Origin of the sequence: Streptomyces sp. CA-142005 (genome assembly GCF_050942335.1) — a bacterium.
GTDB lineage: Bacteria > Actinomycetota > Actinomycetes > Streptomycetales > Streptomycetaceae > Streptomyces.
Window position 1 is genome coordinate 9,734,701 of sequence record NZ_CP192078.1, and the last position, 113,197, is coordinate 9,847,897.

At 69.2% G+C, this 113,197-nt stretch carries 104 protein-coding genes and 20 pseudogenes (2 of these 124 running past the window's edge); 70 read left to right on the top strand and 54 right to left on the bottom strand.

What is annotated here, in order from left to right:
* The gene (locus ACQPXS_RS44990) for an IS5 family transposase (RefSeq protein WP_433455223.1) occupies positions 1–114 on the bottom strand; it reaches 695 nt to the left of the window's first position. Within the gene, positions 1–114 belong to an annotated coding region that runs on past the window's edge; the region does not span the whole gene.
* 586 nt (positions 115–700) lie between these two features.
* On the opposite strand from ACQPXS_RS44990, the gene groL (ACQPXS_RS44995) reads away from it, so the two are divergent.
* Both groL (ACQPXS_RS44995) and ACQPXS_RS45000 read left to right on the top strand, forming a co-directional pair.
* Positions 701–2,320 (top strand): chaperonin GroEL, encoded by a 1,620-nt coding sequence (groL, locus tag ACQPXS_RS44995; protein ID WP_433455224.1) that lies wholly within the window; start codon positions 701–703, stop codon positions 2,318–2,320.
* A 240-nt stretch (positions 2,321–2,560) separates the two neighbouring features.
* Complete coding sequence (locus ACQPXS_RS45000) at positions 2,561–2,773, top strand: hypothetical protein (protein ID WP_433455225.1); 213 nt, start codon at positions 2,561–2,563, stop codon at positions 2,771–2,773.
* 45 nt (positions 2,774–2,818) lie between these two features.
* Here ACQPXS_RS45000 and ACQPXS_RS45005 read toward each other — a convergent pair whose 3' ends face one another.
* Positions 2,819–4,261: a lipase maturation factor family protein gene (locus ACQPXS_RS45005; RefSeq protein ID WP_433455226.1), complete on the bottom strand. Its 1,443-nt coding sequence runs from the start codon at positions 4,259–4,261 to the stop codon at positions 2,819–2,821.
* A gap of 220 nt (positions 4,262–4,481) precedes the next feature.
* Between ACQPXS_RS45005 and ACQPXS_RS45010 the strand changes: the two genes are divergently transcribed.
* From ACQPXS_RS45010 to ACQPXS_RS45025, 4 genes and pseudogenes are all read left to right on the top strand, one after another.
* Positions 4,482–4,928 (top strand): STAS domain-containing protein, encoded by a 447-nt coding sequence (locus tag ACQPXS_RS45010; RefSeq protein ID WP_433455227.1) that lies wholly within the window; start codon positions 4,482–4,484, stop codon positions 4,926–4,928.
* Positions 4,929–4,934: 6 nt separating this feature from the next.
* Positions 4,935–5,252: pseudogene (locus ACQPXS_RS45015) on the top strand (PAS domain-containing protein); the annotation flags it as partial.
* Positions 5,253–5,300: 48 nt separating this feature from the next.
* Positions 5,301–6,449 (top strand): annotated as a pseudogene (locus tag ACQPXS_RS45020) (SpoIIE family protein phosphatase); the annotation flags it as partial.
* Between the two features lie 10 nt (positions 6,450–6,459).
* Positions 6,460–6,855 carry a DUF2267 domain-containing protein gene (locus tag ACQPXS_RS45025; protein WP_399184097.1) on the top strand — a complete coding sequence of 132 codons (396 nt, stop codon included), beginning with the start codon at positions 6,460–6,462 and terminating at the stop codon, positions 6,853–6,855.
* 204 nt (positions 6,856–7,059) lie between these two features.
* Here ACQPXS_RS45025 and ACQPXS_RS45030 read toward each other — a convergent pair whose 3' ends face one another.
* The gene (locus ACQPXS_RS45030; RefSeq protein WP_433455228.1) at positions 7,060–7,260 is read right to left on the bottom strand and encodes a cold-shock protein; all 201 of its coding nucleotides are present in this window, start codon (positions 7,258–7,260) and stop codon (positions 7,060–7,062) included.
* Positions 7,261–7,534: 274 nt separating this feature from the next.
* On the opposite strand from ACQPXS_RS45030, the pseudogene ACQPXS_RS45035 reads away from it, so the two are divergent.
* A pseudogene (locus tag ACQPXS_RS45035) lies at positions 7,535–7,822 on the top strand (NF041680 family putative transposase); the annotation flags it as partial.
* 674 nt (positions 7,823–8,496) lie between these two features.
* Here ACQPXS_RS45035 and ACQPXS_RS45040 read toward each other — a convergent pair.
* On the bottom strand, positions 8,497–8,805 hold the full coding sequence (locus ACQPXS_RS45040; protein WP_433455229.1) for a hypothetical protein: 309 nt from the start codon (positions 8,803–8,805) through the stop codon (positions 8,497–8,499).
* Between the two features lie 204 nt (positions 8,806–9,009).
* On the opposite strand from ACQPXS_RS45040, the gene ACQPXS_RS45045 reads away from it, so the two are divergent.
* Positions 9,010–9,315: a DUF3759 domain-containing protein gene (locus ACQPXS_RS45045; RefSeq protein ID WP_433455230.1), complete on the top strand. Its 306-nt coding sequence runs from the start codon at positions 9,010–9,012 to the stop codon at positions 9,313–9,315.
* 456 nt (positions 9,316–9,771) lie between these two features.
* Here ACQPXS_RS45045 and ACQPXS_RS45050 read toward each other — a convergent pair.
* Positions 9,772–9,903 (bottom strand): annotated as a pseudogene (locus ACQPXS_RS45050) (DUF6192 family protein); the annotation flags it as partial.
* Here ACQPXS_RS45050 and ACQPXS_RS45055 point away from each other — a divergent pair.
* The 3 genes and pseudogenes from ACQPXS_RS45055 to ACQPXS_RS45065 all read left to right on the top strand — a co-directional run.
* Positions 9,859–10,197 (top strand): annotated as a pseudogene (locus tag ACQPXS_RS45055) (CYTH domain-containing protein); the annotation flags it as partial. The pseudogenes ACQPXS_RS45050 and ACQPXS_RS45055 overlap by 45 nt on opposite strands.
* Positions 10,198–10,461: 264 nt before the next feature.
* Positions 10,462–10,587 (top strand): annotated as a pseudogene (locus ACQPXS_RS45060) (kinase); the annotation flags it as partial.
* A gap of 118 nt (positions 10,588–10,705) precedes the next feature.
* Positions 10,706–11,620 carry a hypothetical protein gene (locus ACQPXS_RS45065; protein WP_433455231.1) on the top strand — a complete coding sequence of 305 codons (915 nt, stop codon included), beginning with the start codon at positions 10,706–10,708 and terminating at the stop codon, positions 11,618–11,620.
* A 284-nt stretch (positions 11,621–11,904) separates the two neighbouring features.
* Here ACQPXS_RS45065 and ACQPXS_RS45070 read toward each other — a convergent pair whose 3' ends face one another.
* On the bottom strand, positions 11,905–12,891 hold the full coding sequence (locus ACQPXS_RS45070; protein ID WP_433455232.1) for a hypothetical protein: 987 nt from the start codon (positions 12,889–12,891) through the stop codon (positions 11,905–11,907).
* 299 nt (positions 12,892–13,190) lie between these two features.
* Between ACQPXS_RS45070 and ACQPXS_RS45075 the strand changes: the two genes are divergently transcribed.
* From ACQPXS_RS45075 to ACQPXS_RS45120, 10 genes and pseudogenes are all read left to right on the top strand, one after another.
* The gene (locus ACQPXS_RS45075; RefSeq protein ID WP_433455233.1) at positions 13,191–14,645 is read left to right on the top strand and encodes a glycoside hydrolase family 30 protein; all 1,455 of its coding nucleotides are present in this window, start codon (positions 13,191–13,193) and stop codon (positions 14,643–14,645) included.
* Between the two features lie 236 nt (positions 14,646–14,881).
* Positions 14,882–16,859 (top strand): annotated as a pseudogene (locus tag ACQPXS_RS45080) (alpha-glucuronidase).
* Positions 16,860–17,108: 249 nt separating this feature from the next.
* Positions 17,109–18,107: pseudogene (locus tag ACQPXS_RS45085) on the top strand (acetylxylan esterase).
* Positions 18,108–18,232: 125 nt separating this feature from the next.
* The gene (locus ACQPXS_RS45090; protein ID WP_433455234.1) at positions 18,233–19,294 is read left to right on the top strand and encodes a LacI family DNA-binding transcriptional regulator; all 1,062 of its coding nucleotides are present in this window, start codon (positions 18,233–18,235) and stop codon (positions 19,292–19,294) included.
* Positions 19,295–19,420: 126 nt separating this feature from the next.
* Positions 19,421–20,755, top strand: coding sequence for an extracellular solute-binding protein (locus ACQPXS_RS45095; RefSeq protein WP_433455235.1), 1,335 nt, complete (start codon positions 19,421–19,423; stop codon positions 20,753–20,755).
* Between the two features lie 6 nt (positions 20,756–20,761).
* Positions 20,762–21,748, top strand: coding sequence for a carbohydrate ABC transporter permease (locus tag ACQPXS_RS45100; protein ID WP_433455236.1), 987 nt, complete (start codon positions 20,762–20,764; stop codon positions 21,746–21,748).
* A complete protein-coding gene (locus tag ACQPXS_RS45105; RefSeq protein ID WP_433455237.1) occupies positions 21,745–22,590 on the top strand; it encodes a carbohydrate ABC transporter permease in 846 nt (281 codons plus the stop codon). Before ACQPXS_RS45100 ends, ACQPXS_RS45105 begins: the two co-directional genes overlap by 4 nt.
* A 52-nt stretch (positions 22,591–22,642) precedes the next feature.
* Positions 22,643–24,865 (top strand): beta-glucosidase, encoded by a 2,223-nt coding sequence (locus ACQPXS_RS45110; protein ID WP_433455238.1) that lies wholly within the window; start codon positions 22,643–22,645, stop codon positions 24,863–24,865.
* Between the two features lie 64 nt (positions 24,866–24,929).
* On the top strand, positions 24,930–26,015 hold the full coding sequence (locus ACQPXS_RS45115; RefSeq protein WP_433455239.1) for an endo-1,4-beta-xylanase: 1,086 nt from the start codon (positions 24,930–24,932) through the stop codon (positions 26,013–26,015).
* A gap of 1 nt (position 26,016) precedes the next feature.
* Positions 26,017–27,078, top strand: a complete 1,062-nt coding sequence (locus tag ACQPXS_RS45120; protein WP_433455240.1) for a non-reducing end alpha-L-arabinofuranosidase family hydrolase — start codon at positions 26,017–26,019, stop codon at positions 27,076–27,078.
* A gap of 726 nt (positions 27,079–27,804) precedes the next feature.
* Here the strand turns inward: ACQPXS_RS45120 and ACQPXS_RS45125 are convergent.
* A complete protein-coding gene (locus ACQPXS_RS45125) occupies positions 27,805–28,116 on the bottom strand; it encodes a terpene synthase family protein (RefSeq protein ID WP_433455241.1) in 312 nt (103 codons plus the stop codon).
* A 337-nt stretch (positions 28,117–28,453) separates the two neighbouring features.
* On the bottom strand, positions 28,454–29,980 hold the full coding sequence (locus tag ACQPXS_RS45130; protein ID WP_433456235.1) for a flavin monoamine oxidase family protein: 1,527 nt from the start codon (positions 29,978–29,980) through the stop codon (positions 28,454–28,456).
* 405 nt (positions 29,981–30,385) lie between these two features.
* Here ACQPXS_RS45130 and ACQPXS_RS45135 point away from each other — a divergent pair.
* From ACQPXS_RS45135 to ACQPXS_RS45150, 4 genes and pseudogenes are all read left to right on the top strand, one after another.
* Positions 30,386–30,715: pseudogene (locus ACQPXS_RS45135) on the top strand (GNAT family N-acetyltransferase); the annotation flags it as partial.
* Between the two features lie 188 nt (positions 30,716–30,903).
* Positions 30,904–31,038 (top strand): hypothetical protein, encoded by a 135-nt coding sequence (locus ACQPXS_RS45140; RefSeq protein ID WP_433456293.1) that lies wholly within the window; start codon positions 30,904–30,906, stop codon positions 31,036–31,038.
* A gap of 45 nt (positions 31,039–31,083) precedes the next feature.
* Entirely contained in the window at positions 31,084–31,512 is a 429-nt protein-coding gene (locus ACQPXS_RS45145; protein WP_433455242.1) for a patatin-like phospholipase family protein, read from the top strand.
* A gap of 619 nt (positions 31,513–32,131) precedes the next feature.
* Positions 32,132–33,166: a PP2C family protein-serine/threonine phosphatase gene (locus tag ACQPXS_RS45150; protein ID WP_433455243.1), complete on the top strand. Its 1,035-nt coding sequence runs from the start codon at positions 32,132–32,134 to the stop codon at positions 33,164–33,166.
* On the opposite strand, the gene ACQPXS_RS45155 is transcribed toward ACQPXS_RS45150, so the two are convergent.
* Positions 33,163–33,705, bottom strand: coding sequence for a TetR/AcrR family transcriptional regulator (locus ACQPXS_RS45155; RefSeq protein ID WP_365335316.1), 543 nt, complete (start codon positions 33,703–33,705; stop codon positions 33,163–33,165). The two genes, ACQPXS_RS45150 and ACQPXS_RS45155, sit on opposite strands and share 4 nt — an antisense overlap.
* A 76-nt stretch (positions 33,706–33,781) precedes the next feature.
* Between ACQPXS_RS45155 and ACQPXS_RS45160 the strand changes: the two genes are divergently transcribed.
* From ACQPXS_RS45160 to ACQPXS_RS45180, 5 genes are all read left to right on the top strand, one after another.
* Entirely contained in the window at positions 33,782–34,831 is a 1,050-nt protein-coding gene (locus ACQPXS_RS45160) for an aldo/keto reductase (RefSeq protein ID WP_433455244.1), read from the top strand.
* Entirely contained in the window at positions 34,828–35,559 is a 732-nt protein-coding gene (locus ACQPXS_RS45165; protein WP_433455245.1) for a DUF998 domain-containing protein, read from the top strand. Before ACQPXS_RS45160 ends, ACQPXS_RS45165 begins: the two co-directional genes overlap by 4 nt.
* The gene (locus tag ACQPXS_RS45170) at positions 35,556–36,578 is read left to right on the top strand and encodes an SDR family oxidoreductase (RefSeq protein WP_433455246.1); all 1,023 of its coding nucleotides are present in this window, start codon (positions 35,556–35,558) and stop codon (positions 36,576–36,578) included. Before ACQPXS_RS45165 ends, ACQPXS_RS45170 begins: the two co-directional genes overlap by 4 nt.
* A gap of 229 nt (positions 36,579–36,807) precedes the next feature.
* Positions 36,808–37,245 carry a hypothetical protein gene (locus ACQPXS_RS45175; protein WP_433455247.1) on the top strand — a complete coding sequence of 146 codons (438 nt, stop codon included), beginning with the start codon at positions 36,808–36,810 and terminating at the stop codon, positions 37,243–37,245.
* Between the two features lie 134 nt (positions 37,246–37,379).
* A complete protein-coding gene (locus ACQPXS_RS45180; protein WP_433455248.1) occupies positions 37,380–37,961 on the top strand; it encodes a DUF6417 family protein in 582 nt (193 codons plus the stop codon).
* Between the two features lie 466 nt (positions 37,962–38,427).
* On the opposite strand, the gene ACQPXS_RS45185 is transcribed toward ACQPXS_RS45180, so the two are convergent.
* The 3 genes from ACQPXS_RS45185 to ACQPXS_RS45195 are packed head-to-tail and all read right to left on the bottom strand — an operon-like array spanning position 38,428 to position 39,478.
* The gene (locus ACQPXS_RS45185) at positions 38,428–38,751 is read right to left on the bottom strand and encodes a hypothetical protein (RefSeq protein WP_433455249.1); all 324 of its coding nucleotides are present in this window, start codon (positions 38,749–38,751) and stop codon (positions 38,428–38,430) included.
* Positions 38,748–39,092, bottom strand: a complete 345-nt coding sequence (locus ACQPXS_RS45190; protein ID WP_433455250.1) for a DUF6247 family protein — start codon at positions 39,090–39,092, stop codon at positions 38,748–38,750. Before ACQPXS_RS45190 ends, ACQPXS_RS45185 begins: the two co-directional genes overlap by 4 nt.
* Positions 39,093–39,121: 29 nt before the next feature.
* A complete protein-coding gene (locus ACQPXS_RS45195) occupies positions 39,122–39,478 on the bottom strand; it encodes a hypothetical protein (RefSeq protein ID WP_433455251.1) in 357 nt (118 codons plus the stop codon).
* A 359-nt stretch (positions 39,479–39,837) separates the two neighbouring features.
* On the opposite strand from ACQPXS_RS45195, the pseudogene ACQPXS_RS45200 reads away from it, so the two are divergent.
* Positions 39,838–40,632: pseudogene (locus ACQPXS_RS45200) on the top strand (IS3 family transposase); the annotation flags it as partial.
* Positions 40,633–41,118: 486 nt separating this feature from the next.
* On the opposite strand, the gene ACQPXS_RS45205 reads toward ACQPXS_RS45200, so the two are convergent.
* Complete coding sequence (locus ACQPXS_RS45205) at positions 41,119–41,355, bottom strand: hypothetical protein (RefSeq protein WP_433455252.1); 237 nt, start codon at positions 41,353–41,355, stop codon at positions 41,119–41,121.
* Between the two features lie 272 nt (positions 41,356–41,627).
* Here ACQPXS_RS45205 and ACQPXS_RS45210 point away from each other — a divergent pair, with 272 nt between their 5' ends.
* On the top strand, positions 41,628–41,933 hold the full coding sequence (locus tag ACQPXS_RS45210) for a DUF3759 domain-containing protein (protein ID WP_433455253.1): 306 nt from the start codon (positions 41,628–41,630) through the stop codon (positions 41,931–41,933).
* A 292-nt stretch (positions 41,934–42,225) separates the two neighbouring features.
* A pseudogene (locus ACQPXS_RS45215) lies at positions 42,226–42,315 on the top strand (Ku protein); the annotation flags it as partial.
* A 121-nt stretch (positions 42,316–42,436) separates the two neighbouring features.
* On the opposite strand, the gene ACQPXS_RS45220 reads toward ACQPXS_RS45215, so the two are convergent.
* Complete coding sequence (locus ACQPXS_RS45220) at positions 42,437–43,417, bottom strand: GlxA family transcriptional regulator (RefSeq protein WP_433455254.1); 981 nt, start codon at positions 43,415–43,417, stop codon at positions 42,437–42,439.
* A gap of 127 nt (positions 43,418–43,544) precedes the next feature.
* Between ACQPXS_RS45220 and ACQPXS_RS45225 the strand changes: the two genes are divergently transcribed.
* From ACQPXS_RS45225 to ACQPXS_RS45240, 4 genes are all read left to right on the top strand, one after another.
* On the top strand, positions 43,545–44,510 hold the full coding sequence (locus ACQPXS_RS45225; protein ID WP_433456237.1) for an NADP-dependent oxidoreductase: 966 nt from the start codon (positions 43,545–43,547) through the stop codon (positions 44,508–44,510).
* A 30-nt stretch (positions 44,511–44,540) separates the two neighbouring features.
* Positions 44,541–44,861: an NIPSNAP family protein gene (locus tag ACQPXS_RS45230; protein WP_433455255.1), complete on the top strand. Its 321-nt coding sequence runs from the start codon at positions 44,541–44,543 to the stop codon at positions 44,859–44,861.
* Between the two features lie 64 nt (positions 44,862–44,925).
* On the top strand, positions 44,926–45,372 hold the full coding sequence (locus ACQPXS_RS45235) for a GlcG/HbpS family heme-binding protein (RefSeq protein WP_433455256.1): 447 nt from the start codon (positions 44,926–44,928) through the stop codon (positions 45,370–45,372).
* A 280-nt stretch (positions 45,373–45,652) separates the two neighbouring features.
* On the top strand, positions 45,653–45,835 hold the full coding sequence (locus ACQPXS_RS45240; protein ID WP_433455257.1) for a hypothetical protein: 183 nt from the start codon (positions 45,653–45,655) through the stop codon (positions 45,833–45,835).
* Positions 45,836–45,841: 6 nt separating this feature from the next.
* Here ACQPXS_RS45240 and ACQPXS_RS45245 read toward each other — a convergent pair whose 3' ends face one another.
* A complete protein-coding gene (locus tag ACQPXS_RS45245; protein ID WP_433455258.1) occupies positions 45,842–46,591 on the bottom strand; it encodes a transposase family protein in 750 nt (249 codons plus the stop codon).
* A gap of 220 nt (positions 46,592–46,811) precedes the next feature.
* Between ACQPXS_RS45245 and ACQPXS_RS45250 the strand changes: the two are divergent.
* Together ACQPXS_RS45250 and ACQPXS_RS45255 are read left to right on the top strand one after the other, a co-directional pair.
* Positions 46,812–47,641: pseudogene (locus ACQPXS_RS45250) on the top strand (IS5 family transposase).
* Entirely contained in the window at positions 47,638–48,066 is a 429-nt protein-coding gene (locus ACQPXS_RS45255; protein ID WP_433455259.1) for a hypothetical protein, read from the top strand. The pseudogene ACQPXS_RS45250 and the gene ACQPXS_RS45255 overlap by 4 nt, the downstream one beginning before the upstream one ends.
* 13 nt (positions 48,067–48,079) lie before the next feature.
* On the opposite strand, the pseudogene ACQPXS_RS45260 reads toward ACQPXS_RS45255, so the two are convergent.
* Positions 48,080–48,454 (bottom strand): annotated as a pseudogene (locus ACQPXS_RS45260) (IS110 family transposase); the annotation flags it as partial.
* Between the two features lie 762 nt (positions 48,455–49,216).
* On the opposite strand from ACQPXS_RS45260, the gene ACQPXS_RS45265 reads away from it, so the two are divergent.
* From ACQPXS_RS45265 to ACQPXS_RS45280, 4 genes are all read left to right on the top strand, one after another.
* Positions 49,217–50,125: an alpha/beta hydrolase gene (locus ACQPXS_RS45265; protein WP_433455260.1), complete on the top strand. Its 909-nt coding sequence runs from the start codon at positions 49,217–49,219 to the stop codon at positions 50,123–50,125.
* Between the two features lie 70 nt (positions 50,126–50,195).
* Positions 50,196–51,077, top strand: coding sequence for an SDR family NAD(P)-dependent oxidoreductase (locus tag ACQPXS_RS45270; protein WP_433455261.1), 882 nt, complete (start codon positions 50,196–50,198; stop codon positions 51,075–51,077).
* A gap of 67 nt (positions 51,078–51,144) precedes the next feature.
* Positions 51,145–51,759 (top strand): TetR/AcrR family transcriptional regulator, encoded by a 615-nt coding sequence (locus ACQPXS_RS45275; RefSeq protein WP_433455262.1) that lies wholly within the window; start codon positions 51,145–51,147, stop codon positions 51,757–51,759.
* Positions 51,760–52,418: 659 nt separating this feature from the next.
* Positions 52,419–53,264, top strand: coding sequence for a hypothetical protein (locus ACQPXS_RS45280; RefSeq protein ID WP_433455263.1), 846 nt, complete (start codon positions 52,419–52,421; stop codon positions 53,262–53,264).
* A gap of 66 nt (positions 53,265–53,330) precedes the next feature.
* Here ACQPXS_RS45280 and ACQPXS_RS45285 read toward each other — a convergent pair whose 3' ends face one another.
* Entirely contained in the window at positions 53,331–53,504 is a 174-nt protein-coding gene (locus ACQPXS_RS45285) for a hypothetical protein (protein WP_433455264.1), read from the bottom strand.
* Positions 53,505–54,501: 997 nt separating this feature from the next.
* Here ACQPXS_RS45285 and ACQPXS_RS45290 point away from each other — a divergent pair.
* Positions 54,502–54,765, top strand: a complete 264-nt coding sequence (locus ACQPXS_RS45290; RefSeq protein WP_433455265.1) for a hypothetical protein — start codon at positions 54,502–54,504, stop codon at positions 54,763–54,765.
* Positions 54,762–55,139 (top strand): PIN domain-containing protein, encoded by a 378-nt coding sequence (locus ACQPXS_RS45295; protein WP_433455266.1) that lies wholly within the window; start codon positions 54,762–54,764, stop codon positions 55,137–55,139. The genes ACQPXS_RS45290 and ACQPXS_RS45295 overlap by 4 nt, the downstream gene beginning before the upstream one ends.
* Positions 55,140–55,248: 109 nt before the next feature.
* Here the strand turns inward: ACQPXS_RS45295 and ACQPXS_RS45300 are convergent, their stop codons facing one another.
* Positions 55,249–55,542, bottom strand: a complete 294-nt coding sequence (locus ACQPXS_RS45300; RefSeq protein ID WP_433455267.1) for a DUF6417 family protein — start codon at positions 55,540–55,542, stop codon at positions 55,249–55,251.
* Between the two features lie 179 nt (positions 55,543–55,721).
* Here ACQPXS_RS45300 and ACQPXS_RS45305 point away from each other — a divergent pair, with 179 nt between their 5' ends.
* Complete coding sequence (locus tag ACQPXS_RS45305) at positions 55,722–56,942, top strand: RNA-guided endonuclease InsQ/TnpB family protein (protein ID WP_433455268.1); 1,221 nt, start codon at positions 55,722–55,724, stop codon at positions 56,940–56,942.
* Positions 56,943–57,011: 69 nt separating this feature from the next.
* Positions 57,012–57,263 (top strand): hypothetical protein, encoded by a 252-nt coding sequence (locus ACQPXS_RS45310; protein WP_433455269.1) that lies wholly within the window; start codon positions 57,012–57,014, stop codon positions 57,261–57,263.
* A gap of 278 nt (positions 57,264–57,541) precedes the next feature.
* Here ACQPXS_RS45310 and ACQPXS_RS45315 read toward each other — a convergent pair whose 3' ends face one another.
* Entirely contained in the window at positions 57,542–57,907 is a 366-nt protein-coding gene (locus ACQPXS_RS45315; RefSeq protein ID WP_433455270.1) for a DUF664 domain-containing protein, read from the bottom strand.
* Here ACQPXS_RS45315 and ACQPXS_RS45320 point away from each other — a divergent pair.
* The 5 genes from ACQPXS_RS45320 (at position 57,858) to ACQPXS_RS45340 (ending at position 60,835) form a co-directional block, all read left to right on the top strand.
* On the top strand, positions 57,858–58,283 hold the full coding sequence (locus tag ACQPXS_RS45320) for a pyridoxal-dependent decarboxylase (protein ID WP_433455271.1): 426 nt from the start codon (positions 57,858–57,860) through the stop codon (positions 58,281–58,283). The two genes, ACQPXS_RS45315 and ACQPXS_RS45320, sit on opposite strands and share 50 nt — an antisense overlap.
* 350 nt (positions 58,284–58,633) lie before the next feature.
* Positions 58,634–59,080 carry a hypothetical protein gene (locus ACQPXS_RS45325; RefSeq protein ID WP_433455272.1) on the top strand — a complete coding sequence of 149 codons (447 nt, stop codon included), beginning with the start codon at positions 58,634–58,636 and terminating at the stop codon, positions 59,078–59,080.
* Positions 59,081–59,115: 35 nt separating this feature from the next.
* Positions 59,116–59,475 carry a hypothetical protein gene (locus tag ACQPXS_RS45330; protein WP_433455273.1) on the top strand — a complete coding sequence of 120 codons (360 nt, stop codon included), beginning with the start codon at positions 59,116–59,118 and terminating at the stop codon, positions 59,473–59,475.
* Entirely contained in the window at positions 59,472–60,059 is a 588-nt protein-coding gene (locus ACQPXS_RS45335; RefSeq protein ID WP_433455274.1) for a hypothetical protein, read from the top strand. Before ACQPXS_RS45330 ends, ACQPXS_RS45335 begins: the two co-directional genes overlap by 4 nt.
* Positions 60,050–60,835, top strand: coding sequence for a S1 family peptidase (locus ACQPXS_RS45340; RefSeq protein ID WP_433455275.1), 786 nt, complete (start codon positions 60,050–60,052; stop codon positions 60,833–60,835). The genes ACQPXS_RS45335 and ACQPXS_RS45340 overlap by 10 nt, the downstream gene beginning before the upstream one ends.
* 20 nt (positions 60,836–60,855) lie before the next feature.
* Here the strand turns inward: ACQPXS_RS45340 and ACQPXS_RS45345 are convergent.
* Positions 60,856–60,993, bottom strand: a pseudogene (locus ACQPXS_RS45345) (IS5/IS1182 family transposase); the annotation flags it as partial.
* 1,129 nt (positions 60,994–62,122) lie between these two features.
* Between ACQPXS_RS45345 and phoU the strand changes: the two are divergent.
* Complete coding sequence (gene phoU / locus ACQPXS_RS45350) at positions 62,123–62,791, top strand: phosphate signaling complex protein PhoU (RefSeq protein WP_433455276.1); 669 nt, start codon at positions 62,123–62,125, stop codon at positions 62,789–62,791.
* A 535-nt stretch (positions 62,792–63,326) separates the two neighbouring features.
* Here the strand turns inward: phoU and ACQPXS_RS45355 are convergent.
* Positions 63,327–64,226, bottom strand: a complete 900-nt coding sequence (locus tag ACQPXS_RS45355) for a LysR family transcriptional regulator (RefSeq protein WP_433455277.1) — start codon at positions 64,224–64,226, stop codon at positions 63,327–63,329.
* A gap of 136 nt (positions 64,227–64,362) precedes the next feature.
* Between ACQPXS_RS45355 and ACQPXS_RS45360 the strand changes: the two genes are divergently transcribed.
* Positions 64,363–65,196, top strand: coding sequence for an inositol monophosphatase family protein (locus ACQPXS_RS45360; protein WP_433455278.1), 834 nt, complete (start codon positions 64,363–64,365; stop codon positions 65,194–65,196).
* Positions 65,197–65,236: 40 nt separating this feature from the next.
* The gene (locus ACQPXS_RS45365; RefSeq protein WP_433455279.1) at positions 65,237–65,833 is read left to right on the top strand and encodes an NADPH-dependent F420 reductase; all 597 of its coding nucleotides are present in this window, start codon (positions 65,237–65,239) and stop codon (positions 65,831–65,833) included.
* 150 nt (positions 65,834–65,983) lie between these two features.
* Here the strand turns inward: ACQPXS_RS45365 and ACQPXS_RS45370 are convergent.
* A protein-coding gene (locus ACQPXS_RS45370; protein ID WP_433455280.1) for an IS630 family transposase occupies positions 65,984–67,053 on the bottom strand; the annotation gives its coding sequence in 2 pieces (ribosomal slippage) (positions 65,984–66,567 and positions 66,567–67,053; 1,071 coding nt in all).
* Between the two features lie 1,166 nt (positions 67,054–68,219).
* Here ACQPXS_RS45370 and ACQPXS_RS45375 point away from each other — a divergent pair.
* Entirely contained in the window at positions 68,220–68,657 is a 438-nt protein-coding gene (locus ACQPXS_RS45375; protein ID WP_433455281.1) for a cupin domain-containing protein, read from the top strand.
* Between the two features lie 1,373 nt (positions 68,658–70,030).
* Here ACQPXS_RS45375 and ACQPXS_RS45380 read toward each other — a convergent pair.
* A complete protein-coding gene (locus tag ACQPXS_RS45380) occupies positions 70,031–71,005 on the bottom strand; it encodes a GlxA family transcriptional regulator (RefSeq protein WP_433455282.1) in 975 nt (324 codons plus the stop codon).
* A 137-nt stretch (positions 71,006–71,142) separates the two neighbouring features.
* Here ACQPXS_RS45380 and ACQPXS_RS45385 point away from each other — a divergent pair, with 137 nt between their 5' ends.
* The 3 genes from ACQPXS_RS45385 to ACQPXS_RS45395 all read left to right on the top strand — a co-directional run bounded on the left by ACQPXS_RS45385 (position 71,143) and on the right by ACQPXS_RS45395 (position 74,243).
* Positions 71,143–71,781, top strand: a complete 639-nt coding sequence (locus ACQPXS_RS45385) for an HD domain-containing protein (protein WP_433456239.1) — start codon at positions 71,143–71,145, stop codon at positions 71,779–71,781.
* Positions 71,782–71,866: 85 nt separating this feature from the next.
* The gene (locus tag ACQPXS_RS45390) at positions 71,867–73,078 is read left to right on the top strand and encodes an MFS transporter (protein ID WP_433455283.1); all 1,212 of its coding nucleotides are present in this window, start codon (positions 71,867–71,869) and stop codon (positions 73,076–73,078) included.
* 271 nt (positions 73,079–73,349) lie between these two features.
* Entirely contained in the window at positions 73,350–74,243 is an 894-nt protein-coding gene (locus tag ACQPXS_RS45395; RefSeq protein WP_433455284.1) for a sigma factor-like helix-turn-helix DNA-binding protein, read from the top strand.
* 45 nt (positions 74,244–74,288) lie between these two features.
* On the opposite strand, the pseudogene ACQPXS_RS45400 reads toward ACQPXS_RS45395, so the two are convergent.
* The 11 genes and pseudogenes from ACQPXS_RS45400 to ACQPXS_RS45450 all read right to left on the bottom strand — a co-directional run.
* A pseudogene (locus ACQPXS_RS45400) lies at positions 74,289–74,606 on the bottom strand (putative quinol monooxygenase); the annotation flags it as partial.
* Positions 74,607–74,657: 51 nt separating this feature from the next.
* Entirely contained in the window at positions 74,658–74,885 is a 228-nt protein-coding gene (locus tag ACQPXS_RS45405; RefSeq protein WP_433455285.1) for a hypothetical protein, read from the bottom strand.
* Positions 74,886–74,898: 13 nt separating this feature from the next.
* A complete protein-coding gene (locus ACQPXS_RS45410; RefSeq protein WP_433455286.1) occupies positions 74,899–76,143 on the bottom strand; it encodes an Nramp family divalent metal transporter in 1,245 nt (414 codons plus the stop codon).
* 44 nt (positions 76,144–76,187) lie between these two features.
* Complete coding sequence (groL, locus tag ACQPXS_RS45415) at positions 76,188–77,837, bottom strand: chaperonin GroEL (RefSeq protein ID WP_433455288.1); 1,650 nt, start codon at positions 77,835–77,837, stop codon at positions 76,188–76,190.
* Between the two features lie 41 nt (positions 77,838–77,878).
* Positions 77,879–78,904 (bottom strand): NAD(P)-dependent alcohol dehydrogenase, encoded by a 1,026-nt coding sequence (locus ACQPXS_RS45420; protein ID WP_433455290.1) that lies wholly within the window; start codon positions 78,902–78,904, stop codon positions 77,879–77,881.
* Entirely contained in the window at positions 78,901–79,740 is an 840-nt protein-coding gene (locus ACQPXS_RS45425) for an iron-sulfur cluster assembly protein (protein ID WP_433455292.1), read from the bottom strand. The genes ACQPXS_RS45420 and ACQPXS_RS45425 overlap by 4 nt, the downstream gene beginning before the upstream one ends.
* Entirely contained in the window at positions 79,737–80,771 is a 1,035-nt protein-coding gene (locus tag ACQPXS_RS45430; RefSeq protein ID WP_433455294.1) for an amidohydrolase family protein, read from the bottom strand. The genes ACQPXS_RS45425 and ACQPXS_RS45430 overlap by 4 nt, the downstream gene beginning before the upstream one ends.
* Before the next feature lie 116 nt (positions 80,772–80,887).
* Entirely contained in the window at positions 80,888–81,244 is a 357-nt protein-coding gene (mimD, locus tag ACQPXS_RS45435) for a propane 2-monooxygenase effector subunit MimD (RefSeq protein WP_433455296.1), read from the bottom strand.
* Positions 81,241–82,347 carry an aromatic/alkene monooxygenase hydroxylase subunit beta gene (locus ACQPXS_RS45440; RefSeq protein WP_433455298.1) on the bottom strand — a complete coding sequence of 369 codons (1,107 nt, stop codon included), beginning with the start codon at positions 82,345–82,347 and terminating at the stop codon, positions 81,241–81,243. The genes mimD and ACQPXS_RS45440 overlap by 4 nt, the downstream gene beginning before the upstream one ends.
* 60 nt (positions 82,348–82,407) lie before the next feature.
* Complete coding sequence (locus tag ACQPXS_RS45445) at positions 82,408–83,442, bottom strand: FAD-binding oxidoreductase (protein WP_433455300.1); 1,035 nt, start codon at positions 83,440–83,442, stop codon at positions 82,408–82,410.
* 83 nt (positions 83,443–83,525) lie between these two features.
* A complete protein-coding gene (locus ACQPXS_RS45450; RefSeq protein ID WP_433455302.1) occupies positions 83,526–85,166 on the bottom strand; it encodes a methane monooxygenase in 1,641 nt (546 codons plus the stop codon).
* 261 nt (positions 85,167–85,427) lie between these two features.
* On the opposite strand from ACQPXS_RS45450, the gene ACQPXS_RS45455 reads away from it, so the two are divergent.
* Complete coding sequence (locus tag ACQPXS_RS45455) at positions 85,428–87,251, top strand: sigma-54-dependent Fis family transcriptional regulator (RefSeq protein ID WP_433455304.1); 1,824 nt, start codon at positions 85,428–85,430, stop codon at positions 87,249–87,251.
* 290 nt (positions 87,252–87,541) lie between these two features.
* On the opposite strand, the pseudogene ACQPXS_RS45460 reads toward ACQPXS_RS45455, so the two are convergent.
* Positions 87,542–88,189: pseudogene (locus tag ACQPXS_RS45460) on the bottom strand (IS5 family transposase); the annotation flags it as partial.
* A gap of 200 nt (positions 88,190–88,389) precedes the next feature.
* Here ACQPXS_RS45460 and ACQPXS_RS45465 point away from each other — a divergent pair.
* On the top strand, positions 88,390–88,941 hold the full coding sequence (locus ACQPXS_RS45465; protein ID WP_433455306.1) for a GNAT family N-acetyltransferase: 552 nt from the start codon (positions 88,390–88,392) through the stop codon (positions 88,939–88,941).
* A gap of 191 nt (positions 88,942–89,132) precedes the next feature.
* Here the strand turns inward: ACQPXS_RS45465 and ACQPXS_RS45470 are convergent, their stop codons facing one another.
* The gene (locus ACQPXS_RS45470) at positions 89,133–89,864 is read right to left on the bottom strand and encodes a nitroreductase (protein WP_433455308.1); all 732 of its coding nucleotides are present in this window, start codon (positions 89,862–89,864) and stop codon (positions 89,133–89,135) included.
* Between the two features lie 14 nt (positions 89,865–89,878).
* Complete coding sequence (locus ACQPXS_RS45475; protein WP_433455310.1) at positions 89,879–90,163, bottom strand: hypothetical protein; 285 nt, start codon at positions 90,161–90,163, stop codon at positions 89,879–89,881.
* Between the two features lie 165 nt (positions 90,164–90,328).
* On the opposite strand from ACQPXS_RS45475, the gene ACQPXS_RS45480 reads away from it, so the two are divergent.
* The gene (locus ACQPXS_RS45480) at positions 90,329–91,015 is read left to right on the top strand and encodes a TetR/AcrR family transcriptional regulator (protein ID WP_433455312.1); all 687 of its coding nucleotides are present in this window, start codon (positions 90,329–90,331) and stop codon (positions 91,013–91,015) included.
* A 166-nt stretch (positions 91,016–91,181) separates the two neighbouring features.
* Entirely contained in the window at positions 91,182–91,715 is a 534-nt protein-coding gene (locus ACQPXS_RS45485; protein ID WP_433455314.1) for a DUF4863 family protein, read from the top strand.
* A gap of 66 nt (positions 91,716–91,781) precedes the next feature.
* Here ACQPXS_RS45485 and ACQPXS_RS45490 read toward each other — a convergent pair whose 3' ends face one another.
* Complete coding sequence (locus ACQPXS_RS45490) at positions 91,782–92,375, bottom strand: aldehyde dehydrogenase family protein (RefSeq protein ID WP_433455316.1); 594 nt, start codon at positions 92,373–92,375, stop codon at positions 91,782–91,784.
* A 127-nt stretch (positions 92,376–92,502) separates the two neighbouring features.
* On the opposite strand from ACQPXS_RS45490, the pseudogene ACQPXS_RS45495 reads away from it, so the two are divergent.
* The 5 genes and pseudogenes from ACQPXS_RS45495 to ACQPXS_RS45515 form a co-directional block, all read left to right on the top strand.
* Positions 92,503–92,622, top strand: a pseudogene (locus ACQPXS_RS45495) (hypothetical protein); the annotation flags it as partial.
* Between the two features lie 19 nt (positions 92,623–92,641).
* The gene (locus tag ACQPXS_RS45500) at positions 92,642–92,836 is read left to right on the top strand and encodes a hypothetical protein (RefSeq protein ID WP_433456295.1); all 195 of its coding nucleotides are present in this window, start codon (positions 92,642–92,644) and stop codon (positions 92,834–92,836) included.
* A 246-nt stretch (positions 92,837–93,082) separates the two neighbouring features.
* Positions 93,083–94,105: a transposase gene (locus ACQPXS_RS45505; protein ID WP_433455318.1), complete on the top strand. Its 1,023-nt coding sequence runs from the start codon at positions 93,083–93,085 to the stop codon at positions 94,103–94,105.
* A 209-nt stretch (positions 94,106–94,314) separates the two neighbouring features.
* The gene (locus ACQPXS_RS45510; protein ID WP_433455320.1) at positions 94,315–94,773 is read left to right on the top strand and encodes a transposase; all 459 of its coding nucleotides are present in this window, start codon (positions 94,315–94,317) and stop codon (positions 94,771–94,773) included.
* A gap of 150 nt (positions 94,774–94,923) precedes the next feature.
* Positions 94,924–96,144, top strand: a complete 1,221-nt coding sequence (locus ACQPXS_RS45515) for an RNA-guided endonuclease InsQ/TnpB family protein (RefSeq protein WP_433455322.1) — start codon at positions 94,924–94,926, stop codon at positions 96,142–96,144.
* Between the two features lie 241 nt (positions 96,145–96,385).
* Here the strand turns inward: ACQPXS_RS45515 and ACQPXS_RS45520 are convergent, their stop codons facing one another.
* Both ACQPXS_RS45520 and ACQPXS_RS45525 read right to left on the bottom strand, forming a co-directional pair.
* A complete protein-coding gene (locus ACQPXS_RS45520) occupies positions 96,386–98,587 on the bottom strand; it encodes an FUSC family protein (protein WP_433455324.1) in 2,202 nt (733 codons plus the stop codon).
* A gap of 83 nt (positions 98,588–98,670) precedes the next feature.
* Positions 98,671–99,273: a cysteine hydrolase family protein gene (locus tag ACQPXS_RS45525; protein WP_433455326.1), complete on the bottom strand. Its 603-nt coding sequence runs from the start codon at positions 99,271–99,273 to the stop codon at positions 98,671–98,673.
* Positions 99,274–99,510: 237 nt separating this feature from the next.
* Between ACQPXS_RS45525 and ACQPXS_RS45530 the strand changes: the two genes are divergently transcribed.
* On the top strand, positions 99,511–100,176 hold the full coding sequence (locus ACQPXS_RS45530) for a nitroreductase family protein (RefSeq protein ID WP_433455328.1): 666 nt from the start codon (positions 99,511–99,513) through the stop codon (positions 100,174–100,176).
* A gap of 1,154 nt (positions 100,177–101,330) precedes the next feature.
* Positions 101,331–101,696: pseudogene (locus ACQPXS_RS45535) on the top strand (zinc ribbon domain-containing protein); the annotation flags it as partial.
* Positions 101,697–101,756: 60 nt separating this feature from the next.
* Here the strand turns inward: ACQPXS_RS45535 and ACQPXS_RS45540 are convergent.
* The 14 genes and pseudogenes from ACQPXS_RS45540 to ACQPXS_RS45605 all read right to left on the bottom strand — a co-directional run.
* Entirely contained in the window at positions 101,757–102,797 is a 1,041-nt protein-coding gene (locus tag ACQPXS_RS45540) for a GlxA family transcriptional regulator (RefSeq protein ID WP_433455330.1), read from the bottom strand.
* Positions 102,798–102,899: 102 nt separating this feature from the next.
* Positions 102,900–103,538 (bottom strand): HD domain-containing protein, encoded by a 639-nt coding sequence (locus ACQPXS_RS45545; protein ID WP_433455332.1) that lies wholly within the window; start codon positions 103,536–103,538, stop codon positions 102,900–102,902.
* A gap of 345 nt (positions 103,539–103,883) precedes the next feature.
* Positions 103,884–104,126 carry a catalase-related domain-containing protein gene (locus tag ACQPXS_RS45550; protein ID WP_433455334.1) on the bottom strand — a complete coding sequence of 81 codons (243 nt, stop codon included), beginning with the start codon at positions 104,124–104,126 and terminating at the stop codon, positions 103,884–103,886.
* A 23-nt stretch (positions 104,127–104,149) separates the two neighbouring features.
* Positions 104,150–104,719, bottom strand: coding sequence for a catalase (locus ACQPXS_RS45555; protein WP_433455336.1), 570 nt, complete (start codon positions 104,717–104,719; stop codon positions 104,150–104,152).
* 139 nt (positions 104,720–104,858) lie between these two features.
* Entirely contained in the window at positions 104,859–106,082 is a 1,224-nt protein-coding gene (locus tag ACQPXS_RS45560; protein WP_433455338.1) for a hypothetical protein, read from the bottom strand.
* Between the two features lie 131 nt (positions 106,083–106,213).
* Complete coding sequence (locus tag ACQPXS_RS45565; RefSeq protein WP_433455340.1) at positions 106,214–106,630, bottom strand: SsgA family sporulation/cell division regulator; 417 nt, start codon at positions 106,628–106,630, stop codon at positions 106,214–106,216.
* Between the two features lie 469 nt (positions 106,631–107,099).
* A complete protein-coding gene (locus ACQPXS_RS45570) occupies positions 107,100–107,465 on the bottom strand; it encodes a hypothetical protein (protein ID WP_433455342.1) in 366 nt (121 codons plus the stop codon).
* A gap of 409 nt (positions 107,466–107,874) precedes the next feature.
* Positions 107,875–108,432, bottom strand: a complete 558-nt coding sequence (locus tag ACQPXS_RS45575) for a pyridoxamine 5'-phosphate oxidase family protein (protein ID WP_433455344.1) — start codon at positions 108,430–108,432, stop codon at positions 107,875–107,877.
* Between the two features lie 51 nt (positions 108,433–108,483).
* Positions 108,484–109,491, bottom strand: a pseudogene (locus tag ACQPXS_RS45580) (MFS transporter).
* 61 nt (positions 109,492–109,552) lie between these two features.
* Positions 109,553–109,744 (bottom strand): annotated as a pseudogene (locus ACQPXS_RS45585) (MFS transporter); the annotation flags it as partial.
* A 112-nt stretch (positions 109,745–109,856) separates the two neighbouring features.
* Entirely contained in the window at positions 109,857–110,102 is a 246-nt protein-coding gene (locus tag ACQPXS_RS45590; RefSeq protein ID WP_433455346.1) for an MFS transporter, read from the bottom strand.
* 496 nt (positions 110,103–110,598) lie between these two features.
* Positions 110,599–111,132, bottom strand: coding sequence for an SLATT domain-containing protein (locus ACQPXS_RS45595; RefSeq protein WP_433455348.1), 534 nt, complete (start codon positions 111,130–111,132; stop codon positions 110,599–110,601).
* Positions 111,133–111,199: 67 nt separating this feature from the next.
* Complete coding sequence (locus tag ACQPXS_RS45600) at positions 111,200–112,567, bottom strand: hypothetical protein (RefSeq protein ID WP_433455350.1); 1,368 nt, start codon at positions 112,565–112,567, stop codon at positions 111,200–111,202.
* Positions 112,564–113,197, bottom strand: the 3' portion of a protein-coding gene (locus ACQPXS_RS45605; protein WP_433455352.1) for a hypothetical protein. The gene runs 530 nt beyond the window's last position; 634 of the gene's 1,164 nt are visible here — the last part of the coding sequence; the start codon falls outside the window, past its right edge; the stop codon is at positions 112,564–112,566. The genes ACQPXS_RS45600 and ACQPXS_RS45605 overlap by 4 nt, the downstream gene beginning before the upstream one ends.

Consider the following 113,197-nt stretch of genomic DNA (forward strand, 5'->3'; position numbering starts at 1 on the left):
CCCTCGCCGACGATGCCCTCCACCCTGCGGGCGGACCGGCGCCGGCGGCACCACTCGCTGGAACAACGTCCACAGGTCTTCCGGCGCCGTCCGCTCGACAAGCGCAGCAGTCATCGCCCCAGACTGCCGCAAGATCACGCCAAGTGACATGGCGTCTTGGAACGCCGAAGGAGTCTGGCGGGATTATCTGGCCCGGGCGCACTGCCTGGGCGCGCTCGGGTCAGCAGTTTTGACAGCAGACTTCCCCGTGGCCTCCGCGTCGCGGCGTGCTTCCCGGGGGCGGCATCGCGTGCTCGCTGCTCCGGCCGCCCCGCGGAGGCAGTACACCCTGCGGCAACAGTAGGCACGCAGCGGCGCGTACCGTACCGCCTCGGCGACCGTCTGCTGCGCCCGGCCACCTGGAGGTCACCGGACCGGCTCCACCCCGAGAACCCGCTCCGTCCCGGCACCCCTGCCAGTCCCTCTCGGATGCGCAACGGCGTTGACCGGCCGCAGCCATCCGAGGCGGCCACTTGCCCCCGAGCAGGCCGAAGTGCTAAACGAGGAATTAGCACTCTCGCAGTGAGAGTGCTAACGGCTGGGTCGGGTGACGTGCTCGTGCGGTCGTGAGGGAAACCTCCGGCGCGCGGGTGAACGTCGCGGGCGTCACCCTGGGCCACCGTCATCGACTCAAGGATTCGATGCGGAGGAGACCGTACCGATGACTGCGAAGATCATCGCTTATGAGGAGGAGGCACGCCGCGCTCTGGAGCGCGGCATGAACCAGCTCGCGGACGCCGTGAAGGTGACGCTCGGCCCCAAGGGCCGCAACGTGGTCCTGGACAAGAAGTGGGGCGCCCCCACGATCACCAACGACGGTGTCTCCATCGCCAAGGAGATCGAGCTTCAGGACCCGTACGAGAAGATCGGCGCCGAGCTGGTCAAGGAAGTCGCCAAGAAGACGGACGACGTCGCCGGTGACGGTACGACCACCGCGACCGTGCTCGCCCAGGCCCTGGTCAAGGAAGGGCTGCGCAACGTCGCCGCCGGTGCCAACCCGATGGCTCTCAAGCGCGGTATCGAGAAGGCCGTCGAGGCCGTATCCGCGGCCGTGCTGGAGCAGGCCAAGGAGCTGGAGACCAAGGAGGAGATCGCCAACACGGCCGCGGTGTCCGCGGGCGGGGACCGGGCGATCGGTGAGCTGATCGCCGAGGCCATGGACAAGGTCGGCAAGGAAGGCGTCATCACCGTCGAGGAGTCCAACACCTTCGGCCTGGAGCTGGAGCTCACCGAGGGTATGCGCTTCGACAAGGGCTACATCTCGCCGTACTTCGTCACCGACGCCGAACGCATGGAAGCGGTCCTGGAGGACCCGTACATCCTGTTGGTCGGCTCCAAGGTCACTGCGGTGAAGGATCTGCTGCCGCTGCTGGAGCAGGTGATGCGGGAGAGCCGGCCGCTGCTGGTGATCGCCGAGGACGTGGAGGGCGAGGCGTTGGCGACCCTGGTCGTCAACAAGATCCGCGGCACCTTCAAGTCCGTCGCCGTCAAGGCCCCGGGCTTCGGCGACCGCCGCAAGGCGATGCTCGGCGACATGGCCGTGCTCACCGGTGCCACGGTCGTGTCCGAGGAGGTCGGCCTGAAGCTGGAGAGCGCCGACCTGGGCGTCCTGGGCCGGGCCCGCAAGGTGGTCGTCACCAAGGACGACACCACCATCGTGGAGGGCGCCGGTGACGCCGCCGCGATCGAGGGCCGGGTCAAGCAGATCCGCGCCGAGATCGAGCGCTCGGACTCCGACTACGACCGCGAGAAGCTGCAGGAGCGCTTGGCCAAGCTCGCCGGCGGTGTGGCCGTGATCAAGGCTGGCGCCGCCACCGAGGTGGAGCTCAAGGAGCGCAAGCACCGCATCGAGGACGCCGTCCGCAACGCGAAGGCGGCCGTCGAGGAGGGCATCGTCGCCGGTGGTGGCGTGGCCCTGCTGCAGGCGTCCGAGAAGGCGTTCGAGAAGCTGGAGGTGGACGACGAGGAGCGGACCGGTGCGGAGATGGTCCGCCGTGCGCTGACCGCTCCGCTGCAGCAGATCGCCCGCAACGCCGGCCTGGAGGGCGGTGTCGTGGTGGAGAAGGTCCGTACGCTGCCCGTCGGTCACGGTCTGAACGCCGCGACTGGTGAGTACGTGGACATGCTGGCCGCGGGCATCATCGACCCGGCGAAGGTGACCCGTTCCGCGCTGCAGAACGCCGCTTCCATCGCCGCGCTGTTCCTCACCACGGAGGCGGTCATCGCCGACAAGCCCGAGGAAAAGGAACCGGCCGCCGCGGGGGCGGGCGCCGAATTCTGAGCGCCGCGTGCCCGGAGAGGGAACGAGGCGGGCGCGGGTGGCCGCAACAGCAGACCGCCGGCGCCCGCCCGGCGGCGCGCATGGGAACCCCGGGGGACTCGTGCACCGGCAGCAGACCGGAATAGGTGTGGTCAGCCTGTTGCCATTCTCCTGAGCCCGAAGGAATCGTGGCCCGTAGGCCAGACGCCCGGTGGAGAGGAGAGCCGCCAGCGCTGCTCCGGTTCATCTGCAGGGGGCGACATGAGAGTCGAAGTGGTTCAACCCGCTGCCGGCGTGTTGTTCGGCGTCCCGAACGACAGGCACGAGGAGATCATTACGCTCATCGACGCCGTTGCCGGGACAGCGCAGGCCCACGTCTCCGGTCTGGCCGCAGCGTTCGGCGAATGGTGCTGGCTTGTCTCCACCACCCATGACGACGTCATCGAAGTCCTCGACGTCGGCTGCGCAGGATGACCCTGAAAGCCGAGCCAAGGCCGAGTCTCCTGCGGAACCCGGGCCTCATGCGCTGGATACCGGTTGCCGCTTGGCGACGGCCGGCACGGACTCGCCGAGGAAGGTGCGGCTCCACCAGGCACCGTTCGCGCGCAGTTCCGACCAGCTGGTGAACCGGTACTCGTACAGGCAGATCCGGACGAAAGCAGGCGGCGAGCCCGGGAAGGGATTGCGGCGCAGCAAACTCAGGACGGCCGGGTTGTTCTCCAAGAGGGCGAGGAGCAAGGCGGGGAGCCAGCCGGCCGCGTACACAGGGGAGAGCGCGGCGAACCACATCAGCCAGTCCAGCCTGAGGTGGTACGGGGCCACCTGCGGCGGAAGCCGCCGCATGCCGCCCGGCTTGCCCTTGAAGACGTACTCCTTCCACACGGTCTCTTCGGTGATCTCCGGCTCGTCGGTGCCCTCGACGATCAGCTCGTACCGGGTGCGGCCCACGCTGCCGAACGCGCCGTAAGTGTTGACCAGGTGCAGCGGAGTGAAGGACGCGTTCATGACCTGGCTGCGGGAGAGCAGGTTACGCACCGGCCAGTAGCTGAGCACCACCACCAGGGCGGCGACAGCCAGCACGAGGGCCTCGAACCACTCCGGTGCGGCGGCGAAACGCGGCGCAGGAGGCAGCCCCAGCGCGCCGGTGACCTGCGAGCCGCCGATCGCGGACAGCGCCAGCACGATCGTCAGCCAGTTCAGCCAGGCGAAGTTGCCGGACGCGACCAGCCACAGCTGGGTGATGATCACCAAGCCGGCGGCGATGCTCGCCGCCGGCTGCGGAGCGAAGAGGGCAAAGGGCACGAGGAGTTGTGCGACGTGGTTGGCCGCCGCCTCCACGCGATGGACGGGCTTGGGGAGGCGGTGGAAGAACCAGCTGAGCGGGCCGGGCAGCGGCTGGGTCTCGTGGTGGTAGTACAGGCACGTCAGATCCCGCCAGCAGGAATCGCCGCGCAGCTTGATCAGCCCGGCGCCGAACTCAAGCCGGAACAGCAGCCAGATCAGCAGCCCTCGCACCAGCACGGGCGGCGCGACGTCGTCGTTGCCGAGGAAGATCGCCAGGAATCCGGCCTCCAGCAGCAGGTATTCCCACATGAACCCGTACCAGGTCTGCCCGACGTTGACGATGGACAGGTACAGCGCCCATAGCAGCGTCCACATCACCATCGCCGCCCACAGCGGCAGCCGGTCCGGCACGCCCGCCGCCACCGCGGCGGATCCCGCGGCGCCCGTCCAGGCCATGGCGGCGAAGAAACGGTCCGAGTAGTGCAGCTGGAAGATACTCGGAGCGCGCCTGAACGCCACCTGCGCGGTGAAGCGCGGCACCGGCAGCAACCCCCGCTCCCCGATCAGCCCGCGGAACTGCAGGGCCGAGCTGACGAACGCGACGCAGTACAGCACGGCCAGACCGCGCTGGAAAAGCATCCGGCCCAGCCAGTAGTCAGGGTCCGTGAACCAGTCCATGACGGCATGCCTCCGCACATCCGCCTGGCGCTAACACCCTGTTCTCGTCATCTTGACATTTACCCCGTTCATGGCCTATCTAATTATCACAAATATCTAGATTGCTCCGACTTGTTGGCGATGTGAGAGGAGGGCCGGGCAGCCGACCCAGCCAGCGCCCACCGGAAGGCGCCGGTCGTACCGCTGGGGGCTACCCGGACTGCGGAAAGGGGTGGTCAGAGTGGATCGGCGTGACGCCTCCCTTTCCCTGTCCCGGCGCCCCGAGCGCGGCTGGCTGATCGTGAACGCGGCCGGAGAGCTGTCCATGACGACGCGGGCACAGCTGCGGGCCTGTCTGACGCTCGTGACCTCGATGCCCGGCAGCGACCCCTCCCGGCTCGTCATCGACGTCTCCCGCGTGACCGCCTGCGACGCCATGGGGCTCGGCGCCCTGTTCGGTGCACACCTTCGTGCCGCCTGCTATGGCGGCCAGCTCCATCTGGTGTGCCCGGAAGGACCGTTGCTGCACGTGCTCGACGTCATCGGCCTGCGGCAGGCCGTACCGGTACACCCGACCGTGGCTGAGGCGCTGCCCTCTTCCCTCACGCCAACGGCCAGGTCGTCGGGCACGGTGACTCCGGCACCAGGCGGCAACCGCGACCAGCACGAAGCGGACAGCAGGGGGTGAGCGGAGGTGATCAGGTACGCCGGATTCCGCCCGAGCAGCGGGGATGGCTTCGTCCCGGCCACCGAGCTGGCGGCCGCCGCCGTCGATGCCCGAGGAACGGTCACCGCCTGGAGCCCCGGCGCCCAGGCCCTGCTGGGCTACAGCCCCGAGGACATCGTGGGCCGCGCGGCCGCCGAACTGCTCGAGGGCGGGCTGCCCGACTCCGCACGACGGCACCTGGCCGACCGGCAGGCATGGATCGGCCGGGTCCTGCTGCGCGACCGGGCCGGCCGCACCATCGAGGCCGAACTACGAGCATGCCCGCTGCTGAACGGCAAGAGCGAGGTGCAGTGGTTCCTGCAGGCGTCCGTGCCCCAGGAGAGCGACGGCGCCGCCCTCGCGCTGCAGCGCGGCCTGCTGCAGCACCACCTCCCCGCCCAGCAGGCGCTGGAGACAGCCGCCCGCTACCTGCCCGCCGATCCCCACGCTGGCGTCGGCGGGGACTGGTTCGACGTCATCGCCCTGTCCGGCGCACGGATGGCACTGGTCGTCGGCGACGTCGTCGGCCACGGCCTGAACGCCTCCGCGGCCATGGGACGGCTACGCACGGCGGCGCGCACCCTCGCCGATGTCGACTTGCCCCCGGACGAGCTGCTGTCCGACCTCGACGACCTCATCCTCGACGAAGTCAGGGACGGCACCGAGACGGCCGGGGAGATCGGCGCGACCTGCCTGTACGCGGTGTACGACCCGATCACCTGCCACTGCACCCTGGCCAGCGCCGGCCACCCGCCGCCCGCCGTGCTCACCCCAGATGGCACCGTCTCCTTCGTCGACGTCGAACCGGGACCGCCGCTGGGAGTGGGCGGCGCGCCCTTCGACGCCGTCGACATCGCCCTGCCGGAAGGCAGCCTGCTCGCGCTGTACAGCGACGGCCTGATCGAAACGCGCGACCGCGACATCGACGCGGGCATGAAAGCCCTGCGCGAGGCGCTCGACCGGCCGGCGCCCTCCCTGGACGCCCTGTGCGACACCGTCCTGCAGACCCTGCTGCCCGAGGGCCACGCCGACGACGTGGCGCTCCTCATCGCCCGCACCCACGCGCTGGACACCGCGCACGTCGCCTCCTGGAAGGTGCCCGCCGACCCGGCCGCCGTCGCACAGGCCCGCCGCGACGCCGCAGCCCAGCTCAGGCGGTGGGGGCTGTCCGATGCGGTGCCCACCACCGAACTGCTCGTCAGTGAACTGGTCACCAATGCCATCCGCCACGCCAGCGCCCCCATCGCGCTGCGCCTGATCCACGACGGCAGCCTGATCTGCGAGGTCTCCGACGCCAGCAGCACCTCCCCCCACTCGCGCCGCGCCCACACCCTGGACGAGGGCGGCCGTGGCCTGCTGCTCGTCGGACAGTTCTCCGACCGGTGGGGCACCCGCCCCACACCCAACGGAAAGACCATCTGGACCGAACAAGAACATCCGCTGCACGCCACCACCACCCCGGACACGGACGCCAGCGGGCATCCGCCGGTGCCGGCCGCCTAAGGAGGAGAGCATGCGACTCGAGTGGGACGCCTTCATCGCCGCAGTCCAAGAACGCGGAGAATACCCGTCGCAGCAGGAGGCGGAACGGGCCTGTCGGGTCGTGCTGGCCCTGCTGGGCGCTCACCTGGTGGGCGAGGTGCGCGCCGAGTTGGCCGCCCGGCTTCCGGAAACGCTGGCGTACGTCCTGCTCAACCCGCTCCAGGCACATGAACCCCTGCCCCCGGAGAGGTTCATCCGGGCGACCGCGGCCTGGATCGAAGGCGCCACGGAGAAGACCGCCACATGGGACGTCAGCGCCGTACTCAGCGTCGTGGCCGACATCGCGGGCGAGGACCTGATGAACCGCATCCTGCTCCAGCTCCCGCCCGGCTACGACCTGCTCTTCGGACACCCGCGACCGAGCTGACCACCACCGGTCGTCAATCGGCACCCGTGGACGCCGGAGCGACAGACGCGGGGAACGGAGTCGGGGCGGCTCCGGCGATGCCGGCAGGTCTGAATCGCCTGCTCAACCAGTCAGCGGCATCCGGGCACCGCGGGCCGAGGTGGCCGTCGCCAGAGTCCCGCCGAAGCAGCGCCGTCGGAAGTAACCGCGCACGTCGGGAGGAAGTCAGAGGACGATGACCGCGCTGGCCTGGGGACCCCTGTGGCCCTGAGTGACCTCGTATCCCACCCGCTGGCCCTCCTCAAGGCTACGAAAACCGGTGGCCTGGATCTCGGAGTAGTGGACGAAGAGATCAGGACCGCTGTCCTGCTCAATGAAACCAAAGCCCTTGTCAGCGTTGAACCACTTCACCGTGCCCTGCGCCACGCCCTGCTCCTGCTGTGTCGTACCAGTATCAGCGGCGTCATTTTCGCCTCATTCCTTCTCAGCGGTAGGCGACACGCCTGGACGCAAGGCGGAGAGTCGGCGGCCCCCGACGGGCTGAGGCACGCATCCACCCACCAGCCGCGCCGTGAAGGCCTGTGTCGAAAGCAGCGTGCAGGCGCCACGCTGTCGTGGAGAACGCCTTGCCGCCGGGACCAGCCGATGGAGTGGTGCAGCCGACTCCGGCTCGTAGGGGGAAGGACGTCGCCGGGGACGTCGAATCCCCGAGGCCGGCGAGCGCTGGACCTGGCTGATCATCGCCCACCCAGATCCGCCTCCTGCGCGAGGCCGCCGCCGACTTGCGGCGGCCATGGGAGAAGCCCGCCGAGCCCGGCCGGCTCACCCCGGCCCGAGTCCGCCGGGGTTCCGGAACTTCCGTCCGCACATGCACTGCCCGGCCCGCGCGCCGAAACCCTCAACTCCCGGACCCGGCAGGCTACTCGGCTCGAAAAACCAACGGCGCACCACCCGCTACGACGTGGGCAAAACCGTGACGACCAGGTAGTGCGGGGACTCTTGCGGGCAAGCCTCCGGGTCATCAGCGTGATGAGTGCCCAGGTGAGGTGGGCTTCCGCATGCTGCGGCACTCCGAAAACGCCCGGACCACCACCCCGCCACTCCACCCGAGCTGCGGTCACCACATCCTCCGGCCCGTCCTCGCTCATCCCGGCGTGCCGATACCCGGAGGGAAAACCCTGGCGGGGTTCCAGCCTTCCGAGGCAGCCTGACATGCGCCCACCGGCACCCGGCGTCAGGAAGGTCGGCACGCTCCAGGCTGTCGTGGGCGTCCGGACCCGCCCTGCCCTGCCAGGGTCGCCGCTGCTGCCCCGTCGCGCATCCATACGACAAGCCATCACCCAATCGGCCTAAGCGTGCCCCGCGCCGGTGTGCGGCGTAACCCATTCGGCGGCATGGTGAGCGTGACGAGGTTGCCACCATGCGACAGCTGTGATCGCTGATGTGCGAGGAGGCGTCGTGATCGTGATAGCTCTGCTCCTCCCGGAGGTAGTGCTCCTCGGGTTGTTCGCGCTGACCGCTCTGGAAGATCTCCTGTTCCCGCCGACCCAACTTCCCGTACCGGAACAGACGGTCCAGCAACAGCCTGTTCACCCTCACCGGCTGCCTCGCCCAGCGGAGTGACGCATGAGCCTGGAGAGGCAGCAAGGGCAACGGGCGCGTTCAGGCGTACACGGCCGCCACGAGTGCAGCGATGATGGTGAGCACTGCCACTGGCAGCATGACCAGCCGGCACCTGGCCAGCCGGTCGGCAACATCAGGCTTCGTGTCGCCTCGCAGCCCGTTCTGCGGAGCCGGCACCAAGCGACCTGAGCGGTAGTCCCGGCCCGTGTCGCCGAGCCAGCAGGCGCCGGCCAGCTGAGCAAAGGCCGCATCGGTGAGCTGATCGTTCAGGGCATTCATGCCCAGGCCAACGACGAGCCGCGCCAGCCGGCCACCGCCGCGAGCGAGCTCGTCATTCCTTCGATGCAAGACCGTGATCGGCTGGCTCCGAGCTGAGCTGGGCAAAGGGCCTCGCCCGGGCGCACGGCTACCTGTGTCGCGGCCCGCGTCGCCTCCACCCCAGGCAACTCGTTCGGGGGTCGCTGTCGGGCGGCGGCCGGGCGGGTCGGGTTTGTCTGGGACGGTAGCCGACCGGCATGCAAGAGCCGGTCGGGCCTTATGCGAGGAGAAACCGTGTCCCAAAGCATCACGCAGTACAAGGACGCGCACACCGTCATCTACGGCAGCTCCAGTTTGGACCGTCTCGTCACCGAGGAACAGGCCGGCCACGCGGCTGCCTGGGAGGCCACGCGGAAGCTGAAGGAGTCCGGGCAGCCGATCGACGGCCAGAGTCTGCCCCACACCCTGGAGGCGCTGGCGCGCCAGCAGGCCGATCGGCTCCTGATCGACCTCGGCCTGGACCACCTGGACAACGAGGAGGTCAGGCGTCACGCGGCGGCCGCAGCAGCGCGGATCGCCCCCGAGTTCGTCACCGTCTGACCGCGGCGGCTCGCGCACCATCAGTGCGGAAGGCCGCGAGCACCGGCGCCTGACGCCCCTCACTCCCTTCGGCCGTCCCTCGGCCGAAGGGAGCATCGCCGGCTTCGCCATGTCCTGCCTGAAGAGCGGCGGTCGGCAAGCGCCGGATGCCGTTGCTCGAGGGGGTGACTACGCTGACGGCTCCGGGTGCGGCTCCCTTCCGTGCCGCCAACGCCCCCTGACAGCCCGACACTTCGCACCATCCGGCGGCCTTGGTTCATCGGAAAGGGCGCACGGCCCCGGCGCGCGGAGAGGCCCTGTGCCCGCCGGATGCGCGGCCTCACACGCTGCGCTGTTGCGCGCGCCCCTTGTACCAGGCCCAGAGCGACAACAACGCCTCCAACTCGCCGTCGCGGACATGTAGTCTATGAATCGTCGCAGTTCAGAGCAGGTTCATGAGCTCCTGCGGTCGGTAAAGATCTCCAGGGCGCGGTCGCCGATGGTGAACTGGCCCCGGGGTCTGTGTTCGACGACTTGCCGCAGTTCGGCGACGATCTGTTCGAAGTGGCACTGGCTGACGTCTCCGACCTTTTCGGTCTCCTCGGACATGGCTTTCACCATTCAAGTGCGGGCCTCGCAGAGATCACTTACAAGCCGCCGTCCACCGTGGCCACCCACAGCGCGGACAGCGTGATCTCCAAGCCGGAGACGAACGTCCACCTCGACTCGGCGAGCCAGGCCGCACTCGCCGACCAACTGCTGGAGAACATCGGCATGCGACTGCTGGTCCGCGTGGAAAAGCACCGCGAGACCTACCGCCACGCGCTGCACCCGGACGTCACCGTCAGCATCGACACGGTGGCCGGCGTCGGCACCTTCGTGGAGACAGAGGTCATCCACGCCAACGCGACGCAGACTGTCCTGCGCGTCGAACGCGTCGAGAAGGAACTCGACGTGGCCGACCTGCCCATCGTCGATGTGCCCTACCGGGATCTCACCCTTGCCAATGTCGAAATCCGACAGCACCGAACTCCGGTCGCGCCGACCAGATGGTGTCCAGACGCCGCGGCAGAGGGCATCGAACAGGTCGGCGTCGTCACGGTGCCGAAACGGTCGGCTGGCCGCGCAGCTGTGGCGTCACTGGCCGTCGGGAGCGTGAGAAGCGTGATGGTGGGCACCGAAGAAACCAGGCTGGTCGTGCTGCGCGGCAACAGCGCCTCAGGCAAATCGTCTGTCGCGGCTGGCTTCCGCAAAAGGTTCGGCCGCGGCCTGGCCCTGGTCGGTCAGGACAACAATGAAAGCTCCGAAGGGTCTCGAGGTTCACAGGCAAGCTCGGAGCGTCGCATGTCCATTCATCTTCACGGCTTCCCTGAATCCAAGTAACCTCTGGGGTAATTGCCAAGGGGGGCATGTGAAATATCAAAAAGGGATCTTCGCTGCCGTAACCGTTTCCGGGTTGATCGCCTTCGCGGCGAGCAAAACTACGGTGCGGCAAGCCACCACTGCGTCAACGCTCAACTCGACGCCAGAGATACCTCACGAGTCTCCTGAGGGTCACTACGACGCCCGCAAAGGCGCTGCCGGCTACGCGCCCATTGTCGGAACACTCGGCGCACTGGCGGTTGCCGCAGTCGTCGTCGTGTTCACAACTCTCCCTGACCCCCTGCGCCACAGTGAGGCCGCTGCGTTTGCGACAGGGCTTTTCGTCGTCACCGTCATCGGCAGCATTATCGGAGCGATCTCCCTGGCTGCCATCGGTGGAGAAAGCGCCCTGACGCCCAACTTGACGCCGGCGGTGATGTACGCCGCTGTTGCGGTCGTCATCGCACTCGTCGATGTGGTCGCGGCGTTCGAAATGCTCGCCTCGCTCGTGCTGTCCCCCGCCCGTCTCCTCCTGCAGGTGATCACAGGTATAGCCGGAGCCCTCGGAGTCTTCTTCACCGCCCTTGCGCTGGGAGACAGCTGGGCTACTCACCCGGCGGCGCACATGCCCGGCTATGAGAAGTGGAGATCCGCAGAGTGGATCACTTCGCAGCACGACGCGGACAGGGCCGCGATCCGCGTCTCAGCAATCGGTATTCTCCCGGCCGTGGCAGGCACGGCCCTGCGAGTCACCAAGGTGCTGCATCCGACGGCACATGTCGCCGCGGCGAACACGATCACTCTCAGCGGTCTGGCCTTGACGGTCGTTGCCACGGTTCTCAGCGCCCTGCGTTCCCGGCATCCCGAAAGCGTGCCATCGCGGGGCACGCGTCGATGGGAGGCCTACGCCACCACCCTCGCCACCAGTTCCTACACCGCCATCCTCCTGATTTTCTTGCCGTGAGGAGGGCACAGGTCATGCGGCCGCGCGACAATCACCTGGTCTGACGGCACCGCTCGCGGAGGCTCATCAACGACAAAAGTGGCATCACACCGGGTGCCGTAGCAGCACTCTCGCTGTCAGCCCGAGAGCCTTTGAGAGTCCGTATGGCCAACGAATTCAGTGATCTTGCGAATGAGCTGTTGCGGCGGATGGCCACCGATCAGCGTGCACGAGGAGTGTGCCAGGACGGACGTGCATCGCCGGATGGGGAGGTCATGCCGGCAGTGCAACCACAGCCCGGTCGCTCAGAATACGGAGTCCCACAAGACCGCTTCCGGGTCGGGCTCTTCTGGGTGGAGCATGCAGCGTCTGCAGCGCAGGAGCACTGCTTCGTTGGTGCCGGAGGCGGCGTTCATCCACGGCAGGGCCTCCATGGCGTGTGCGCGCTCGTCGTCGGCGAGGGCGTCGACGGTCCGGCGGAGCTCCTCGGGTGCGGATAGGTCGGTGAGGCAGAGCCAGCCGACCGCCGCAGCCAGGCGGGCTTCGGGGGCCTCCGTCCGGTCGTGCCACCGTTCGCGCAGCCACGTGACGGTCGGCGGGTGCGGGTGGGCCCGGGTGATCTCGGCGGTGGCCAGGAGTAGGGCGGCGCGGACCATGGCATCACCTTCGGCGGCGAATCCGTTGGCCAAGGCGGCGCGGATGATGTGGTCGGGGGCGGCGGCGGTCGCCAGGACGTAGGCGGCGTCGACGCGGACGGTGGAGTCGGAGTCTCCGAGGAGGGGCACGAGCGCGGAGGAGTCTGTGGTGATCGCGGCTCGGGCGGCGGGCACCGACCAGCCGGCCGGGTAGCCGGTCACCTCGTAGCCGTAGTCGTCGTGGGTGTCGGGGGCGTCGCGTCGGGGATCGTTGCGATGCAGGAGGAGTCCCTCGCGGGAGGCGACGCCGTAGTGTCGGGCACGGGCGGGGCCAGAGAGTACGGCGAGGGCGGCGGCGCGGTGTGGGTGGTGTGCGTCGATGGCCAGCGGGATGAGGAACGGCACGGCGAGGGCGGCAGCGGCCCGGCTGTCATTGGCGCACAGGCCCCTCAGCACACCCGTCGCGTCCACGCCCGGTTCGCTGTCGGCGCGCAGGAGGTGAACGGCCTTTCGGACGTCGTGCCCATGGGGGAAGTTGCCCCACGGGACGGCATCGAGGTCCAAGCCCTGTCGGGGTTCGGGCGGGATGCCAGCCACCACCGCCCGCACGTCGAACGGGCCGCCCTCGAACAAGGCCAGGTGCGCCCCGTCCGCCACTTCCCGGCACATCGCGAACGTCGGATCGGTCCGCCAGTCCTCCAGACCACACCCCTACTGTTGAACCCCCGGAACTTGATCACGACGGACCCGCGGCCCACCGGAAGCCACTCGCCGGATGATCCAGCCGCTCACACGGGGCCAACCCGGGCTTCCCGACCTCGGGCCGAATTTGTTAAGTGCCTTGACAGATTGGTCGCCGCTGGCGACGGTACCTGGAGCACGACGCACGTGTACCACCCACCGCACCGCACGCCCCTCTGGAACCACAGGTTTCACCGGACTACGGGAGCACATGGATGCCGTCGAAGCTCAGGCCCCGCCGCCTCACCCTGCTCGCCTCCGCCCTGACGCTGGCCACGGCCGCGCTCGCCCTGCCCGGGGCCCCGGCAAGCGCCGACACCGCGCCCGGAAGCATCGACTTCTCGGCCCGCCACCAGCGCATCGACGGCTTCGGCGTCTCGCAGGCCTTCCAGCGCGCCGCCGTCATCCACGGCCTGAAGGGCCTGTCTGCCGAGAAGGGCGACGAGATCGTCAAGCTGCTCTTCTCGCGGGAGGACGGCGCGGGCCTGAGCATGCTGCGCCTCGGAGTCGGCTCGTCCACGGACGAGGTGTACGACCACATGCGGACCATCGCCCCGAACGCGCCCGCGAGCCCAGACGATCCGCTGACATACACCTGGGACGGAAAAGATGGCGGCCAGGTCTGGCTCGCCAAGGAGGCCCGGAAGTACGGGGTGAAGCGGTTCATCGCGGATGCGTGGAGCGCCCCCGCGTATATGAAGGACAACAACTCCGACTCGAACGGCGGCACCCTGTGCGGAGTCGTCGGCACCGACTGCGCAACCGGCGACTGGCGCACCGCGTACGGCAAGTACCTCGCCCAGTACGTGAAGTTCTACAAGCGAGAGGGCGTCCGCATCACCGACCTGGACTTTACCAACGAGCCCGACTGGAAGGCGTCGTACGCCTCCATGCTCTTCACCCCCGCACAGGCCGCCGATGCGGTGAAGGCGATCGGCCCGGTGCTGCGCGCCGAGGCCCCCGGCACCAAGCTGTACTGCTGCGACAGCTTCGGCTGGAACCAGGGGAAGGCGTACGCGGCCGCCATCGCGGCCGACCCGGCTGCCGAGAAGGAGGTGGCCGCGTACAGCGCCCACGGCTATGCTTCCGCCGCCACCAGCCCGCTGATCAACAGTGACAAGCCGGCGTGGATGTCGGAGTGGGCGGGCAGCGGCGTCTGGCCGAGCAAGTGGGACGACGGCACGAACGCGGCCGGTCTGTACGTGGCAGAGAACATCCACAACGCCCTCGCCCAGGCCGACGCCTCCGCCTACCTCTTCTGGCTCGGAGCCTCGATCGGCGACACCGGCGCGCTCATCCGCATGGACGGCGACAGCTACATGGTCTCCACACGGCTGCGGGCGATGACCGCGTTCAGCCGGTTCATCCGTCCCGGCGCAGTCCGCGTGGAGGCCTCCTCCGGCGACGAGGCGGTGCTCGCGACGGCGTACCGGAACACGGACGGGACCGACGTGGCCGTCCTCATCAACACCGGTACCAAGGCCACGACGACGGACATGGCTCTGAAGGCGGCGAAGGGAGAGCAGGTGACCGGATACCTCACCGACGGCGATCACGACACGAGGGCGGTGGAGGGCCTCGCACAGGTCGCGGACGGACATCTGACGGCGAAACTCCCGGCACGTTCGGTCGTCACCGTGGTCCTGGATCCGGGCCGGTCCCAGGGCTGACACCGGTTCGTTCCCGGGCTGAAGCGACAGGCCGGCGTCGAATGCCGTCCTGAGGAACAAGCAGGCGAACTGCGCTGAACAGTCGGGGGACGGTGACGAGCACAACCACTCCGCGAACCGACTGTCCTCACCTTCGACGCCGGACGTACAGGAAGGATCCGCCCCGACATGACCAGCAGCGATCCCGGAGCCGTCGAGGGCGCTCTCGGCATCATGGCCCTTGAGGCGGCGGCGTCATGACCACCGTCGAAATAGATCCTGCCTGGCTGCCTGACGAGGCACTGCGCGGCGTGGGGACACGGCGGGTGTGCGTGCGCGGCGAAGGACTGCTCGTCGACACCGTACGGGCAGAAGTCGGCCGTGCGTGCCGGGACTTCGGTGGCAGCGATGAGGCGGACGACGCGGCGTGCGACCTGCTGCTGAAGGTGGTCGCCGGCGGTGACGAAGGTGGCGAGGGGTTCACGGTGACACGGACCGCGCGGCACACCACCGTCACCGCCGCCGCCCCGGCCGGGCTCCTCCACGGTTTCTTCCACATCGTACGGATCGGCGAGTCCGCGTTCACGGAAGGCCCCGACGAGACCCATCGCCCCGCCCTCGCCCTGCGCATGCTGGACCACTGGGACAACGTCGACGTGCACCCCGTGATGGGGCAGGTCGAGCGAGGCTGTGCGGGTGGCTCGCTGTTCTGGCGGGACGGACGGGCGCGAGGTGACTTCTCCAGGATCCGCGCGTACGCAAGGCTGCTCGCCTCCTGCGGCGTCAACGCGCTCGCGGTCAACAATGTCAACGTCCACGCGAGCGAGACCCGTCCGCTCACCGAACGGTTCGTGGAAGTGGCTGCTATTGCGGCCGAGTTGAGGCCGTACGGCATCCGAACCCACCTCTCCGTGAACTTCGCCGCACCCCCTCCAGCTCGGCGATCTCGACACTGCCGATCCGCTCGACGAGGGTGTGCGTGCGTGGTGGCGCGAGGCGACCGACCGGGTCTACGCGCTGGTCCCCGACTTCGGCGGTTTCGTCGTCAAGGCCGATTCGGAGGGGCAGCCGGGCCCGTTCGCCTACGGACGCAGCCATGCCGACGGCGCGAACCTCCTGGCCGGCGCGCTCGCGCGGCACGGCGGCACCGTCCACTGGCGGGCCTTCGTCTACGACCACCGACAGGACTGGCGCGACCGCTCGACAGACCGGGCGCGCGCCGCGTACGACACTTTCGCCCCGCTGGACGGTCAGTTCGCGGACAACGTCATCCTTCAGGTCAAGCACGGGCCGATGGACTTCCAGGTCCGCGAACCCGTCTCGCCCGTGATCGGCGCCCTGTCCCGCACCCGCGTCGCCGTCGAGCTGCAGGTCACCCGGGAGTACACGGGCCAGCAGCGGCATGTCTGCGCGCTCGCGCCGATGTGGTCCCAGGTACTCGCCTTCCGGCCGGAGGGGGAGGGCGGCGCCACGGTCGGGCAACTGGTTGCCGGCGGAGGCCTCGTGGCGGTGGCGAACGTCGGTGACGACCCCTTCTGGACCGGCCACCCCCTTGCCCAGGCCAACTTCTACGCCTATGGCCGCCTGGCCTGGGACCCGACCGCGGATTCAGTTCAACTCCTCGATGAGTGGGTGGGGTTGACGTTCACGCCGGATCTCACCGGTGACCCCGAGCGGCTGCGCTCTGGGCTTCGGGCGGTGCTGCACGGTTCCTGGGCCACGTACGAGAAGTACACCGCGCCCCTTGGCGTCGGCTTCATGGTGCAGCCCGGACACCACTACGGGCCGAGCGTCGACGGCTACGAGTACAGCACGTGGGGGACGTACCACTTCGCCGACCGCGACGGCATCGGCGTCGACCGCAGCCGGGCCACCGGCACCGGATACGCCGGGCAGTACGCGAAGCCATGGGCGGACACGTACGAGCGGGTGGAGAGCTGCCCCGACGAGCTGCTGCTTTTCTTCCACCATGTGTCGTACAGGCATGTGCTGCACAGCGGCAAGACCGTCGTGCAGCACATCTACGACACTTATTTCGAGGGAGTCGAGGAGGTCGAGGCCGCCCGCGAGGTCTGGGCCGCACTCGCCGACCTGGTCTCGCCCGCCCGGCACACTCGGGTGACCGAGCTGTACCAGGAGCAGCTGCGCTGCGCCCGCGAGTGGCGGGACCAGATCAACAGCTACTTCCCGCGCAGGTCCGGGGTGCCGGACGCGCACGGCAGGCGCATCTACTGAAGCCGTGGCCGGCGCAGTTCACGGAGTACGACGCCCAGCGGGGTCGAGTGTGAACGTCACGGTCGGAGACGTCATGCAGGTGCCTTCCGTCACAGGGGCATCGCGTGCGCGTCGCATGGGCCGGGAAGGAGGACCCATAACTTTTGAGAATTGTCCGGCAACGTCGCCGCAACCTGAAGCCGCACCCGACCCCGGCCAATGGGTGTCGCACATGAGGAAGTCGGTTCCCCAGACCCGTGTGAGGTGTCCGTGCCCGCCGTCGGTCTCCCCCTGGACCAGCTCGAACGTTACCGCCCCCCTCGACGAACCCGCCGACTTCGACACCTTCTGGCAGACCACCCTGAAAGCCGCCGAGCATCCGCAGCCGGTCGTCAGTGCCGAACGGATCGACAGCGGGCTGCGGCTCGTCGAGACATGGGACGTGAAGTTCCGCGGATTCGCCGGCGACCCGATCAGCGCCTGGTACACCCGGCCTGCCGGCACGGACGGCCCACTCTTGCCCGCCGTCGTGGAGTTCGCCGGGTACGGGCGCGGCCGCGGCCTCCCGCACGAGCGGCTCACCTGGGCGAACGCCGGATACGCACACCTGCTCATGGACAACCGTGGACAGGGCGACCAGTACGGCAGCGGCGGCGCGACCCCCGACCCGCACGCGAGCGCGCCCGGTGGCCCCGGCGCCATCGTGCGCGGCATCCTCGACCCGCGCGACCACCACTACCGGCGGCTGATCACCGACGCGGTGTGCTCCGTCGCCGCGCTGCGCGCGCTGCCCGGTGTCGCCGCGGACCGGGTCGCGGCCGTCGGCAACAGTCAAGGCGGGGGAGTGGCCCTCGCGGTCGCGGGACTCGTCCCGGATCTGGCGGCCGTGCTGGTCAGCGCGCCGCTGCTGTGTGGCATCCGGCGCGCCCTGGACCTCACCGACGATGGACCCTACGGAGAGGTCGCCGCCTATCTGGCCGTGCACCGGGGCGCCGAGAGGGCCGCGTACCGGACGGTGGCGTACGTCGAGGGGATCTCCTTTGCGCGTCGCGCGTACGCTCCCGCCCACTTCGGGGTCAGCCTGCGCGACACGGTCTGCCCGCCAGTGGCGCGTACGCCGCATACCACCGCTACGGCGAGCTGACCGGCCGCGATCCCGCGCGGGAGATCCACGCGTATCCGTTCAACGGGCACGAGCACGGGGACGCCACGCATACGCGGCGGCAACTGGCCTGGCTGCACGCGGTGCTGGACGGCGGGCAGGCGTAGATTCGAGCCCGCACGTTCGACGAGCCGGACGGACGCTGCCTCGACCGCGAGCAGGCCGGTGGCATGTTCTACGCTTTCCGGAAGATGCCCGGAGGTTTTCCGGACGCAGAGCTACGGAGGTGGGGATGGTGGCCCCGGACGGCGCCCAGCACAAGGCAGCCACGCGGAGCTCGGACGGGCCGGCCAAGGTGACGATCACCGAGATCGCGCGGGAGGCCGGGGTCTCGGTGCCGACCGTCTCACGGGTCGTCAACGGACGTTCGGACGTGTCGCCGGCCACCCGGGCGAGGGTCGAGGACCTGCTGCAACGGCACGGCTACCGGCGCCGCCCGCCCGCCCCCGGTGCCCGGCCGGTTCTACTCGACCTGGTCTTCAACGACCTCGACAGCCCCTGGGCCGTGGAGATCATCCGCGGGGTCGAAGAGGTCACGCACGAGTCGGGCGTGGGGACGGTGGTCTCCGCGATCCACAACCGGGCGGGCGCGGCCCGGCAGTGGATGACGAATCTACGGGCCCGCGCGTCGGACGGCGTGATCCTTGTGACCTCCGTCCTGGAGCCGAGACTCCACGACGAACTGCGGCGTCTGGGCGTGCCGCTGGTGGTGATCGACCCGGCCGGCTCGCCCGCGTCCGAGGAACCGACCATCGGCGCCACCAACTGGGCGGGCGGCATGGCCGCGACCGAGTACCTGCTGGGGCTGGGGCACCGCAGGATCGGCTTCATCGAGGGTCCGTCCCGCCTGATGTGCTCACGGGCCAGGCTTGACGGCTACCGGGCCGCGCTCGACGTCGCCGGAGTACCGGTCGACGGCGAGCTGATCGTGCCCGGCGACTTCTACCACGAGTCCGGGTTCACCGGCTGCAACCAACTGCTCGACCTGGACGACCCGCCGACCGCCGTGTTCGCGGCCAGTGATCAGATGGCGCTCGGCGCGATGGAGGCACTGCGCCGCCGAGGGCTGCGTGTGCCCGAGGACATGAGCGTCGTCGGTTTCGACGATCTGCCGGAGATGCGCTGGGCGTCGCCGCCTCTGACGACGGTCCGCCAGCCGCTGTCCGACATGGGCAAGCTGGCGGCACGGGTCGCACTGGACCTGGCCCGGTCCGTCGTACCCGCGTCACCACGTGTGGAACTCGCCACTGAGCTGGTGGTCCGGGCGAGCACCGCGCCGCCGCGCCGGGCGTAGCGGAAGTTAACACTCCGGGGGTGTCAACGGCCCATTTTGTTAAGGCCGTTGACACCCCCGACGCGTGCCCGTAACTTGCGTGGCCATGTCCCGATAAGGTTTCGTGGAACTTCCGGAAGGTGCGCCATGTCAACCTTCGACCGTGCCCATGCAATCGCCTCCAGCGCCGCGTCATCTGCCTTCTCCCGCCGCCGGTTCCTGGGGACCGCGACAGCGGCGGGCCTGGGCGCGGCCGGTCTGTCCGCCTGCTCGGACTCCGACTCAGGCACCACCGACAGCAAGGGTCGTACTGTCGTGGAGTGGTGGAACATCCAGACCACCGAGCCGTCCAAGAGCGTCTGGCCCGAGCGGGCCAAGGCGTTCGAGGCCGAGCACCCCGACGTGCACATCAAGCTCGTCACGCTGGAGAACGATGCCTACAAGTCGAAGATGACGGCGCTGACCAGTTCCGGAAAGCTTCCGGACATCTACCACACGTGGGGTGGCGGCGTTCTCAAGCAGCAGATCGACGCGGGCCTCGTCGAGGACCTCACCGACGCCGTCAAGCCCATGGCCGGCACCCTCGTCGGGGTCTCCGCAAAGGCCTACGAGTTCGACGGCAAGTCGTACGCGATGCCCTTCGACATCGGCGGCGTCGGCTTCTGGTACAACAAGGCGCTCTTCAAGCAGGCCGGCATCCCGTCCGCGCCCGCCACCTGGGACGACTACCTGGACGCCGTGAAGAAGCTGAAAAGCGCCGGGATCACGCCCATCGCCCTGGCGGGCAAGGAGAAGTGGCCCGGCATGTACTTCTGGGCCTACCTGGCGATGCGTATCGCCGGTGTCGACGGCATGCAGAAGGCCGCCGACGCCAAGGACTTCACCGGCGACGACTTCGTCAAGGCCGGTGAACGCCTCAAGGAGCTCATCGCCCTTCAGCCGTTCCAGAAGGGCTTCCTCGGCGCCGCGTACTCCACGCCCAACGGCGAGGCCGCGGCCATGGGCAACGGCAAGGCCGCGATGGAGCTGATGGGCCAGTGGGCGCCGGTCGTGCAGGCCGACGCGGGCAAGGGCATCGGCGAGGACCTCGGGTTCTTCACCTTCCCGACCGTCGCGGGAGGCAAGGGCGCCGCCACCGACATCTTCGGCGGAGGCGGCGGCTACGCCGTGCGCAAGGGCGCGCCCAAGGCGGCCGTCGACTTCCTGAAGTTCTTCTTGTCGGCCGAGTCCGACAAGATCCTCGTGTCCAAGGGCTCGATGATGCCCGTCGTGAAGGACGCCACCGGCTCCCTCACCGATCCCAACCTCAAGCTCGTCTCCGCCGCTCTGGACAAGGCGACCGGATTCCAGCTCTACCTCGACCAGGCCTACCCGCCTGCCGTCGGTCAGGAGGTCAACGACTCGGTCGCCGCCCTCATCGCCGGCGCCAAGTCACCCGAGCAGGTGGCACGTTCCATCACCCAGGTCGCCAAGAGCCAGTAGTCCACGATGACCTCGACTCAGATCAACGAGGCACCGGCTCTCGCCAAGGAATCGGCGGCACCGGCACACAACCGGCGCCCGCTGGTGCGCCGGGTCCGGGACTGGCTGACCGCCTTCTCCTTCACCGTGCCCGCCCTCGTTCTGTTCGCCCTGTTCGTCCTCACGCCGATCCTCTACGCGCTGTATGTCAGCTTCTTCAACTGGGGCGGATTCGGTGCGCCTTCGGACTTCGTCGGCACCGACAACTACACCCGCTTGTTCGACGACCCGGTCTTCCTAGGCGACCTGCGGCGCGGCCTGCTCCTGGTCGTGTTCTCCGTCGGCCTGCAGCTTCCGTTCGCGCTCGCCATGGCCGTCCTGCTCAACCAGAAGCTGCGTGGCCGTGCCGTCTACCGGATGCTGTTCTTCGCGCCGTACGTCCTGTCGGAGGTCATCACCGGCGTCCTGTTCTCCATGATCTTCGCGCCGGACGACGGACTCGCCGACAAGGTGCTCGGCTCGATCGGCCTCGACAGCCTCGGCGGTCTCTGGTTCGCCGACCAGGACTGGGTGCTGCCCACCCTGTTCCTCGTCATGATGTGGAAGTACTTCGGCTTCCACATGATGCTGTACCTGGCCGGCCTGCAGGGCATCCCCGCCGAGCTGCACGAGGCGGCCCGGATCGACGGTGCAGGTCCCTGGCAGCGTTTCCGCAACATCACCCTGCCGCTGCTCGGACCGACCATCCGCATCAGCGTCTTCCTGTCCGTGATCGGCGCCATCCAGCTCTTCGACCTGGTGTGGGTCACCACCCAGGGCGGCCCCGACCACCACTCCGAGACGATGGCCGTCACCCTTTTCCAGTTCGGCTTCAAGCGCTACCAGATCGGCTATGCCAGCGCGATCAGCATCGCGATGTTCCTCATCAGCCTCGTCTTCGCCCTCGCCTACCAGCGGTTCGTGCTGCGCCGTGACACCGAAGGAGCCCTCACCACCATGCGAGGCAACCGATGAGCGGCCTGACACCCGCAGCCCGCCGGCGGCTGCGCTCCACACCGCTGTACGTCATCGTGTGGCTGGTCGGCGTCGTCATGGTCACCCCGCTCCTGTACGCGCTGGTGTCCGGCTTCAAGTCCACCGACCAGCTCTCCCAGAACGCCTTCGGGCTGCCCTCGCCCTGGGTCGTGTCCAACTACACGGACATCCTGGCCGACAGCTCGTTCTGGCGGATGCTCGGCTCGTCCACGCTGGTCGCCGTAGGCACCACGGTCCTCACCGTCGGCACCGCCGCGCTCGCGGCGTTCGCGCTCGCCCGATTCGCCTTCAAGGGAAGGGAGTTGATGTTCACTCTCTTCGCCGTCGGGCTGATGTTCCCGTTCGCCGTGGCGATCCTGCCGCTGTTCATCCTGCTGCGCACATTCGGGCTGCTCGACAACCCGTGGGGCGTGATCCTGCCACAGGCCGCGTTCGGTCTGCCCATGACCATCGTCATCCTGCGCGGCTTCTTCCGGGAGATCCCCGGCGAGCTGGAGGAGGCCGCCACGCTCGACGGCTGCTCCCCGTTCGGCTTCTTCTGGCGGATCCTGCTGCCGATGGCGCGGCCCGCGCTCGGCACCGTCTCCGTCCTCGCCATCGTCGGCAGCTGGAACAACTTCCTGCTCCCGCTGCTCGTCTTCAGCGAACCCACCTGGTGGACGATCCCCGTCGGCGTCCAGCAGTTCCAAGGCCAGTACGCCGCCGACATCGCCCGCGTCTTCGCGTACCTCGTCCTCGCCATGGTGCCCGCGCTCGGCTTCTACGCCGTGGCCGAACGGCAGTTGATCGGCGGCATCGCGATGGGCGCGAGCAAGGGCTGACGGCGCTGTCACCCATCAAGGGGCCTACTTTCTACTGCACTTGAGGAGTTCCATGGTCGAGCCATGGCAGGACACCACCCTGCCCGCGCGCACCCGGGCGGCGGACCTGCTCGCCCGTATGACCACCGAGGAGAAGACCGCCCAGCTGTCCAGCGTATGGATCGGCGCCGACACCGAAGGCGCCGACGTCGCCCCCGGCCAGCACACCTACGCCTCCCGCAGCGCCGCCCTCGACGCGCTGCTCCCGTACGGGGTTGGCCACCTCACCCGACCCTTCGGCACCGTGCCCGTCGAACCGGCCGAGGGTGCGGCCCGTCTCGCGGAGCTGCAGCGCACCATCCGCGCGGGCAACCGGTTCTCCCTGCCGGCGATCGCCCACGAGGAGTGCCTGACCGGCTTCACTGCCTGGCAGGCCACCATCTTCCCGACGCCGCTCGCCTGGGGCGCCACCTTCGACCCGGCGCTGATCATGGACATGGCCCAGGCCATCGGTACGTCGATGCGCGCGGTCGGCATCCACCAGGGACTCGCCCCGGTCCTCGACGTCGTGCGCGACGCCCGCTGGGGCCGCACCGAGGAGTCCATCGGTGAGGACCCGTACCTGGTCGGCACCATCGGTGCCGCGTACGTACGGGGACTTCAGGCCGCGGGCATCGTCGCCACGCTGAAGCACTTCGCCGCCCACTCGGCCTCGCGCGCCGCGCGCAACCACGCCCCCGCGTCGATCGGCCCGCGTGAGCTCGCCGATCTGATCCTGCCGCCGTTCGAGATGGCAGTGCGCGAGGGTGGTGCCCGCTCCGTGATGCCGGCCTACAACGACATCGACGGCCTGCCCGCCCATGCCCATGCCGGACTGCTCACCCAACTCCTCCGGGATCGGTGGGAGTTCGCCGGTACCGTGGTCTCGGACTACTACGGCGTCTCGCTGCTCGACGAGGCCCATCGCATCGCCGACGGCGAAGGCGCGGCGGCGCGCATCGCGCTGGCGGCCGGCGTCGACGTGGAACTGCCGGCGGCCCGCTGCTTCAGCCCCAAGGATCCGCTGCCCGAGGAGCTGCTCGACCGGGCGGTGCTGCGCGTCCTCACCCAGAAGTGCGAACTGGGGCTGCTCGACGCCGACTGGGAACCGGTCACCGGCGACCTGCCCGTCGACCTGAACCCTCCGCACATGCGGGAGTTGGCGCAGAAGGTGGCCGAGGAGTCGGTCGTCCTGCTCGCCAACGACTCCGGGGTACTGCCGCTGAGCGACGGGCTGCGTATCGCGCTCCTCGGTCCGCTCGCCGACGAGCAGGCGGCCATGCTCGGCTGCTACACCTTCCCCCGGCATGTGGGAGTCCACCACCCCGACCTGCCGACCGGCGTCGAGGTGCCCACGCTCGCCGAGGCGCTCCGCGCCGAGCTGCCGGGCGCCGTGCTCGGCGAGGACCTGTCTGCCGCCGATGTCTGTGTCGTCGTCGCCGGTGACCGGTCAGGTCTGTTCGGACGCGGCTCGTCGGGTGAGGGATGCGACGCCGAGGACCTGGAGCTGCCGTACGGACAGGCCAAGTTGCTGGACGAGGCGATGGCCTCCGGCGTGCCGGTCGTCATCGTGGTGCTCAGCGGCAGGCCCTATGCGCTCGGCCGCTGGGCCGACCGGGCCGCAGCGGTTGTCCAGGCGTTCTTCCCCGGGCAGGAGGGCGGCGCCGCCGTCGCGGGCGCCCTGTCCGGGCGTGTCGACCCGTCCGGGCGCCTGCCCATCGGGGTACCCCGCACGCCCGGCGGCCAGCCCGCCCCGTACCTGGCCCCGCCGCTCGGCCGGCACGGTTTCCCCAGCACCGTGGACCCGACCCCCCTGTACCCGTTCGGCCACGGCCTGTCCTACACGACGTTCGCCTGGGACGCGCCCCGGTGCGACACCGTCGAATTGCCCACCGACGGCGAGACCACGCTGCGCCTCACCGTCCGCAACACCGGCCAGCGGCCCGGCACCGAGGTCGTCCAGCTCTACCTCCACGACCCCGTCGGCACCGTCGCCCGGCCGGAGGTCCGGCTGGTCGGCTACGCCCGCGTCACGCTCGACGCCGGAGCGTCAGCCGAGGTGCACGCCACGTTCCCAGCCGACCTGGCCGCGTACACCGGCGCCGACGGCCGCCGCGTCGTCGAACCCGGCGCCCTGGAGCTGCGCGTCGCCGCGTCCAGCGAACACGTCCACCACACCGTGCCGCTCACTCTCACGGGTCCGGTGCGCGAGGTCGGCCACGACCGCAGGATGCGCTGCGAGCTCCGCGTCAAGTGACCCCCCGGACCAGCCCCGCGCAAGGCAACCACACCAGCTCTTCTGACCGTTGAGGAGACCCACCATGAGCACACCCGCACGCCGTTCGCGCGTCAGATCCGCCGCGCTCGCCGCGTCGGCGGCCCTGCTGCTCTGCCTCGCCGTCGCCCCGGCCGCCCAGGCCGGCACCGACGGCGCGAAGAGGACGAAGACGCTGCACGAGCTCGCCCGCGAGACCGGGCGCTACTTCGGCTCCGCCGTCGACAACCCGGAGCTCGCCGACACCGAGTTCGCCGAGCTGCTCGGCAAGGAGTTCGGCCAGACGACACCCGGCAACGGCATGAAGTGGTACGCCACCGAACCGCAGCGCGGCGTCTTCGACTACACCGCGGGCGACGAGATCGTGAACTACGCGAAGGCCGAGCACCTCAAGGTGCGCGGCCACACCCTGCTGTGGCACAACCAGCTGCCGAGCTGGCTCACCTCCGGCACCTGGACCAAGGACGAACTGCGTTCGATCCTCAAGAACCACATCACGAACGTCGTCAAGCACTACCGCGGCAAGGTCTTCGCCTGGGACGTCGCCAACGAGATCATGAACGAGGACGGCACCTACCGCCAGGACATCTTCTACAAGACCATCGGCCCGTCCTACATCGCCGACGCCCTGCGCTGGGCCCGCGCCGCCGACCCCCACGTCAAGCTCTACCTGAACGACTACAACGTCGAGGCCATCGGACCCAAGTCGGACGCCTACTACACGCTCATCAAGCAGCTCAAGGCCGACGGCGTCCCGATCGACGGCTTCGGCATGCAGGCACACCTCGCGCTGCAGTACGGATTCCCCGACCGGCTGCAGCAGAACATCCAGCGGTTCGCCGACCTCGGTGTCGATGTCGCCATCACCGAGCTCGACATCCGCATGATCCTTCCCTCCGACACGGCCAAGCTGGCCGAGCAGGCCGACTGGTACGGGAAGGTGACCGACGCCTGCCTTGCTGTGCGGCGCTGTGTCGGCATCACGGTGTGGGGCTACACCGACCGGCACTCGTGGATCCCGTCGGTCTTCCAGGGCGAGGGCGCCGCCCTGCCCTGGGACGAGAACCTGCAGCACAAGCCGGCGTACGACGCGATCCACGACGCCCTCGCCGCGGCCGCGCAGGAGGACTGAGATGCGCATCAGCACACGCCTGTCCACTGCCGCGGCGGCGGTGGCCGCCCTGGTCGCCGTGCTCGGCACGGCGCCCGCCGCGACGGCCGACGGACAAGGGCGGCTCACCAGCACCTTCCAGTGGCAGTCCACGGGCCCGCTGATCACCCCTCAGCCAGACGCCACGCACCCCGTCGTCTCCGTGAAGGACCCGTCGGTCGTCCGCTACAAGGGAACGTGGCACGTCTTCGCCACGACCGCCGACACGTCCGGCGGCTGGAGCCTCGTCCAGACAAGCTTCGACGACTGGTCGAAGGCCGGGGCGGCGCACCAGACCCCGCTGGACACGACGGCGATCGGCAAGGGCTACCGGGCGGCGCCGCAGGCCTTCTACTTCGCTCCGCAGAAGACGTGGTACCTCGTGTACCAGACGGGCCTGCCGTCGTACTCGACGACGAAGAACATCGACGCCCCCACCTCCTGGAGCGCACCGAAGAACTTCCAGGACTCCATGCCACAGGTCATCAAGGACAACATCGGCAACGGCTACTGGGTCGACTTCTGGACCGTCTGCGACGAGGAGAAGTGCTATCTCTACTCCTCCGACGACAACGGACACCTGTACCGCTCGGAGACCACGGTCAAGGAGTTCCCGAACGGGTTCGGCAACACGAAGATCGTCCTTCAGGACAGCAAGTTCTCGCTCTTCGAGGCGAGCAACGTCTACAAGATCAAGGGCACGGCCGATCAGTATCTGCTGCTCGTCGAGGCCATCGGCAGCGACGGGCGGCGCTACTTCCGCTCGTGGACGGCGCATGGACTCGACGGTCGGTGGACACCGCTGGCCGACACGGAGGCCAACCCCTTCGCGAGGTCCAGCAATGTGACCTTCGCGGACGGGACGGCATGGTCCAAGGACATCAGCCACGGTGAGATGGTCCGCGACGGCATCGACCAGACCATGGAGATCGACCCGTGCCGGCTTCAGTTCCTGTACCAGGGGCTGGATCCGGCGGCGTCCGGATCCTACTCACAACTCCCGTACAGGCTAGGTCTGCTGACGCAGACGAACAGCAACTGCTGACGCCACTCACCCATCCGGGGCGCGAGGCGCGAGTCGGGGGACGCACACCCGCCACTCCGCCTCGCGCAGCGACCGTACCCACCTGCGCGCACACCGCGCGCGCCCCGGGTCCCGCAGCACCGGGCATCGCCCGGCGGCGCACCTCAAGGACCTGGTAGAGGGCCGGGCCGGCATGTGTGCTTTTGGGTCGAGCCGCCGGAGGGTGAGGAAGGGCCTTGCCCGACGGCCCGACCTGAAGAACGGCGAAGTACGAGGTCATCGCGCCGTTGCTGCCCTGCCGCCACGTGATTTCCTCGAACAAGGCGGCCTCTTCGACGAGGGCCGGCAGTGGGGGGTGCCTCGCGGTATCGAGGCAGGGTCGGTGGGCCCAGTCCGCCATAGGCGGGTTGATACGGCTCGGCGTCGGGAGGCCGTGCGATCTCTTGAGCGAGCTATGATCGGTGCCGCTGGTCTTGTGGTTGTGCCAGCGACGGTCAGGAGGGCGGGCGCGGGGGTTCCCGGGCCATGCCCGCCGACGTGATGGGACCGCTGCATGTGTCTGTCTGCGCGACGGCGGGGCGGTCGGGCCCTGCGACATCGGCTCCGCCCTCCGGGAGTCGGGGGGCGGGTAGCGTGCACCTCTTGCCCTCTTTACTACTTGGTTGCTTCGGGCGCCGGAGATTGGCTGGGATCGGTGAATCTTGCGGGCGGCCCGCACGCCCATCGGCCCAGCAGTAGGCACAGTTCTCACGTGTCGGTGGTGCGCAGGGCTGGTGCCCGGGGTTTTTGGGTGCCGTACCGGTGGGTGAGGCGGGACCAGTCGTAGTTGCCGCGGATCATGGTCGCCATGAGGTCGGCATAGCGAAGCAGGTTGTTGATCTGGACGTGGATGGTATTGATGGCCTGGGGGCGCGTGCAGTGCCGCTCGCGTTCCAGGACCATGACCACAGTGTGGACCTCGCCGGCGGCTTCCTCCTTCTCCAGTGACATCACGTCGTTGACGTGGCTGACAAGATCGCTGGGACAGGGTGCCGCGGCAGATCGGACACTTCGCGCCACTGGGACGGCTCGGAGTCAGCGGCATGCGGCGGGGTACCTGGGCAGGCCAGTCCGATGGGCGCTTCGCCGCGGGCAGACAGGTACACCCGCATCCAACTGAGTGGGCGTGTGCTCGCTCACGGCGACCAGCCCATCACGCCCACGGTCCGCGACCAGCCGGGATACCGCACTGCCCACGCGTTCAGGTGGCGACACATCGCCTATGTACTCACATACCTGAGAGCGTCGAGCCTGGGGCCGTCGGGCTTTGGCCTTGCGTTCAAACGCACAACGCGGGCCGGGGCGCGACCATTCCCGGTCCGCGCCCCGACACCACGGCTTCACTTGCTTGTCGGTTTTACGAGGACAGCACGCGCGCGTGGAGGGCGGTTACGGCCTTGCGGGCCGATGTGAACGCGCCGTGCTGCCAGGCGTCGGTGTAGCTGAGCCAGTCGCCGGCGAAGTAGACGCGCCCGGTGGGCCGGTTGAGCGGCTGGTAGCGCGGGTCGTCGGGGCCGCCCGGTGTGTCGTGCCAGGCCGCCTCCAGGTGGGGTGTCTGGCGCCAGTGGTGCGAGAAGGAGGAGGCGAGCTCGGTGCGGTACTGCTCGCCGTAGATCTTCACTCCCGCGGCGACGGCCCGCTTCTCGCGCTCCCCGGGCGTCAGCTTGGCGTACGCGTCCGCGTCGTCGTCGTAGTTGTAGTAGCCGATCAGCACGCCGCGCTCGCCGTGGAAGCCGTACGAGGGGTGCCAGATGTGGGTGACGTCCTGGTCGGTCTCGGTGATGCCGCCGTAGATGTTGTGGTCGAGCTCCCACCAGCGGGAACGGTACTCGAGCCCGATCTTGGCCGCAGACGAGGGCGTGATGGCCTCCAGGGCGCGCTGCACCCCGGAGCCGAGGTTGTGCTGAACCTTGGCGAGGATGTTGGGCGGCATGGCCGCGATGCAGTAGTCGGCGTCGATCACCTTCGTACGGCCGCCCTGGGTGTAGGTGACGGCAACGCCGCTCCCCTTGTCGGTGATGTCCGAGACGACTGCCCCGGTGCGGATGCGGTGGGTGCCGACCGCCTTGGTGAGTGCGTGCGGTATCCGGTCCATGCCGCCGACCGGCTGGAACATCAGCATGGCCTGGTCGAAGCCGAACTCGAAGGAGAAGTAGCGGCCCACGCCGCTCGCGAACACCTCGGAGGCGGTGGGAATGTCGCCGAGGAGGACACCTGGAGTACCTGCGGCGGCCGGGACGACCGAGTAGCCGCGCCGTTCGCCGCCCTCGTACGTGAGTGTGTCGCCCAGCTCTCCCCAGTCCTTGAGGAACTCGACGAGCCTCTCCCGGTCTGCGACCGTCAACTCCTTGTCCAGTGCGCCCCGGTCGGTAGCCTTGGCGAGCAGCTCGGAGACATAGCCGTACACGTCGGCCTTCGCGGTTCGGTACCGCTCGGGCTGCTTCATCCCCGACTTCTGGTTGAAGATGTAGGCGTCGGCGTTGACGTTGGTGAACACCTCTATGGGGACGCCGAGTTCTCGGCAGTAGTCGAGGGTGACCATCCACTGGGGGATGCGGGCGGGGCCGGCGTTCATGTACTGGCCGTCGGTGAAGCGGGCGGTCTGTGTGTTGCCGTACAGGTCGGTGGTGGAGTCGCCGCCGCGGAGGGTGAAGTTGCGGCCGCCGGTGCGGTCTCTGGCCTCCAGGACCGTGCAGTCGTAGCCTGCCTTGCCGAGTTCGTAGGCAGAGGCGAGTCCGGCGATGCCGCCGCCGACGATGACGACCTTGGCTGCGCCGCGGCCGGTGAGGGTGAAGTCGCCCGGCTTGAGGGCGCGGAAGGGCTGGTCGCGCTGGGCCGCTTCGGCGGTGGGGGCGAGGCCGAGGGCACCCATGGTGGCAAACATGGCGCCGGCGCCACCGGTCAGGCCAACGGTGCGCAGAAACGAACGCCGACTCGTGTCCGGCAGGGGGTGAGACTGTGCCATGACGTGGGCTCCCCTTTCGATCTTGAACGACCGGGGAAGCATGCCAACGGCTGATTACAGCCCCTGAGGTATTCGTGTGTCGCACACGTTTCTATGCGCGCAGGCGCCGACAGGCGGCCGATCGGCACCCGAGGGCGCGCACAGCCTGCCGCCCACGACGCGCGTCTCCGCCCCTTCGGTGAAAGGGCTTCTTGAACGTCGCCAGTGATGCTCTTCGCTGCCACTTGGTTGGTTGTTGAAGGGAGTGGTGAGGGTGACGAGCATGAGCACGCGTACGGCTTGCCCTTGCAGGCGACACGCTGAAGTGGACATGATCGTCGCCTCATGAATCAGCGCTCTGTGGCCCTGGACAAGATCACTTTGGAGGATTGGCCGGCCATTCACTCGTGGGCGTGTCTGGCGGAGGCTTGTCGCTATCAGACGTTGGGGGCCGAACACAGAGGACAGACGCGGGACTTCGTGGAAGGCGCGGTCAAAGCCTGGTCGGACAGCCCCCAGCGGCGGTATTCCTATGTGGCCCGCCTCGGGCGGGATGTGGTGGGCATGGGGGAACTGAATGTTCGTAGTGACATCCAGCGTCAGGCCGAGATCTCCTATGGCGTGCATCCGCGAGTCTGGGGCCAGGGCATCGGGACACAGATCGGGCGGCAGTTTCTTGCCTGTGGCTTGGCATGGCGGGCCGGGCGGCTTCCGGCCGACGACCGCGGCCCGGTGGTGGCGCTGCTGTGGGCCAGGTCAGGCAGGTCAGTGACCGCGAACGGCAGGAACAACGCCGAGCCGACGACGGTCTGGGCGCTCGTCAGGTGCAGCTCAGCTCACCGGCTCAAGGTGGACCCAGGCGGATGGGCGAGGTGTTCGCCGTACTCGGCGACCGCAGCCTGGAACCGGGCGAGGCCAGGCGTCGCGTCGGCCGGCTCGCGCTCGACAGCACTGACCTCCAGGCCGAGGAGGCGCTGATCGCGGGGCGCGCCGCCTAGATCGGTGCGGACGCGTGGCCGGGGCGGCGACTGCTGATCATCGCCGTGGACGCAACCACCGGTGAGCCCGTGGTGTGGGACCGCGACAGCGGCGTGCCGTTGGTGCACGCGGTGGCAGCGAGTAGCGCCTTCCCCGGGGCCGCGCCGCCTGTTGCCATCGACGGCCGACGGTACATGGACGGTGCGCTGCGTGCGGGCTCCAACGCCGATCTCGCCGCTGGAGCCCGCACGCTGGTCGTGGTCGAGCCGATGGCCCACCTGTTTCCCCGGGAGCCGCTCAACCAGCAGCTGGCGGCCGTGGGGGCAGGCACCGCGGTGACCATCGGTCCCGATCCGGCCTCGGTGCGCGCTTTCGGCTCGGACATGGGCGACCTGGCAGCCTGGGAATCGGCCTACCAGGCGGGTCTTCGCCAGGCGGGCGACGTCGACGCGCAACTCCGCTCCATAAGGAGGGCAGAAGCCGACGCGGGCTGACCGCTGATCAGGTCGGTGATGTGTGGCGCTGGCAGGCCACCGGAGGGGTCGCCGCGTAGGCCGACCCCTCCGGCAGCACAGGCGCAGGTCGCGGTGATCGCAGAGCGTCGCAACTCGATGATCATCAAGACCTGTGCCTGTCTTACGTCCGGGTAGCCCCACCACGCCTATCTGCGCCACCTCTTACTTCTTCTTGCCCTGGTTCTTGCTCGGGATCTCCCGGAGCTGGGTTTTCCCTGCTCAGCAGTGATGGGCTCGTGGGCCTGGTGGTCGTTGTTGGTCGTCTTTGGCCACTGTCGAGCGGCCTCGGACGGCCCAGGGACGGCCCGGGGCCGACTGACGCCTGGCACTGCTCCTGTGCTCAGCGCGACGGACGCTTCGGGGGTGGAACCGGGCCGGGGACCACATCCTCGCCGAGATGTCCCTTGATCAGGTGTGAGATACCGATGTCGCTGATGTGGACGCGCACGAGGTTGGTCCGGTCGCTGTGGGTCGGGGTGCGTCGGAGACTGGGACTCGATGACGATCCACCCAGGAGCACAGGGGCGGCAGGGTAATGACACGCGACCGCACACCTCTGGTCAGCTGGAGTCGATGGCCTTATCTCCTGCCTGCCGCGGTGCTCCTCGTCGCGGTCGTCGTCGACGTACTGACCCCGTCAGGATTCAGCGTGTTTCCGCTGCTGGCGGGCGCTCCCGTACTGGCCGCCCCCGTGTACTCGTTGCCGGGCGTAATCGCCACCGGCGTAGTGACGGAGCTGATCGGGATGGCCGTGGCGTACACGAAGGGCGTCGCCCTTGCCGAATACTCCGTCCGGTTCACGAGCGTCGTAGTCCTGACCATTCTTGCCGCGATCCTCAACCGGGTCATGGCCAAAGAGCGGAAGCAGTTGAAGGACACCCGTGAGGTAGCCGAGGCCGTCCAGCGTGCGGTGCTCCCCATTCCCCCCGAGCGGGTCGGGCCGCTGGACGTGGCCTCCCGGTACCGGGCCGCCGCGAAGGAGGCTGCCATCGGTGGCGACCTCTACGCCATCCACCCCGCACCCGACAGCGTTCGGATGATGATTGCCGACGTGCGGGGGAAGGGACTGGGCGCGGTCCGAACCGTCAACAGGCTGCTCGGCGCCTTCTATGAGGCCGTGGCTCACATCCCCGGCTTGACCGATGTGGTCGACCGCTTGGAGGAAGTCATGCAGAGGGTCGATGCCGTGGAGGAGGAGGGCACCGAGTCCTTTGCCACCGCCGTCCTCATCGACGTCCCCAACGACGGCTCCGCCCTATACATGATCAATCTGGGACACCCCGCGCCGCTCCTCATCCACCAGGGCCGCGCGAGTCCGCTGGAGCCGTCTGCCCCGTCCCTGCCCCTGGGCCTGGGCAATCTGGGCCGCATCCGGGTACCGGTCGATCGGTACGCCCTGCCGCACGACGCGACCCTGGTGATGTTCACTGACGGCCTGGTCGAGGCACGTGACCGCCACGGCACCTTCTACAATCCCGTGCCATTCCTGTCCCGTCCCCTCCCAACGGATCCGGGTGTGATCCTGGACGCTCTCATCGCCGATCTGACCCGGTACACCGAAGGACGCCTGGACGACGATGCCGCCCTCATGGCCGTTACCCGCCGGCCGGACGCGTCCGACGGCACCAGCTAGCCCTGCGGTTGGGTGCGCAGTCCGTCGAGGATGAGCGCGAGCATCCGTGGTGCTCGGTCTTCGGGGCTGGACGCGGCGCGCCAGAGTGCGCCGGTGAGCTGGAGGAAGTCGCCGGGGTCGGCGTCCGTGCGGATGCTTCCGTCCTTCTTGCCGGCGTCGAGGAGTTGCGTGATCGCGGCGATGACCGGCCCGTAGCTCTGCTCGCTGATCGCCTGGTGCGCGCCGGGGCTGAGCGCGTCGCCGAGGCCGTGCTTCCTGCGCATCGCCTCGACGAGGTCGGTCGTCCAGCGGCGGAGCGCTTCGAGCGGGGACAGCCGGGCCAGCAGGGCCGGCACGGCGCCGATGATGCGCTCCACCTCGTCCTGGTAGACGGCCAGGACCAGCGCCTCGCGGGTGGGGAAGTTGCGGTACAGCGTGCCCGCGCCGACGCCGGCGCGCTGGGCGACCTGGTTCATCGACGTGGCGCTGTCCTCGGCGAACGCCTCGCGGGCGGCTGCCAGGATGCGCGCCCGGTTCTCGCGAGCGTCTGAACGAACCACAGGACCTCACCTTGCTAAGTGGAGAGCTCTCCACTACGGTATTCGGAGAGTTCTCCACTTACTTTAGAGGGGCGTCATGCAGTACATCAAGCTCGGCACCACCGGCCTGGACGTGTCACCCATCGCCATCGGCGCGATGACCTACGGCGAGCCCGACCGGGGCCATCCCGTCTGGTCCAAGGGGGAGAAGGAGGCCCGCCCGCTCATCAAGCACGCGCTGGAGGCGGGGATCAACTTCTTCGACACCGCGAACCTGTACTCGTACGGGTCCAGCGAGGAGATCCTCGGCCGCGCGCTCAAGGACTTCGCCGACCGCGACGAGGTGGTGATCGCCACCAAGCTCCGGCACCCGATGCGGCCCGGTCCCAACGGCCGTGGCCTGTCACGGAAGGCGATCATGACCGAGGTCGACCACTCCCTGCGCCGCCTCGGTACGCACTACATCGATCTCTACCAGATCCACCGCAACGACCACGCGACGCCCTGGGAGGAGACGCTGGAGGCGCTCAGTGATCTCGTGAAGGCCGGCAAGGTCCGCTACCTCGGCGCCTCCTCCATGCACGCCTGGGAGTTCGCCAAGGCGCTTCACCTGCAGCAGCAGCACGGCTGGGCGCGCTTCGTGTCCATGCAGAACCACTACAACCTGCTCGCCCGGGAGGAGGAGCGGGAGATGATCCCGCTGTGCCTGGACGAGGGTGTCGGCACGATCATCTGGTCCCCGCTGGCCCGCGGCCGCCTCGCCCGCGCCTGGGACGACGCCCGCTCGACGGTGCGCTCCGAGACGGACGGCGCCTACGCGGACATGCTCTACTCGCCCGAGCAGGAGTCCTCCAACCGCGCGATCATCGACGCGGTCGGACAGGTGGCCGACGGCCACGGTGTCAGCCGCGCACAGGTCGCGCTCGCCTGGCTGCGCCGCCAGCCGGTCGTCACCGCGCCCCTGGTCGGGGCCGGTTCGATCCGGCAGATCGACGAGGCCGTGGCCTCCCTCGACATCGAGCTCACCGACGAGGAGGTGCGCGCCCTGGAGACGCCGTACACGCCGCGGTACGACTGGCAGGGCATCTCCGACGAGGCCGAACTGGAGGCCATCCGCAGGCGCGTCCCCGGCATGGCCCTTTCATGAACCCCATCGTCCGCTCCGGCGCGGCCGCCCGCGCCGGAGCCCTCCTCATCCTCCTCGGCCCGCTCGTGTCCTGGCTCGCCGAGTTCATCACCGCCGCCGCCTGGCAGAACCCGCCGTACTCGCCCCTGTACAACTGGGTCAGTCACCTCGGCCTGACCGGCCCGGCACAAACCGCGTTCGGACAGGTCGCCAATTCCCCCCTCGGTGCCGTCATGGACACCGGCTGGGTGAGCTACGGCATCCTCCTGATCGTCGGCGCGTTCCTCGTGTTCGACCCGCGCAAGGGTCCCCGCCCGGTCATCATCGTGATCCTCGCCGTCCTCTCCGGCGTCGGCGTCTCGCTCGTCGGCATCTTCCAGGGCTCCAACGCCAACGTCGACAACGGCCTGATCGCGTTCCACACCCTCGGCGCGCAGGGCGTCATGCTCGCCGGCAACCTCATGGCGATCGCCGTCGGAACCGGCGGACCCCGCATCGGTCTCGGCAGAGGCCGCTCGATCACGACCACCGCGCTCGGCACCGCCGGACTGATCGCGTTCCCCCTCTTCATGGCCGACGTGTTCACCGGCTGGATGTGGAACATCGGCATGTCCGAGCGCGCCGTGATCTACCCCATCATGATCGGCCACGCCCTCCTGGGAAGCAGCCTGGCCGCCACCCAGCGACATGCTGCGACGCGGCCGCCAACACCGCCCGAAGCCCACGTCGCGAACTGGAGACACAGATGACACAGGTACTGGTCACCGGAGGGACAGGATTCATCGGGAGCTGGTGCGTCCTGGCCCTGCTCGACGCCGGGCACACCGTCCGCACCACAGTCCGCGACCCGCGGCGCGCGCCGGCACTGCGCTCCTGGCTCCACGCAGCCCAGCCGTTCCAAGACGACCGCCTCACGGTCGTACGCGCCGACCTCGAACGCTCCGACGGCTGGGACGAAGCCGTCGCCGACTGCGACTTCATCCTCCACGTCGCCTCGCCGACCCTGCGTAGCGCACCGGCGAACGACGACGAGATGGTGGTCCCAGCGCGCGAGGGCGTCCTGCGGGTGCTGCGCGCCGCCCGCGACGCCGGCGTGGGCCGCGTCGTCCTCACGAGCGCCTTCGGAGCCGTCGGGATTGGGCATCCCCCGCGCTCGACCCCGTTCACCGAGGAGGACTGGACCCACATCGACAGCGACATCCCGCCCTACCAGCGGTCCAAGACGCTCGCCGAGCGCGCCGCCTGGCAGTTCATCGAGGACGAAGGCGGTGGCCTGGAACTGGCGGCGGTTCATCCCGTGGGAGTCCTTGGACCACTGCTGGGTCCAAACGACCCACCATCCCTGCGCCTTGTGCGGAGAATGCTCGAGGGACGGGTTCCTGCGTGCCCTCCCTTCGGGATGGGTTATGTCGACGTGCGCGACGTGGCGGACCTGCACCTGCGCGCGATGACCGATCCGGCAGCCGCCGGCGAGCGCTTCCTCGCGATCGCGGGGCACAGCCTGCGCCTCGTCGACATCGCGCGCATTCTGCGTGACCGCCTTGGCGAGCACGCTGCGAAGGCCCCGACCCGTGAACTGCCCGTGTGGCTCACGCACGCGCTGGGCATCGTGAACCCCGAACTGCGACTGCTGAGGCACCAGCTCGGCCGGGATCTCGACGCCACAAGCGCCAAGGCGGAACGCCTCCTGGGATGGCGGGCGCGTCCCATCGAGGACACCATCGCCGAGACCGCCGAGAGCCTCCTCGCCCACGGCATCGGGAAGTGACCGGCTCGCACTTGGGCAGTGCCCAGGTCAGGGGAGGGGGCTACTGGAGCGGGGCGACTGCTGGCGGAGCGGTCATGGACAAGGCAGGCGCCTTCAGCCGGCACGGGCAGCAGTTCCTCGAAGACATGCCCACATCGTCGAGGGGCCGTGTGTCGGTCAAGGGATCATCGGGGACTGGTGAGCAGCTCGACGACCAGGGCGAGGGATTCCCGTCGGGATACGCATGTGGATGCGTCCTCTCCGTCTCCTCCTTCACCGGTCGGGTCAGGCCGCGGCGCGGGCTGAGTCCGGCGAAGACCCGGCTGACGGGCTGCTGCGGCGCCGCGGCCAGGCCGCCCAAGCGCTCACCCTGACCCTGAGATTCGCCGGCGGCACCACCTGGGAGAAGACCCGCCGCCTGCCCGAACCCTCCGCGCACGACGAAGACCTACGCACCATGGCGTACCAGCTGATGGATGCCGCCGGTCTACAGCGCGCCCGCCTGACCGGTATCGCCTTGAAGGGCGAGGACCTCATCGATGCCGACCAGGTGACCCAGCAAATCAGCCTGGACGCCGCACGGGAGTCCCGGCTCCTCGCCGAAGCCGCCATGGACCACATCCGGGCCAAGTTAGGCCCTCACACGGTCGGCCCCGCCGCTACCGCGCCCTTCCGCCGAGCCTCATGACCGCGCGCGGTGCCGGCTGAAACCAGCATGACCGGAGCCCACACGCACTGGTGATCTTCTGGGCGTTCGGCTCCGCACCGCGTGGGCCGGCTCCTACCGTCGTCTCCAGCGTGCGACGGTAGGAGGGCGGGGAGATGTGGATCCACGGCAGGAAGGGCTTGCTCATCGGGGCGCTGCGGGTCCTGCGCGATCATGAGGAGGTGGCTGAGCACGGCTGGGTGCTGTTCGGAGGCTTGCGTCCTGACCACCACAAGACGGTGGAGACGGCGGCCGGGCAGGGCCTGGTGGAGCTGGCCGACCGGGACATGCGCGCGGAGTTGTCCGCGTATGAGGGCCGACCCGTTGCGTGGGCGGCCCGACTGACGGGCCACGGCCGGGATGGGCTGGCCTACACCGAGGCCAGCCCCGCCCCCAACCGCCGGCCCGACGGGCCGGTAGACGGCGAGCAGGTGGTCGAGCTGCGCCGCTCGGAGATGGACGCACTGCGCCTGTACGTGCACCTCGGTGCCCGGCTGCGCAAGCCGCCGGCCGACGGCCTGGAGGAGAAGGTGCGCACCACGCGCCGGCTCGGCAACCTGTGGATTCTGCACCTGAACGAGGAGCAGATCGAGTCGGTGGCCTACGCCTTCTACGTGCGCTCCGTGGGCGGTTCCACAGCCGAGGCCAACCGGTTCGGCCGCGAGCACGGCGTCACCTTCCGCCCGTCCGGCCGATAGCCAGCCTGCGGCCAAGCCCCCCCAACGGCCAGCAAAGCTCTGTCGCCTTTCACGCCCGCAGGGCATTTGTGCACGGCTTGTTGGGACGAATCACGCCTGTGGCCGGGGACGCGGCGTGTGGTGCAGTCGTTCGCAGCGGTGCGACGGCCCCTTCTTTTCTCCCCTGGGGGTGACCCTGGCCAGATGGTCCTGTGCCCGGCCTGGAGAGCCGGTCACCGTGCGTCCCGCCGAAACGCGACCGCCCTGGCTTGTACGCGAGTTGCGGCTCTGGCTCAACCTCTTTGAAGGCTCCCCTCCCTGGGGCGCATTCCATAGGTGGGGGAGGATTTCGCTTACGAGGTGCCTTGCTGATCGGTGCCGTTGGAAGCGTGGCAACTCCCATAACCTCAGGTCAGCGGCACCTCTCTGTATCCGGGGCTACCCGAACCGGTCGTCACGCGACGGATCCAGGCTCAGGGTGGCTGGCTCACTGCCAGAAACACTCATCGATGACGATCTGAGGATCGGTGTTTCTGCGGGCGAAGTGGTACCGGAGCCACCCTCGGCCGTGGTCGAAGTAGATGACGTGCTCGCCACCGGGGCGGGTGGACTGGACGGGTTCGACACTCATTCCGCCTGGGAGGTCGCGGTCGCTGTCGATGCCCCGGAAGTACGGGTCAGCGGCGGTGACGAGTTCGGCGCGGGCTGCGTCGACCAAGGCCCGGGCCTCTTCGGGGAGGGCGTTTCTGTTGTCCTCGGCGTTCTTGGTCCAGTCGGCTTGCCATGGCGGCCCCATGAAGTGCTCGGTCACTGGCCGGGCTCTGCCTTCGCTGCCGCGCGGCGGATGCGTCCGGCTTCTTCGATGAGTGACTTGGCGCGGGCGTAATCGGGTTCCCGGCTGGCCTCGTCCTCCAGGCCGTGCACCTTCGCTTCTAGTTGGGGATCGCGGGCGAGGGCGAATTCGCCCCACCAGCGGGCCATGAAGGCAGGGACCGGCGCGAGGTCGTAAGCGTCGGCGATGTCGCGGCGCCAGTGTCGATCGAAGTCGACGAGGAGTTGCGGCGCATGCTGGGCGATGGCGGCGCGGAGCGCCTTCGGTGTCCTGTCGGGCATGGAGGGCACGGCCCCAGAGCCATGGGTGGCGGTAGTCATGAACGGCAGTTCCCCTACTTGGCGGTCGGTCAGGCGGCAGTTGGCTTCATCCGGCCTGGGGCCCTGCCGTCAGGCTCTTCGGCAGATGGCGTCTTGTTGTCCTTGGTGGGGCTTTGTGTGCACTGCTGTCCGGCCCGGGCGAGGCTGTTGTCGCGCAGGGTGTAGATCATGCTGGAGTCCTTGTAGCCCAGCATGCGGGCAAGTCTAGCGACCCGTCCGTACGGCAGCTTTCCGCCGACGGGTGCGGTGACGGCGGCACGAACGTCGTCTTCGAGTTGTCTGCGGAGCTGGGCGAGCTGCTTTTCCGCGCGGGTGATCTCGGCGCGGGTATTGCGGACCCTCTGCACGTCGGGGTCCTGGTCGTCCTTGTTCTGTTTCGCCGACATGCTTCGCAGCATGACACCACAGACCATGGTTTGCAACACTGCAGATATATACACTCTGGTTTCACAGACCGCAGTATTGTGGCTTCGCCATCGGCGCGTCGGCGTTGAAGTCTCCCCGCCCTTCAGTTGAAGTCTCCCCGCCCTTCAAGGCAGGGGAGACTTTAAGAACCGAGCAGTCCCTGCCTACCGGGCCGTGCGCACCGCCGTGCTCGAGCCGCCCAGGAGGTGGTTGATGAGTTGCTCGGTTTCCGTCTCCAGTGAGCAGTCCAGTGTCTGGTTGCCCTGTTGCAGGTGGGTGATGGCGGTGTAGTCCTTGCCGGTTCCCGGCCGTATGTTCGATCTGGAGCCAGTCCCGGTACAGCAGGTCTGCCTACCGCTGGCTGGGCAAGCCGGTTGCCGACGCCGTGCTGGAGGAGGCGTATCGCGCGAACGCACTGTTCGACGCCCACTGCGACGACCCGGAGTTCGGTTACCGGTTCCTGGTCGATGAAGCGCGTGGTGCCGGGGCGGGCATGGCCGGGCGCACCGCGTGGCGGATCTGCCGGGACAACCGCGGGTGGAGTGTCTTCGGGAAGAAGCGTGGCCGGGGGCAAGAAGGCCGGCCAGCCGGTGCACGACGATCTCGTGAGCCGCAACTTCACCGCGACCGGCCCGAACCGGCTGTGGCTCGCCGACATCACCGAACACGCCACCGGCCAAGGCAAGCTGTACCTCTGCGCGATCAAGGATGTCTTCAGCAACAGGATCGTGGGCTACTCCATCGATACGCGGATGAAGTCCCGCCTCGCCGTAGCCGCCCTGGACAACGCCGTGGCCCGGCGGGAACACGTCGACGGGTGCATCCTGCACAGCGATCGCGGATCACAGGGCGGTCCCGGAAGTTCGTCCGGGCCCTCGACCACCATCGGATGGCCGGATCGATAGGGAGAGTCGGGGCGGCCGGCGACAACGCGGCCATGGAATCCTTCTTCAGCCTGGTGCAGAAGAACGTCCTCGACCGCCGGACCTGGGCCACCCGCGAAGAACTGCGGATCGCGATCGTTTCCTGGATCGAGAGGACCTACCACCGGCGCCGCAGACAAGCCGCACTCGGCCGACTGACACCCGTCGAATTCGAGGCCGTCATGACCACACCGGCCCTCCAGGCCGCGTGACCGAACCTGACCTGCCGCCCAATCGTGCAGCAGACCCCTGATCGTGCGCATGCCGCAGGATCCGCATGATGAGCAGCCGTGGCTATGACGAAAGCCTCGGCCGAGCCGGGCGGGGCTCACGGCCAGACGTCGCCGCTGCTCCCCTCGTCGTGCATCCATACGACAAGCCATCACCCAATCGGCCTATGCGTGCCGCGCGCCGATGTGCAACGTAGCCCATTCGGCGGCACGGTGGGCGTGACCCGGTTGCCGTCAAGCGACCGCTGTGATCGCTGATGTGCGGGGAGGCGTCGTGATCGTGATAGCTCTGCTCGTCCCGGAGGTAGTGCTCCTCGGGTTGTTCGCGCTGACCGCTCTGGAAGATCTCCTCTTCCCACCGCCCCAACCTTCCGTACCGGAACAGGCAGTCCTGCAACAGCCTGTTCACCCTCACCGGCTGCCTCGCCCATCGGACTGACGCATGGGCGGTGAGGGCAACAGGCGCGTTCAGACGTACATCGCCGCCACGAGTGCAGCGATGATGGTGAATACCGCCACTGGCAGCATGACCTTCCGCCACCTGGCCAGCCGGTCGGCAACATCGGGCTTCGAGTCACCTCGCAGCCCGTTCTGCGGAGGCGACACCGGGCAACCTGAGCGGTCCCCGCCCGTGTCGCCGAGCCAGCAGGCGCCAGTCAGCCGAGCAAAGACCGTATCGGTGGGCCGATCGTTCAGGGCACTCATGCCCAGGCCAACGACGAGCCGCGCCAGCCGGCCACCGCCGCGAGCGAGCTCGTCATTCCTTCGATGCAAGACCGTGATCGGCTGGCTCCGAGCTGAGCTGGGCAAAGGGCCTCGCCCGGGCGCACGGCTACCCGTGTCGCGGCCCGCGTCGCCTCACCGCAGGCAACCCGTTCGGGGGTCGCTGTCGGGCGGCGGCCGGGCGGGTCGGGTTTGTCTGGGACGGTAGCCGACCGGCATGCAAGAGCCGGTCGGGCCTTATGCGAGGAGAAACCGTGTCCCAAAGCATCACGCAGTACAAGGACGCGCACACCGTCATCTACGGCAGCTCCAGTTTGGACCGTCTCGTCACCGAGGAACAGGCCGGCCACGCGGCCGCCTGGGAGGCCACGCGGAAGCTCAAGGAGTCCGGGCAGCCGATCGACGACCAGAGTCTGCCCCACACCCTGGAGGCGCTGGCGCGCCAGCAGGCCGATCGGCTCCTGATCGACCTCGGCCTGGACCACCTGGACAACGAGGAGGTCAGGCGTCACGCGGCGGCCGCAGCAGCGCGGATCGCCCCCGAGTTCGTCACCGTCTGACCGCGGCGGCTCGCGCACCATCAGTGCGGAAGGCCGCGAGCACCGGCGCCTGACGCCCCTCACTCCCTTCGGCCGTCCCTCGGCCGAAGGGAGCATCGCCGGCTTCGCCATGTCCTGCCTGAAGAGCGGCGGTCGGCAAGCGCCGGATGCCGTTGCTCGAGGGGGTGACTACGCTGAATACCCAGTCTGAAAATCGTTTCGCATGCGCTGCTGGTGTGCAGTCGCGCCTGGGGCTGTGAAGCCGATTCCAAGACCCTACATCTGGTGATGCTTGGGGCTACTGCGGTTTGCCATGCCCCGAACGATCTGGAGCGGCGCGATCAGCTTCGGACTCGTCACGGTGCCGATCAATGCGGGCGGCGCGACCGAGGACCACTGCGTCCCCTCGCTCGTGTGCCTATTCCTGATGTGGCCATGACATCGCGCCCCGTGTGACACGTTGGCGGACGGACGCGACGGGTGATGGGTGGGGCGTTGTCGCAGCCCCTGACCCGGCTGGGTGGTCACCGTGCCGTTATCGGCTCCGGTGCGTTGTGGGCGCGACGGTAGGCCAGTGGTGACAGGCCCAGGTACGTGTGGAAGTGCTTGCGCAGGGCGACGGGGTCGCCGAAGCCGCAGGCGGTGGCGATCCGTGCGACGGTCAGGTCGGTGGACTCCAGCAGCAGGCGCGCGTGCGCCAGCCGCTGCTGCGCCAGCCACTTCAGCGGGCTGCTGCCCACCTCGCTGCGGAACCGCCGGGTGAAGGTGCGCACGCTCATGTGCGCGTGCCGGGCCATGTCCTCCAGGGTGACCGGCTCGGCCAGCCGGTCCAGCGCCCACTGCCGGGTCGCCGAAGTGGAACGGTCGGTGTCCTGCGGAACCGGGTGCTCGATGAACTGGGCCTGCCCGCCCTCGCGCCACGGCGCCACGACGCAGCGCCGCGCGGCGGCCGAGGCCACCGCCGCCCCGTGGTCCAGACGGACCAGGTGCAGGCACAGGTCGATGCCGGCCGCTCCGCCGGCGGAGGTAAGGATGCGTCCGTTGTCGACGAACAAGACGTCCGGATCGACCTCGACGTCGGGGAACAGCCGCGCCAGCGCGTCACACAGCCCCCAGTGCGTGGTGGCCCGCTGACCGTCGAGCAGACCGGCTGCCGCGAGCAGGAAGGCCGAGGTGCACAGGCTGACGATGCGGGTGTGCGGCCTTATCCGGTCCAGCGCCGCGGCGAGTTCCTCGGGGAGCGCGCCGGTCGCGAGCAGCTGCTCGCTGGGCTCCTGCGTGGCGAGAACGACGGTGTCCGCGGTCTCCAGCACCGACTCGTCGTGGTCGACGACGATCCGGTAGTCCTCGTGCGTGCGCACCGGCCGGCCGCCGAGGGAGCAGGTGACGACGGAGTACAGACGGGTCCCATCCGGTTCACAGGCCTCGTTGAACACCCGGGCCGGGATGCCCAGGTCCAGCGGCTGGACTCCGTCGAGGGCGAGAACGACAACACGATGCCTCATGGCCGGAATGGTACGACAGATGTCCCCCCGGCCACTCACCCGCCTCCGCGGGCGCACGCCACTGTTTGTGTGGCGGGGACGCGGTCCCCGCTGAAGGAAGAGCAACACAGGCATGAGCGAGGACATCATGAGTGAGCACACCATGCGGGCAGTCACCATCAGCGAGTTCGGCGGAGCGGAGGTGCTGACCGTCGAGGAGGTCGCGCGCCCGGTGCCGCTGCCGACCGAGGTGCTGGTACGGGTGCACGCCGCCGGGGTCAACCCGGTGGACTGGAAGACCCGCGAGGGCGAGGCCGTGGCGGGGCTGCAGACGCTTCCGCTGATCCTTGGCTGGGACGTGTCCGGTGTCGTCGAGGAGGTCGGCTTCGGCGTCACCACCCTGAAGGTCGGCGACGAGGTGTACGGCATGCCGTGGTTCCCGCGCGCCGCCGGCGGCTACGCCGAGTACGTGACCGCACCGGCCCGCCAGTGGGCCCGCAAGCCGGCCACCCTGGACCACCCGCACGCGGCCGCCGTGCCGCTGGCGGCGCTGACCGCCTGGCAGACCGTGGTCGACACCGCCCACGTCCAGGCCGGCCAGCGCGTCCTGATCACGGCCGCCGCCGGCGGGGTGGGCCACTTCGCGGTCCAGTTCGCCCGGCACCTGGGCGCCCACGTGATCGCCACCGCCAGCGCCGCACGCCACCCCTGGCTCAAGGAGCTCGGCGCCGACGAGACCATCGACTACACCACCACCCGCTTCGAGGACGTCACCAAGGACGTCGACGTCGTCATCGACCTGGTGGGCGACGCCCACGACAACACCAGCACCCGCTCGCTGAAGGTTCTGCGCCCGGGCGGCCTGCTGGTCGCCGTCCCGGCCGGTGTCTCCCCGGAACTGGCCCAGGCCGCCGAGGCAGCCGGGGTGCGCGTCACTGCGTACCTGGTCGAGCCGGACGGTACCGCGCTGACCACGATCGCAGACCTGATCGACGAGGGCGCGGTCGCCGTCGAGGTGGAGGAGACCTTCCCGCTGGAACAGGCCGGCGCGGCCCACGCCCGCGTCGAGGCCGGCCGCACCCGCGGCAAGGTCGTCCTCACCGTGACCGACTGACCTTCCCTGCAAGCAGCGAAGAGCAGCACCGTGTACTACGAGATCCGCCGCTACCAGGCGCAGCCCGGACGCCGCGAGGAGTGGGTGCGCTACATGGAGGACGTGGTCATCCCGTTCCAGGCCTCGCTGGGCATGGACGTGACCGCCTCCTTCGACGACGCCGAGGACGACGACGGCTACGTGTGGATCCGCCGGTTCGAGGACGAGGCCCAGAGCGAGGCCCTGTACACAGCCGTGTACCAGCACGACCGCTGGAAGAACGAGATCGGCCCGGTCGTCTACAGCCTGCTGATCCCCGAGAAGTCCGTCGTCACCCGCGTGGTCCCCACCCCCGCCTCACCCCTGCAGTGAGGCGGCCCCCGCGCGCCTCGCACGCCACGGACCACCCGTACGGCACCACAACGAAGGAACGTTCATGACTACCGACGCAATCCAAAAGTCGTCCCCCGCCTCGTCGATCACCAAGGTCGCCGCTGGCGCACTCATCCAGGCCGTGCACAGCGCCGCCGCCCGGATCGGCTTCACGGCGGCCGTCGCCGTCACCGACCAGGGCGGGCACCTGAAGGCGTTCGACCGCGCCGACGAGGCACCCTTCCTCACCGCCGAGGTCGCCCTCGACAAGGCGTGGACCGCGGCCTCCTTCCACACACCCACCCACGCGTGGAACGACTACCTCGCCAACCCGAAGATCGCGCCGCTGGCTGGCCACCCGCGCCTGATGGCGGTCGGCGGCGGCTACCCGATCATCGACAAGGGCCGGTGCGTCGGCGGCCTGGGAATCTCCGGCGGCAGCTACGAGCAGGACCAGCAGGCCGCCGAGGAGGCCCTGGCCGCTCTGGGATTCGAGCTGCCCGTTCACTGACCGCCCTCGGATATTGCCACAGGAGGTGTCCTGCGGCTGGCCCGCACCGGTCGGCCGCAGGGTAGACACCCGCGCGGCGAGAGCTCGGGCGGTTTGAAGACATACGCCCGAGTTCAGGGGATACCCATGTCCCCGATCACCACTGCCGCGAGCGACGACCGGCGTTTCGCTCTGGTCATCCGGCCCACCGGCGTCTTCCGCCTGCTGGCCTGGCTTCCGGTCAGCTCCCCGTATCACGCGCTGTGCTGTGACAACGCCCGCTCGCTCGGTCGGCCTGACCATGGCCCTGACCCTGTGGGTCGATGGTGATGCCGCAGCCTGCGGCCGACAGCCCAACCGCGCCGCCCGCGGCCTTATCGCGCTTAACCGCCCCGCCACGCTGCCTTACATCGGTGATGTCGTGTTCACCGACACCTCCGACGCCGACGGCAACCCCCACGGCTCAGCCGCACTCAGGCTCTGAGCGTTTTCAGCGTTGCCTCTCGAGGGTGAGGATGGCCCGGACGGCTGACGTGAGCCAGCTGGGGCTGCAGCGGGCGTGGCGGAAGATGTGCCAGCGTTTGACGGTGGCGACGCCGCGCTCGACTGGGCAGCGCAGCCGGGCATGGGCCTTGTTCAGCGATTTCTCCTTGGCGGTGAGCTCCTTCTTGGGCCGTCGGCGGATCGGGGCTGCGATGTGTGCGCCTGCGCCGGTGTAGGCCAGGTCGGCCAGGGCGGGGATGTTCAGGCGGGTGCAGGTGGCGATGATGCGGTGCCGGCGGGCGGCGGTCAGGTCGTGGGTGCGCCCGGGCAGCGGGGCGGAGATCCACGTGAGCTTGCCTGTGTGACCGGTGATGACCTGCAGGTTCACTCCATGACGGCGGTGCTTGCCGCTGTAGTCGGCCCGGCCGTCGCCACTGCGGTCGCACTCGGCGAGGGTGCCGTCGATCAGTACATACTCGCTGTCTGCTTCGCGCAGGGCCTGGGTCAGGCCGGGTGCCCTGCCCGCGAGGAGGGTGGTGACCGCACGGACGTAGGCATGGGCGGTACCCACGCTGATGCCGAATCCGGTGGCGATCTGAGCGAGCGGAGTGTGCCGACGCAGGTACACCAGAGCGACGATCGCGCGCTGGGACGGGCGGAGCTTGCACCGCCGGTCACCCTCCCGGGTGACGATCAACATCGTTACCCACTCCACGAGGGCATGCGGCAGGTCCAATGCTGCAGGATAGACAACCAACGAGGCCCTCCGGGTGACGAGTTGAGGCGTGAAGCACCTCTCTCGACACCCCGAGGGCCTCGGGCGTTCTGTCATGGCCCGCACCAAGCCCACAGTCACCCGATCGATGGCCACTCTGAGAGGGCGGAATGAGAGGTGATGTCCGTTCTGTCGTCGCCTGAACGTGTGGCCTTACCGCCTCCGCCAGGTCGCGGGGCTGGCGCCGTGCTGAGGCGGCTGCGTGAGTGACCGCAAGCCCTACAAGAGCGACTTATCCGACGAACGCTGGGCGCTGGTCGAGCCGGTGATCACCGCATGGAAGGCCCAGCACCCCTCCTCAGCGGACATGAGGGCCGCTACGCGATGCGGGAGATCGTCAACGCGCTGCTCTACCAGTCCCGGACCGGCTGCCAGTGGGAGTACCTTCCGCACGACCTGCCGCCTGCCGGGGCGGTGAAGTACTACTTCTACACGTGGCGTGACGATGGCACTGACCAGGTCATTCACGACCTGCTGCGCTGGCAGGTCCGCGAGAAGAGGGGCCGATTAGCCGACCCCAGCCTGGTGGTGCTCGACACCCAAAGCCTGCACGCGGCGGCCGGGGTGCCGGCCGAGACGACGGGACGCGATGCGGCGAAGAAGGTGCCGGGACGTAAGCGGGGGCTTGCCGTGGACGTGCTGGGTCTGGTGATCGCCGTGGTGGTGCTGGCCGCCTCCGTCCACGACAACGCCTTCGGCACCGCTCTGCTCGACAAGGTCGCAGCAGGTAGCGGCGGCACCGTGACGAGGGCTCTGGTGGACCAGGGGTTCAAGAAGACCGTCGTGGACCACGGTCAGCGGGTGGGCATCGACATCGAAGTCGTCGAGCGCAACCCGGCCGAGACCGGGTTCGTCCCGCAGCCGATCCGCTGGCGGGTGGAGCAGACGAACGGGATCTTGATGCTGCACCGGCGACTCGTACGCGACTACGAGCACCGACCTGCCTCGGCCGAGTCCCGGGTCTACTGGGCGATAAGCGACGTGATGGCCCGTCGGCTGACCGGCAGTGCGACCTCCTGGCGCGGCACATGACCAGCGGGGACCTGACCCTGGGGGCGGTGCTGGTACGTCTGGAGGAGCGCGAGCGGGAGATCGCCGAGCAGGCCGAAGAGACCCGTGAGCAGATCACGCGGCTCACCGCCGTGCTGGACGAACTCGGCCGGGCCGCCGAGGAAGTGCGGATCACCCGCAAGACGCTGCTGGAACTGCCCGACCCCGGCCCGCCCGGGCCGTCGGCGTCCGCCCCGGAGCTGCCGGACGGGGCGGACTACCAGGAGATCATGGCGGTGTTCGCCCAGGCAGACGGTCCGCTACGGGCACGGGGCGTGTGCGAGGCGATGGACCTGGACCCGGCTCCGAACAACATCAACAACGTCCGTTTGAAGCTCAAGCGCCTGACCGGGCGCAACATCCTGACCGAGCCAGAACCGGGGCTGTTCACCCTGCCACGTCCGTAGTCGTCAGGCGAGGGCCGGGGCGGATCGGCCGCAGATCACGGCGCATTCGGGCCTGGTCCGCGATGACATACGCGTCCCGGGCGTCGGTCTTGCCCTCGCCGCGGTAACCGTCGGCGGCCCGGTTCACCAGGCGGCCAGGCAGGTAGAGGACCTCCTGGCCGTGGTTGAGCAGGAGGGCGAGCAGCAACGCCGGTTCGCCGCCGGTCATGTCGATCGCCCAGGTCACCGGGCTTCCGTCCGCCAGGGCCAAGACATCGCCGATGAACGTGAGCAGCTCGGGCTCGTCGTTGGCCACACGCCGCGACAGCAACGTGGTGCCCTCGGCGTCCAGGGCGAGGCCGTGGTGGTGGCCTTTGCCGCTGTCGATCCCCGCCCATATTCGACTCATTGCGCTCCTGACGTGCGTGTTCGTGACGTTCTTGCCACGGACGACCTCGCCGGCATTGCTCTCGTCAGCGACTGTCTCGCACTTCCTAATCGGCGGCCGAGTCGTCGGGGGCACCGGGCGGCGAAGCATCTAAAGCCACAAGCGGCAGCCCTCTGATAGCCACACCCTGCACCCCTGGGCGTCCCCCCTACGAATGGGGGACCGACCCGTCCAAGAACGAAGAGCCCTCTGACACCGGCGGAGGCCGGCGCTCTGCTTGCGGCGGGCCTGGCCCCCACGAGCGCCTCGCCTCGGGGCCGGCGCGGTGATCTCTCCGAGGGACCAGGAGCCGGTTCCCGGGCCGCTTCGGGTCCGGCCCATGGTCGCACCTTGTGCTCGGCGCTACTTGCGCGGCTGACCGGTCCTTCTGTGCGTCATACGGCGCACTCGGACCGTCGGCCGTTCTTCGCCTACAGCTCCGACCGCCCTGTGGGCCGACAGCGTTCGGGTCGCATGCGCGTCGCGACATCCGCCAAGGACATGCCGGCCCTGTCTCCGAGGGGCACGCCGGCTTCGCTGTTCCGCCGGTCATCGTCCCTTTCGCCTCCCAGTCGGTCAGTGCGGCGCTGAAGTAGGACGTGGCTCAGGACCCAGCGGAGACGTGACGGGTTCGTTGCCGTCGATGTTGCTTTACAGCCCCGCAATGTTGGATTAACTTCCAACATTGGAAGCAGTTCCAAGTCTCCGCGAGCCCAACGATGCGAGCGGTGTTACGGAGGTCCGATGACCGACCGATTGAATGTGACGTTTCCTTCGGGGCCGGGCGAGTGTCACGCCTGGCTGTACCTGCCCGAGGGTGGGGGTCGGCGTCCCGTGGTGGTCATGGCACACGGTCTCGGTGGGGTCCGCGAGATGCGACTGGACGCCTACGCCGAGCGTTTCGCCGCCGTCGGCTACGCGTGCCTGGTGTTCGACTACCGGCACTTCGGGGCCAGCGGCGGTCAGCCGCGACAGCTCCTGAGCATCAGGCGACAGCTCCAGGACTGGCGGGCCGCCGTGGCGTACGCGCGCTCCCGGCCGGAGACCGATCCCCGGCGCGTGGTCATGTGGGGCACGTCCTTCAGCGGCGGCCATGTCCTCACGGCCGCCGCGCAGGACCCGGATGTCGCCGCGGTCATCGCTCAGGGGCTGTTCACCGACGGCGTGGCCTCCGCTCTCGCGATGCGTCCGATCAGCTCGGTGAAGGTCATGGCTCGCGCCGTACGCGATGTGGTCGGCATGTGTCTGGGGCGTGCACCCGTCATGGTCGCGACCGCCGGACGCCCCGGCTCGGCGGCGCTGATGACCGCACCGGACGCCGAGCCGGGTTACCTCGCCCTGGTGCCCGGCGATGTCCCGTTCGAGAACCGGGTGGCAGCGCGTTTCGCCCTCGACATCGTCCGGTACCGGCCCGGTCGCAGGACCCGGAGAATCGTCTGCCCGGTGCTGTTCTGCGTGTGCGAGACGGACAGCGTGGCCCCGTCGGGGCCCACGCTCAGGTACGCCCGCAAGGCACCCCGCGGCGAGATCCGTCGCTATCCGGACGGTCACTTCGACATCTACCGCGGTGAGCCCTTCGAGCGCGTCCTCCACGACCAGCTGGCTTTCCTGGCCGCCCACGTCCCGATCGCGCAGGGAACATCCCCGCGATGACCTGGGAACCGGCTCCAGACGTCATGTGGACCAGACCTCCGCATCCACCCCCGAACAGAGGCAGACAGCTATGACCCGCTACGACCTCACAGGGCGCACCGTCGCCCTCACCGGCTCCACCGGCGGCCTCGGCATCGCCCTGGCCAACGCCCTGCGCGACCGGGGTGCCAACCTCGCACTGCTCGACCTCGACGCCGAGGCGGCCCAGGCCCAGGCGGAGAAACTGGGTGGCGACACAGTCGCCCGGGGCTGGGGCGTGGACGTCCGCGACCTCGCCGGACTGCAGACGGCCATGCACGAGGCCGCCGCGCACTTCGGGCGCCTTGATGTCGCCGTCGCCGGCGCGGGCATCGACACCATGGCCCCCCTGGCCACCATTGACCCTGCCGCCTACGAGCGCGTGATCGACATCAACCTCAACGGCGTCTGGCGCACCTTCCGCGCGGCTCTGCCCCACGTCGAGGCCCAACGCGGCTATCTCCTCGCGATCTCCTCCATGGCCGCCTTCGTGCACTCGCCGCTCCAGATCTCCTACACCGCGAGCAAGGCCGGCGTGTGGGCGATGTGCGACAGCCTCCGCCTGGAGGTTCGCCACCTGGGTGTCGGTGTCGGCAGCGCCCACCCCACGTTCTTTCGCACTCCGATGATGGACGACGTGACCGCGGACCCGGCCGGGCACGCCCTCTGGGGCGGCAACTCCAAGGGGATGTGGAAGATGGTGCCGCTGGAAAAGGTCATCGCCGGTATCGTCCGCGGCATCGAGCGCCGTGCGGACCGCATCGTCGTCCCCAGGTCCCTCACCCTGACCGCGAACGCTCCCGGTCTGTTCCGGCCGGTACTCGAACGTGTCGGTTTCCGCCCTCAGACGGTCCAACGCGCCCTCGGCCTCGCCTCGGCGTCAGGCTGGCACGACCGGGCGGCGCATGAGCGCCACCAGGCCGGTTCCCGCTGAATTCCAGGCTGAAGAAAGCCGCCCAGGGGGTCCGGCCGCTCGAGCACCTCGTAAAGTAGCGAAGACCATGGCAATCAAGGTCACACGCACGACACGTCGGGCCGCCGCAACCCGCGCGGCCATCGTCGACGCCGCCGAGGAGCTGCTGGCCGCCGGAGGCCCCGACGCGGTCACCTTGGAAGGCATCGCCGAACGCGCGGATGTCGCCGTGCAGACGGTGTACAACCGCGTGGGCGGCCGCGCGGCCGTTCTCATCGCGGTTGCCGAGCGGGCACTCGAGGACAACCGGACCTACATGGACGACGCCTACGCTGCCCCGGGCACCCCCGTGGAACGCATCAGGGCCGCCTCCGCCGCGTACGTCCGCTTCGCCGCCGAGCGCCCACACCAGTTCCGCCTGCTAGCCGAGCCGCCGGACGAACCCGCGGCCCTGGAACGGGTCGCCGCGCTCGTCGACGAGCAGAACGCCAAACTCGCCGCCGCCCTGGCCGACGGGGTGGCCGACGGCTCGCTCGCCGCCGACCTCGACCCCGTCACCACCGCCACCGCGTTGTGGGCTGCCATGAACGGCGTTCTCGGCCTCTCCTGGCGCGCGGACCGACTCCGCGCTGACGCCTCCCATTTGACGGAACTCGTCGCAGCTGTGGAAAGGGTGGTTCTCCGCGGACTGCTCGCCCGCTGAAGTCCGCCCGGGGCCGTGCCCTCCATGAATCCGGATACGAAGAGACGGCGGCCTTCTCGCCCGCTGGCGGTCACCCCTGTCATCGTCCCTTGCCAGAACGCGCCGTCCGCCGTCGTCGTCCCGGTCATCTGCAGCGGGTTGTACAGCAGACCGAGGCTCAGGAAACGAGTGCGAACAGTGGCGCCGTGGCCGAGTTGAGCACGGCGTAGTGGTAGGCGGCGAGGGTGTTGACGCCGATCGGGTCGGTGGGGTCGGACACGGTGACCGTGTAGATGCGGCCGTCCGCGACCGAGAGCCGGGGCAGGGCCGCGCTCTTGACATCGGTGGACCAAACGAAGCGGCAAGCGCCTGACCGGGCGCAACATCCTGACCGAGCCAGAACCGGGGCTGTTCACCCTGCCACGTCCGTAGTCGTCAGGCGAGGGCTACTTCATCCACAACGACGAAACGGACATCAGCTCACATCCCGCCCTCTGAAAAAGCTCTCTGACTCTGGTCGGCCTGTACCTGGGCACGGCCACGGTCGACCTCATGCCGCGCCCCCGCTCCTGACGCAGGTCATGCGCTGGCTCCCGGCCCATCTGAGGGGCCGGCGCCCCCGATCAATTCAGCAGCGAGGGAAAAGATCAATGCGGAGGGGGGCTGTTCAGGCTTTCACCGTGATCGGCCTGCGCTCGGACGTCGACATGCGCGATCTTTTCATCGCCGGAGTGATCTCCGGACCGGTTGCTGAGGAATTCGCCGTTCTGGAGACAGGCGAAGAGGAATTCACTCGCTGGGTAATGGAATTGGACGTCCCGGACGCCGATACCGCGGCAGCACGCGCCTACGTGCAGTGCCGCACGGATGAGGAGGTCGAGAGGGAAAGCGCCGGGGCACTGCTGCAAGCCGTCCTCGCGGACGTGTCCATCGGTTCTCGGCGGGGCGGGGACGTCTCGGCCGGGGCGGTGTGCATCTGGGTTGGCGCCGGTGCGGACGCGTACGTGTGCATGTCGGGCACGGGCGGCACGGAGAACGGGATCGATTATGACCCGGCGGAGCATCACGGCTGGTGCGTGGTCTACGGCTCCGGCGCCGCCGGCGCCGCCGGTCCGGTTGTCCTGCACGACGGGTCCGGCTGCCGCGACTTTAGGGCCGACATCACCGCCGTCGTGGAGAGGATCCGTCGCTTCCTCATCGCCGTTCGCCGCGCCCGCCAACTCCCAGGCGGGCGCGGCCCGCCCGATCCTTTCGAGAGGACCGGATGCATGTACCTGGTGACAGCAGACATCAAGCTCGATGTCGTCGTCGCCCCTGAGTGCGCCGACGACCTCGACGACGAAACGCGCACCGCCATCGAGGCCGCCGCCTTCACTTGGCAGCCCGACATCGATGCGCTCCGCGAAGCCGCCACCCGCCTGCGTCGGATCAACGACTGGATCAGCGGCGGTGTCGACATGGAGCCGGACACTGCGGAACTCTTGCGTAACCTCCTGCCCCGTCCCATCCATCGCCTGCTGAGTTGAAAGGGTGTTCCTGACCTGACATGCCACGCAAGCAGGATGGGTGTAGCTCTCGGAGCTACACCTACATCAGCTGCTGTCGTGGCACTCGTGTTCGGTCGGGGACTGGCAGGCCTGGCACAGTTCGTGCCGCCCCTGGAAAGTGATCACGCTTCCCCAGCCGTTGCACAGCTCGCAGTCGGCAGCCAAAGCGGCGTTGGCGCGGGGGTTGGACTCGGGGGCGGCCGTCGTTGTGTAGGTCATGAGGTTCTCCTGGTGCCGGGACCGTCCCGGTGGTGCACTCGCTGGCTGCATGATGCCCATTCTATACCGTTTGATGTCCGATTGTGCCCGACTGTGTATATGTTATGACCGTTTTGCCTGGTGGCGGCCGGCCTCGCCTGCGGCCGGGAATCGGCCCTGAGGCGGTGCCGTGGCGGGGGCTGCCGGCCGGTGGGCAAGGAGCTTTCGCGGCGGGAGTCCTCCGGCTCGCCTGTCGCGGGGCGGGCGTCTGGCCTCATGTCGCAGCGTCGAACGGTGGCGGCATGGGCAGAGAGGGACTGCCCCGGCTGAGGCTGGTCGTGGTCGGGGATGACGACGTCGGACCGCGGTCGTGCCGTTCCGACACCACCGACCTCTAATCGACCCTGCTGGAACGAACGGCTACTGCCCGTCCCTCCTGTCCCCCTTGCAGGCGCGGGGAGCGGTCTCGATCTAAAACTGACGATCACCGTTGACACCTGGGTCTCCGATCACTGCGGAGATCCACATGCCGAAGTCCACTCCCCCCACCCCGCCGCTTGACCGTGAGGCCAAGCGGCGCCTGGCGGTGATACGCCACGTCAAAGAGGTCACCGGGAACGGCTGAGCCGGTCATGACGATCATGCGGCAGGGCGAGGACTGATCAGATGGGACGCGGCCGGGGGCGCGTGTGTGTGCGGTGCGCCTTGAGGTGCTGGGGTTCCCATTGCGCGGGCTGTGGTCTGTGCGGGTCCTGCCCAGGGGGTCTGGGGCCTGCCGCTGCGGGCCTTCACGGGTGCGGAGCGGGGCGGTCGCGTCTCCTGGCGCGAGTGGGTGCCGGGGTTGCAGCCGTATGTGTGCTGGTCGGACTGCCGGGCCGCATTGCGCCATCACTTTTTCCGGGCTCCGTCGGTGCCTGGTGTGGGGACCTCGCCCGGTGCCGCCGCGGTCGCTGCCTGGTTCGCCGCGATTTCTGTCGTTCCCATCCCGGCTGCGTTCTACTGGCGGTAGAGTGGCTGTATGGGAGAGAAGGACACCAGTATCAAGACGACCCGAGAGGTCCGTGACCGCCTGAGGGTCTTGGCCAGCGAACGCGGTACCACCATGAACGACCTGCTGGCGGAGCTGGTGGCGCGCGAGCTGACCGAGGAGGAGAAGGAGCAGCGCGCGCAGCAGGCGTTGGAGGAGATCAGGCAGACGACTGGGGTGAGGGTTTCTGACGGCGCGCGGGCCCGGGCTCGTGCGTTCCTGCAGAGCCTTGGACGGGAGCACCACGCCGCGTGATCCGAGTCCTGCTCGACCACACGTGTATCAAGGCGCTCGCCGAGGGCGACGAATTCCTCAATGGCCTGTACGTGGAGGCCAGCTACGGTTACGCCGAGATCGTGATTCCGGCCCTGTCGGCCGTGGTCGCCGAGCGTGAACGACCGGGTGCCGGTCAGCACATCCTGCAGCGCCGCTTCACCACGGCCGACGGCTTCACCGCGGCTCACGCCCTGGTGGCCGGCGCCTGGCGCGAGGCGGACTGGCGCGTGCTGCATCCCGCTTCCGCGGTGATCGTGGCACGGCAGGCGGGGGAGGACGCCTCCCTGCTGTCCTTGGACCCCGGCCTGTACGCGGGAACCGGAGTCAGCCCGCTCAATCCCATGAGCCCCTGACCAGACTGCTGCTCGCCGGCGGGGTCGAGCTGCGTCAGCCCGTCGGCCCGGGTGCGGGTAACCCGATCGCGGTCACGCTCGCCGCCACACTCAGGCCGGCCGTGGGATCTCAAGGCAGTCGGGTCGGCTGCGGGCTGCCTGTCGACCGGTTCGGGCGGAAGGCGAGACCGTACTGGCGGGTGAAGCGGTTGACGTCCGCGACCGAGCCTCCCAGCGAGCGCAGGTAGAGGGTGTAGGCCACCGATTCGGTCTGTTCCTCGTCCAGGTACAGAACCCACAGATTGCCGAGCTGGCGCGCTGTGCGCACCCGCTCGGCCAGGCCCTCGGCCGGCGGTAGGTGCAGCCGGGCTCCGAGGTGTACGTACACGCGCTGCGTGTCCGTCTGCGGGCGGCGAGGCTTCACCGGGTTCCTCCGAGGATGCCCCGGCCTTCAGGCCGGGGAGGAATCGGGCTCCTGCGGGGCAGGGCAGGGGTAGCCGGATCGCCGTCAGGGCGGTCCGGTGTCCACCCCGGACGGCGGTGTTGTCGCCCACGATGATCGAGAATTCTCAACTGTCAGTGTTCTCGGGTAGGTTCGGATGTATGACGACAGAAGCGACCACGAAGGACGCCGGGCATGCCCGGTACACCTTCCGTGTGCGCCTGTCGAAGACGGCCAGGCGCCGGCTCGAAGCGGAGTGGGATCGCTGCCGCTGGATCTGGAACGAATGCGTGGCCAAGTCCCAGCAGGTCCACGTGCAGGGCACAGTGGGTGGCGAGAAGCTGACGTGTGGTCCGGCTCAGCTCGACAAGATGCTGACCGAGGCCCGCGGGGTGTCGCCGTGGCTGGCTGAGGGCGCGTCGGTGCCTCAGCAGCAGGTGATACGGGACTTCGCCACGTCCCGTGTCAAGGCGTTGAAGGACATCAGGGACCGGTTGCCGATGCACCGCCGGGCCCAGATGCCCAGGTGGAAGAAGAAGCGGGAGGCGCGGCCCAGCCTGAACTACACCAAGCGCGGTTTCCGCCTCAGGGACGGCCGCCTGCACCTTGCGGGCCAGATCGTGGTGAGGGTGGTGTGGTCGCGGGACCTTCCGGCGGATCCGTCGAGTGTGCGGGTGTACCAGGACACGCTCGGACATTGGTACGTGTCCTTCGTCGTCCCGGCTCAGGTTGAGCCGCTCTGTGAGACCGGCCGCGTCCTGGGCGTGGACTGGGGTGTGAAGGAGACCGCTACCACCACCGACGACGCCTACGATCTGCCGCATGCCGAGCACGGCAGGCGGGCCGCGCAGCGGCTGGCGAGGTACCAGCGGATGATGGCCCGGCGGCGTCCTCCGAAGGGACGGCCCGCATCCGCCGGCTACCGGCAGGCCCGGGCACAGGCGGCGAAGCTGCACAAGAAGATCGCGAGGCAGCGGGAGGACACCGGCCGCAAGTGGGCCAAGCGGGTGATGCGCGGCCACGACGGGGTTGCGGTGGAGGACTTCAGGCCGAAGTTCCTGGCGAAGACCACCATGGCCCGCAAGGCGGCCGATGCCGCCATCGCCGCGACGAAGCGTGCCCTGGTCGAGATGGGCCACAAACACGGGCGGGACGTCCGTCTTGTGCACCCGGCGCACACCACGATGGACTGCGCGCAGTGCGGAGCGAGAACCAAGCACGCACTACCTCTGTCGATGAGAACGTATACCTGCACCGCGTGCGCGGCCGTGTCCCCCAGGGACAAGAACTCCGCCCGCGTGATGCTGGTCCGGGCAGGTTGGAACCCGGACGGTGCCGAGGGCGTAAGACCACCGGGGCCGCCGGCTCCGGCGGCGGCCTGAGCCGTAAATCCCCGCTCAGCCTGGAGGGTGGAGAATCCCCTTCCCTTCAGGGAGGGGAGCCTTCAACAATTGCTCGACGGCGGCGGGGCCTTCGGGTCGGTGCTCGGTGGGGCTGGCCTCGGCGTAGAGCAGTGCATCCTGGCCGTGCCCCGTGAGCCGGGCTGCCCAGACGACGGGCCTTCCTTCGTGGGCGGACAACTCCGCACGCATCACCGGATCGGCCAGCTCGACCAGGCCGTGCCCGGCCGCGGCTTCCACTGCCTTGTGATGGTCGGGGCGCAGCGCGCCGAACAGTACCCAGCCACGCTGGCTGCCTCCTGATGGTCGCGCAGGACCCGCAGCGTCTCGAGCAAGGCCTTCCCGCCGCGCATACGCCCTCCCTGCCATCGTGCCGCTGACGCCGGTGAGATGACGGTAGAAGCCGACCTGCCAGGCGCGGGGCCGAAACCCCGAAAGATCATCGGCTCGGTGACGGCCCGGCACAGACGCCGTGACGAGCCGGCCCGCTTTTTTGCTTGCCCCAGGCCGTCGTGCTGCGACCGGCCGGGTGCTCCCGTACCCCCGGGGGCCGGTCAGGGGGCCCGGCCCTCGGCCGTCCCCTACTGTTCGGCGATTGTGTCGATGCGTTCGCGGAGGAGGTCGGCGTGGCCGTTGTGCCGCGCGTACTCCTCGATCATGTGGGTGAGGATGTAGCGGAGGGAGAAGACGTCGTCTTCGTAGCGTCCGGTGGCGTCGGGGGACTGGGCGGCATCCACGATGTTGCGGGATCGGGCGCACTCCTTGTGCCAGATCGCGAACGCCTCTAACGGGTCTGCGGTGTCGACGGCGAAAGCGCCGCCGTCGCTTCGGGGCCAGTGCACATCGCTGTGCTCGCCGTTGAACACGTTCCGGAACCAGGTCCGTTCGACGTCAGCTATGTGCCGGACGGGGCCGAGCAGCGACAAGCCCGAGCTGTGGCTGCACATCGACGGTGGCTACGGCGCGCTGTTCGTGTTGACCCAACGCAAGCGCGAAGCATTCGCCGCGTGCGCCCGGGCGGACTCCATCGCCCTCGACCCGCACAAGCTGCTCTTCACCCCCCTTGAGGCCGGCTGTCTGCTGGTCCGGGACCGCAGACTGCTGGCGAAGGCGTACGCGTTCTCTTCCTCGTACCTCACCGTCGAAGAGGATCCACTGATGCTCGACTACATGGACTACGGCCCCCAGCTTTCCCGCAGCTTCAAGGCCCTCAAAGTCTGGAGCGCCTTGCAGGCCTGCGGTGTCGATGCCTTCCGCCAGGCGGTGGATCACACACTCGACCTTGCGCGGTACATGGCCGGGCCGTCGCCTAGAGATCTTTAACGGCTGGGGTTACGAAGGAGCACATGCCCTTGGACGGGCCGTCGGTGCCGCGCCGAGCCATCGATCTGGCAAGGTCGACCGCGAAGGCTGGCGGCAGGCTGCTGATCGCTGCGACCGCCGCCTGCGACGTCTACGATGTGGCGGCCGCACCGAGCGGCCCCAGACAGCCGTCTACGATGGTGTCAGCCTGGCAGGCGGCCTCGTGGGCGCGGATTACGGTGCCGTGTTCGGGGCGGACCTCGGGTCTGTCGGCGGCCCTATCGGGTCCGTGGTCGACGGGATCTTGGGAGGTGGCGTGGTCGGCAGCGGCATCGACGAGGGCATCGTGGACGGGATCGAGGATCTTGTAGATGAGGACTTGGCTGGAGGGGCTGTTCAGAAAGGGGCGGCCCCGCACCGCGGATGAGATTTCGCTGGAGAGCCGGGCGGTGACCTCGCCCGAGGATGCGGCGGTGAGCCGGGCGGAGATCTCGCCCGAGGAACGTGCGGTCCTGCTCGTCGGAATCCTCGACGACCCCGCGGCGCGCGAGGATGAAAAGGACGACGCGGCGATGGACCTGGAGGACTTCTCCGGCCCGCTCGTCGAGTCGGGCCTGATCCGGACCATTCGCACCGAGGACTTCACCAGCGTGCTGGCCCAGACGTGCGCGGAGTCCCTCGGCGGAATCTGGGCCAGGACGGGCCACGTGGACCCCGCCTTCATGGCGGAACTGCGAGGGCCGGCGAAGGATGAAGTCTTTGGCATCCTCCGCATCCGCGCCCCGCACCTGCTGCCCCCTCACGCCCTCAATGGATGATTGGCCGTCAGGGTGCGGAGTGGGGTGATCCAGTAGTGCACAGAATTCTGCCGGTCGAGAATGCAGGGAGCGTCCCGCTGTGCCTCTTCGTCGAACCATACGGCGAGGATTTCTGGCTTGAGCCGGGGGAGACCGTCACCGTCTCGCCGGTCAGCGACGGCGTCAACGTCCAGTTCGCGGTGACCGTTGCGGACGAGCTGGTGAGTGTCTGGCTCTTCGAGGACGGTGATCCCAACAGGGTTGTCTTGGAATTCCAGGTGATCGATACGTCTGGCACCCCGTTGGAGTGTGGACACCAGCGTCACGACCGGCGAATCCCCGGACCGTTCTTGCGTCGGGGAATCAAGCCCGATCCCTCCCCTGACACCAGTACGAGCAGCGGATACAACCCGTGAAGCGCTCTTCCGCCGTTCGCGCAGGGCTCGCCGCCATCACGTCCGGACTGCTTCTGGGCCTCCTCACCGGCTGTTCCGGTACGACCTCCGCCGCCCCCGTCGCCTACGGCGGCCCCTTCGACGGCAAGGACCAGCAGCCGATCAACTCCGGTCAGGTGTGTGTGCCCGTCCCGACCGGAGGATCGGTCGCCTTCGGCGGCGACGACCTCGATAACTACGGTGATCAGAAGGCGGTGATCGACAAGGTCACCCTTCTCGATCCCCACGGCCTGCACCTCGTCACGGCCTTCCTCTTGGGCAAACGGTCCACCGACTACGGTTACTCCTCCTATCCGCCGCCCGCCGACTTCCTCTCGGCGGGCTGGGCGGCGCGGCAGCCGGCGGTCGGGGCGACCCTGCCACCCGAAGGCGTCAAGGAAAGGATCGTCTCCGCGTACAACCTGGTGACGGTGGTCAAGGTGACCGGCACTACACACGTCGGCATGCGTGCCGTACTGGTCGACTACCACGTCGGCACCAAGAAGTACCGGTGGCACAACCTGATCAGCCTCCAAGTGGAGACGAAGAAGAAGCAATGCTCCTGAGATCGGGAGGTGCCGCCCTGTGGGTGGTGCTCGTCGGCGGGCTGCTGGCCGGAGGGGTGACCCTCCGCGCCGGCGGCCCGCCGGCCCGGCCCGCCGTCCGTAACGTCGTCGCGCTGGTCAACGCCTCCGCGCCACGAAACGACCTCTTCACGGGCCAGTTCTGCGGCGGCACCCTCGTCGCACCCGACCTCGTACTCACGGCACGGCACTGCCTGAGCGGCCGCCGCGACGGGTCCATCGACGCGGTCGTCGGGGCTGACAACCTGTGCCACACCGCGCCCGTCACCGGCCAAGGCGTGCACGTCACCCGCACGCTGGCATACCCGGATCGCTCCGTGGACGCAGCGCTGCTCGTCCTGGCCGGCTCTGTCCGCGTGCCGCCCGCACGGCTTCCCACCCGGACATCATCCGTGCCGGCCACAGGCACGGCATTCGGCTGGGGACGAGACGGCTACGGTGGCGTGGCCCCCTGCCGGCGCTCTGAAGTGCCCCTCCGGTTCACCGATCCGCAGCGCTGTGTACGCGCCCAACGCGATCTCGGCATCGCGCCGCGCCCGCAGTGGCAGTTGTGCGCCCAGCCGGCTCCCGGGGCCACACGGAACACCTGTGCCGGCGACTCGGGCGGCCCCGTCCTGGCGACACCTGCGGCGACGACCATCACCGGCATCATCAGCTGGGGCCCCAGCTGCCGCGTCGACGACGTCGGCGTGTACGTCAGCGTGGCACCACTGGTGCCGTGGATCGACCACGTGGCGCACACCCAACCGAGCGGGTGATCGCCGTCCGGCGGCGTCCTCACCCGCCACGGCCGGCCGCGCTGCACGTCGCCACCGCGACGCCGCACCAACGCCACCAGCCTGGTGAACTGCGACTCGCTCAACCCGGAGAACGGCTCGATCCACTTCGGATCATCTGCTGAGCTCACCCCACCCACGCCCAGCCAACGCACCAACCGCCCCACCGGTTACGGGACAACCTCTAGACTCCGAGCTGTGCGGAGTCCCCTAGACAATCTCAGGCGTGCCTTCTGGGCCATGGACCGGATGCTCGGCGGACAGCAGCCTCCGACTCGTTCCCAGCGCTTCTCCGCTCGCCATCCGCTCGGCATCGGCGTCTGCACCGGGGCGCTGATCGCGACCCTCTGCACTGCAGGCGCACTCGGGGGTCATGAATCGTTGGGCGAGGCGTTGATCACGGGAGGCTTGGGCGCGGCTCTGGGGATCGTCTTCGGATTGACGGCTTTGGGAGAACGCCACAGGCAGCGCCGTCTCCAACGTCTGGGCCTCTGGAGCGCTCCCTCCAGCGATCGCCCAAGCGACGGGCAGAGGACTCCGGAGCCGGAGTAATACAGCAACGAAGTACAGCAACTGTGGCGACCACGGGCGACCGTCCCGAGCCGTCGTCACCCCCGTAATCAGGTCCGGAGGCCTCAGCGACCTTCCTGCCCATAGTTCGCATCGAGGGGGCCAGGCAGCGGGAACCACTAACGGCCCCGCGGTATCCCTGGGGCCGTCCGAGGGCGGCCGACGACGACAGATGACGGCAGTCGACTACAGCCCTTCCCCTGCTGAGCGCTGGTGGGTTGGGTACCGGCGCAGGCGCCCATCAGCGAAGCAGTGTTGAGGCTCCACCGACCTCGGAAAGGCGCACGTTATCGGGTTTACTCCGAATGGGTGTCGCCTCTAGCCTGCATAAAAGCCTCATAAGCCTCATATCACCTTATTGGATTACTGTGGGGGCTCTCATGGCCCATTCAGCCCACGCCGTTCCCCTGCCTTTGCCTCGCGCCAACCCGGTCCTGGCCCGCGGCTGCGATGTGTGTCTGGGGTGGGGGACCGTGATCACCGATGATTGGCGGCACGAACTGTGCCCGGCTTGCCAGACAGACGCACGCGAGGCCGAGCCGATTGCGGATGAGCCGCCTATACACGGGCACGCTTGACCACTGCCTGTCCAGTGGTGGCGTCGCTGGCTGTAAGCGACCGGTGCCCCGTGCGTGATGTGCGAGCCTTGGCAGCGAGCTAGGGCCGGCACACGCAACCGTGACTGGACGGGAGGACGCGATGCGGGAGGCCTACCACGAGGAGCTGGCGTCGATCAGCAAGGGCCTGGTGGAGATGGCGAACATGGTCAGCTCGGCCATGGGGATGGCCACGACCGCTCTCCTGGACGCCGATCTGCATCTTGCCGAGAGCGTGATCTCAGGCAGCGCGAAGGTTGATGACCTCCAGCGTGACTTGGAAGACCGGGCGATTGCGGTTCTGGCGCGCCAGCAGCCGGTTGCCAGGGACCTGCGGGTGTTGGTCACCTCGCTGCGCATGAGCGCGGACCTGGAGCGCTGTGGTGTCCTGGCCCAGCACGTGGCCAAGCTGGCCCGGATGCGCTTTCCCGAGAACGCGGTGCCGTGCGATCTGCGCCGCACGATCTTGGAGATGGGCCAGCTGGCGCAGCGCCTGATGGCGCAGGCTGCCGAGGTACTCATCACCCACGACGTCGATGCAGCCCTCCAGTTGGAGAAGGACGACGACCGTATGGACGAACTGCACCGCACCATCTTCCAGCACCTGATGGATGAGCGGTGGCATCACGGTGTGGCGACGGCCGTGGATGTCACGCTGGTCGGCCGCTACTACGAGCGGTTCGCCGACCATGCGGTGGCGGTCGCTCAGCGCCTGGTCTACCTGGTCACCGGCGAGCACGCAGACGCGCTGCCCACGCACGGGCCTGCATGACCTGCACCAGGCTCGGCAGGGGCCCGCTGGCCGGTTTCGCAGCGCATGGTGTCTGGCACGGGCAGCTGGCCGAGCTACGGTTCGGCCCCCATTCGGCGGGCGTAGCGTTGGCGGTCCGAGTTCCGGCGGCCAGCATGGGGTTCATGGTGGAACACGTGACCGTTGTGCACGGCATTGCTCGGGCCAGAACGCACCGGGGAGGATGGGTCGAGTATGAGCCGACCGGGCGTGCCGTGGTGCAATGCACCTGCGGTCTCTACAGCGGCATCGTGGCGGAAACCCAGGCAGTGCAGATAGCCGACGACCATCGCCGGACAGCCGCGGAAGCCCGCGTCTAAGAGATCGTCTCAACTGGCGTGATACGGCGGGCTGCCACTACGGCACGTTCCAGGCGGATATGAACGGTTGCCCGTCCTCAGTGGCAAGGAAGCTCAGAGTTCCGGGATGTGGGTGGCCCAGTAGTCGGCTGGCCGACGCGTCCAGGCCCAGCCACCGCACGGTGAGCACGCGCGCTAGAGATCTTTAAAGGCGTGGGTTACAGCGGGGGTGCCAACGCGGTCCGCGCCAGATCGCGTAGCCAGACGTGTGCGGGGTCGGTGTCATAGCGCTGATGCCATGACAGGTACACCGCGGCCGACGGCAGTTCGAACGGCAGTGGGAGCAGGGTCAGACCGAGAACCGGCGCCGCTGAACGCGTCGTCGATTCGGGGGCTGTGACGAGGAGGTCGGAGCCGCGCACGAACTCGAACGCGGCCCCTTCGGTGGGCGCGGTTGCCACTACCCGACGGGTGAGGCCGAGCTGCGCGAGAGCGTCGTCGAGGGCGTTGACGAGCCTTCCGCGCCGCGAGACGGTGATGTGCTCGGCCGCGGCGTACCGCTCGGCGGTGACAGCCTTGACTCGGGTGAGCGGGTGCCCCCGCCGCACGACGATGACGTGCTGGCTCTCAGCCACCCGATCGGCGCGAATGTCGGGTGCGGTCGGGCGGTTCGCGTTCGCCTCCAGGTCGACCTCGCCGCGACGCAGCTCGGGGGTGTCGATGCTCGATTCCGCGATGAAGCGCAAACGCACGCCCGGCGCCTGCTTGCGTACGGCCGCGAGAAGCGCGGGGCCACTGAGGGCGACGAGTGAATCGTGCCAGCGGAGTGTGAAGGTGCGTTCGAGCGTCGTGAGGTCGAGTTCGCGGCTCGGTGCCAGCACACCCTGGACCTGCTGCAGCAGCTCGTGCACCTGTTTCCGGACGGCGATCGCGTACGGCGTCGGGGTCATCGTGCGCCCGGTACGCACCAGGATCTGATCCCCCGTCGTGCGCCGGATCCGGCCGAGGCTTCGACTCATCGCGGGGGCGGTGACGTGCAGGCGCTCAGCAGCTCCGGCCACGCTGCCTTCCTCCAGGAGCGCATCGAGCGCGGCGAGCAGGTTCAAATCCAATTGCATGAGACTCATCCTAGCCGTGCTTTACATGCACTTGCAGTTAATGATGGGCCCTCCTACCTTCGAGATGCGGGCGCGAAAGAACACGGTTTTCGCCTGGTCCGCCTCATCACCCCCTTGCTCAGATGGGAGCACCGCCATGCCCGAGTCGATTCAGCCCACCGGAATTGCTGCAACCGCCGGCTCCGCGTCCGACGCCGACCTGCTCGCGCAGACCGCGATCGCCGTGCGCGCGGCGGCTTCGGCGCTGCGGGAGCGGTTCGGCGTCGTGGTCCGCTACCAGACCCGCGAAGAGCTGATGCGCGCGCTCGCCGCCAACGACGACGCGGTCCTCGACGTCCTGCGCCCCCGCCTCACCCTCCTGCGCCCGGACGCCCGCTTGGTGGAGGACGAGCTCGCGGGCGGGGCCCTGCCCCCCGGCGAATGGTGGGTCCTGGATCCGGCCGAAGGCAACGTCAACCACCTGCACGCCCTGCCGGAGTGGGCGGTGACCGCCACTCTCGTGCGCGACAACCAGCCGGTGCTCACCGCAGTTCACCTGCCGTTGACCGGTGAGACCTACACCGCGCTCGCCGGCGCCGGCGCCCACCTCGACGGCCGCCCGCTGCACGTGTCCCAGACCACGGACCTCGGCCTGAGCCTCGTGGCCACGAGCCAGGCCAGGCCGGACGAGGACGAGAAGGTCGTGCGGCGCATCGGCTCCTCGATCACCGCGATGCTCTTCGATGCGCTCGTAGTGCGGACATCCGTGCCTGCCACCCTGCACCTGCTGAACGTGGCCGCGGGCCGGATCGACGCCTTCTGGCAGTTCGCCGGGGCCCGCGCGGACCTGCTTCCCGGGGCTCTGCTCGTCGCCGAGGCCGGCGGGCAGATATCCGACGCCGAGGGCCGCCCCTGGACCCCGGAGAGCGAGAGCTTCCTGGCCGCCGCGCCCGGCGTGCACACCGAAGCCGTCGCCACGCTTTCCCGCTGACTCCCACCAGAACCACAAGCACCGGAAGGACCACATCAGCATGACCATGATCGCCGTTCTCGGAAACGGCCGCGTCGGCGGCAGCCTGGCCCTGGCCCTCACAAAGGCCGGGCACGAGGTGACCGTGGCGGACCGCTCACCAGGCTCTGCCGCCGACGCCGCCGGGACAGCGCAGATCGTCATCAACGCCACCCCGGGCGCCGGCTCGCTGGAGCGGCTCACCGCGCTGCGCGAGGAACTGCAGGGCAAGATCCTCGTAGACGTCTCCAACGCCACCGTCGACGGACCAGACGGACTGCCAGCCGACCTGCTCTACCCCGGCTCAAGCCTCGCGGAGCAACTTCAAGAAGCGCTCCCCGACACGCGCGTCGTCAAGACGCTCAACACGATGCTCTACACGGTGATGACCGCGCCCGCCGCGCTCGCCCAGACACCGACCGCCTTCCTCTCCGGCAAGGACCCGGAGGCCAAGCAGGTCGTACGCGGGCTTCTCGCCGACCTCGGCTGGCACCAGGAGTGGATCACGGACCTCGGCGGGATCGAGACCGCGCGGGCCGCCGAGGCCGCGATCCTGTTCGTACCACACGTGATCCGATCCAGCGGATTCGCGCCCTTCGCAATCTCGATCGCCCGCTGAAAGCCCGACGCAACTCTTTCAGAGGATGACCGTAAGACGTGGCGAGCCGGAGTGCCCGAAGGGCTGTCAGGGCGGTGGGTGTGTCAATTCAACGGCCCTGTCTCACATTCGGTGGTGACGGAGTGTGCCGCTAGAGATCTCTAACTGAGGTTACGGCGGTTGGAGGTCGAGCCCTGTCTTGGCGATGAGTCCCTCGATGAGGCGGGGGCGGTATTGCATCCGTTTCAGCCGGGTCTTCACCGACGCGGTGAGCTGGTCGAGGCTGTGTTTGGTGAGGTTGGCCAGAGATCTCTTCAGGTGCGACCAGACGCCTTCGACGGGGTTGAGCTCGGGGGCGTACGGCGGCAGCTGGTAGACGGTCAGCCATAATCGGGCGGCGATCAGCTCGCGCATGGTGCGGCTGACGTGCGTGTTCAAGTTGTCCCATACCAGGACGATGGGGCCGTCGAGCTGTTGGTGCGCGGCATCCAGCAGGCGGGCGTAGTCGGTCTCGGTGAAGCCCTTGCGGCGGCCCTTGGCGGGACCGCGGTCGAGGTGGATGCGGTAGATCAGCCGCGGCCGGTGGCCGGCCTTGGTGCAGATCAGCGCCGCCATGGAGACGCGCTTGGTGCCTTGGGCGGTGACCCGCACGATCGGTGTGTGGCCCCGGCGGCCCCAGGTGCGGGCCTTGGGCGGCCTCAGGCCCTGGCCGGCTTCGTCCTCGAAGCAGAGCCAGGCGCCCAGGTCCGCCGCCCTCTTTTTATGACGGGCCACTGCTCGTCCTTCCAGGCGGCGATCTTCGCCTCGTTGCGCTCGGTGGCCTTGCGGGAGGGGACCTGCACGCTCCAGCCGATGCGGTGCAGCAGCAGGTCCAGCCCGGCCAGGGTGTACTCGACGCCGAAGCGGCGGCGCACGATCTCAGCGATCCGGGCCAACGTCCAGCACTGGTCGGACCAGCCCGAAGCGGCCGGGCCGGCGTCCAACACGGCTTCCAGGTGGCGGAATTGTTCCGCATCGAGCTTGCAGCGGGCGCCGCCGGGGCCTTTGGAGACCAGAGCCTGCCGACCGCCCGAAGCCAACGCCCGCCGCCATCGGTTCGCCGACATCCGGGTCACCCTGAAGCGTCGGGCCACCTCCCGGTCACTTGCCCCGGCCTCGATCAAATCAGCGGCTGCGAGCCGGACTTGCTCACGCCGAGACCGTTCCTCGGCCGTCAGCCCACCGCCATCGGGATACCTCATCCTCCCGGCATAGCGCAGCCCACGACAGCCGTCACGACCCGACGTAACCCGAACCGTTAAAGATCTCTAGACCTCGGAAGTGGCTGTGATTCCCGGCTTCTTACTGACCTTTGCGGCATGTTGTCGTTGGGGGCTGACGATGTGTGATCGTCGCGGTATGCCGGGTGTGTGAGTCTGCTGTCCCTCACATCTGCAGCTGCCTGCATCGACGTTATGCTTGACGCCGAGCATGTTGAGCCTGGCCGGCGACGGGGTGGGTGGAATCGAACCAGCGTTACAGCGACTGACTCGATACCCAGGAATGGGACGCACAGCAGAAGCGTCGTTCGATCGATGCTTTCGTGTTCCACGATTTCAGGCGGGACCTGGCAGAAGGTGCTCATGCGGCAGGTCTGTCGCCGCATGAACTGCAACGGTGGGGACAGAAGCAGCCCATGCAGGGCTTCGGCGCTCTACCCGCGACGGGGCTGTACCGCGAGATGCTCCACAACCGGCACCTCAACAAGGGAACATGCTGGCAGAGAAACGACCTTACGGACATGATCTACTAATCCTGTGAGGCCGGGTACGCGGATTTTGTCGTCTGTGAGCGACACATGCGGGAGCCGCTTGAGCGAGGCATGAGACGGCTTGCTCTCCCCGCGAAGGTATTCCGCCGTTTGGACGAGGCAGTTTCAGCCGTAGGTGATGCCTTGGACCAACAAGTATCGCTGGTCGGCCTCGCCGAGCAGCAGGCGGATCGGGATCCTGGCCGTTGACCCTGGGTTACTACCTTTGATAGCGACGCGTTGGACCCCACCTCCGGCCCGCCACGGGTCTGCGCCAGCACCCGAGCGGCGCGTCACATCACAACAGGACGACGCTGCCTGATACGGCGCTAGATGCCCGCTGATGACATGGCGCGATGCGGTCTCGATGCCGCTGGCTCTCGGATTGTGGCCACCGCCGGCGGGGGGCAGGCTGGTGTCGAGACCGTTTGGGCGAGGCAGAAGGCACACGCCTGTCACGGATGCGGGCTGTGGCTTGTCCTCATGGCGAAGCGAGTTGTGTGAGCCGGGAACCGACGAACTTTGTCGCCGCTGAACGAGTGGGTCGGTACACCGGTCCGGAATGCGGTGGCCGACGCAAGATCGTCTATTCCGGGCAGGCTTACGGAGGTGTGGTAGATGTCCGCGAAGAACCCAGAGCAGGTGAGCGCCCACGAGGTCTCCTTGCCGCCCGAAGTCAAGTTGCTGCAGGAAGTCACTCCGCCCTTCTTTCCTGAGGGTGGTTCGGGAATGACCATCCTCGTCGAGTGGCCTCCCGGTCACCCCGGGCTCCCTCCGCATCGCCACTCGGGCCCGTCGTTCGGCTACGTGATGGAGGGCGCGCTCCGGTTCGAGCTCGAGGGTGAGCCGGAGCGTGTGGTCGAGGCCGGTGGGACGTTCTGGGAGCCAGGCGGTGACGTGATCCATTACCAGGACGGCAACGCGCTGTCGGACGCACCGACCAAGTTCGTGGTGACCATGGTGTGCGCGCCGGGTCAGCCGATGCTCACGCTGGTCGACGAGGAGGAGCTGAAGGAACGGGCGCACCTGCGCGCCCCGCGTCCCTCCGAAGGCTGACCCGCGAGATCGACAAGACTGCTGAGTCCGGATGCGGTCAAGCCGTCCGACTTCCGCGACGGCGCATCATCGCGAACGCACTGCCGCCGCCCGACGAGGGTCAACATGGCCCCGGCCGCAATCGGTACGGGTGTCGAACTCGTAGTGCTGCCGCCCGCGCCGGCTCTGACGCTCCCATGGAGGTCGGCCCGGACGCCTGGGCGGTCGATGACGTGTCGTTCCCCAAGGACGGCAGGATGTCGGTCCGCACTGTTGCCGCGGCACTGGCTGCCGGCACCGCGCGCACCACCCCGGCACCCGAATGGTGGGGGCGTGCCGCCCTCACGCGCTCAAGCCCGCTCGCCTCTTTTCCGGCCCGCCGAAACGATCGTGCAGAGATCGCTTCCATGGATGCGGCTCTCCGGCGGCGGGTGGCCGACCGTCGCGGCCGATCACGCCTGCGCGGCAGGCATCGGGGACGTCATCCTGCGCTGCGTCGTCGTTGACGCTACCGGCAGCTGCCCGCGTTCATGCACTCTGCTCCCGTCATGGTCCGGCTCGCCGGGGGCCAGCGCGTCGCATTGCAGGACCGCCAGGGCTGCGGGGACCTGTAGGGCCAGTGGTGCGCGGTCCGGCCGGGGGTGCCGGGCTGCGGCTGGTCTGTGGGTGGGTTCCGGTGGCGTGGTGCGGGAAGCGCCTCTTTCACTGGTGTGGTGGTGGGTGGTGGGTGGTGGAGGTGAGGGATTTGTTGTGTTGTCTGGTGATTGTGATGAGGCTCGTTGAATTGGATTTCCCCACCCTGTGCTCCTGGGTTCCCCAGACCTGCTCACATCTCCTCCACCCACGACGCGCTGACCTGCGGACGGACGCCGCTCGGCAGGGGCCGCCCGATAACCAGGATCTGGGACGGGGCGAACTGTCCAGGGTGAGAAGCCGTGTGCATACCGATCAGCGGGCTCGGGATTGGAACAAGGATCCTTATCGGATGATGTTGCCGGGTCTCGGCGAGGGCGTCCGCGGCGGTCGCGACTTGGACGATGCCGTGTGGTCGGCGCGTTTCGCACGTCTCGGTGAGGTCCTTGTCGCCGTGCCGGCGCATGCTGCGCGCTTGATCGTATAGCTTCCCGGCGTGCAGCGATGCGGTCCGGTGTCATGGCTCCGATGGTGCGGAGGTTGGTGGTCAGGGAGGCCGGGCAGGTTGAGGTCGGCCCGCGCGGGGCGGGCTCCGATGAGCAAGCCAGTCGGTGGACGTTCTCACTGAGCTCGCCCGGGAAGGCTGTGCTGCCGCGCGGTGTCGCGGATGCGGTGGACGAACCCGTCGTGAAAAAAATGGCACCCGGGTGGTGCAACCGCCTGTAACGCAGCGGTGTCCGTGCGGTGATAATTTCGCCTTACTACTCCTCCGCGTTGGCTCGGCGCGCTGTGCTGAAGCGGCGCTGATAGGCGGCGGGACTGAGCGACAATTCCCTCACGAAAACTCTCCGCATACTCTCGTAATTCGGGAATCCGGCAAGGGATGCCGTCTGCGTTGCGGTATGCCCTTGGTCGAGAAGAGCTTTCGCCATGTCGAACCGGATCATCTCCACGTACCGGGCCGGCGTGGTGGACAGCTCCTGGTGGAAGAGCCGCGTGAGATGTCGAGGGCTCACATTGAGGTGCTTGGCGAGTTCGCCGAGTGAGTGTTTTCCCCCGGGATTCGCCGTGATCAAGTCGGTGATTCTGCGGAGTGCCGGAGACCGGGGCGGCGGCCCTTGCAGTGGGGTGGAGAACTGGGACTGGCCGCCGGAACGCTGCAGATAGACCACCAGGGCGCGGGCGACGTCGCGGGTCAGATCAGGGCCGTGGTCCTCCTCGACGAGCGCCAGTGCCAGGTCGATGCCGGCGGTCACGCCCGCCGAGGTGTAGGTGGTGCCGTCACGGACGTAGATCGCGTCGGGTTCGACGCGGCTGGCCCGGCAGCGGGCGGCGAGCTCGTGCGCGACCTTCCAGTGTGTGGTCGCGCGCTTGCCGTCCAGGAGGCCGGCGGCGCCGAGGATGAATGCTCCGGTGCAGATTGACGCGACCCGGCCGGCCCGGCCCGCCAGCGTTCGCGTGGCCTCGACCAGATCACGGGGCACAGGTGTGCGTGGGTAGAGGTCTGCGCCAGCCACCACAAACGTGTCAGGAGCAGGCTCCGTGGCGGCGGCGTCGACCGCGATCCGGATCCCGATGGACGAGGTGACATCGGCACCGGTGGGTGACACCAGCACGATCTTGTAGTCGGCACCGAGCCGGTTCGCTTCCCCGAACACCTCCGCGGGGCCGACGACGTCCAGGAGCTTGACCCCGTCATAGACGAGGACCGCGACCCGATGCGTGGCGGAGCCCACAACCCCGCTGCCCGCCTGTCCGGATTCGGGTGACTCATGGCCGGAGCGAGGCAGCGCCGGACGCGGGGTGGTCGGCAGTGTGGAAGACGGACGCACCGTCCATTCGTAACACACCGATATCGGAAGGAGCAGAGGTCATGAGCGAGATCATCGCGGGGGTCGAGATCCCTGAAACGGCGGCGGTCGCCGAGGCCACCCGCCTCATGCAGGAGATGACCAGCCCCCTCATCTACCATCACTCCCGGCGCGTTTTCGTCTTCGGCGCCATTCACGCGCGCAGGCTCGGCGTGGAGCCCGACCCGGAGCTTCTCTACCTGTCCGCCATGTTCCACGACACCGGCCTCCTGACGCCGTTCTCCGACATGCAGCAGCGCTTCGAGGTCGATGGAGCCGACCACGCACGTAAGTTCATGCTCGACCGCGGTTTCCCGGCCACGGCCGCCGACGTGGTGTGGACGGCAATCGCGCTGCACACCACCCCGGAAATTCCCGGGCGGATGGGCCCGGAGATCGCCATCACGAATCTGGGGGTTCTGACCGACGTACTCGGCCTGGGCCTGAACGAGCTGGATCGCAGCCAGGTGGACGAGATCACCGCCGTCCATCCGCGGGGCGACTTCAAGAACGAGTTCCTGCAGGCCTTCGTCGACGGACTCAAGCACCGCCCGGAGACCACGAACGGAACCGTGAACTCGGATGTGCTGGAGCACTTCATTCCCGGCTTCCAGCGCACCACCACGGTCGAGCGCATCATGGGCGCTCCCTGGCCGAGCTGATCAGAATCCTGCAAGAGGCAACGTGATGAAACGTGTGAGTGGCCCTCGCGACGGGCGTCGTCTCGGGCGAGGTGCGGCCTTCGCCGTGCTGGCCTGCGCCAATGTGGTGATGATGGCCACGGCAAGCGCACCGTCGCCGATCTACCCGCTGTACCGGGAGCGTTGGGGCCTGTCGGTCACCATGCTGACGGTGATCTTCGCGGTGTATGTCGTGGGTCTGCTCGGCGCGTTGCTGACGGTCGGATCGCTGAGCGATCAGCTGGGTCGCCGCCCGGTGCTGGTCGCCGCCCTTGTGGTGGCGGCGACCAGCACGGCGATCTTCTGGACGGCCGACGGCGTCGTCTCCCTCCTGATCGCCCGGGTGGTGCAGGGCATCGCCACGGGGACGGCCACGGGCGGTCTTGCCGCCGGACTGGTCGAGCTCTCACCCAAAAGACGTCCGCAGCTGGGGCCCACGACGACAGCGGTGGGCACGAGTATCGGCATGGCCACCGGCGCCGGAGTGGTGGGGGTGCTGGTTCAGTCGACTTCACGTCCCGATGCGTATGTCTTTCCCGCCCTGACGCTGGCCTTCGTCGTTCTGGCCGCGGTCATCCTCACCATCCCCGAGACCCGCGCCCCGGGAGCGATGGGACTGGCGTCGTTGCGACCGAGCGTCCGGGTTCCCCGGGAAGCCCGGCCGCAGTTCTTCGCCTCCGTTCCCGCCCTCGTCGCGGGGTGGTCCGTCACGGGTCTGTTCCTCGCGCTCACTCCGTCCCTGGTGAGCAATGTCCTGCATGTGCGGTCCGGTGCTGCGGGCGGACTCAGCATCGCGGCGCTGTTTGTGGCCAACAGCGTGGGCGGGTTGTGGTCCGTTCGGCATACCGCACGGCTCGCCACCTTGCTGGGGGCGGTCCTCCTGACTCTGGGCGCGGCCGGACTGGCGATGGCCATCGCTGTCGCGTCGCCGGCCGTATACGTGGGCGGATCGGTCGTCGCGGGGCTGGGCGTCGGCCTGACGTTCAACGGCAACCTCCGCGCCATCAGCGCGGTCACCACCGCGAAGTCGCGGTCGGAGGTCTTCTCGGCTGTCTACGTGATCAGCTATGCCGCGTTGAGCCTTCCGGCCCTCGCGGCCGGGCTCGCGGCGCCCTCATGGGGACTTCAGACCACGGGCTACCTGTACGTCGGCTTCGTCGGGGTGCTGTCCTTGGGTGCGGCCGTACACGCCGGACGATCACGTGCTCACAGGCCCATGGCCGATCCGATACGCACGGGCTGGGAAAGCGGACCTCACAGCGAACGGACCCGCTACTGAGCGCGCCGCACGCCCTACGCCGACACCATCCCCAAAGGAGCTTGACACGACTTGCGGCTGCGGTGTCGGAGCGGGCCGGCGCCCTTCCGCGGAGCTGTCTTGGAAGATCCTGAGTCCGCATGGCTGCGCTGCATCCGCAAGCTGGAGGAGGTTGCGATCTGTATGGGTGATGGGCACGGGCCCGGACGGTGTGAGCAGCAGGACCGCTCGGAGCCGAATGGGAGAGGTACCGGCCCGCCGTTTTCGGTGTGGCCTACGGCTGTTGGGAAGTGTGGCCGATGCCGAGGATGTCACCCAGGCCGTCTGGCTGCGGGCGGCCGGAGCGGATCTGCAGGACATCGGTGATCTGCGGGCCTGGCTGGTGACGGTGGCCGCGCGCCGGTCGTACGACATTCTCAAGAGTGCCCGTTTGCGCCGGGAGGCCTACGTCGGGCCGTGGCTGCCGGAGCCGCTGCTGGCGGAGCCGGACGCCTCGCAGCCGGTACTCGTCGACGAGTCGGTCAGTTCGGCGATGCTCCTGATCATGGAAGAGCTGAGCCCGGCGGAGCGGGTGGCCTTCGTCCTGCACGATGTCTTCGGTCTTGAGTTCGGCCGGATTGCCGAAGTGCTGGACGTCTCCGTGCCGGGGGCCCGGCAGCTCGCCTCGCGGGCACGACGGCGGGTGGCCAAAGCGAAGCAGGCCACACCCCAGGCGTCGAAGACGGAGCCCGAACGCATCCTCGCGGCCTTCCGCGCCGCCTACGAGGCCGGGCACCTGGCCGGCCTGGTCAGGCTTCTGCACCCGGACGCCGTCTACGTCACCGACGGCGGCGGCAAGGTCTCCGCGGCACGCAAGCTGGACCTGCGACTCCACCGGCGCCCGCCAGACCCAGGTCGACCGCGACCCTTCCGGCGACACCTCCCACGACACCACGGCGACCTACACCCCGTCACCGCGGGCAATGGCCCGGCCCACGCCGTAGCCCAGGTCGATCCGACTCGGCCGGCACGGCCGCTTTTGGCTGCCTCGATCCGGGCCGTCCTCTCCCTATCCAACGAGTCGACCTCCCTGTCCGCGTCGGATACGGGCCGTTCGGAAGAACACTCGCGGGGCTGGCGGCGCGCACACGAAACATGCCCGACAGGGGATGACCGGAACCGGTTACACAGTCGAGCCATCGCATGAACTCGGAGGAACAAGGTGCCGCTCGGCACGCTCAGCCGCCGCCAGCGGGGTGAGCTCGGCCATCTCCGACCAGCCGGTCCCCGGGACCTCGACGTGGACGATCTCGGGCCTCTTCGCGATCACCTCGGGCATCCACGCCATGGCGGTCCGGAAGTGGTCGGAACGCACGTGCAGATCGCCGGCCTCCGCGGACTCGAACGCCTCGACGAGGACGAACTGCTCGGGCGTGTCGACGTTCCTGGACCACTCGAAGAAGAGGTTCCCGGGCTCCCTCCGAGTCGCCCGGGTGAAGTCGTCGACCAGAGCGAGCCACTGCTCGGCTCGGTCGGGCCGGACGGTGAACTTGACCACGATGAAGATCATGCCAGTGCTCCTTGAGGTCGTTTCGGCTCCGGCGGCGCGACGCCGCGCCGCTCACGTGGCCACGACCGCGACCAGTCCCAGGATCGCCAAGGCAGAGCCGACCGCCAGCGCGCAGGAGGCGTGAGCGCCCCACCAGCGCACCCGGGGCAGGGCCGAGCGCGGGATGAGGCCCGGGTCCAAGCGGTGGAGGGCGGCCTTGTAGAGGGCCATGTGGATGGTGCCCAGCACGCCCAGGACGGCCAACGGCCCGGCGATCGAGTGGAGTGCGGTCGTGGTCACGGTGACCTCCCGGTCATGACAGCGTCCTGACGACGAGGTAGGCGTTCAAGGCGATGATCAGCGCGGTGGCCGACGTGGCCGCCGCCATGGTGCAGCGGCGGTTGACGAGCTCGCCCATCAGCGCCCGGTTGCCGGTGAAGACCACCAGTGGCACCAGCGCGAAGGGGACACCGAAGGACACCACGACCTGGCTCACCAGGAGCGCGTGGGTGGGGTCCACTCCGAGCAGCAGGACCGCGACCGCCGGTGCGAGCGACACCAGGCGCCGCTGCCAGATGGGGATCGAACGGCGGAGGAAGCCCTGCATGACGATCTGCCCGCTGTAGACGCCCACGCAGGACGCGGCGAGTCCCGACGCGAGCAGGCCCACGCCGAAGACCGCCGCGGTGAGTGGTCCGTATGCGGTTCCGAACGCGGTGTGCGCGTCGGCCAGTGAGGCGACGCCGGCTCCCCGCAGCGGAGTCGCCGCCATCAGGATGGCCGCGTTCACGACCGCCGAGACGCCCAGGGCGACGACGACGTCCACCATGCTCATCCGCACCGCGAGCTTGCGCCGCGCGGTGTCCTCGCGTGGCAGGAGTTCCTGGGTGAGGGCGGAGTGGAGGTAGATCGCGTGCGGCATCACGGTGGCTCCGACGATCCCGACCGCGAGCAGTGCACCGTCCTGGCCGGGAAAACCCGGTACCAGGCCGCGTGCCGCCTCGGAGGCGTCGACACGGGCGCGGAAGGTCTGGTAGACGAATGCGGCAAGGACCACGGTCAGCAGAGCCGCGATCACCGCCTCGAACCGGCGGCGGCCTCGCTGACGCAGCATCAGGATGAGCAGCATGCCGCCCGCGGTGAGGAGCCCTCCCGCCCACAGCGGAACGCCGACCAGCAATTGCAGGCCGAGGGCGCCGCCGACGACCTCGGCCAGGTCGGTCATGACGACGACGGCCTCGGCCTGCAGCCACAGTCCGATCCGGGCCGGTCGGCCCAGTCGTTCCCGGCACTGTTCCGGAAGGCTCATCCCGGTGGCGATGCCGAGTTTGGCCGACAGGTACTGCACCAGCATCGCCACCGCGCTCGCCGCGACGACCACCCACAGGAGCGCGAAGCCGTACCGGGCGCCGGCCGTGACGTTGGTGGCGAAGTTGCCCGGGTCGACGTAGGCGACAGCCGCCACGCACGCGGGCCCCAGGAACCACGCCGCCCGCCCTGCCGGGAGGCGGTCCGCGCGGGGGGCGGCCGGTGACCGGGCCGGTCGCTGACTACTCATGAACACAACGGCCTCGCTCCCCTCGTGTCCGCTCCTGGTGCCGGTCAGTAGATGTTCGACGGCCGGACCATGCCCTCGGCCAGGTCGCCGAAGCCGGGGGCCACGATCGCCCCGGGGTTCTGGACGATCTCCTCGACCACCAGCGTCTCGGTGGTGAGCAGCAGGGCCGCGACGGAAGCGGCGCTCTGCAGCGCCGAACGCGTGACCTTCAACGGGTCGATCACGCCTGCGGCGAACATGTCGCCGTACTCCCCGGTGAGCGCGTCGAACCCGTGGCCCGCGGGCAGGGTGGCGACCCTGCCGTGGACCTCCTGGCCGTCGTAGCCGGCGTTGATCGCGATCCAGCGCAGCGGCTCACCGAGGGCGCGGCGGACGATGTCCCGTCCGGTGGCGATGTCTCCGGTGAGCTCCAGCCGGTCCAGCGCCGACGCGCTCTGCGTCAGGGCCGTGCCCCCGCCGGCGACGATGCCCTCCTCGAGGGCTGCCCGGGTGGCGGACAGCGAGTCCTCGACGCGGTGCTGCATCTCCTCCAACTCCACACCGGTGGCCGCTCCCACGTGGATGACGGCGACACTGCCGGACAGGCGGGCGATGCGCAGTTGCAGGCTGTCGCGGTCGTGCTCGTTCTCGGCCCGCTCCAGTTCCCTCTTGATCTGCTCGATGCGGGCCGACACGGCCTCCTCGGAGCCCGCGCCGCCGACCAGGGTGGTGCCGGACTCGGTGACCGTGATCCGGCGGCAGCGGCCGAGTTGTGCCAGCCGCACGGAGTCCAGGGCCAGGCCCGCGTCGGCGGTGACGACGCTTCCCCCGGTGAAGACCGCCAGGTCTTCCAGTTCGGCGACGCGCCGGTGGCCGAAGCCCGGTGCGCGTACCGCCACCGACCGGAAGGTGCCGTGCACGTTGTTGGTCACGAGCATGCCCAGCGCCGGGCCGTCCACGGTCTCGGCCAGGATCACCAGGGGGCTGCCGCTGCGGGTGACCTGTTCGAGCACAGGCATCAGGGTCTGGACGGACGAGATCTTCTCGTTGGTGAGCAGGATGTACGGGTTCTCGAAGACCGTCTCCATCCGGTCCTTGTCGGTCACCATGTAGGGCGAGAGATAGCCGTGGTCGAGCTCCACGCCGTCCACGAAGCTCACGTCCAGCCCGAAGGACGGCGACTCCTCCACGGTGACGACACCGGTCCGGCCGACGCGGCCCATGGCCGCCGCGATCGTCCCGCCGATCTCGGCGTCGCTGTTGGCGGACAACGTGGCCACGTGGGCGAGGTCCGAGGGGCCGGAGATCTGCCGGGCCTGCTCCTGCAGCGCGCGGACCACCGCCTCGACCGCCTTCTGGATGCCTGTCTTGAGGAACATCGGGTTCGCGCCGGCGTCCACCGCGCGCAACCCCTCGCGCACGAGAGCCTGGGCGAGGACCGTGGCGGTCGTCGTGCCGTCCCCGGCGACCCCGTTCGTCTTGTTGGCGACCTCCTTGACCAGCTGGGCACCCATGTTGGCGAACGGGTCGCGCAGCTGGATCTCCCGGGCGATGGTGACGCCGTCGTTGGTGATGGTGGGCGGCCCGGTCAGCTTTTCGATGACGGCGTTGCGCCCCTTGGGGCCCAGCGTCACCTTGACGGCGTCCGCGAGAGCGTTGACGCCCGCTTCGAGCAGTTGGCGCGCTTCGACGTCGAAACGTAGATCTTTGGCCATGTCGGTCGGTCCTCTCGGAGATCGCGGTACAGGAGCTCGGATCAGGGCACGAGGACGGCCCGGCCGCGGACCCGTCCGTGGTCCAGGTCGTCCAGGGCCTGCGCGAACGCGTTGAGCGGGTAGGTGACGGTGTGCAGGGTGACCTGGCCGCGCGCGGCCAGCACCATGAGCTCGGCCAGATCGGTGTAGGAACCGACCAGGTTGCCGATGAAGTTGATCTCGTTGGAGATGATGTCGATGGTCGGCACGCGCAGCTCACCGCCGTAGCCGATGACGTGGTAGTCGCCGGCCCGGCGGAGCATGGCCACGCCGTCCTCCAGGGCGCCGCCCTCGCCGACGAAGTCGACCACGGCCTCGGCGCCCTGCCCTCCGGTGAGCTCCCGCACCCGCTCCACGTGGGTGCCGTCGGCGACGACGGTCCGGTGTGCGCCGAGGGTCTCGGCGAGCTTGAGCGCCTCCGGCGAGCGGTCGACGACGATCAGCTCGGCGGGCGACAGGGCGCGCAGCGCCTGGACGCCGATGTGCCCGAGCCCTCCGGCGCCGATGACCACCGCCCGGCTGCCGGGTGCCAGCCGGCGGGCCGCCTTCTTCGCCGCGTGGTAGGCCGTCAGGCCGGCGTCGGCGAGCGCGGCGACATCGGCCGGCGCGAGCCCCGGGTCGAGCTTGACCACCGCGCGGGCGTTGGTCCGTACGAGCTCGGCGAAGCCGCCGTCGGCGTCGATGCCGGGGAAGGCGGAGCTCTCGCAGTGCACGTCGTCACCGCGGCGGCAGGCCGCACACAGCCCGCAGGTGACCAGTGGGTGCAGGATCACCGGGTCGCCGACGGCCACGTTGGTCACGGCACTGCCGACCTCGTGCACCCAGCCGGCGTTCTCGTGCCCCTGGATGTAGGGGAGTGCCACACCGGACTTCGCCTCCCACTGGCCCTCCACGATGTGCAGGTCGGTGCGGCACAGTCCGGCTCCGCCGACGCGGACGACCACATCGAGCGGTCCGGTGATTTCGGGCTCGGGTACCTCCTCGACCACGGGCGTTCGGTGGTATGCGTGCAGTCGTACGGCCTTCATGCGGCACCTCCTGCCGTGTCCGCGGTGGTGTCGTGGGGTGTCGTGGCCGTGAAGCCGGCCGCCGAGCCGGACGCAGGGCCGTAGCGGGCGGCGAGCAGGCCCTCGCAGATCTCGGTGTTGGCGCCGATGCCCACCGCCGTGGTGCGGCACCGCCTCAGGTGGGCTTCCATGTCGACGGCGAGGACCGGGTGCCCGTGCTCGTCGGTGAAGACGGGATCGACGCCGTCGGCGGGCAGGCCGAGCGCCCTGCGCCGGCGCACCAGGGTGGTGGTGAGCCGGTCGGGCAGGTCGTGCAGACGGGCTCCGGCCAACTGGCAGGCGGTCCAGCCGCGTTCGGTGAGCCGCCGCCCGAGGCGTGCCTGCGCGGCCAGAGCGCCCTTGCGTAGGAAGGTCCGGCGCAGCTCGTCCAGCCGGTCGGGGTCGGACAGCAGCGGGAACGCCTCGGCGAACTCCCGGCCGTGGGCCACCCCTTGGTTGATCTCGTCGGAGGCGAAGTGGTCCTCCAGGACGACCGTCACCTCGGTGGCCCACGGCAGGGCCGCGAGCACCCGGCGGGTGTCCTCCACCATGAGCCAGGCGAAGTTCGGGGCGCAGAAGTAGGTGGGCAGACGCAGGCGCGCGGTCACGTGGCCGCCGTCGATGCTGACGCTTCGGACGAAGCCGAGTTCAGTGACGGGACGGTCGAGTTCGGGGTCCAAGACGGTGGCGAGGGCGGCCGTGACCGCCTCGGACCGCTCCGCCGCGTCGGCGGCGTCCCTGCTCACGCCGGCGTCCTCGCGCTCGGCGGCGTCCCTGCTCACGACGGCGGCCGTGCTCCCGGCGATGCCCGGGGTCATGCCGGCACCTGCCCGGCGGACATCTTCTCCGGCCGCCCCGCGGGAGCGGCGATCTGGGCGCTCTCGGGCACCTTGATGTCGTACAGACGGGCCAGGTTCAGACCGAGGATCTTGCGCTTGACGTCGGTGGTGAGCACCCCGTACTCCGACTGGAGGTCTTCGGGGATCTGGAAGTCGACGAACTTCTCGACGAGCCAGCGCGGACTCCAGATGGCGTAGTCGCTGCCGAAGGTGACGCGGTCCTCGTCCAGCCAGTACAGCAGCTCGCCGAGGACCTGCGCGAAGTACCGGGGCCGGGAGTGGATGAACGGCATGACCACGGACAGGCCGGCGTAGACGTTGGGCTCCTGGGTGGCGATCCAGCAGAAGTCCTCCAGCCGCGGCAGACCGGAGTGCTCGACGATGAAGTTCAGCTCCGGGAAGGCGGTGGCGGCGTGGTCGATGTCGGCGACGTCGAAGGCGTCGCGGTTCAGCGGCCAGATGGTGGGGCCCTTGTGGATGTGTATGTTGCGGATCCCCAACTCGGCGCACTTGGCGAGGTAGTCCTGCGCTCCCGGGTCGGTGAGCTTCCAGCCCTTGGAACTACCGCGCCACTCGGCGGTGTAGAGCTTGACCCCGCGCAGCTGCCACTGGGTCGCCAGCCGCTCCAGCTCGGCCAGTCCCGCCTCGCCGGCCCTGGGGTCGAAGGCGCCGTTGACGATCAGCCGGTCGGGGTGCTTGGCGGCCAGGCGGCCGTTGCGCTCGGTGGTGTTGAAGCCGTTGGTGTAGAACTCGCTGAGGTAGGTCGGCTGGAAGATGCCCACGTCCACGTAGCCGGTCTCGAACAGGTCGTGCACCAGGTCCTGCTCGGAGTACTTGCGGAACTTCTCCAGCGGCCACACCCACTCGGCGGGGGAGAGATTGCGCTGGTAGTCGTAGAAGCAGCGGATGAAGCCCTCGCCGTACTTGTTGGCGGTGTTCTCCTCGCTGGCGTCCCAGAAGTGGATGTGGCCGTCGACCACGAAGTAGTCCACGCCGTCCTTGGTGTACATGTGCTGCCTCGACTTCCTGATGAGGTGGGGAGGGTCGCCCGGTACGGGGGGTGCGTACGGCCCGGCGGACGCACCCCCGGATCGGTGCCGGTGCCGGTGTGCGCGGCAGGCGCCGGCTAGCGCACCGGCTTGAGGTCGAAGTCGATGTACTCCGCCGCCTCCTCGGGGCTGGCGAAGAGCATGGTGCGGTCGTCGAAGTGCACCATCCGGCCGTAGTGCGTCGACATGATCTCCTCGAAGTCCGACTGGTCGAACTCGAAGCCGACGGCCTCGGTGATCTCGTCGAAGTCGAACAGCAGCTTGCCCACGCCGTCGACCCTGATCATCGACGGGAACTCCTGGACGGTCACGCCCGGCTTGCCGCGCATCACCTCGGCGACGACGTGTCCGTTCTGGTTATTCATCAGGGTCACGCCGCACATGTTGGAGAAGGTGCGGTCGCTGTCGAACTTCGTGTTCCCGCCGGTGCTCACAGCGCAAGTCCCTTCGGCTCGGAGAGGTTCAGGTCGGACAGGAGGGAGCGGAGGCCGGCCACCGCGCCGTCCCAGGAGTCGGCGAAGGTGACCACCCTGTCCCGGGGCTGCGACCAGATCGGCTGCAGCTCGTGCGCCGCGCGGACGCTCAGCGGCACCCAGGTGTCGAGCCAGCCCTGCAGCACGTCGCGGTTGTGGCCGCCGTGGGTCTCGTCCGTGGTGAGCATGCGGAACAGCGCCCGGGTGTAGCGCAGGTCGCGGTCGTAGTCGTGTTCCCCGGTGCCCACCAGGGTCGGGGTGACGTAGTCGCCGTTGCGCGCGGACACCTGCATCACGAGGTGGCTGCGGAACAGCACGCCCACCAGTGACTCGAACACCACGTTGGCCGCGAAGAGCGACTCCGCCCAGTCGCCGATGGCGGTGAGCCGCTCGACGTTCTCCCGCACGCCCTGCCAGACCGGGTCGGTGTGCCAGGCCTGCCGGTGCACCGCCCCGTCGAACGGGATGCCCGCCTCGGACAGGTCCAGGTTGTACAGGGCCAGGTCCTGGGCGAAGCGCAACTTGTGAGCGCTGTTCACCGCGATCGCCGTGTTGATCATGTTGGTGGGGGCGGAACGCTGCTCGGAGGTGAACACGTGCATGCCGAGGCCGTGCTCGGCGTGCATCCACGCGCCCAGGTGCCGCTCCAGGAACGTCACCCAGGCCGCCGGCCAACTGCGGTACGCGCCGGCCTTCTTCGCGTTCTCCAGGTTGAGCTGGATCTGCCGGACGACGTTGGAGTTGTTGCGGTAGATCGTCTGCTCCCACTCCTCGTTGGGGTCGAGGAAGAGGTGCCAGTCACTGGAACGCAGCTCGGTCCAGTCCTTGGGGTAGCCGCCCTTGCCGTCCGCGAACCCGTAGATCCAGCCCTGGCTCAAGTGGCGCTCCGGGTCGGGCTGCACGTCGACCGTGACGTCCTCGTACATCGTGGCCCGTGCCTTACGGGGCGTGAAGTAGTTGTAGGAGCGGCTGCCGGAGCTGGGGAACTCCTCGAGACCGGCCTCCGCCCCGGTGAATTCGATGCGGGGGAAACTCCTGGGCACGGTCTTTTCCGTCGGGGCCATGAGCGCACACCTTTCTGTGACTCGCTGATGGTGCGGGGGAGGGCATCCGCCTGCGGGGCGTCAGTCGTCGGCGGCGGTGACGGTGAACTTGTCGAAGAAGATCTGGCTCTCCGGCACGCCCCTGCTCTGCAGCAGCGGCAGAGCCGCGTCGATCATCGGCGGGGGACCGCACAGGTAGACGTCGCAGTCGGCGAGGTGCTCCTCCCGCCGGCCGAGGACGTCGGTGACCAGGCCGGTCTCCCCGGTCCAGCCCCGCGGCCGGGCGGCGGACAGGCCGGGTACAAACCGGAAGCCCGGCAGGCACTCGGCGATCTGCGCCAGTTCGTCGAGGTGGAACAGGTCGTCCTCGGTGCGGGCGCCGTAGTAGTAGACCGCCTCGCGCTCGTCGCCGCTCTCCGCCATCTGGCGCAGCAGCGACAGGATGGGCGCCATCCCGGCGCCTCCACCGACGAAGACCAGGCGGCGTTCGGAGCCCATCCGCAGAGTGAAGGTGCCGTACGGGCCACTGATGTCCAGCGGGTCCCCGAACGTGAGGCCGTTCTCCAGCAGGCCGGAGAACCGGCCGCCGGGGTACCGCTTGATGATGAACTCCAGGAGCCCGTCGGGGCTGGGGAGGCCGGCCATCGAGAACGAGCGGTGCTCGTCGGTACCCGGGATGGTGATGTCCACGTACTGGCCGGGACGGAACCGGAAGTCCGACTGCGCGGGCAGCCTGAGCCGCAGCTGCGAGATGTCGTGCGTGAGCTCCTCCAGGGAGGCGACCTCGGTCCGCACGGTGACCACGGGCAGGCCGGACCGGATCATGTCCTCGTCGTAGTTGACGAGCTCGATCTCCGTGTCGCTGTAGACGTGCGAGCGGCACAGCAGGACGTACCCCTCGTCCTTCTCGAAGTCGGGCAGGGCGAAGGTGGAGTACCGGCCCATCTGGAGGTCGCCGTCGAGCAGGAAGGACTTGCACGCCGAGCACTGGCCTTCCTTGCAGCCGTGGATCAGCATGACGCCCTGCCGGAACGCGGCGTCGAGCACCGTCTCGTCCTCGTCGGCCTCGATCTCGATGCCTACCGGTTCGAACCGGACCTTGTGGGTGTCGGCCATGGTGCCGCTCCTCGGTGTGGCGGGTCCCCGCCGCGGCGCGCCCGGGGCGAGCGCGCCGCGGCGGGAAGGGGTTCGGGTCGGCGTCAGGCCGCCGGGCTGACGTTCGGGTTCGCCCGGTAGGCGGCGACGTGTGCCTCGCGCTCGGCGTCGCACATCTCGTTCAGCAGCACGTTGGGGCTGTTGAAGGTGATGCCGCGCAGGTCGTCGAGGGTCCACAGCTTCTTCGGGTCGTCCAGGTCCAGGTGCGGCTGCGGAATCAGGGTCCGGCCGTCGTCCCGGACGTAGCCGAGGCCGGCGACGACGTCGGCCAGGTCCTGCCCGTGGTGCAGGGTCTCCCACTCGCGGTGGCCGGTGAGCCGGCCCATGTTCGGCGTCGGCCTGCCCTCGTACTCGGGGCGGAAGGCGACCTTGTCGGTCCAGTGGCAGGTCTCGGAGCAGTAGGTCCGCCACTGGTCGTCGACCTTGTCGACCACCATGTCCTCGCGCACCAGGCAGGGCACCATGCAGGTCCAGCACCGGTGCGGGTACTCGTAACCGACGTCCTCGAACGCGATCGGCTTGTTGCGGCCGGGGTGGCGCAACCGGTTATACGCCTCCCACCAGCGGCCGAACTGGTTGTACCAGCCGGGGTACTTCTCCTCGAACCACTCGAAGTCCTGGTCGGTCATCGGGTCGATGCGCCAGTAGTTGACCGGCCATCCGGTGGCGAAGAACTGGGCGACCCGGTGCACGTAGTGCTTGTTGCAGATCCGGTTCCAGGCCTCCTCAACCAGGTCGTGGGGGATGACCAGGCCGTACTTCTCGAGCGGGATCAGATAACTGCGGTAGTAGTCGTCGTAGATCCACCGACGCCACATCTCCGCGTAGCTGTCCCGGTCCTTGCGGCGGTCCTTGGTGCCGTACTCGATGAACGTGCCGATGGCGGCGTCCACCACGCAGTGGTTGTTCCACCACGCGTAGCGCAGGTCGCGCTCGAGCAGCTTGCGGTTGTCCTCGTCGGCCAGCGCCATCAGCAGGATGGAGTAGCCGTTGGAGATGTGCCGGGACTCGTCCGACTGCACCGAGTGGAACACGGTGGGCAGCAGGTAGTCGCCGTTGGCCGCGGCCTCCGAGGGCATGGCCACGAACAGCGTGTTGGTGAAGGCGGTCTCGGCGACCACCGTCAGGTAGATGTTGGCCGCGGTGATCGCGTCGCCGGTGATGAACCCCTCGCCGAACTGCCGGCCGATCGTGCCCGCGTAGTTGTTCGCGAAGGCCTTCTCGGTGATGTCGAACCCGGCCGGGTCGATGTAGTGGTTCATGTACAGGCGCTTGAGGTTCATCTGGATCGTCGAGTGCCGCACCTCGTCGATCATCTGCACCGCCAGGCCGTTGTGCACCTCGGGGTTGGGGACGGCGTCGATGGCCATCGGCATGGCCCGGGCCGCGGAGATCTCCGGGAACGGGATGATGGACAGGAACAGCTTCTGCCACTCCATCCACCGCTCCTGCACCTGACGGAACATGTTGCCCCGGATGGCGCCGTCCATCGCGCCGTAGACGCGGTTGTCCTTCTCCTCCTCCATCGGGAAGTAGGAGCGCAGGATCTGCTTGAGCGGGTCCTTCTTCGGGGCCTTGTCGAACTTGTAGTCGGTGCCGAACCGCTTCGCCGGGGTGGCGAAGGTCGGCTCCCATGAGAGTTCGGTGATCTTTTTGTGCGCCTTGCTGAGACTCTGTCGGCTCACTCCATGCCTCCTGTGGATGGGAGGGCGATGCCTCGGCGCCCCGCGACCACGCCTCGGCCACGCCCGGTGCACCCGTCTGTCACCCGGAACACGGGGGACACTCGCCATGACGGCCTGCCCGAGGAATGACAACGCAGGGAGCGCCGGAACGCGGTCTCAATGTGAGACAGCGAAAATCTGACCCTCCGTTCCCGCTCGGTTACGCGCCCGTAATGCGGCTGGTACGCTCCCGCCACGTCAGGAGCCGGCCAGGGAGGCATCGTGGCCTTGAGAAACTCCGACGTTCCGGACCCGGACCCCACCCCCTTGGCCCGGGCGGACGTGCTCGCGGCGGCACGGGAGCAGTTCCTCACAGCGGGTGCCGTCGACGCGGACAAAGTACGCGAGACGATCGCGGCCTCGTGGTGGCGTTCGAGAAGCTGGAACGTGGCCGCCGACCGCGTTCAGCTGCCCTACGTCAAGGACCCCAATCTGGAGACACCCCTGGTGCACAGCGCCGCCCCGGTGCTCCAGCGGCTGCAGGAGCAGGTGGGCGACGAGGCGGTGAGCATCATCCTCACCGACGTCCACGGAGTGATCCTGCACCGGCGCACCGACGACCGGGCGCTCGAGCGCCATCTCGACCAGGTGCAGCTCGCGCCCGGCTTCAGCTACGCGGAACAGTTCGTGGGCACGAACGGCATCGGCACCGCTCTCGAAGGCGGCCGTGCCACGGGGGTGTTCGGCCACGAACACTACGCGGAGAACCTCGAGGACCTGGCCTGCGCCGGCGCCCCGGTCCGCCACCCCGTCTCCGGGAAGGTGCTCGGCGTGCTCGACCTGACCTGCTGGAGCCGCGACGCCGGTCCGCTGTTGCTGGCGCTGGCCAAGACCACCGCGGAGCACATCGAGCGGGAGCTGACGACGCTGGCCGGGCTGCGCGAGTTCGCACTGCTCCAGGAGTACTTGAGGGCCTGCCGGCGCAGCAGCGGCATCGTGTTCGCGCTCAACAACGACGTCGTCATGATGAACGACCACGCCCGCCAGTCGCTCGCCCCCGGGGACCAGGCCGTGCTGCTGGGTACCGCGGCCGAGGCGATGTGGGGCGGCAAACGCGCCTCCGTCGAGGTGGACCTGCCGAGCGGAGCGAAGGCCCGGATGTTCTGCGCCCCGGTGGCCACCGACTCGGGCCTGGCCGGCGGCGTCGTGCGGGTCCGGCTGGCCGAGCCCGCGCAGGGGCCGCCGTCCGGCAGCACCGGTACCCACCCCCTGCTGCCGGGCCTCGTCGGCTCGGGTGCCCTGTGGCAGCGTGCCTGCGACGACGTGCGCGCGCACTACCGGAGCGGTGAGTGGATCACCGTGCAGGGCGAGCCAGGGGTCGGAAAGCTCGCACTGCTGCAGGCGGTGTACCGTCACCACGATCCGGCCGGCCGCTTCCAGGTGCTGGACGCGGCCGAGGCGGCCCGGCCCTCCGACTTCCTCGCCCGGGTCCGGCGGGAGCTCGACGAGCACGAGGGAGCCCTGGTGCTGCGGCACGTCGACCGACTGGCCCCGGCGGGCGCCCAGGCTCTGGCCGGCCTGCTGCACCGGTACGGCCGGGCGGCCGAGCGCGACGGACGGCGCCGCTGGGTGGCGGCGACCCACCACCGCCTGGACGGCTCCCAGGGTCTGGCGGACCTCCTGCGCGCCTTCCCCGGCACGGTGGAGGTCCCGCCGCTGCGGCACCACATCGAGGATCTCCGCGAGCTCGTCCCGTACCTGCTCCTGCAACTGCCCTCGGCGGGCACGCTCACCTGCGCCCCCGCCACCCTGCAGGTGCTGATGCGCACCGCCTGGCCCGGCAACGTGGCGCAGCTGCGGCAGGTGCTGCGCACCGTGGTGCGCAGCCGCAGGTCCGGTGTGATCGAGCCCGGCGACCTGCCGCCGCAGTGCCGGGCGGTCACCCGCCGGGTGCTCAGCCCGCTGGAGGCCCTGGAACGTGACGCGATCGTGCGGGCCCTGATCGATGCCCGGGGCCGGAAGAACGAAGCGGCCCGAGCACTCGGGATGTCCCGGGCCACCATCTACCGGAAGATCCGCGAGTACGGCATCGACCTGCCGCGGTGACACCACGGTCGGCTCTCGCCGGCCGCCCCGCACGTCACCGAACCGGTGCTGCGGTTCGAAGAACCGCACGAGGCCGGCCCGACCTGCGCCCGGCGCACGGCCTGTTGGGATACACGCATGTCCGCCGCAACGCCCCGCGGGGAGGCGCGGACGGTCGCGCGACCGGAACGGGCGCCTGCGTGCTCAGAGGGCGTTAAGTCCGTTTCTGGTAACGGCCTCGTCCGGGTTGGGCGAGGAAGCCTTGGCGGGTGAGGCGTCCGAGGCGGCTGCGGGACGAACCCTTTGCCCTAGTCAGATGGGTTGCGGCGGACGATCTCGACGTCGATTTCCTGCAGGGCGCCGTGGATGACGACCTCGTCCTTGAAGCCCTGGTCCACGAGGGCTTTCTCCAGACGGTTGCCGCACCGTTCGGCGGCCTGGTCGAGCAAGGCGGTGCCGGCGGTGTTGTCGTGAGCCGACGCAGCCAATACGACGACGCCGATAATGAGGCCCATGACGTCGACGGCCAGTCCTCGCTTGCGCCCCGACACCTTCTTGTTGGCATCCAGCCCCGTCGTGGCCTTCGGGACACCGGCGGCCGCGCGGACGGACTGGGTGTCGATGACCACGAGGGACGGGTCTTCCAATCGGCGGGCCTTCTCCCGCACCTGACAGCGCAGGAGTTCGGAGATCCGCTGGTCAAGCCCGTCCTCGCGCCACAACGTGAAGTAGTAGAACACCGCCGACCAGGTCGGCAAGTCGTGAGGCAGGTAGCGCCACTGACAGCCTGTCCGGTTCTGGTAGAAGATCGTGTTCACGACCTCCCGGAGGTCACAGGCCCCCGGGTCGCCGGTCGCCGACCGTGTCACCCGGTCCTGCTTCCAGCCCATGATCATCGGCTCGATCAACGCCCATTGCGCATCCGATAAGTCGCTGGGGTAGGGCTCTCTGTCGTCCATGCCCGCATCCCACCATGGACATGCCCAGCGGATGGCTTGCGTAACGATCAGTACCACGATCGAGCGATCACGAATCGAGAAAGATCGGACTCAGCGTCCTCTAATACCCCGTATGACGTGGCAAGCCCCACCGCCGTCCGTAGCAGCGGACGGGCGTGCGAAGATCCAACGGTCGGATACGCGTACTTCGAAGGACGGCTATGTTCGCGATATCTCTGGGGGACGGGGCCGAGCTGCGGCCTTTGGAGCCGTGGCGGGCCGAGGAGTTCCTAGCGCATATGGACCGGGGCCGGGACTTCATCGGTCAGCACATGGAGCTGCCCGACCTCGCCTCAGACCTCGACTCCGCCCGCAGCTATCTCCAGCTTTACGCCGACAAGACAGCCACCGACACTGGCCGACTGTACGGAATCTGGCTCGACGACACCCTCGTGGGTGGCGTCTCCTTCCCGAAATTCGACGCCGCCGCCGGCATCTGCGAGGCAGGCTGCTGGCTGGAGCCCGCCGCCACAGGCCGGGGCCTGGTCGGACGTGCGGTACGGCACATCATCGACTGGGCATTCAACGAACGCGGCATCCACCGTGTGCAGTGGCTGGCGTCACCGAAGAACACACCCAGCATCAACGTCGCCAAGCGGCTCGGCATGACTCGTGAGGGCGTCCTGCGCGAAACCTACCTCTACCGGGGCGTCCGCCACGACGCCGAGGTCTGGTCCGTGCTGGCACGGGAGTGGCAGGGCTCGGGCAGCTGAGCAGTCCTTCGATGTGCCGTCGTTCAATGTGATCCTTCCTTCATGCCGTCGCGCGGCTGGGAGTCGGGCCGCCATCGGAGCCTTCCGGCCGGGCGGCGTCCGCGGTCCGGCCGGTGTGCGTGCCGTGCCTTGGGGACGGGGGGCGGGACCGGGGGTGGATGCGGAAGACGTCCGACGGGTTCGGGAGGCGGTCAGTCGGCTTCGTCTTCGTGGAAGGTCGCGAAGGAACCGACGGGTTCGCGCGGGGTGCGCAGCCGGTTCAGGCGGTGCGCGGGGTCGGCGTACCCGAGGGCGACTCCGCAGACGATCAGCTGGTCGTCGGGGATCAGCAGGTGCCGGCGCAGCACGGGAGAGAAGTCGATGACGGATGCCTGGGGACAGGTGTCCAGGCCGTCGCCGCGCGCGGCGAGCATCAGGGCCTGCAGGAACAGGCCCGCATCGACGAGGGCGCTCTGCCGCGGGTGGCGGCTGGTCGTCAGGACGATGCCGACGGGCGCGCCGAAGAAGTCGTAGTTGCGCCGGTGATGGTCGAGCCGCGCGCCGGTGTCGTCGGCGCGGATCCCGAGCGTGTCGCGGTACAGGCTCTCACCGAACCGGCGGCGCCGTGACCGGAACGGTTCGCGCCAGCCGTCCTGCTCCGGCTGGTAGGCGTAGTCCCGTCCCCGCCCCTCGTCGTCGCCATGGGCCCGTAGCAGGGCCGCGGTGAGTGAGCGCTTCGCCGCCCCGGTCACGACGTGGACCTGCCAGGGCTGGCAGTTGGAGTTGCTGGCGGACCGGGCCGCCAGTGCCAGGAGCCGCTCGACCGTGGACCGGGGCACGGGCGTCGGCAGGAACGCTCGCACGCTGCGCCGGCTGCGGAGGGCGTCCTCCACCGTGAGCGGAGTCGCCGTGGGGGTGGGTGCCGTTGCGGAGGTGTGGTTCATGATCGTTTCCATGCTCAGGCCGCGGACGGGAGGGTGCCGGAGGTCAGGCGCCCGGCGGGTGGGGGATGCGGCGTGCTCGTCGTCGTGCCCCTGGGGCAAGCCGGCCCGTCACGGCTGGCCCTTTCGTCGCGTGCCCGGCAGTCGGGTGGCTGCCGGGCGGCGGTGCCGTCCGGCTCGCACCGCGCCGGGGCCGCGGGCTGGTCCGGGCCCGGACCGCCGTGGTCGATCGGCTCCTGTGCGGTCGCCATCGTGAAGTCCTCGCCTTCGGTCACGTCACCACGCTCCGTGGTCGGCGTCACGCTAAGCTCAGTTTCAGTTACAGTCAAGAACTGTAAAGTAAATGGTCCTGCGTGCCCGGTGGAAGCGCTCCGGGCGGCCGCCCGGAGTTCGCGTACTGTGCTGGTGCGGCGGGGGAGCCGAGGGGAGACCCGGCTGTGGCCGGCTGGTGCGTCGGAAGGGATGAGATGGCGAAGGCGAAGACGACGCGTTCCGGTGAACGGGTCGGTGGGCGCGGGGGGCGCGCGGGGGCGGAGCCGGCGGCGCCGGCCGGTGGACGGCCCCGGGATCCGGCGATCGAGGAGGCGATCATCCAGGCCACGCGCAAGCGGCTGGCCACCGACGGCTATTCCGCCATGACGATCGGGGACATCGTGGCGGACGCCGGTGTCACCCGGCCGACCCTGTACCGGCGGTGGGCGAACAAGTACGACCTCGTCATCGATGCCCTGCAGTACGGACTGCGCAAGCAGCGAGAGGCCTACCCCCCGCTGGACATGGAGCAGCTGACCCCGCGCGAGGCGCTCGTCGAAGCGGTACGGCGTCTCGACCCCCGCTACCACAACGAGCGGGCCATGGCCCTGCACGGCAACTTCATGGCCGAGGTGGAGCGCGCGCCCGGCCTGCTGGAGCAGTTGCGGGAGCACGGCGTGCGGCCCCGGTGCGAGGAACTGCTGATGGCACTGGTCTCGCTGCAGCGTCGCGGCGCGGTGCGCGAGGACGTGGACCTGGACATGGTCGTCACCCTGTGTTTCGGCAGTTACTTCGCCGACTACCTGCGGACCGGCCATGCGGTCGCGGACGACTTCGCGGAGCGGGTCGTCGCCGCGGTCTGGCCAGCGCTCGCCGTGGACGGCGAGACGCGCCCCGTCTGAGGAGGTCTTCGGGGTGGTGCCAAGCGGCGTGGCCTCGGACCGCGCCCGGCGCCGTTTCGTCCGACGGCCACGGACACAGGCCTTTCGTTACAGATGTTGACTGTAACGAAATGCTGAGGCATCGTTCTCGCGTCAGACCCAGTGGCGACACGAGAGGACTCCGCCCATGAGCGAGGACAGCCGCAACGCACTGATCGACCGCAGCATCCCGTTCCTGGCCGAGATCAGGAACCGCACGGCCGGCAAGGACCTCGAGAGCTGGCTGAACACCACCTACGGCCCCGACAGCGAGCTCTACCAGGACCTCGCGCGCCTGATCAAGGTCGGTGTCCTGGAGGAGGGCTGGGCGGCGAACATCGAGGTCGACGGCCCCCGCTACCGCCGCAGCCGCATCGCCGAACCCACGGCGCAGACCCACTACTTCAGCATCACCGCCGTCTACATGGACAGCGTCGAGCGCTACCGGGGCCAGTACCACGCGCACCCGTACGGCGAACTGAACCTCGTCGCCCCCGTCGATCCCGGCGCCCAGTTGGGCGGGCCGAACGGCTGGCAGGGACCGGGCTGGACCGCGCCCGCCCCGGGCAGCCACCATTACCCCGAGGTACGGGGAGGAGCGCTGATCGCCCTCTTCTACCTGCCCGCCGGACGCATCTCGTACGACATCCGCCCTTCCCGGACCTCCGGTGCCGCCGCATAGGGCGGCGCCGCGGCGGGCCACGGACGGTGTCCGGGGCGGGGGAGGTGCGGTTCGGGCACGGCGTCGTCATCCGGACAGGACCGTGCGGGTGCGCTCCGCCCTCGCCGGATGCCCCATGACCAGCGCCTGCGCGCCCTGGACGAACACGGCGACGAACTCGTCGGCGACGGGCTCCTCTCCGAGGAAGCGCTTGGCGTTGACGCAGCTTTGTCCGGCGTTGACGAACCGGGAGGCGACCGTGGTGGCGGCCGCCCGTGCCACGTCCGCGTCGGCGAGCACCACGAACGGGTCCGAACCGCCGAGTTCCAGCACCTGCTTCTTGAGGGTGGCGGCCGTCCGGGCGGCGACGGCGGCGCCGGCCCGGGGCCAGCCGGTCAGGCTGACGGCGGCGATGCGCGGGTCGGCGATGACGCCCGCCACCCGCTCGACCTCGATCAGCAGGGTGCCGCGCAGACCCTCGGGGGCGCCCGCCTCCACGGCCAGGGCGCACTGCGGCACGTTGTCGGCATGCTTGAGCACCACCGTGTTGCCGGCGGCGAGGGCCGGTGCCGCGCAGCGGACGAACTGCCAGAACGGGTAGTTCCACGGCCTCACGGCCAGCAGCTCGTCGGCGGACATTCGCGGTGCGCGGGTGCTGGCCGGCCTCGGCGACTCGGTCACCACCGATCACCTCTCTCCGGCCGGTGTCATCCCGCCGCACAGCTCGGCCGGATGGCACCTCGTCGCCGGCGGCACATCACCCACCCGGCTCAACACCTACGCCTCACGGCGCGGCAACCACGAGGTGATGATGCGCGGCGCCCTGGCCGACATCCGCCTGCGCAATCGGCTCGTCCCCGGTACCGAGGGCGGCTTCACCCGCGACTTCACTGCCGGCGGAGCGGTCACCACGATCCAGGACGCGGCCGCCGCCTACCGTGCCGCCGGTGTCCCGCAGATCCTGCTGGCCGGCACGAGTACGGGACGGGATCGTCCCGCGACTGGGCAGCGGTGGCGGTACCGACGGCGGCGTGCCCGCCCGGACGGTGCGGGCGCGGGCCGACGGGCGGACGTTCCGGGCTGCCGTACGCCTGGACACGTTGCGCCGGATGACCGCGCAGACCGCTCCCGAGGGCTGCTGAGCGAGGCGCGCCCCCGGCAGCCCGGGCGGGCGCCCGAGCAGCCCGACCACAGGGCACCTCCGGACGTCGGCGCGGACACCGCCGCTCCCGAGACGGTGGCCGCTCCGCCTACCGGCCGATCCTTCGCCGGGTTTCTCCGAGGATGCCCCGGCCTGAAGGACTCTGCTGAGGAATGCGTGATTCGAGCAGGGCTGGGTCGTTGGTCCTCCATGGTTGTTGTGGTTGTGGCCGGGAGGGCCGAGAGAGATGTCGCTGGAGCCACGGGCTGATCAGGGGGTGCCGGAGCTGACGGCCCGGGTGGTGCGGGCCGCGTTCCCGAAGGGAACGCTCGCGGTGCGGATCCGGGAGGCGTTGGGCCCACTGTTTGAGGACGAGGCGTTCGCCGGGGCGTTTCCTGCCCGGGGACGTCCTGCCGTGTCGCCGGGGGCTTTGGCCTTGGTGTCGGTGTTGCAGTACGCGGAGGGGCTGACCGACCGGCAGGCCGCTGACCAGGTGCGGGCCCGGATGGACTGGAAGTTCCTCCTCGGCCTGGAGCTGGACGATCCCGGGTTCGAAGCTTCCGTGCTGAGCCTGTTCCGTTCCCGTCTCATCGAGCACGGGCTGGAACAGACGACGCTGGAGCTGGTGCTAGAACGGCTGCGCGGGCTGGACCTGCTGAAGGCCGGTGGTCGGCAGCGGACCGATTCCACGCATGTGCTCGCGGCGGTGCGGACGCTGAACAGGATGGAGTTCGTCGGCGAGACACTGCGAGCCGCACTGGAAGCGCTGGCGGTCGCGGCCCCGGCCTGGCTGTCCGGCCTGGTCACAGCCGAGTGGGCCGAGCGCTACGGGCCGCGCGTGGACGACTACCGCTTCCCCAAGGGCGAAGAGGTCCGCGAACAGTGGTCTGAGCAGGTCGGACGGGACGGATTCGTCCTGCTGGAGGCGGTTTACGCCCCCACGGCTCCCGACTGGCTGCGCGAGATCGAGGCGGTGCAGGTCCTGCGGGTCTCCTGGATCCAGCAGTACCACCGCGACGAGAAAGGGGTGAGCTGGCGGGAGGGCAAGGATCTCCCGCCAGTTCATCACCGGTTGTGCTCGCCCTACGACACCGACGCCCGCTACCGGATCAAGCGCGGCTCCGGGTGGACCGGCTACAAGGCACATCTGACCGAGACCTGTGAGCCGGACACGCCGCACGTGATCACGCAGGTGGCCACCACCGACGCCGTGGTGGCCCACACGGAGATGACTGAACCGGTCCACCAGGCGCTCGCGGAACGGGAATGACTGCCGGACGTGCATGTCGTGGATGCCGGCTACACCACTGCCGCCTTGTTCCTGGCCGCGACCGAGCGGGGTATGGAACTGCTCGGCCCGGCCCCGCACGACAGCAGTCGCCAGTCCCGAGAGGATCAGGGCTTCTCCCGCGCTGACTTCACCATCGACTGGGATAACGAGAGCGCCGTCTGTCCAGGCGGACACCGAAGTTTCGAGTGGTGGGAGCAGAAACACCACCGCAACGGCACCCCGGTCCTCAAGGGTTCTTCTCCGCCGAGCACTGCCGCCCTTGCCCGAAGCAGGCGTCGTGCACCAAGCCCCCGTCCGGCCGCCGGGGCAGGGGCATCACCTTCCTGCCACGAGAACGGCACGAGGCCCTCGAAGCCGTCCGCCAGGCCCAGGAGACCGACGAGTGGAAGGACCGTTACGCGATCCGGGCCCCGGGTCGAAGGCACGATCTCCCAGGCCGTCCGCGTCACCGGTCTTCGCCGAACCCGTTACCGCAACCTGCCGGCGACCCGCCTCGGTCACGTCTTCGCCGCCACCGCGATCAACATCATCCGCATCGACCGATGGCTGACCGGCACCCCACTCGGCGGCACCCGCATCTCCCACCTCGAAGCCCTCATACTCGTGGCCTGACAGCCCGATTCGCGGAATTCTCAGCAGAGTCCTGAAGACCGGGGAGGAATCGGACTCCCGCGGAGCAGGGCAGGGATGGCCGGATCGCCGTCAGGGCGATCCGGTGTCCACCCCGGACGGCGGTGTTGTCGCCTACGGTGATCGAGAATTCTCAACTGTCGGTCCTCTCGGGTAGGTTCGGATGTATGACGACAGAGGCATCCACGAAGGACGCCGGGCATGCCCGGTACGCCTTCCGTGTGCGCCTGTCGAAGACGGCCAGGCGCCGGCTCGAAGCCGAGTGGGATCGCTGCCGGTGGATCTGGAACGAATGCGTGGCCAAGTCCAAGCAGGTGCACGCGCAGAGCCGGGCGACCGGCGAGAAGGTGACCTGTGGTCCGGCTCAGCTCGACAAGATGCTGACCGAGGCACGCGGGGTGACGCCGTGGCTGGCTGAGGGCGCGAGCGTGCCGCAGCAGCAGGTGATACGCGACTTTGCCACGTCCCGTGCCAAAGCGCTGAAGGACATCAAGGGCCGGTTGCCGCAGCAGCGCCGGGCTGGGATGCCCCGCTGGAAGAGGAAGCGTGAGGCGCGGCCCAGCCTGAACTACACCAAGCGCGGTTTCCGCCTCAGGGACGGCCGCCTGCACCTTGCGGGCCGGATCGTGTTGAGGGTGGTGTGGTCGCGGGACCTTCCGGCCGACCCGTCGAGTGTGCGCGTGTACCAGGACACGCTCGGACATTGGTACGCCTCCTTCGTCGTTGCTGCGCAGAGCGAACCGCTCGCCCGCACGGGGCGTGTGCTCGGGGTGGACTGGGGTGTGAAGGAGACCGCCACCACCACCGACGACGCCTACGATCTGGCGCATGCCGAGCACGGCAGGCGGGCCGCGCAGCGGCTGGCGAGGTACCAGCGGATGATGGCCCGGCGTCGCCGTCCGAAGGGACGGCCCGCATCCGCCGGCTACCGGACGGCGCAGGCGCAGGCGGCGAAGCTGCACAAGAAAGTGGCGAGGCAGCGGGAGGACACCGGCCGCAAGTGGGCCAAGTCCGTGATGCGCGGCCATGACGGGGTTGCGGTGGAGGACTTCAGGCCGAAGTTCCTGGCGAAGACGACCATGGCCCGCAAGGCGGCCGATGCCGCTATCGCCGCGACGAAGCGTGCCCTGGTCGAGATGGGCCGCAAGCACGCACGGGACGTCCGTCTTGTGCACCCGGGGCACACCACGATGGACTGCGCGCAGTGCGGAGCGAGAACCAAGCACGCACTGCCTCTGTCGATGAGAACGTATGCCTGCACCGTGTGTGGAGCCGTGTCCGCCAGGGACAAGAACTCCGCCCGCGTGATGCTGGTCCGGGCAGGTTGGAACCCGGACGGTGTCGAGGGCGTAAGACCACCGGGGCCGCCGGCTCCGGTGGCGGCCTGAGCCGTAAATCCCCGCTCAGCCCTGGAGGGTGAGGAGTCCCCTCCCTTCAGGGAGGGGAGCCTTCAATGCGGAGGAGGACAACCGGCGTGCCGGCGGGTTCCGTCAGCCTGGGGGAGCGCGTCGCATCGGGCGGTGGGCCGACGGCCGCTGCGTAGCTCACCGGGCCGGCGCGGACCGAGTCGTCGCGCAGGGTGCCGTTGCGGTTCCCCGGGTGAGGGCCTCCGGTCGGCCGGTGCCCGTGTCAAGGGTCGTCGCGCACGGACGTGCCGAGCACGCGGGCCAGGCTGTGGATGCTCTCATCCACCCGCTGCAGGTGCCGTAGCACCCGCCGCGCCGCGTATGCGTGCTCGGTACGTGTCCCGTCGGCACCCACCGAGAGCCGGGCGGGAGTCCCGGAGCCGCGTTCGAGTGCGGTGCCGTCCCCGCCTCCGCCGGCCACCTGGACGATCAGGGTCGAGAGGTTGCGGTCGATCCGGTCGGCCTCGTCCACGAGGTACGGATCGGAGCCGATGCGGATGCCGGCCGGCATCAGTTCGGCGGTGGTGGCCAGGCTGCGGGTGTGCAGGGCCGCCGTCTCGAGCAGCCCCAGCACCGCGAGCGCGGTGCGCCGCCGGGACCGCAACGGGCTGATCGGACTGATCAGCGGCTGCACCGCCAGGCGCAGGTTGTCCAGGGCCGAATCCAGCGCGCGGGCCGGACCGAGCAGATCCCCGACGGGTTCGCCGGCGACCCGGGCCAGCGACCGGGAGAGCACCGCGCGCAGCCGCTCCAGCACGTCGTGCAGCAACCGGTCCGTGCGTTCCCGGGTCCGCGCCGGCAGCACGAGCAGTGCCGAGGCCAGCCCGCATGCGATCCCCAGCGCGGTCTCCTCGATCCGCACCACCAGCACGCCGAGGGTGAGGGCGTGGAGCAGGGTGTACAGCATGCCGATCATCGTGGTGACGAAGAAGGACATCAGCGTGTAGGACACTGCGGTGGTGTAGTACATCCCGAACACGCTGAGGATCGCCAAGGCGAAGGCTGGCCAGGTGTGTCCGCCGATGAGTGCCGAGAGGGCGAGCCCGGTGACGACACCAGTCACCGTGCCGACCAGTCGGCGGTACCCCCTGACGAGGATCTCCCCGGTGGAGGTGGTGCTGATGAACACCACCCAGCACGTGAACACCGCCCAGTACCAGCGCTGCGGCGACAGCAGTTCACCGCCGCCGATGGCCAGCGCCGATCCGGTGGCGACCTGGAATGCGGTCCTGGTGGTGGGACGGACGTGGGTGCGCTCCGGCCTCGGCACGTCGTCCCTCGCCGGGCCTGCGCCCTTCGCGTCCAACTGCTCGGTCCACCGTGCCGCCTCGGGGGAGTCCTGGGGCGCCGGCGTGTGTCCGTCCACGGCCAGGCGCAGGCCGGACAGGGCGCGCGCCACCTCCCCGGCGGAGCGGAAGACGTCCCGCATCGCCGGGGACACGTCGGGCAGGTGCACGTTGTCCCGATCGCCGAGCCGTCGGTCGCCGACCTCGGCGCGCTCGGTCCACGCTGGCCGCGGCCGACCCGGACCGGCAGCGGCGCGCAGCGCACGCAGCTGCGCGGTCAGCTCCGGCAGCCTCGCCGCGTCCTGGGCGCCGGGGCAGGAGCCGGCGCGGCGGATCTTCGTCAGGTGCCGGGTCAGGGTGTCGATGTCGGCACCGGGCCACAGGAGCCGCATCACGAGGATGGCCAGCCGTTCCACGGCCGTCTCCGCTTCTGCCACACGGCGCTGGATCGTGGCTGCGACGCCCTGGCCGGGGGCTCCGGCTCCCAGCCAGCTCTGGATCATCAGCGCGCACGTATGCAGACGGGCCGCTTGCCGGCGCAGGTCGTCGATCGCCCGCTCGGCCCGTGGCGCCTGCGGTCCGCCTTCGGCCACCTCGATCAGCGCGTCAAGCGCCAAGCCCAGCCGCAGCCGGAAAGCCCGGTGCAGCCGCGCCAGCGTCCGCTCGGGCGGCCCGCGCAGGATGGCGAACCGGACCAGCGCCGAGCCGGCGAAGGCCGCCAGCACGGCCAGGACCAGGTCCGGCAGTTGTGCCAGGCGCGTTCCGACGAACTGGGTCACGAAGTACGACTGGAAGGCGAAGACGCCCAGCGTGGTCGCACGCGGGCCCAGCCGCCGGATGTGGAGGGCGGCGAAGATCAGCACCACGAACACCACGTCTGCCGGGACCCGGTACGGCGTCAGCGCGCTGCCGACCGCCATGACCGCCAGCGCGACCGGAACTCCGGCCGCCAGGGTCAGCGCTTGGTCGTGCGGCCGGCGCTCGATGACCGCCACCGTGCTGACCATGGCGGTGAGGGCACCCGCCACCAGGATCGGCACTGGCGCGTGCAGCGCCGCGAGGGTGCCGAGCGTCAGCAGCACCGCACAGACCGTGCTGAGCGCGGACAGCAGCCGGAGCAGGCCGGGATCGGATGCCACGAACCGATCCCGGACGCCCGCCGGCCTCACTCGTGCCAGCCGCATGCCCTCGGCTTCCTTCCCCACCGGACCGTGGCGCCGTGTCACGCCGCCGGCGTGTCGAGCGAGGCCAGGAAGTCGTCGACGCCGACCACGCGGTGCGAGACCATGGCCAGGCCGCGCATCATCGCCTGGTAGGTGACCAGGCCGCCGGGGGCGGCGATCGCGTCGGTGAACGTCGTGACGTGGTAGCCGCGCTCCATCGCGGTGCGGGCCGTCGACTCCACGGCCATGATCCCGGAGACCCCCGCGATGGCCAGGTACTCGACATTGCGCTGCCGCAGCTGGAACTGCAGGTCGGTGTGGTGGAGCACGTCGAGGCTCTTGTGCGGCGCGAGGACCACGTCACCCGGCTGGGGAGCCAGGTCCTTGTGGAACTCGGTGTTCCAGGTGCCCGCCTCGAACAGCCGGCTGTCGAACATCTGCCGGTGGATCCCGGAGACGTGCTTCCACGACGAGTAGTCCTCATCGGCGAAGGCAGTCCTCGAGTAGAAGACGGGAACGTCCTTGTGCCGCCGCACCCCGGCGATGAGCTTCTTCAGGTTCTCGATCGTGCCCAGCCGTTCGTACTCCGGGGCGTAGACGGAGTACGCCTTGCCGTCCTCGGAGAAGTTCTCGTTGACCAGGTCGACGAGAAGCAATCCCACCCGACCTCGTTCGTAGTCACTCGCCATGACTGTCCTCCGGCGTAGAAGTCGTCGTCGGCAGCCGGACCGGTGGCCCGTGCAACCGTTACAATCAATGACTGTAACGTAATGAACGGCGGTGCGTCATGGGAGTGCCAGGTTGGCCAACCTTTGTTCGTCAACCGACCCCCCCGTGGAGCCGGGCGGCCGCCCGGTGACGCCGCGCCGTCTCCGTCATCGGCGTCTCAGGAGGACCGGATGGACGTGTACGAGGCCCTGTACACCACGAGGATGATGCGGCGCATGCGCAAGGACCCTGTCCCGCTGGAGACGCAGTGCCGCATCCTCGACGCCGCCATACGCGCGCCGAACGGCGGCAACGCCCAGCGCTGGCACTTCCTGGCGGTCGACGACCCCGCACTCAAGAGCGAGCTCGCGGGGCTCTACCGGAAGTGCCGCCAACAGGAGTACGCCGACATCGCCGCAGGGGCGCTGGCCAAGGCGATCCACGACCCCGAGGAACACGCCGCCACGCTGCGCAGGATCAAGGCCTCGGGCGACTACTTCACCGAGCACTTCGCCGACATCCCCCTCCTGCTCTTCGTGTTCTCCATCGACGATCACGGTGGCGCGAACATCTACCCCGCCATCTGGAGCACCCTGCTCGCAGCGCGGGCGGAAGGGGTGGGCGGTGTCATCACGACCGTGCTGCGGTACGAGGAGGACACCGTGCACAAACTGCTCGGCGTGCCCACCGGCGAGGGGTGGAGGATGAACGTCATGCTCGCCCTCGGTTACCCGCTCGGCCGCTGGGGCGTGGCCGCGAATCGGCAGCCGGTCCATGAGGTGGCCAGCCGGAACGCCTGGGGTCGTCACTTCGGGGCGACCGTCCCCGAGCCTTTGTGGGCCCCCGCAGCCGAGTGACCCCGCGACGGGCACGCACCGTGCCGCGGAGTCCGTCGCGCGCGGAGGCGCCGCCGGCTGCGTACCCGTCGGACAAGTTGCTTCCGGAGATCCTCGACGCTCCGCCGGAGCGTGACGAGGACCCTTCCGAGCCGTGACGCGGAAGATGCTCATTTCGGCTGTCACGTGCGCGACCGGGCTGCCGGAGCGGACACGCTCGATGAGCAGCCGCCTGCCCTGAATGGTCAGCCGGACAGCCAGCGCGTGGGAACAAGAAGACGACCACCATCCGCGCCTGCGGCCCGGCGGCCGCCCTCCGTGCTGTGCACGACCTGGACCAGATGGCCCCAGGTGCCGCCTAGGACACGAGGCCCCAGTCCTGATCGAACTCCACAGGGGGCCTCGGCCGCGGGTCAACCCGCGGCCGGTGCGGCTCAGGAGCGAAGCGAGAATCTCATTCGGGTGTGTCCACACGAGCGCCGTTCCCGCATCCGCGAGCATATGGAGCCGAGCGGTGGGGATGCGAGCGGCGAGGGAAACGCCGTGGGCGGGCGAGTGGAACGGATTTGTGTCGCGTCGGCTGTACCACAGGTCGATCGGGACGGAGACGGTGGCGGGGTCGAAGGGCCAACGCGTCGTGGCCAGCACCGTCTCGCGTGCGTACCCCGCGGCCCCTCGTACGAATCCCTCTGCCAGCGCACGACGACAAGCCTGAAGGAAAGCGGGGTCCCCGTACACAAGGCTGCCGCCGTCACCGACGTTACCCGTCACCACCTCGAACAGTGCCTCCGCGCCGGCAGCGCTGCGCAGCATCTGCTCGGCGGCCTGTGGGTCGTGCGCCACGCGGCGCACGAGCATGCGGGCCTCCGGCTCGAGGGCGTCCGCGAACATGGGATGGGCCAGTTCGTCCGTCCCGGAGACCAGGGACGCACCCACCACTGCCCCGGCTGCGGCGCAGGCGAGCGCGACGGGGGCGCCTACCGAGCAGCCGATGGCCGCCAGGCCGGTCAGCCCCTGGGCAAGAGCGAACTCGCGGACGTCGCGGGCCCAGCTGCTCAGCGTCCATCCGGGTTTGGCGTCGGACACGCCCAGCCCTGGCCGGTCGACGGCCATGAGACGGACGCCGGCCTGTGTCACGGCCTCGCCACTCATTCCCAGCCATCGGCCGGTGGCTGAACCACCGCAGGGTTGCGGTGGAGGACTTCAGGCCGAAGTTCCTGGCGAAGACCACCATGGCCCGCAAGGCGGCCGATGCCGCCATCGCCGCGACGAAGCGTGCCCTGGTCGAGATGGGCCGCAAGCACGGGCGGGACGTCCGTCTTGTGCACCCGGCGCACACCACGATGGACTGCGCGCAGTGCGGAGCGAGAACCAAGCACGCACTGCCTCTGTCGATGAGAACGTATGCCTGCACCGCGTGTGGGGCCGTGTCCCCCAGGGACAAGAACTCCGCCCGCGTGATGTTGGTCCGGGCAGGTTGGAACCCGGACGGTGCCGAGGGCGTAAGACCACCGGGGCCGCCGGCTCCGGTGGCGGCCTGAGCCGAAAATCCCCGCTCAGCCCTGGAGGGTGACCATCCCTCCCTTCAGGGAGGGGAGCCTTCAATTCGTTCCGGGGCATCGAAGCGAAGCCGACGGCGTGCGGTCGGTCCTGCTCCGGTCTCCGGCTGGCGTCCGAGGACGGCGGGGGTCTGAGTGCGTGGCGGTGAACCGGGCTCGGTAATGGCCCGGTGAGACACCGAGCCGGGCCACGAAGATGCGCCGCAGCGTCTCGGGGCTGCCGAATCCGGCCGCTCGGGCGCTGGCGGCCACGCTGTGACCGGCGTCGAGCAGCGCTTTCGCGTGCTCCAGCCGCACGCGTTCGACGAACCTCGCCGGTGTCGTGCCGAGTTCGGCGCTAAACAGCCGGGTGAGATGCCGGGGACTGACACCGACGAGGACGGCCAGCGAATCCGTGCTGTGCTCGAGCGCGGGCTGCGCCGCGATGAGGTCGGTGACCGATCTCAGCGCAGGTGTGCGCGGCACGCTCATCTTCAGCGGTGCGGAGAACTGCGACTGCCCTCCCGGGCGCTGCATGAACATGACCAGACTGCGGGCGACGTCACGGGCCAGGTCCGCACCGTGGTCACGCTCGACCAGGGAGAGCGCAAGGTCGATACCGGCGGTCACACCCGCCGAGGTGAAGATGCCACGATCCTCGACGAAGAGGGAGTCGGGCTCGACGTGGACGTCCGGGTAGGCGCGCGCGAGCAGCTGGGCATGGCGCCAGTGCGTGGTCGCGCGGTGCCCCGAAAGCAGGCCTGCGGCAGCGAGGACGAACGAGCCGGTGCAAATGGACACGAGCCTGTGGGCCCGAGCTCGCAGGTGCCGGACGGCCGCGGTCAGCTCGGACGGGATGGGCTCGGTGACGAGCGGATCCCCGCCCGAGACGACGAGTGTGTCGACGTCCAGGTCCGCTGCGGCCGAGTCCACGGGCAGGCGTGTGCCGATCGAGGTGCGTACCGGCTCCCCGGACGGCGACGCATAGCGCAGCGAGTAGCGGGCACCGAGGGTGTTGGCCTCGGCGAACACTTCCGCGGGCCCGGAGACGTCGAGCATTTTCATGCCGTCGAACACGAGGAAGGCAACACGGTGGACCGCCATGCGGGAGACGGCTCCTTTCCTTGATCAATACCAGGACGTCCGGTTGGTGGAGTCCCTGGTCGGGTGTACCGGCTGATCACATCACTCGGGCCAAGGACCTGATCACTCGGGCCACGCGTTCGCCCGGATGATCTGGACGAAGTCCTTGCGCTGGAAGCCGGGGTCGAAGTGCGCGAGGACGTCGTCGTTCATGGTGCCGAAGGTGGTGTCGGGCCGGTCGGCCATGCCGTTGTAGAACGCTTGGAGGATGCGGTCCTTGAAATCCGGTCGTGGGTGGGCGGCCACGACCTCGGCACGTTGTTCCGGGGTGATCTGCTCCAGTTCCAGGCCCAGGACGTCGGTCTCGACGCCGAGCGTCACCACGGAGACCTCGGGCGCAAGGTGGAGGGGGACCTCCGGTGTGGTGTGCAGCGCGATCGCCAGCCAGACGTTGCGTGCCTCCTGCTCGCTTCGGCCGTGGTCGCGCAGGAAGGTGTACGCCGCTTCGGCGCCGTCGAGCTCGAAGCGGCGGTCCTTGGTGCGGTAGTCGTCCGTCAGCCCGAGATCGTGGAAAAGGCCGCCGATGTAGGCGAGTTCGGGGTCCACCTGGAGTCCCCGGGCGGCGCTCTTGAGCATCCCCCAGAGGAACACTCGGCGGGAGTGGTGGAACAGCGTGTCGTCGGCCGACTGGCGCACCAGCTCGGTGGCCTCGCGGATCAGGACGGTGTCCGGGATCGTGATCCCGGCGATCGTTTCGGGCATCGTGTCTCCTGAAGGGAAAGGACGGAACATCAGTCGCTGCCGACTCACCTCCACGGTCCCTGACCGATGTCGCGGCGAGAAGTGTCCGAACGGACGTCTGTCCCACGGATCCGGACACACCTGCGCAGGCGGTGGCGGCCGACCGGCCCGATCGGGCCGCCACCAGGCGAACGTCTCGCCGGGGAGTCGGGCGCAGGGGTGTGAGCTTGTCGGCCACCTGTGTGCCGGTGGCCTCCAGGACGGGGCTCAGAGCGCGCCGAACGCCTCGCAGGCCTTGCGCACACCTTCGCCGTAGGCGGCATCCGCATTGGTGCAGTTCTCGATGTGCTTCAGCACGGCCTTCCGCTACGCGCCCTTGATCGCGCGTGCCGTGTTCTCGAAAAGAAGCCGCTGCTGATCCGCGGTCATCAACCGGAACAGGTCACCGGGCTGGGTGAAGTAGTCGTCGTCGTCCTCCCGGAAATCGAAGCGATCGGCCGTCGAACCGATGGCCTGGGCCGGGTCGGCGTAGCTCGGTTGCTCGGCCCACCGGCCGAAGTTGTTGGGCTCGACACCCGGGACGCCGCCCTGGTTGCCGTCGACGCGCATCGCCCCGTCACGGTGATAGGTGTTCACCAGCTTTGCGCGCGTGGGCAGTTCACCGGGACCTGGTGGTGGTTGACGCCGAGCCGGTAGCGGGCCGCATCACCGTAGGAGAACAGCCGGCCCTGCAGCATCTTGTCCGGGCTGTAGGAGATGCCGGGGACGAGGTTGGTCGGGGTGAAGGCCGCCTGCTCGACGTCGGCGAAGTAGTTGTCCGGGTTGCTGTTGAGTTCGAACTCGCCGACCTCGATGAGCGGGTAGTCCTTCTTGCTCCACACCTTGGTGAGGTCGAAGGGATGGAAGCGGTAGGTTTCTGCGTCGGGCTCGGGTATGAGTGCGCCGGCCGGAACGGTCCGCGTCCGCGCGCCGCCGCCTCTTTCGCGGCGCACCGTGACGGGCCCGTCGAGGTGCACGATCAGCAGGTGGGTCGGGGCCGGATCGAACACGCCACGATAGGGCTGCTTCTGCTGGGCGGAGAGGTACAACTGCTCCCAGCCGAGCCCGGAGCTGGTGTGCCGTGCCCGAACACCGGGCCGGCGGAGGATGCCGACCGTGTCGGCCGGACCGAGCTCCCTCGTGGTGCGACCTCCTCGCAGCACCCGACGTAGTTGAACTGTAATCACCACGGTGGTGCCGGGAAGCGGCCGGACCGCAAACGCTGCCCGCCAGCACCTTCAGCCGGCCTCGGCGGACGTGGCCCTCGGTGCAGGGTGGCCGTAGGGGTGTCGCCGTGCGTCGTCAGCAGGGCGAGGTGGCCCCGGCGCAGGCCGCGGCGGTCTTCCGGGAAAGCCGGAACGGAAGCAGGGAACCGGCCGCGTGGTCCAGATCGGCCAGCAGGCGCTCGACGTCGGTCATCAACGATCCGTACACATGCCACGCGCCGGGCTCGGGGAAGGAGCCGCGGGCGATCAGCTCGGTCATCGACGTGTGCCACGCCGTGGCCTCGCCGATGCCCTGACGCAGCCGGTCACGGGCGTGCCCGGTGCCGGGGTCGTCGGCCGACCGCACGGCGGTGAACGAGGCCACCGCTTGCCCGGCCGTCTTCAGGATCGCCGCGTACCGGTCCAGGAAGAGTCTCCCCAGGTGGTGCTCGGCGTGCCGGTCGTCGACGTTGTCAGCGAGGGTCCGGGCGATGCCGCGCACCTGGAAGGACACGTGATGCAGGGTGCGCAGCGCCTCCTCGTGGTCCGGCGGCCTCTCCTTGCCGTGGACGGCGCACCGCGTGTTCCAGCGCAGGCTCTCCTGGCCCCGGCGCACGTCCTCGTGTGCCTGCGCCACCAGTTCCTCCAGGTGCCGGCCCTCCTCCAGCCATGCGTGCGCGCGGTCGGCGTGCCGCCGTTCCCGCAGGCCCTGCCCCATGTCGTCGAGCAGCGACCCCATGGCCGTCGCGAGCTCGCGGACGGAGGCACGGGAGGCGTCCAGGTGCAGCGGCGGCAGGACGAGCGCGTTCACCGCGGTCCCCACCACCGCGCCGGCCAGTGTGGCCAGGAGCGGAAGGATGATGTGTCCGACCGGGGCGGCTGCTGTCACCGTCAGGGTGAGCACCGCGGTCGAGACGATCTGCAACCGGCTGTCGGAGTCCCGGCGGCCGGCCGCGACCAGTGCGATCGCCAGGATTGCCGCGACGATTCCCATGGTCGAGCCGAGCAGCCACACGACGACGGCGGCCAGCGACAGTCCTGCGCCGCGCGTGGCCACACTGCGGACGGCCTGCGTCACGGACCGGTGGATCGTCGGGGCGTGGACCATGAGCAGGGCCGTCGCCACGGCGGGATACTGCTGCTCGCCGGGGAGCCACCAGGAGGCCATTTGCCAGGACAGCAGTGCTGCGATCAGTCCCTTGGCGCCTTGGATCAGTGCCGCGGCCGTCCGCCCCGTTCGCGGTGTCCGGGTGACGGGCAGGCTTCGCAGGGCAGCGTCTGCCGCGTGCCACGGCCGCGCCCACTTGGTTGAATGTTGCACGGCCGCGATGATGGCACGCTTGCCCGTTTTGTGGCAGTGGTGTCGCACACATATCGGACGTACCGATCGGTCGGTGATGTCATGGTCGGTCCGGGCGGTGCGCCGGACGGCGGGGAACGGTGTGCGGGCCGTCATGCCGCTCCGTACAGCAGCCGTGAGAGTTCCGTGTCCAGGTCGAGTTCGTCACCCTCTCGGCCTGCGGGCACCAGCAGGTATGTGAGCCTCAGCCAGTCGGCCAGCGCGGGCAGCGAGGTCCTGAGGCGGGCGTGCCCGTGGGGTGAGGACAGGGACAGGTGCAGCATGGCGTCCGCTCCTCTCCCGCTCGGCCGGACTCGTACGTCGCCCTCTCCGCTCGGTTCGTGCATGCCGTGCGCCAGCAGATCACGTGCGAACACCCAGACGACCGGGCCGTGGGTCTCGGTGTGAAAGGTGACGTGCACGGCGAACGGGTCACGCCGCCGGTAGGACAGACGGGTCGGCAGTGCGACCGGATGCTCCGGCGCGAGCATGAGCTCCATGTGGAGCAGGTGATCTATGCAGTCGGTCATGGCTCGGCTCTCCGATTCGGCGTCAGCGGCCGGACCGAGCGGGGGAGTTCCACGAGTCGGCCGGGGTGGCACACACTGGGGTCGCTCGGTTGAGTCTCTGAACGAGGAAGAAGTGCGGCGGGCGGCGCGTGCGGCGCGGGTCCCGGAACAGGCTCCGGAATCGCCGTGCGAGGAGGTCTCGTCCCGCGCGGACCGCGTGTGCTCATCGGTGAGGGTGTTCCGCGGCCGCGGGTGCCCGCCGTCGATCGGTTCTCAGCGGCGGCCGTCCGCCGGGGGCAAGGGGCGACATTCCGTTCATGATCGCTGCTGTCCCTTGAACGACCGGAATGCCGCCCCGGCTGTGGGGCACGGTCGTGTGTGCCGTGCCGTGGCAGCCATCGCCATGCCCCGAGGTGCGAATGGCTCCCGGATCGAGCCGCGTTGGTGGGCGCGGCTGCTGGAATCGGTCCCGCAGGGTGCAGGGCGGGCCTCAGCCCTGGAGGGTGTAGTACAGATTGTGATCACGGATCCACTGGAGCTGGTCGAGGACCCACGTCCGGCGGGCCTCGTCGATGAGGCCGCGGTCGGTGTCGTGTGCGGAGGGCCGGATCTTGTCGGGCCGTCCGTCGCGATCGCGCGTTCCGTGGCCACGGCCGTGGTGGTGGTGACCGCCGATGTGTGCGGTTTCCGTCCGCGGCAGCTCCCTGTGGCTGTCTATGACGTGGGTCAGGACGGACTGCTCGCTGCTCCGGAGCGGCGTCGCCGAAGCGGTGCCTCCCGCGGCGAGGAAGCCTCCTGCGGTGACGGCCACGGAGACGGCCGCGACGGCAACTCGACGCACAAGCTTGGGTGTCATGTTCTTCCCTCCTGGCTCACCTCGTGTCCATGGACCGGTCACGAGGGGGTTGCCCTTGCCGGGCAATGGAGACAGTACTCCGGGATAGTTGAATGATGAACTACATCTGGTGTGAGGTCTGCCATGCGTCGAAGGGGCGTGGCGCCGGAATATCTCGGCCTGCGGTGTCGACGTTCCCGAGTGGTGGAGTGGGCATGACACGCTCACTCCTTGTTCGCACGCGGATCTTCTCCGTGGTCGATCCTCGCGATCACGAAATCTCCGAGAACGCTGAGACTGACCGTGCCCACGGTGCTTGCCGCCCTCGTGCTCGCTGTCGCGGGCGCCATGTCCACCACCCCGTCGGCCGCGGGGAGATCGAGCAAGTAGGTCCGGAACGCCGCCCACCGCCCGGTGGGCGCGCGGTCGTTCAGAACGTCCAGCGTGTGTGGGTGTAGACGCCGCCGTCGCGGCCGAAGCCGTATGCGGTGGCCGGGGCCACCGCGAACACCACCGCGTCCCCCTTGCGGAACGCGTCGCCGATCCCGTGGAAGGTGCCATCGGGCGAGGTGATGTGCGGCCCGTACTTCCTCTCGTACGCCGCGATCACCTCCTCCAGCACGGCCGGATCGGCGACCCGTTCCGCCCTGCCCTCGACCACGAGGTCGAGTCCTTCGGTGAGCGAGTTCCCGCCGGTGGTCAGTGCGCAGTGCGCGTGGTGTGCGAGGTTCTTGGCCTTCTGCTCCCCGGGGCCGGTGGAGAAGTACAGAACCCCGTCGTGCCAGGCGGCGATGACGGGGGTGACGTGCAGCCTGCCGTCGGGCCGTACCGTGGACACCCAGAAGATCTCGGCGGTCTCCAGCCGCTGCCGGGCCTGGGCCCATGCGGTGGCGGTGACGTCCGAGGCGCCCGGGCGGGGATTGAGTGCCGAGCTGTAGCGGGTGTCGAGCTCGGTCGTGGGCTGCTGCGCGGGTCGATGTGCCTTCATGGCGGGTCTCCTTCCTCTCCCACCGGTAACGACTCGCACAGGTCGCGGAAATCATCGCTGCCTGATCGCCCGGTGGTGTCGCTGGTTCAACCGCGGTCTCGGCGTGCTGGAAGGTAGTGGGAGACCTTGACGGGGTGCTGGGGGTCGACCAGTGCCCTCGCCCTCTCCTCGGCCGACCGGTCGTATCCGGTGAGCCGGCCGCTGTGCTGCCGCTCGTGCTCCTGCCAGGAGACCACCGCGAAGACCTCCAGGCAGGTGGCGGGTCGTGAGCCGTCCCGGAACAGATCCCAGCGCAGGGCACCCGTGCGCAGGACGGGAGCGGCCTACAGCCGCCATCGCGTCGGTGAAGGCTTCGGCGCGGTCGGCCGGAACGCGGTACTCGGCCGTCACGAGAACCGGTCCGGTCGAGGCCGAGGGATCCAGCACCATCACGGGAGCCGGCCAGTGCATGGAGGGCGACCGGTCCAGAGCGGTGTCCGGCACGGCGAGCAACAGACCGGCCAGCGAACCAGCCACCAACACGGCCGCCGCCACCAGCAGGGCCGGCCTCAGACCGATGCCGTCGGCGAGTCTGCCCCACACCGCGGCGCCGATCGCCAGGCCGCCCTGGAAGACCGTCAGGTAGGCGGCCAGAGCGCGAGCCCGCACCCATTCGGGGGCAGTCAACTGCATCTGGGCATTGAGGATCGACAGCACACCGACCCAGGCGAGGCCGGAGAACACCAGAGCCACGCCGACGACCCAGGGAACGCTCACCAGAGCCAGCACGACCAGCGTCACCGCGAGCAGGACGCCCCCGCCTGCCAGCGTCCCGTTGCGCGACCACCGGTCGCGCACCCGCGGCAGCAGCACAGCCCCCAGCACCGCTCCCGCCCCGACGGCTGCGAGCAGCAGGCCCTAACCGCCGACCCCCATCCCGAGCCGCTGGTGCGCCGCGACGGGCAACAGCGCCCACAGCGCGGCCGCACAGGTCACGTACAACAGCGATCTGCCGAGGATCCTGCGGATTCTCGGTGCATGGCGGACGTACCGGTAGCCCGCCCTGATCGCGGGAAGCATGCCCTCGGCGGCCACGGGGCCGGTGGCCGCAGGCCGGTGCCAGGTGGACAGCGGCGGCCAAGGTGACGAGGAACGAGGCGGCGTTGATGGCGAAGACGGCGGCCGTACCGGCCAGCGCCACGACGAGGCCGCCGAGAGCGGGGCCGATCGCACGGGCCACGTTCATGTTCCCACCGCCTAGAGCGGCAGCGGCCGGGATCTGGTCGCGGGTCGCCAGGAGTTCGGGCTGGACGGCCTGCCACGCCGGATTCATCAAAGCCGTGCCGCAGCCGAGCACGAACGTCAGGGCCAGGACCCCCGGAGGGGTTCATGCGCCCCAGGGCGGTCAGGGCGACGAGCAGTCCGGCGGCCGTGAGCATGAGGGCCTAAGCGTAGACCAGAAGCCTGCGGCGGTCGACGATGTCGGCCAGGGCGCCGGCGGGTATGCCCAGCAGGAGGACGGGCAGGCTCGCGGCCGTCTGCACCAGAGTGACCAGCCCCGCCGATCCCGACTGCTGGGTGATCAGCCACTGGGCGCGGACCGTCTTCATCCAGCTGCCGACATTGGAGATGAACTGGGCCAGCCACAGCGTCCGGAACAGCCGTATGTGCAACGGCGCCCAGGACGACACGGTGCCGGACGGCGGGGTGGGCGGCTGGGCGGTGACCGCGGTACCGCCGTTCGCAGGTGGAGTGATCCGCAGTCGCCCCCAGGGCGGAGAGGAGTGTGGGAGACCGGGCCTGGAGGAGGGCGGACGTGGCCGGCGTCGGCCAGCATCGGGGGATTCAGCCCCCGGCGTGGCTCTCGCCGACTACCTCACCAAAGTCGGAACCGTCAGCCAGAAAACAGAGCAGAACTAAGCCTCAGGATTTCTGGCGCAGCTTGCCGTCCGCGGGGGCGGAGCGGGAGGCGCTGGCCGGGGAGCACGCACGTACCTCCTGCATTCAACCCGCGGCGTCCTGAACCATAGACGCGCAGCCTCCCCACCCCTGTGGGATGAGATGACGACGCTCATCCTCTCGACGGGGACGCTACGCGAGGTGATTCTGAGTCAGCCGGTGACCCACGACCGCTTCCGGCCCTCAGCGTGACCTGAAGCGTTCCCCGGACTCGCCTCGGCACGCCCTTCAGCTGTCACCGTCGACCGCGTACCTCTGTGTCCCCGCCTGCAGGTTTGCCTGCGCCCTGCGGTAGGCCCGTCGACTGGGGAGTTCCGCTTTGGTGTTCTGTTCGTCGCGGCGCGCAGTCAGTTCCGCCAGGGCACTGCGCGCCTCGTCAAGGGTCCACTGGCGCAGATCTACCTCGCGGCTCTGCCGCGCTGCCGTCTGGATCTCCAGGTAGGCATTGGCGGATGCGGCTGCCTGGGCGGTTCTGTGCGGCGCGTTGACGGTCGTGAGGACGGCACCGAGACCGGAGGAGACAAGAGCCAGGATGCCGGCCGCCGTCCGGCCGGTGGATTCGATCAGGGCGGTGGTACCCGCGATGGCGGCGAGCAGGGTCGCCGGGACACCGAGCAGGAGATGAACGGCGCGCCAGCGCTTGCTCTCCTCGAACTGGCACTGCGCGCTGTACATGGCGCTTTCTTCGATGCGCCGCAGTTCGTTTTCGATGGCTCGGCGGCGGATGTCGCCGTCGGACCCTGCCGGTTCCTCGGTTTCCACGCGTTCACGATAGCGGCGGCACCGGCGGGCCGTGACCGAATGGCTCGGTCAGGGACGGCCGTTGTCCTCACGACCTTCCCGATTCGTACGCGTCGAAGGCGACGCGGACCGGATGGTACCGCGGCAGTTCATCGGTCATCCGTCGCCAGTGGGACAACAGGACGCGTTCGTTGGCGGGGAGCGACAGCTCCCACTCGGCGAGGGCGACACGATCCAGGAAGCGCAGGGGCATGGGCGGCCCGGCGAGGTCCACGTCGAAGGTGGCGCCCGGCAGCGGAACGGCCAGGAAGCCGTGCAGGAGGCCGGGGGATGGGTTCAGGGCCATCCAGTATCGCGTGCCCCCGGAGGCGGGTGTCGCGGCGTCGGTGGCCGGGCGCAGAGTCACCGGCTGGAAGAGCGGGCCATCGGCGAGGCGCCGCGCGGGCGGGTCGGGCTGGTCCTCGATCTCCGTCTCGATCTCCAGTACTCCACCTGCGGTGACGGTGAGGCCTGTGGTGACCGGCCAGTGCTCCAGGAACTCGGTGCGGGAGGTGTTGTGTTCCCCGGACGACGCCCGCAGCACGAAGTCGGAGTCGAGGCGCCTTCTGAAGGCCGTCCGTACTGTGGTGGTGCTGTTCCTCAGACGCGTGGCGGCCAGGTGCGCGGTGTGGTGCAGGACGCGGTCGGCCTCACCGAGTGCCTCGGCGAGGTCCGCCAGGGCGTGCCGGGTCGTCCGGGGCAGGCGGGCCGTGTCGGCGGACAGGAGGCCGCTCAGCAGATGCGCGGCCTCCCGGCCGAACCAGGGCCCCGCGCGACCGGTGCGCAGACCCGCGTCCAGGACCTGCAAAGGCCCGGCGAGTGGCGTGGCGGCCGGAGTGAACCAGTGACGCAATTCGCCGTCCGGCGGCGGAAGGGCCTCGGCGCCGGGATCCGGTGTCCGGACGCGCAGCAGTGTGGTGGCCGAGCCCGCCGTCGCTGTGACGCGTTCCCACGGGAGGCAGTGGAAGAGCTGTGGTGGCGCCTGGGTCTCCCGCGCCACGCGGTGCAGGAGGAAGTAGCGCAGGGCCGTGCTCTCGGCCCGCAGACCCGACACGGTCGCCGCGTCGGCGGGCAGGGCGTCCCACTCGCTCTCTAGGCGGGCCACGAGCCTGGTACCCCCCTCCGACACCGGGATGGGTGCCCCGGCGTCGTCCAGTTCCACGACCATGGTGCCGTCGGGTGCCAGCAGCGCCAGGGCCCGGCAGGGGGCGCCCTGCCGGGTGGTCGGGACATTGGTGCGGGTCCACGCCCGGGTGCTGAAGCGTGCCATCGTACGGGCGTCGGTTCGTTCGCTGCCGTCGTTGACCGGGCCGAGGACCGCGGGGCGTCCCGGCTCCGCGGACCAGACCCGGGCGACCCGGTCGCTGAGCGGCCGGTGGGCGGGCGGAGTGTTCGGCGAGAGCACGGGCCGGTTCACACCGCCTCCGTGGCGCAGCGGGCGTACACGCGCACGGCGACGCCGCCGAGCCGGTGCACGGTCTCGAGTACGGCCGGTGACGCGGGGTGGGGCAGGCACTGCTCCAGGAGGGCCCGCAGGTGGTGCCATGCCTCGGGGCCGCACGCGTCGATGCGGTCCGGCAGGTCGTCGGGCAGTGCCAGGGCCCAGGCGCGCAGCGGCTCGTCGTCCAGGCCGCCGGGATGTCCCTGCCAGCGCAGCAGGAACTTCACGCCGCGCAGCAGGACTTCGGCGCTGGCCATCGGGTCCTGGGAGACGAGGGCGGGGACGAGACGCCGTGTGCCCTGCGGCGCGGCGTATCCGAGGTCGTCGAGGGCGTCGCCCAGCGGGTCGACGACGACGTTGAGCAGCGGGTCGTACAGCAGGGTGTTGACGGTCAGGTCCCGCTGACGGGCGTCCTGGAGGAGATCGCTGCCGGTCATCCGGAAGCGGGCGACGTCGCGGGGGACACCGAGACCGCGGTAGTCGAGGGTGGGGCCGTGCGTGCGGTCGACCGGATCGAGAATACCGCAGGTGAGTGTCCAGGGATTGAACCGCTGGACGTGTTCGGCGCTGATGCCGTCGAGGTCCAGCACGGCCCGCGCCGTGTCG

Bases quoted from the DNA above. Each gene is read 5' to 3' on its own strand.
- groL (WP_433455224.1), top strand. From the start codon at position 701: ATGACTGCGAAGATCATCGCTTATGAGGAGGAGGCACGCCGCGCTCTG.
- ACQPXS_RS45000 (WP_433455225.1), top strand. From the start codon at position 2,561: ATGAGAGTCGAAGTGGTTCAACCCGCTGCCGGCGTGTTGTTCGGCGTC.
- ACQPXS_RS45005 (WP_433455226.1), bottom strand. From the start codon at position 4,261: ATGGACTGGTTCACGGACCCTGACTACTGGCTGGGCCGGATGCTTTTC.
- ACQPXS_RS45025 (WP_399184097.1), top strand. From the start codon at position 6,460: ATGCGACTCGAGTGGGACGCCTTCATCGCCGCAGTCCAAGAACGCGGA.
- ACQPXS_RS45075 (WP_433455233.1), top strand. From the start codon at position 13,191: ATGCCGTCGAAGCTCAGGCCCCGCCGCCTCACCCTGCTCGCCTCCGCC.
- ACQPXS_RS45090 (WP_433455234.1), top strand. From the start codon at position 18,233: ATGGTGGCCCCGGACGGCGCCCAGCACAAGGCAGCCACGCGGAGCTCG.
- ACQPXS_RS45095 (WP_433455235.1), top strand. From the start codon at position 19,421: ATGTCAACCTTCGACCGTGCCCATGCAATCGCCTCCAGCGCCGCGTCA.
- ACQPXS_RS45100 (WP_433455236.1), top strand. From the start codon at position 20,762: ATGACCTCGACTCAGATCAACGAGGCACCGGCTCTCGCCAAGGAATCG.
- ACQPXS_RS45105 (WP_433455237.1), top strand. From the start codon at position 21,745: ATGAGCGGCCTGACACCCGCAGCCCGCCGGCGGCTGCGCTCCACACCG.
- ACQPXS_RS45110 (WP_433455238.1), top strand. From the start codon at position 22,643: ATGGTCGAGCCATGGCAGGACACCACCCTGCCCGCGCGCACCCGGGCG.
- ACQPXS_RS45115 (WP_433455239.1), top strand. From the start codon at position 24,930: ATGAGCACACCCGCACGCCGTTCGCGCGTCAGATCCGCCGCGCTCGCC.
- ACQPXS_RS45120 (WP_433455240.1), top strand. From the start codon at position 26,017: ATGCGCATCAGCACACGCCTGTCCACTGCCGCGGCGGCGGTGGCCGCC.
- ACQPXS_RS45130 (WP_433456235.1), bottom strand. From the start codon at position 29,980: ATGTTTGCCACCATGGGTGCCCTCGGCCTCGCCCCCACCGCCGAAGCG.
- ACQPXS_RS45140 (WP_433456293.1), top strand. From the start codon at position 30,904: ATGGGCGAGGTGTTCGCCGTACTCGGCGACCGCAGCCTGGAACCGGGC.
- ACQPXS_RS45160 (WP_433455244.1), top strand. From the start codon at position 33,782: ATGCAGTACATCAAGCTCGGCACCACCGGCCTGGACGTGTCACCCATC.
- ACQPXS_RS45165 (WP_433455245.1), top strand. From the start codon at position 34,828: ATGAACCCCATCGTCCGCTCCGGCGCGGCCGCCCGCGCCGGAGCCCTC.
- ACQPXS_RS45170 (WP_433455246.1), top strand. From the start codon at position 35,556: ATGACACAGGTACTGGTCACCGGAGGGACAGGATTCATCGGGAGCTGG.
- ACQPXS_RS45175 (WP_433455247.1), top strand. From the start codon at position 36,808: ATGCGTCCTCTCCGTCTCCTCCTTCACCGGTCGGGTCAGGCCGCGGCG.
- ACQPXS_RS45180 (WP_433455248.1), top strand. From the start codon at position 37,380: ATGTGGATCCACGGCAGGAAGGGCTTGCTCATCGGGGCGCTGCGGGTC.
- ACQPXS_RS45190 (WP_433455250.1), bottom strand. From the start codon at position 39,092: ATGACTACCGCCACCCATGGCTCTGGGGCCGTGCCCTCCATGCCCGAC.
- ACQPXS_RS45195 (WP_433455251.1), bottom strand. From the start codon at position 39,478: ATGTCGGCGAAACAGAACAAGGACGACCAGGACCCCGACGTGCAGAGG.
- ACQPXS_RS45205 (WP_433455252.1), bottom strand. From the start codon at position 41,355: ATGAGTGCCCTGAACGATCGGCCCACCGATACGGTCTTTGCTCGGCTG.
- ACQPXS_RS45220 (WP_433455254.1), bottom strand. From the start codon at position 43,417: ATGAGGCATCGTGTTGTCGTTCTCGCCCTCGACGGAGTCCAGCCGCTG.
- ACQPXS_RS45225 (WP_433456237.1), top strand. From the start codon at position 43,545: ATGAGTGAGCACACCATGCGGGCAGTCACCATCAGCGAGTTCGGCGGA.
- ACQPXS_RS45235 (WP_433455256.1), top strand. From the start codon at position 44,926: ATGACTACCGACGCAATCCAAAAGTCGTCCCCCGCCTCGTCGATCACC.
- ACQPXS_RS45240 (WP_433455257.1), top strand. From the start codon at position 45,653: ATGGCCCTGACCCTGTGGGTCGATGGTGATGCCGCAGCCTGCGGCCGA.
- ACQPXS_RS45255 (WP_433455259.1), top strand. From the start codon at position 47,638: ATGACCAGCGGGGACCTGACCCTGGGGGCGGTGCTGGTACGTCTGGAG.
- ACQPXS_RS45265 (WP_433455260.1), top strand. From the start codon at position 49,217: ATGACCGACCGATTGAATGTGACGTTTCCTTCGGGGCCGGGCGAGTGT.
- ACQPXS_RS45270 (WP_433455261.1), top strand. From the start codon at position 50,196: ATGACCCGCTACGACCTCACAGGGCGCACCGTCGCCCTCACCGGCTCC.
- ACQPXS_RS45275 (WP_433455262.1), top strand. From the start codon at position 51,145: ATGGCAATCAAGGTCACACGCACGACACGTCGGGCCGCCGCAACCCGC.
- ACQPXS_RS45285 (WP_433455264.1), bottom strand. From the start codon at position 53,504: ATGACCTACACAACGACGGCCGCCCCCGAGTCCAACCCCCGCGCCAAC.
- ACQPXS_RS45290 (WP_433455265.1), top strand. From the start codon at position 54,502: ATGGGAGAGAAGGACACCAGTATCAAGACGACCCGAGAGGTCCGTGAC.
- ACQPXS_RS45305 (WP_433455268.1), top strand. From the start codon at position 55,722: ATGACGACAGAAGCGACCACGAAGGACGCCGGGCATGCCCGGTACACC.
- ACQPXS_RS45320 (WP_433455271.1), top strand. From the start codon at position 57,858: ATGTGCCGGACGGGGCCGAGCAGCGACAAGCCCGAGCTGTGGCTGCAC.
- ACQPXS_RS45315 (WP_433455270.1), bottom strand. From the start codon at position 57,907: ATGTGCAGCCACAGCTCGGGCTTGTCGCTGCTCGGCCCCGTCCGGCAC.
- ACQPXS_RS45325 (WP_433455272.1), top strand. From the start codon at position 58,634: ATGAGGACTTGGCTGGAGGGGCTGTTCAGAAAGGGGCGGCCCCGCACC.
- ACQPXS_RS45340 (WP_433455275.1), top strand. From the start codon at position 60,050: ATGCTCCTGAGATCGGGAGGTGCCGCCCTGTGGGTGGTGCTCGTCGGC.
- phoU (WP_433455276.1), top strand. From the start codon at position 62,123: ATGCGGGAGGCCTACCACGAGGAGCTGGCGTCGATCAGCAAGGGCCTG.
- ACQPXS_RS45355 (WP_433455277.1), bottom strand. From the start codon at position 64,226: ATGCAATTGGATTTGAACCTGCTCGCCGCGCTCGATGCGCTCCTGGAG.
- ACQPXS_RS45360 (WP_433455278.1), top strand. From the start codon at position 64,363: ATGCCCGAGTCGATTCAGCCCACCGGAATTGCTGCAACCGCCGGCTCC.
- ACQPXS_RS45365 (WP_433455279.1), top strand. From the start codon at position 65,237: ATGACCATGATCGCCGTTCTCGGAAACGGCCGCGTCGGCGGCAGCCTG.
- ACQPXS_RS45375 (WP_433455281.1), top strand. From the start codon at position 68,220: ATGTCCGCGAAGAACCCAGAGCAGGTGAGCGCCCACGAGGTCTCCTTG.
- ACQPXS_RS45385 (WP_433456239.1), top strand. From the start codon at position 71,143: ATGAGCGAGATCATCGCGGGGGTCGAGATCCCTGAAACGGCGGCGGTC.
- ACQPXS_RS45410 (WP_433455286.1), bottom strand. From the start codon at position 76,143: ATGAGTAGTCAGCGACCGGCCCGGTCACCGGCCGCCCCCCGCGCGGAC.
- groL (WP_433455288.1), bottom strand. From the start codon at position 77,837: ATGGCCAAAGATCTACGTTTCGACGTCGAAGCGCGCCAACTGCTCGAA.
- ACQPXS_RS45420 (WP_433455290.1), bottom strand. From the start codon at position 78,904: ATGAAGGCCGTACGACTGCACGCATACCACCGAACGCCCGTGGTCGAG.
- ACQPXS_RS45425 (WP_433455292.1), bottom strand. From the start codon at position 79,740: ATGACCCCGGGCATCGCCGGGAGCACGGCCGCCGTCGTGAGCAGGGAC.
- ACQPXS_RS45430 (WP_433455294.1), bottom strand. From the start codon at position 80,771: ATGTACACCAAGGACGGCGTGGACTACTTCGTGGTCGACGGCCACATC.
- ACQPXS_RS45440 (WP_433455298.1), bottom strand. From the start codon at position 82,347: ATGGCCCCGACGGAAAAGACCGTGCCCAGGAGTTTCCCCCGCATCGAA.
- ACQPXS_RS45445 (WP_433455300.1), bottom strand. From the start codon at position 83,442: ATGGCCGACACCCACAAGGTCCGGTTCGAACCGGTAGGCATCGAGATC.
- ACQPXS_RS45465 (WP_433455306.1), top strand. From the start codon at position 88,390: ATGTTCGCGATATCTCTGGGGGACGGGGCCGAGCTGCGGCCTTTGGAG.
- ACQPXS_RS45470 (WP_433455308.1), bottom strand. From the start codon at position 89,864: ATGAACCACACCTCCGCAACGGCACCCACCCCCACGGCGACTCCGCTC.
- ACQPXS_RS45480 (WP_433455312.1), top strand. From the start codon at position 90,329: ATGGCGAAGGCGAAGACGACGCGTTCCGGTGAACGGGTCGGTGGGCGC.
- ACQPXS_RS45485 (WP_433455314.1), top strand. From the start codon at position 91,182: ATGAGCGAGGACAGCCGCAACGCACTGATCGACCGCAGCATCCCGTTC.
- ACQPXS_RS45505 (WP_433455318.1), top strand. From the start codon at position 93,083: ATGTCGCTGGAGCCACGGGCTGATCAGGGGGTGCCGGAGCTGACGGCC.
- ACQPXS_RS45515 (WP_433455322.1), top strand. From the start codon at position 94,924: ATGACGACAGAGGCATCCACGAAGGACGCCGGGCATGCCCGGTACGCC.
- ACQPXS_RS45530 (WP_433455328.1), top strand. From the start codon at position 99,511: ATGGACGTGTACGAGGCCCTGTACACCACGAGGATGATGCGGCGCATG.
- ACQPXS_RS45540 (WP_433455330.1), bottom strand. From the start codon at position 102,797: ATGGCGGTCCACCGTGTTGCCTTCCTCGTGTTCGACGGCATGAAAATG.
- ACQPXS_RS45545 (WP_433455332.1), bottom strand. From the start codon at position 103,538: ATGCCCGAAACGATCGCCGGGATCACGATCCCGGACACCGTCCTGATC.
- ACQPXS_RS45550 (WP_433455334.1), bottom strand. From the start codon at position 104,126: ATGCGCGTCGACGGCAACCAGGGCGGCGTCCCGGGTGTCGAGCCCAAC.
- ACQPXS_RS45565 (WP_433455340.1), bottom strand. From the start codon at position 106,630: ATGACCGACTGCATAGATCACCTGCTCCACATGGAGCTCATGCTCGCG.
- ACQPXS_RS45570 (WP_433455342.1), bottom strand. From the start codon at position 107,465: ATGACACCCAAGCTTGTGCGTCGAGTTGCCGTCGCGGCCGTCTCCGTG.
- ACQPXS_RS45575 (WP_433455344.1), bottom strand. From the start codon at position 108,432: ATGAAGGCACATCGACCCGCGCAGCAGCCCACGACCGAGCTCGACACC.